The sequence below is a fragment of the Paenibacillus illinoisensis NBRC 15959 genome, from assembly GCF_004000925.1.
GTDB lineage: Bacteria > Bacillota > Bacilli > Paenibacillales > Paenibacillaceae > Paenibacillus > Paenibacillus illinoisensis.
Genome location: NZ_BIME01000003.1, coordinates 57,672 through 173,014, shown reverse-complemented (window position 1 = coordinate 173,014; position 115,343 = coordinate 57,672). Strand labels below are relative to the sequence as shown.

90 protein-coding genes are annotated in these 115,343 nt (G+C 51.2%); 67 read left to right on the top strand and 23 right to left on the bottom strand.

The genetic code is table 11. From position 1 onward, the window contains the following. The first annotated feature begins 254 nt into the window (after positions 1-254). The 16 genes from cobJ (at position 255) to PIL01S_RS09345 (ending at position 19,591) form a co-directional block, all read left to right on the top strand. Complete coding sequence (cobJ, locus tag PIL01S_RS09420) at positions 255-2,150, top strand: precorrin-3B C(17)-methyltransferase (RefSeq protein ID WP_127537323.1); 1,896 nt, start codon at positions 255-257, stop codon at positions 2,148-2,150. A gap of 206 nt (positions 2,151-2,356) precedes the next feature. Beyond that, positions 2,357-3,604, top strand: a complete 1,248-nt coding sequence (locus tag PIL01S_RS09415; protein WP_127537632.1) for a sirohydrochlorin chelatase — start codon at positions 2,357-2,359, stop codon at positions 3,602-3,604. Further along, positions 3,601-4,371 carry a precorrin-6A reductase gene (cobK, locus tag PIL01S_RS09410; RefSeq protein ID WP_127537322.1) on the top strand — a complete coding sequence of 257 codons (771 nt, stop codon included), beginning with the start codon at positions 3,601-3,603 and terminating at the stop codon, positions 4,369-4,371. Before PIL01S_RS09415 ends, cobK begins: the two co-directional genes overlap by 4 nt. A gap of 69 nt (positions 4,372-4,440) precedes the next feature. Further along, positions 4,441-5,088 carry a precorrin-8X methylmutase gene (locus PIL01S_RS09405; protein ID WP_127537321.1) on the top strand — a complete coding sequence of 216 codons (648 nt, stop codon included), beginning with the start codon at positions 4,441-4,443 and terminating at the stop codon, positions 5,086-5,088. Positions 5,089-5,555: 467 nt separating this feature from the next. Further along, on the top strand, positions 5,556-6,710 hold the full coding sequence (locus PIL01S_RS09400) for a cobalt-precorrin-5B (C(1))-methyltransferase (RefSeq protein WP_127537320.1): 1,155 nt from the start codon (positions 5,556-5,558) through the stop codon (positions 6,708-6,710). Next, the gene (cbiE, locus tag PIL01S_RS09395) at positions 6,673-7,953 is read left to right on the top strand and encodes a precorrin-6y C5,15-methyltransferase (decarboxylating) subunit CbiE (RefSeq protein WP_246058154.1); all 1,281 of its coding nucleotides are present in this window, start codon (positions 6,673-6,675) and stop codon (positions 7,951-7,953) included. The genes PIL01S_RS09400 and cbiE overlap by 38 nt, the downstream gene beginning before the upstream one ends. Positions 7,954-7,985: 32 nt before the next feature. Beyond that, positions 7,986-8,702: a precorrin-2 C(20)-methyltransferase gene (gene cobI / locus PIL01S_RS09390; RefSeq protein ID WP_095291300.1), complete on the top strand. Its 717-nt coding sequence runs from the start codon at positions 7,986-7,988 to the stop codon at positions 8,700-8,702. Then, positions 8,699-9,496 (top strand): precorrin-4 C(11)-methyltransferase, encoded by a 798-nt coding sequence (cobM, locus tag PIL01S_RS09385; RefSeq protein ID WP_127537319.1) that lies wholly within the window; start codon positions 8,699-8,701, stop codon positions 9,494-9,496. Before cobI ends, cobM begins: the two co-directional genes overlap by 4 nt. Next, entirely contained in the window at positions 9,489-10,577 is a 1,089-nt protein-coding gene (locus PIL01S_RS09380) for a cobalt-precorrin 5A hydrolase (protein WP_127537318.1), read from the top strand. Before cobM ends, PIL01S_RS09380 begins: the two co-directional genes overlap by 8 nt. A 105-nt stretch (positions 10,578-10,682) precedes the next feature. Then, positions 10,683-12,185, top strand: a complete 1,503-nt coding sequence (locus tag PIL01S_RS09375; protein WP_127537317.1) for a cobyrinate a,c-diamide synthase — start codon at positions 10,683-10,685, stop codon at positions 12,183-12,185. Positions 12,186-12,350: 165 nt separating this feature from the next. After that, positions 12,351-13,073 (top strand): SDR family oxidoreductase, encoded by a 723-nt coding sequence (locus PIL01S_RS09370; RefSeq protein ID WP_127537316.1) that lies wholly within the window; start codon positions 12,351-12,353, stop codon positions 13,071-13,073. A 36-nt stretch (positions 13,074-13,109) separates the two neighbouring features. Then, positions 13,110-13,748, top strand: a complete 639-nt coding sequence (locus PIL01S_RS09365; protein ID WP_095291082.1) for a ThuA domain-containing protein — start codon at positions 13,110-13,112, stop codon at positions 13,746-13,748. A gap of 72 nt (positions 13,749-13,820) precedes the next feature. Then, positions 13,821-14,201, top strand: coding sequence for a phasin family protein (locus PIL01S_RS09360; protein WP_127537315.1), 381 nt, complete (start codon positions 13,821-13,823; stop codon positions 14,199-14,201). Next, positions 14,202-15,872, top strand: a complete 1,671-nt coding sequence (locus tag PIL01S_RS09355; protein ID WP_127537314.1) for an ABC1 kinase family protein — start codon at positions 14,202-14,204, stop codon at positions 15,870-15,872. 535 nt (positions 15,873-16,407) lie between these two features. Next, the gene (locus tag PIL01S_RS09350) at positions 16,408-17,856 is read left to right on the top strand and encodes a SulP family inorganic anion transporter (RefSeq protein WP_127537313.1); all 1,449 of its coding nucleotides are present in this window, start codon (positions 16,408-16,410) and stop codon (positions 17,854-17,856) included. 205 nt (positions 17,857-18,061) lie between these two features. After that, positions 18,062-19,591 carry a DEAD/DEAH box helicase gene (locus tag PIL01S_RS09345; protein ID WP_127537312.1) on the top strand — a complete coding sequence of 510 codons (1,530 nt, stop codon included), beginning with the start codon at positions 18,062-18,064 and terminating at the stop codon, positions 19,589-19,591. Positions 19,592-20,050: 459 nt separating this feature from the next. Here PIL01S_RS09345 and PIL01S_RS09340 read toward each other — a convergent pair whose 3' ends face one another. Then, a complete protein-coding gene (locus tag PIL01S_RS09340; RefSeq protein ID WP_127537311.1) occupies positions 20,051-20,989 on the bottom strand; it encodes a hypothetical protein in 939 nt (312 codons plus the stop codon). Positions 20,990-21,422: 433 nt separating this feature from the next. Here PIL01S_RS09340 and PIL01S_RS09335 point away from each other — a divergent pair, with 433 nt between their 5' ends. The 11 genes from PIL01S_RS09335 (at position 21,423) to PIL01S_RS09285 (ending at position 39,328) form a co-directional block, all read left to right on the top strand. Continuing rightward, positions 21,423-23,216 carry a vWA domain-containing protein gene (locus PIL01S_RS09335; protein WP_127537310.1) on the top strand — a complete coding sequence of 598 codons (1,794 nt, stop codon included), beginning with the start codon at positions 21,423-21,425 and terminating at the stop codon, positions 23,214-23,216. 260 nt (positions 23,217-23,476) lie between these two features. Continuing rightward, entirely contained in the window at positions 23,477-26,866 is a 3,390-nt protein-coding gene (locus PIL01S_RS09330) for a tubulin-like doman-containing protein (RefSeq protein WP_127537309.1), read from the top strand. Position 26,867: 1 nt separating this feature from the next. After that, positions 26,868-29,312, top strand: coding sequence for a transcription initiation factor TFIID (locus tag PIL01S_RS09325; RefSeq protein WP_127537308.1), 2,445 nt, complete (start codon positions 26,868-26,870; stop codon positions 29,310-29,312). A gap of 72 nt (positions 29,313-29,384) precedes the next feature. After that, positions 29,385-30,668 carry a vWA domain-containing protein gene (locus PIL01S_RS09320; RefSeq protein ID WP_127537307.1) on the top strand — a complete coding sequence of 428 codons (1,284 nt, stop codon included), beginning with the start codon at positions 29,385-29,387 and terminating at the stop codon, positions 30,666-30,668. Positions 30,669-30,689: 21 nt separating this feature from the next. Continuing rightward, a complete protein-coding gene (locus PIL01S_RS09315; RefSeq protein WP_127537306.1) occupies positions 30,690-31,337 on the top strand; it encodes a beta-mannanase in 648 nt (215 codons plus the stop codon). A 48-nt stretch (positions 31,338-31,385) separates the two neighbouring features. After that, positions 31,386-32,645, top strand: a complete 1,260-nt coding sequence (locus PIL01S_RS09310; RefSeq protein ID WP_095291103.1) for a TRAFAC clade GTPase domain-containing protein — start codon at positions 31,386-31,388, stop codon at positions 32,643-32,645. Next, positions 32,642-35,836 carry a GAP1-N2 domain-containing protein gene (locus tag PIL01S_RS09305; protein WP_127537305.1) on the top strand — a complete coding sequence of 1,065 codons (3,195 nt, stop codon included), beginning with the start codon at positions 32,642-32,644 and terminating at the stop codon, positions 35,834-35,836. The genes PIL01S_RS09310 and PIL01S_RS09305 overlap by 4 nt, the downstream gene beginning before the upstream one ends. 220 nt (positions 35,837-36,056) lie before the next feature. Beyond that, positions 36,057-36,572: a hypothetical protein gene (locus PIL01S_RS09300; RefSeq protein WP_127537304.1), complete on the top strand. Its 516-nt coding sequence runs from the start codon at positions 36,057-36,059 to the stop codon at positions 36,570-36,572. A gap of 323 nt (positions 36,573-36,895) precedes the next feature. After that, the gene (locus PIL01S_RS09295) at positions 36,896-37,801 is read left to right on the top strand and encodes an ABC transporter ATP-binding protein (protein ID WP_127537303.1); all 906 of its coding nucleotides are present in this window, start codon (positions 36,896-36,898) and stop codon (positions 37,799-37,801) included. A 91-nt stretch (positions 37,802-37,892) separates the two neighbouring features. Further along, positions 37,893-38,705: a ferric iron reductase gene (locus PIL01S_RS09290; RefSeq protein WP_127537302.1), complete on the top strand. Its 813-nt coding sequence runs from the start codon at positions 37,893-37,895 to the stop codon at positions 38,703-38,705. A 143-nt stretch (positions 38,706-38,848) separates the two neighbouring features. After that, positions 38,849-39,328 (top strand): glutathione peroxidase, encoded by a 480-nt coding sequence (locus tag PIL01S_RS09285; RefSeq protein ID WP_127537301.1) that lies wholly within the window; start codon positions 38,849-38,851, stop codon positions 39,326-39,328. A 73-nt stretch (positions 39,329-39,401) separates the two neighbouring features. Here the strand turns inward: PIL01S_RS09285 and pelA are convergent, their stop codons facing one another. Further along, on the bottom strand, positions 39,402-40,574 hold the full coding sequence (gene pelA, locus PIL01S_RS09280) for a pectate lyase (RefSeq protein ID WP_246058153.1): 1,173 nt from the start codon (positions 40,572-40,574) through the stop codon (positions 39,402-39,404). 521 nt (positions 40,575-41,095) lie between these two features. Here pelA and PIL01S_RS09275 point away from each other — a divergent pair. The 6 genes from PIL01S_RS09275 (at position 41,096) to PIL01S_RS09250 (ending at position 49,030) form a co-directional block, all read left to right on the top strand. After that, positions 41,096-42,457 (top strand): FAD-dependent oxidoreductase, encoded by a 1,362-nt coding sequence (locus tag PIL01S_RS09275; RefSeq protein WP_095360026.1) that lies wholly within the window; start codon positions 41,096-41,098, stop codon positions 42,455-42,457. A 141-nt stretch (positions 42,458-42,598) separates the two neighbouring features. Then, positions 42,599-43,069: a DinB family protein gene (locus PIL01S_RS09270; protein ID WP_127537300.1), complete on the top strand. Its 471-nt coding sequence runs from the start codon at positions 42,599-42,601 to the stop codon at positions 43,067-43,069. A gap of 163 nt (positions 43,070-43,232) precedes the next feature. Continuing rightward, positions 43,233-44,072 carry a formate/nitrite transporter family protein gene (locus PIL01S_RS09265; RefSeq protein WP_127537299.1) on the top strand — a complete coding sequence of 280 codons (840 nt, stop codon included), beginning with the start codon at positions 43,233-43,235 and terminating at the stop codon, positions 44,070-44,072. Positions 44,073-44,464: 392 nt separating this feature from the next. Next, positions 44,465-46,528 (top strand): molybdopterin-containing oxidoreductase family protein, encoded by a 2,064-nt coding sequence (locus PIL01S_RS09260; RefSeq protein WP_127537298.1) that lies wholly within the window; start codon positions 44,465-44,467, stop codon positions 46,526-46,528. A 167-nt stretch (positions 46,529-46,695) separates the two neighbouring features. Then, positions 46,696-47,919: an MFS transporter gene (locus tag PIL01S_RS09255; RefSeq protein WP_127537629.1), complete on the top strand. Its 1,224-nt coding sequence runs from the start codon at positions 46,696-46,698 to the stop codon at positions 47,917-47,919. Positions 47,920-48,115: 196 nt separating this feature from the next. Next, a complete protein-coding gene (locus tag PIL01S_RS09250; protein ID WP_127537297.1) occupies positions 48,116-49,030 on the top strand; it encodes a class I SAM-dependent methyltransferase in 915 nt (304 codons plus the stop codon). Positions 49,031-49,133: 103 nt separating this feature from the next. On the opposite strand, the gene PIL01S_RS09245 is transcribed toward PIL01S_RS09250, so the two are convergent. The 3 genes from PIL01S_RS09245 to PIL01S_RS09235 form a co-directional block, all read right to left on the bottom strand. After that, positions 49,134-50,846, bottom strand: coding sequence for an ABC transporter ATP-binding protein (locus PIL01S_RS09245; protein WP_127537296.1), 1,713 nt, complete (start codon positions 50,844-50,846; stop codon positions 49,134-49,136). 98 nt (positions 50,847-50,944) lie between these two features. Beyond that, on the bottom strand, positions 50,945-51,973 hold the full coding sequence (locus tag PIL01S_RS09240) for an iron-hydroxamate ABC transporter substrate-binding protein (RefSeq protein ID WP_127537295.1): 1,029 nt from the start codon (positions 51,971-51,973) through the stop codon (positions 50,945-50,947). Positions 51,974-52,082: 109 nt separating this feature from the next. Continuing rightward, positions 52,083-53,717 carry a helix-turn-helix domain-containing protein gene (locus tag PIL01S_RS09235; RefSeq protein WP_127537294.1) on the bottom strand — a complete coding sequence of 545 codons (1,635 nt, stop codon included), beginning with the start codon at positions 53,715-53,717 and terminating at the stop codon, positions 52,083-52,085. A gap of 458 nt (positions 53,718-54,175) precedes the next feature. On the opposite strand from PIL01S_RS09235, the gene PIL01S_RS09230 reads away from it, so the two are divergent. The 3 genes from PIL01S_RS09230 to PIL01S_RS09220 all read left to right on the top strand — a co-directional run bounded on the left by PIL01S_RS09230 (position 54,176) and on the right by PIL01S_RS09220 (position 59,588). Then, positions 54,176-55,192, top strand: coding sequence for a LacI family DNA-binding transcriptional regulator (locus PIL01S_RS09230; RefSeq protein WP_127537293.1), 1,017 nt, complete (start codon positions 54,176-54,178; stop codon positions 55,190-55,192). Positions 55,193-55,310: 118 nt separating this feature from the next. Continuing rightward, a complete protein-coding gene (locus PIL01S_RS09225) occupies positions 55,311-56,078 on the top strand; it encodes an alpha/beta hydrolase (RefSeq protein WP_127537292.1) in 768 nt (255 codons plus the stop codon). Between the two features lie 129 nt (positions 56,079-56,207). After that, entirely contained in the window at positions 56,208-59,588 is a 3,381-nt protein-coding gene (locus PIL01S_RS09220) for a GH36-type glycosyl hydrolase domain-containing protein (protein ID WP_127537291.1), read from the top strand. Between the two features lie 142 nt (positions 59,589-59,730). Here the strand turns inward: PIL01S_RS09220 and PIL01S_RS09215 are convergent, their stop codons facing one another. After that, complete coding sequence (locus PIL01S_RS09215; RefSeq protein ID WP_371859941.1) at positions 59,731-60,903, bottom strand: methyltransferase domain-containing protein; 1,173 nt, start codon at positions 60,901-60,903, stop codon at positions 59,731-59,733. A 197-nt stretch (positions 60,904-61,100) separates the two neighbouring features. Here PIL01S_RS09215 and PIL01S_RS09210 point away from each other — a divergent pair, with 197 nt between their 5' ends. Both PIL01S_RS09210 and PIL01S_RS09205 read left to right on the top strand, forming a co-directional pair. Further along, complete coding sequence (locus PIL01S_RS09210) at positions 61,101-61,604, top strand: GNAT family N-acetyltransferase (protein WP_127537289.1); 504 nt, start codon at positions 61,101-61,103, stop codon at positions 61,602-61,604. A gap of 26 nt (positions 61,605-61,630) precedes the next feature. Next, entirely contained in the window at positions 61,631-62,419 is a 789-nt protein-coding gene (locus PIL01S_RS09205; protein ID WP_127537288.1) for an SDR family oxidoreductase, read from the top strand. A 136-nt stretch (positions 62,420-62,555) separates the two neighbouring features. Here PIL01S_RS09205 and PIL01S_RS09200 read toward each other — a convergent pair whose 3' ends face one another. The 3 genes from PIL01S_RS09200 to PIL01S_RS09190 form a co-directional block, all read right to left on the bottom strand. After that, positions 62,556-63,134, bottom strand: a complete 579-nt coding sequence (locus PIL01S_RS09200) for a hypothetical protein (RefSeq protein ID WP_127537287.1) — start codon at positions 63,132-63,134, stop codon at positions 62,556-62,558. Between the two features lie 213 nt (positions 63,135-63,347). Then, positions 63,348-63,896, bottom strand: coding sequence for a GNAT family N-acetyltransferase (locus tag PIL01S_RS09195; RefSeq protein ID WP_110758574.1), 549 nt, complete (start codon positions 63,894-63,896; stop codon positions 63,348-63,350). A gap of 32 nt (positions 63,897-63,928) precedes the next feature. Then, a complete protein-coding gene (locus PIL01S_RS09190; RefSeq protein ID WP_127537286.1) occupies positions 63,929-64,186 on the bottom strand; it encodes a DUF2164 domain-containing protein in 258 nt (85 codons plus the stop codon). 191 nt (positions 64,187-64,377) lie between these two features. Between PIL01S_RS09190 and PIL01S_RS09185 the strand changes: the two genes are divergently transcribed. After that, positions 64,378-66,105 carry a glutamine--tRNA ligase/YqeY domain fusion protein gene (locus tag PIL01S_RS09185; protein WP_127537628.1) on the top strand — a complete coding sequence of 576 codons (1,728 nt, stop codon included), beginning with the start codon at positions 64,378-64,380 and terminating at the stop codon, positions 66,103-66,105. A 378-nt stretch (positions 66,106-66,483) separates the two neighbouring features. Here the strand turns inward: PIL01S_RS09185 and PIL01S_RS09180 are convergent, their stop codons facing one another. Then, a complete protein-coding gene (locus PIL01S_RS09180; RefSeq protein WP_246058152.1) occupies positions 66,484-67,713 on the bottom strand; it encodes an MFS transporter in 1,230 nt (409 codons plus the stop codon). A gap of 114 nt (positions 67,714-67,827) precedes the next feature. Here PIL01S_RS09180 and mobA point away from each other — a divergent pair, with 114 nt between their 5' ends. Then, positions 67,828-68,442: a molybdenum cofactor guanylyltransferase gene (mobA, locus tag PIL01S_RS09175; RefSeq protein WP_164764198.1), complete on the top strand. Its 615-nt coding sequence runs from the start codon at positions 67,828-67,830 to the stop codon at positions 68,440-68,442. 86 nt (positions 68,443-68,528) lie between these two features. On the opposite strand, the gene PIL01S_RS09170 is transcribed toward mobA, so the two are convergent. After that, the gene (locus tag PIL01S_RS09170) at positions 68,529-70,019 is read right to left on the bottom strand and encodes an aminotransferase-like domain-containing protein (RefSeq protein WP_127537284.1); all 1,491 of its coding nucleotides are present in this window, start codon (positions 70,017-70,019) and stop codon (positions 68,529-68,531) included. A gap of 179 nt (positions 70,020-70,198) precedes the next feature. Between PIL01S_RS09170 and PIL01S_RS09165 the strand changes: the two genes are divergently transcribed. Then, positions 70,199-70,807 carry a LysE/ArgO family amino acid transporter gene (locus tag PIL01S_RS09165; protein ID WP_127537283.1) on the top strand — a complete coding sequence of 203 codons (609 nt, stop codon included), beginning with the start codon at positions 70,199-70,201 and terminating at the stop codon, positions 70,805-70,807. A gap of 118 nt (positions 70,808-70,925) precedes the next feature. On the opposite strand, the gene PIL01S_RS09160 is transcribed toward PIL01S_RS09165, so the two are convergent. From PIL01S_RS09160 to PIL01S_RS09150, 3 genes are all read right to left on the bottom strand, one after another. Then, entirely contained in the window at positions 70,926-71,762 is an 837-nt protein-coding gene (locus tag PIL01S_RS09160) for a methyl-accepting chemotaxis protein (protein WP_127537282.1), read from the bottom strand. Between the two features lie 313 nt (positions 71,763-72,075). Then, positions 72,076-73,077, bottom strand: coding sequence for a GTP 3',8-cyclase MoaA (gene moaA / locus PIL01S_RS09155; protein ID WP_095291142.1), 1,002 nt, complete (start codon positions 73,075-73,077; stop codon positions 72,076-72,078). Between the two features lie 127 nt (positions 73,078-73,204). Continuing rightward, a complete protein-coding gene (locus PIL01S_RS09150) occupies positions 73,205-75,427 on the bottom strand; it encodes a methyl-accepting chemotaxis protein (protein ID WP_127537281.1) in 2,223 nt (740 codons plus the stop codon). Positions 75,428-76,003: 576 nt separating this feature from the next. Here PIL01S_RS09150 and PIL01S_RS09145 point away from each other — a divergent pair. The 11 genes from PIL01S_RS09145 to PIL01S_RS09095 all read left to right on the top strand — a co-directional run bounded on the left by PIL01S_RS09145 (position 76,004) and on the right by PIL01S_RS09095 (position 87,909). Further along, entirely contained in the window at positions 76,004-76,819 is an 816-nt protein-coding gene (locus PIL01S_RS09145; protein WP_246058151.1) for an ABC transporter ATP-binding protein, read from the top strand. Beyond that, positions 76,800-77,612, top strand: coding sequence for an ABC transporter permease (locus PIL01S_RS09140; RefSeq protein WP_127537280.1), 813 nt, complete (start codon positions 76,800-76,802; stop codon positions 77,610-77,612). The genes PIL01S_RS09145 and PIL01S_RS09140 overlap by 20 nt, the downstream gene beginning before the upstream one ends. Then, a complete protein-coding gene (locus PIL01S_RS09135) occupies positions 77,609-78,544 on the top strand; it encodes an ABC transporter permease (RefSeq protein ID WP_246058150.1) in 936 nt (311 codons plus the stop codon). Before PIL01S_RS09140 ends, PIL01S_RS09135 begins: the two co-directional genes overlap by 4 nt. 80 nt (positions 78,545-78,624) lie before the next feature. Continuing rightward, a complete protein-coding gene (locus PIL01S_RS09130) occupies positions 78,625-79,686 on the top strand; it encodes an ABC transporter substrate-binding protein (RefSeq protein WP_127537279.1) in 1,062 nt (353 codons plus the stop codon). A 22-nt stretch (positions 79,687-79,708) separates the two neighbouring features. After that, positions 79,709-81,082, top strand: coding sequence for an aspartate aminotransferase family protein (locus tag PIL01S_RS09125; RefSeq protein ID WP_127537278.1), 1,374 nt, complete (start codon positions 79,709-79,711; stop codon positions 81,080-81,082). A gap of 75 nt (positions 81,083-81,157) precedes the next feature. Further along, a complete protein-coding gene (locus PIL01S_RS09120) occupies positions 81,158-82,438 on the top strand; it encodes a M20 family metallo-hydrolase (protein WP_127537277.1) in 1,281 nt (426 codons plus the stop codon). Positions 82,439-82,530: 92 nt separating this feature from the next. Continuing rightward, the gene (locus PIL01S_RS09115; protein ID WP_127537276.1) at positions 82,531-83,412 is read left to right on the top strand and encodes a nitrilase-related carbon-nitrogen hydrolase; all 882 of its coding nucleotides are present in this window, start codon (positions 82,531-82,533) and stop codon (positions 83,410-83,412) included. Between the two features lie 69 nt (positions 83,413-83,481). Next, positions 83,482-84,852, top strand: a complete 1,371-nt coding sequence (locus PIL01S_RS09110) for an NAD(P)-dependent oxidoreductase (RefSeq protein WP_127537275.1) — start codon at positions 83,482-83,484, stop codon at positions 84,850-84,852. Positions 84,853-84,944: 92 nt separating this feature from the next. Further along, a complete protein-coding gene (gene preA, locus PIL01S_RS09105; protein WP_127537274.1) occupies positions 84,945-86,240 on the top strand; it encodes an NAD-dependent dihydropyrimidine dehydrogenase subunit PreA in 1,296 nt (431 codons plus the stop codon). Further along, positions 86,237-87,676, top strand: coding sequence for a dihydropyrimidinase (gene hydA / locus PIL01S_RS09100; protein ID WP_127537273.1), 1,440 nt, complete (start codon positions 86,237-86,239; stop codon positions 87,674-87,676). Before preA ends, hydA begins: the two co-directional genes overlap by 4 nt. A 5-nt stretch (positions 87,677-87,681) precedes the next feature. Then, positions 87,682-87,909 (top strand): hypothetical protein, encoded by a 228-nt coding sequence (locus PIL01S_RS09095; protein WP_127537272.1) that lies wholly within the window; start codon positions 87,682-87,684, stop codon positions 87,907-87,909. A 12-nt stretch (positions 87,910-87,921) separates the two neighbouring features. Here PIL01S_RS09095 and PIL01S_RS09090 read toward each other — a convergent pair whose 3' ends face one another. From PIL01S_RS09090 to PIL01S_RS09060, 8 genes are all read right to left on the bottom strand, one after another. Then, positions 87,922-89,598, bottom strand: a complete 1,677-nt coding sequence (locus tag PIL01S_RS09090) for a PucR family transcriptional regulator (RefSeq protein ID WP_127537271.1) — start codon at positions 89,596-89,598, stop codon at positions 87,922-87,924. A gap of 401 nt (positions 89,599-89,999) precedes the next feature. Continuing rightward, the gene (locus tag PIL01S_RS09085; protein WP_127537270.1) at positions 90,000-93,212 is read right to left on the bottom strand and encodes an efflux RND transporter permease subunit; all 3,213 of its coding nucleotides are present in this window, start codon (positions 93,210-93,212) and stop codon (positions 90,000-90,002) included. Positions 93,213-93,247: 35 nt separating this feature from the next. Then, entirely contained in the window at positions 93,248-94,198 is a 951-nt protein-coding gene (locus PIL01S_RS09080) for a TetR/AcrR family transcriptional regulator (RefSeq protein WP_127537269.1), read from the bottom strand. Positions 94,199-94,400: 202 nt separating this feature from the next. Beyond that, entirely contained in the window at positions 94,401-94,532 is a 132-nt protein-coding gene (locus tag PIL01S_RS30020) for a hypothetical protein (protein WP_281280778.1), read from the bottom strand. 111 nt (positions 94,533-94,643) lie between these two features. Continuing rightward, the gene (locus tag PIL01S_RS09075; RefSeq protein ID WP_095359987.1) at positions 94,644-94,958 is read right to left on the bottom strand and encodes a DMT family transporter; all 315 of its coding nucleotides are present in this window, start codon (positions 94,956-94,958) and stop codon (positions 94,644-94,646) included. After that, the gene (locus PIL01S_RS09070) at positions 94,958-95,302 is read right to left on the bottom strand and encodes a DMT family transporter (RefSeq protein ID WP_110758598.1); all 345 of its coding nucleotides are present in this window, start codon (positions 95,300-95,302) and stop codon (positions 94,958-94,960) included. Before PIL01S_RS09070 ends, PIL01S_RS09075 begins: the two co-directional genes overlap by 1 nt. Next, positions 95,299-95,922: a TetR/AcrR family transcriptional regulator gene (locus PIL01S_RS09065; RefSeq protein ID WP_127537268.1), complete on the bottom strand. Its 624-nt coding sequence runs from the start codon at positions 95,920-95,922 to the stop codon at positions 95,299-95,301. The genes PIL01S_RS09070 and PIL01S_RS09065 overlap by 4 nt, the downstream gene beginning before the upstream one ends. Positions 95,923-96,047: 125 nt before the next feature. Then, the gene (locus PIL01S_RS09060; RefSeq protein WP_463674764.1) at positions 96,048-97,523 is read right to left on the bottom strand and encodes a phospholipase D family protein; all 1,476 of its coding nucleotides are present in this window, start codon (positions 97,521-97,523) and stop codon (positions 96,048-96,050) included. Between the two features lie 266 nt (positions 97,524-97,789). Here PIL01S_RS09060 and PIL01S_RS09055 point away from each other — a divergent pair, with 266 nt between their 5' ends. The 9 genes from PIL01S_RS09055 to fni all read left to right on the top strand — a co-directional run bounded on the left by PIL01S_RS09055 (position 97,790) and on the right by fni (position 108,341). Further along, positions 97,790-98,722, top strand: a complete 933-nt coding sequence (locus PIL01S_RS09055; RefSeq protein WP_127537266.1) for a MerR family transcriptional regulator — start codon at positions 97,790-97,792, stop codon at positions 98,720-98,722. A gap of 318 nt (positions 98,723-99,040) precedes the next feature. After that, positions 99,041-100,591, top strand: a complete 1,551-nt coding sequence (locus tag PIL01S_RS09050; protein ID WP_127537265.1) for a phytoene desaturase family protein — start codon at positions 99,041-99,043, stop codon at positions 100,589-100,591. Beyond that, positions 100,588-102,051 carry a phytoene desaturase family protein gene (locus PIL01S_RS09045; protein ID WP_127537264.1) on the top strand — a complete coding sequence of 488 codons (1,464 nt, stop codon included), beginning with the start codon at positions 100,588-100,590 and terminating at the stop codon, positions 102,049-102,051. Before PIL01S_RS09050 ends, PIL01S_RS09045 begins: the two co-directional genes overlap by 4 nt. Beyond that, entirely contained in the window at positions 102,048-102,920 is an 873-nt protein-coding gene (locus tag PIL01S_RS09040; protein WP_127537263.1) for a phytoene/squalene synthase family protein, read from the top strand. Before PIL01S_RS09045 ends, PIL01S_RS09040 begins: the two co-directional genes overlap by 4 nt. After that, the gene (locus PIL01S_RS09035; protein ID WP_127537262.1) at positions 102,920-103,687 is read left to right on the top strand and encodes a carotenoid biosynthesis protein; all 768 of its coding nucleotides are present in this window, start codon (positions 102,920-102,922) and stop codon (positions 103,685-103,687) included. The genes PIL01S_RS09040 and PIL01S_RS09035 overlap by 1 nt, the downstream gene beginning before the upstream one ends. Continuing rightward, a complete protein-coding gene (locus tag PIL01S_RS09030; RefSeq protein WP_127537261.1) occupies positions 103,656-104,417 on the top strand; it encodes a lysophospholipid acyltransferase family protein in 762 nt (253 codons plus the stop codon). Before PIL01S_RS09035 ends, PIL01S_RS09030 begins: the two co-directional genes overlap by 32 nt. A gap of 1 nt (position 104,418) precedes the next feature. Next, complete coding sequence (locus PIL01S_RS09025) at positions 104,419-105,567, top strand: glycosyltransferase family 2 protein (RefSeq protein ID WP_127537260.1); 1,149 nt, start codon at positions 104,419-104,421, stop codon at positions 105,565-105,567. After that, a complete protein-coding gene (locus PIL01S_RS09020; RefSeq protein ID WP_127537259.1) occupies positions 105,564-107,042 on the top strand; it encodes a phytoene desaturase family protein in 1,479 nt (492 codons plus the stop codon). Before PIL01S_RS09025 ends, PIL01S_RS09020 begins: the two co-directional genes overlap by 4 nt. 231 nt (positions 107,043-107,273) lie before the next feature. Beyond that, entirely contained in the window at positions 107,274-108,341 is a 1,068-nt protein-coding gene (gene fni, locus PIL01S_RS09015) for a type 2 isopentenyl-diphosphate Delta-isomerase (RefSeq protein ID WP_127537258.1), read from the top strand. A gap of 80 nt (positions 108,342-108,421) precedes the next feature. Here fni and PIL01S_RS09010 read toward each other — a convergent pair whose 3' ends face one another. Further along, positions 108,422-108,856: a hypothetical protein gene (locus tag PIL01S_RS09010; RefSeq protein WP_127537257.1), complete on the bottom strand. Its 435-nt coding sequence runs from the start codon at positions 108,854-108,856 to the stop codon at positions 108,422-108,424. A gap of 159 nt (positions 108,857-109,015) precedes the next feature. On the opposite strand from PIL01S_RS09010, the gene PIL01S_RS09005 reads away from it, so the two are divergent. From PIL01S_RS09005 to PIL01S_RS08980, 6 genes are all read left to right on the top strand, one after another. Beyond that, a complete protein-coding gene (locus tag PIL01S_RS09005; protein ID WP_127537256.1) occupies positions 109,016-109,486 on the top strand; it encodes a GNAT family N-acetyltransferase in 471 nt (156 codons plus the stop codon). Between the two features lie 107 nt (positions 109,487-109,593). Beyond that, positions 109,594-110,694, top strand: a complete 1,101-nt coding sequence (ychF, locus tag PIL01S_RS09000) for a redox-regulated ATPase YchF (protein WP_127537255.1) — start codon at positions 109,594-109,596, stop codon at positions 110,692-110,694. A gap of 230 nt (positions 110,695-110,924) precedes the next feature. Then, positions 110,925-111,530: an SUKH-4 family immunity protein gene (locus PIL01S_RS08995; RefSeq protein WP_127537254.1), complete on the top strand. Its 606-nt coding sequence runs from the start codon at positions 110,925-110,927 to the stop codon at positions 111,528-111,530. 394 nt (positions 111,531-111,924) lie between these two features. Continuing rightward, positions 111,925-112,992 carry a peptide chain release factor 1 gene (prfA, locus tag PIL01S_RS08990; RefSeq protein ID WP_095291198.1) on the top strand — a complete coding sequence of 356 codons (1,068 nt, stop codon included), beginning with the start codon at positions 111,925-111,927 and terminating at the stop codon, positions 112,990-112,992. Positions 112,993-113,017: 25 nt separating this feature from the next. After that, a complete protein-coding gene (prmC, locus tag PIL01S_RS08985) occupies positions 113,018-113,902 on the top strand; it encodes a peptide chain release factor N(5)-glutamine methyltransferase (protein ID WP_127537624.1) in 885 nt (294 codons plus the stop codon). Between the two features lie 85 nt (positions 113,903-113,987). Continuing rightward, positions 113,988-115,208, top strand: a complete 1,221-nt coding sequence (locus PIL01S_RS08980) for an FtsW/RodA/SpoVE family cell cycle protein (protein WP_127537253.1) — start codon at positions 113,988-113,990, stop codon at positions 115,206-115,208. The last annotated feature ends 135 nt before the right edge of the window (positions 115,209-115,343 follow it).

The window sequence follows — 115,343 nt, the reverse complement described above, 5'->3', positions numbered from 1 at the left end:
CCATCCGTTATAAGGATGGGATTTTTTTGTTTTTTTACAGTCGATCCGGAACTGGATTTAGTCGAACATGCCGCGAAGAAGAAGGTCGGTCAAGCCGTCCTTTTTCACTGTTTTGGAATAGCCCCGATAAGAAGGTTGAGCTGCACAGAGCAACTCAATAATCAAGAGCTGGCTACAGACCACGGCTGAAGAAGCGATGGTATAGATGTCATTGACGTGCTAAGGGTGAACAGGGAGATGGAGGAGGAGAAGCAATGCAGAGTCAAGGAAAGCTGCTGATTATCGGATTTGGCCCAGGAGCGATGGAGCATATCACCACCCGGGCATTGGAGGCACTTCGGGAGAGTGAGGTCATCATTGGTTATAACACTTACGTTGATCTGATTCGTCCACTCCTGGACGGACAGGAGATTGTACGGACAGGCATGACCGAAGAGGTAAGCCGGGCACAGGAAGCGGTCAGACAGGCCGAGATGGGCAAAATCGTTGCAGTAATCTCCAGTGGGGACGCAGGTGTGTATGGCATGGCCGGATTAGTGTATGAGGTGCTGATGGAGCAAGGCTGGAAGCCGGAAACGGGCGTTGGCGTTGAGGTTATCCCGGGTGTATCTGCCATTCAATCCTGTGCTTCCTTGCTCGGCGCACCCGTGATGCATGATGCATGTACGATCAGTCTGAGTGACCACCTTACGCCATGGGAGACGATTATTCGCCGAGTTGAAGCAGCAGCATCAGCTGATTTTGTCATTGCTCTGTACAATCCTCGCAGTGGACGCCGGACACGCCAGATCGTGGAGACGCAGGAGATGCTGCTGCGGTACCGTAGTCCCCAGACGCCAGTGGGGCTTGTAAAAAGTGCCTATCGTGAACGTCAGGATGTCGTGATGACCACGCTGGAAGACATGTTGAACCATGATATCGGCATGCTGACGACCGTGATCATTGGTAACTCCTCGACCATGATGTACGAAGGACTCATGGTCACACCGCGCGGATATCAGCGGAAATACACGCTGAATACCGTGGAACAGCCGCTCAGACCGCATGAGCGGCTCCGCACGGAAGCTGAGCCTTGGTCGCTCGGCGCGATGGAGGCCCGTTCTGCCGCTTCCAATGGTGCAGCAGGCACGGTCCGCGATGCGCAGACCGCGCAGCCAGCTGCGGAACCAGCCCTGCGCGGCGCCAGCACCAGTACGGGCATGGGACCGCAAGGGCAGCAGGGCGCTGGCATGCCTGCTGCTCAGCCAGCGGGCGGCAGCACCGCAGTGCTTGCGGCCGAGCGGCCTGCGGCGGTGGAAGGTGCACTGCGTGCTGCCCTAGCGGTGCCACATGCTGGTGCGGCCGAACTGGCTGCCGAAGCGCTGACGCGGCTTGCGGCAGGCGGCAAGCTCGCTGGCGAAGCGGCCAGCCGCTGGCTGGATGCAGCCGGGTCAGGCGTGCCAGCAGGAACGCAGGCTGCAGGGGCAGCTGCTGTGCGGACAGCACCCGAGCCGGGACGCAAGGCACCGCTGTTCGAGATTGGTGTTTCGCCTGGCGTCGGCAACAAGAAGTTTACAGCAGCCCAGATGGCACTGCTGGCGCAATGCGCGAGTGAAGAAGGCGAGCTGGAATACACGCCGGAGCATCAGATTATTTTGCGGGTACCGACCTTTGAGCCGGATCAGCTGGTAGAGGAACTGCGTGGAGCGAATTTTATCGTGGTGCCAATCGGTGACGTTATCAAGGTGAAGGCCTGTGACTTCTGCAACATGGAGAAGGATGATGCCGTTCCGATGGCCAATCATTTGCAGGCAGTTATAGGCGGACTTAGTGCGCCGAAAGAGACCAGCGTAGCTCTGAATGGCTGCGGCATGGCATGTTACGGTGCCGTGCTTGAGGACATCGGAATCGTCTACCGCAAGGGCGGATACGACCTGTTCCTTGGCGGCAAGAAGTTCGGAAGAAACGCTCACCCTGCCCAGCCGGTAGCCGAAGGGATTCCAGGTGATCAGATTGGCGGGATTGTGGAGCGGATCGTAGCGGAGTACAAGGAAAAGGGACACCCGAATGAGAGGTTCCATAAATTTTTCAAACGCGTCGGAGTAATCCAAGGCTTCCGTCACGTAGATGCGCCTGTGACCGTGGAAGTAAACCCGGTATGCGGCGACTAGGGATTGTGCCAGTTTTGTTACCATCTGAATATTTTTTTAACCAGCGTTTGTAGTTATACCGGAAAAATTCCATTGCACTTTTTATATAGATCGAAATGATTGGGCAACCCCAGGTTACCCTGCGTGAAAGGCTCGTTTACCGAGTAAGCACAACCTAAAATTGAGATGCCTGGTCTATGGATCAGGCGGGGGAGGAAGAAGCCATGATGAATGCCATTTTGCTGGTTGGACACGGCAGCCGTGATCCAGAGGGAAACCGGGAGTTAATGGAGTTTGCAAGAGCGGTAGCGGAGAAAGCGCCGGAGAATACCGTGGTAGAGACCTGTTTTCTGGAATTAACAAGACCGAGCATTGCCGAAGGGGTTACGGCTTGTGTAGATAAAGGGGCAACGCGTGTCGTATTGGTGCCGATTATTCTGTTTGCTGCGGGCCACGCCAAAATTGATATTCCGAATGCCATTGACCGGGCCAAGATTCGTTATCCGCAAGTGGAATTTGTATATGGGCGTCCGATTGGCGTACATGAGAAGGTCGTTCAAATTATGCAGACCCGTCTGCAGGAAGCTCAGCCTGTCCTTGTTACCGCCAATCAAGGCGGCGCAGCAGTGGCGGCTCCGCCCGCTCCTGTTACGGATGAAGAGACAGCCGTACTTGTCCTTGGACGGGGAAGCAGTGACCCGGATGCCAACAGTGACTTTTTCAAAATGACCCGGATGTTGTGGGAGAAACTCCCTTATAAGTGGGCTGAAAGCAGCTTTATTGGTGTGACGCAGCCTTCATTCCCGGATGGATTGCAGCGTTGTCTCCTGCTCGGGGCGAAGAAGATCGTCATCATGCCTTATTTCCTGTTCACAGGTGTGCTGATCAAACGCATTGATGAGATGACCGCTGAATTTGCTGCGGCACATCCGGACATTCAGGTAGAGATCGGTGGATACTTTGGATTCCATCCCAAATTGGTGGAGCTGGTACTGGAACGCGCGAACGAAGGGTTGAATGGACGGGTAGCGGCCAACTGCGACAACTGCCAATTCAGACTTGAGGCTGCCAAACATCACCACCATCACCATGATCACGATCACGGGCACGATCATCATCACGACCACGATCATGACCATGACCACGACCACCATCATCATCATCATGATCATGCACACGATCACAGTCATGACCACCATCATGACCACGACCATGGGCACAGCCACGATCATCACGCACATGATCACGACCGCCATAATGAGGAGCATCATACTCACGAACATGCCGTGAGCAGCCGTGAAGCATCGCTGGATTATCATCATGACCACGACGGAGAACTGCAACATTCGCATCATGAACTTGAAGGTACAATGAATAGTCAAAATAAAGAGGGCGGAGACGGAGAGAACAACTCACCAGAAGATGCAGGGCATGCTCAGATCGCAGCTGCTTCGGAGCGGGTGAACCGTCCATGATCTTGATGTTATGCGGTACAAGTGATGCGCGGGAATTGGCTGTACAGATTCAGCAGCAGGGGATAGACGTTCTCACATCGGTTGTAACCGAGAGTGCAGCGCACAGTCTGTCTGAGGCGGGGCTGCCGGTTCGTACAGGCAGGCTGACGATAGAAGCAATGGTCCAGCTTGTCCGTGAAAAAGGAAGCCGTGCCATAGTGGATGCAAGTCATCCTTTTGCGGAAGAGGCCCATGCCAATGCCATGGAAGCAGCCAGACAGGCAGGAATTCCTTATATCCGTTACGAGCGGACGGGACTTGCCTACGATGACCATCCGCTACTTCATGTCGTGCCTTCCTATGATGAGGCTGCTCTTAAGGCGAAAGAACTCAAAGGTTCTGTCATGTTAACGACAGGAAGCAAAACGCTGCAGATTTTCACCAAGCATCTGCTCGGTGATCCTGACATTCGTCTCGTTGCCCGTATGCTTCCGCGTCTCGACAATATGGAGAAATGTGGTGAACTGGGTGTTGAACAGCGCAATATTATTGCCATGCAGGGACCCTTTTCCCGTGAAATGAACGAAGCATTGTACAAGCATTACGCCACCACCGTTATGGTGACCAAGGAAAGCGGCAAGACGGGGGCTGTAGATGAGAAGATTCAATCTGCGCTGGAGCTTGGCATTCAGGTTGTATTGATATCCCGCCCAGAGGCCGAATTCGGAACGGTGTTTGATGAATTTGAAGGCGTACTCTCCGAGTTAAAGCGCGTATTGATGGAGTAGGACACCCGAATAGATCAAATTGGGATAGACCCATTTTGAATCATATTACAATTGAAGGAGTGAGTGCATATGGATTTCAAAACGGAATTTAAGCCTTTAACTGTACAGCCCCAGGAGATTGAGGGGAAAAGCTTCGAAATGATTACCGAGGAGCTGGGTGAGCACCCATTCACGGAAGAACAATATCCCGTGGTACAGCGTGTCATTCATGCCTCAGCTGACTTCGAGCTTGGCCGCAGCATGGTTTTCCATCCGGATGCCATCCAAGCAGGAATTGCAGCTCTTCGTGCGGGGCAATCCGTCATTGCCGATGTACAGATGATCCAGGCTGGAGTAAGCAAGGATCGTATTCGCGGGTTCGGCGGAGATGTGCACGTGCATATTTCCGACCCGGATGTGATGGAGGAAGCGAAGCGGTTGAATACAACGCGGGCCATCATCTCGACTCGTAAAGCAACCAAGGCCTACGAGGGCGGAATCTATGCCATCGGTAACGCACCGACAGCATTGCTTGAACTGATTCGTTTGGTAAAAGAAGGCGAAGCCAAGCCGGGTTTGATCATTGGTATGCCTGTCGGATTCGTATCGGCAGCCGAATCCAAGGATGAGCTGCGCAAGCTGGACATCCCATTTATCACGAACATCGGCCGCAAAGGCGGCAGCACCATCGTGGTAGCTGCGCTGAACGCGATCTCGCTGATGGCAGTGAAGGCTTAGTCGCTGTTTCAGCCTACACTGAGCGTACCTAGAGTGTACCTTAGCAGGGAGTACAAGGGCAGCGCTAACGAACCGCAAAGGCCTTATATCGCAGATAATCATGAGTTATAAACTCTAACAAACCTGAGTGAAGCTATTCTGCTCAAAGCCAGCCAAAAACGCTGGGAATATCGGCTCTAATTTGAAATAACATCGCTACGATTCGTTAGATTTTCAGTGTGTGGAAATCGGCTCGAATAGCACTTCCTATGTTCGTTAGAGTGTAGCAATCATCAACTGACGGAGCGAATGTTTGAGCATGTATGGTACAAAAGTGCATGAGGTAGATTCAATCCCAAATCTGGAGACAACAGCGATCGGAAGAACGATCCGTACCCGTAGCGGCCACCCCGTATTTCTGGCATACGCGGTAAACCAAGTGTCATCTACTATGTAATGTGATAAGAAAGGACGGGAGGTTCAAAGCCATGGAAAAGAAACGCATGAAAAGCGGGGAAGTACCCGATCCGGACAAACCGATGCGTTCCGGCTTCACCACTGGAGCCTGCGCTACGGCCGTTGCCAAGGGGGCCACGCAGCTCCTGTTAACCGGGGTTACTCCTGCACAGGCTGTGGTTTCATTGCCCGCGGGCTTTGACCACTCGTTCGAACTGATCGAGCAGGAACTGATGACGGACGGCACGGCTACCTGTGCCACCATCAAGGATGCCGGGGATGATCCGGATGCTACGCATCTGGCGAAGATCATCGCACATGTATCCTGGCGTGAGGAGCCCGGTGTGGAGCTGGATGGCGGCATCGGGGTAGGTCGTGTTACCAAACCCGGCTTGCCTGTCCCTGTCGGCGAAGCGGCGATTAATCCCGTTCCGCGACGCATGATTACCGAGGCTGTGACCCAGGTGCTTGCCGAACATGGGACAGCCAGGGGTGTGAGAGTCGTCATAAGCGTGCCGGACGGCGAAGAGATTGCCAAAAAGACGCTGAATTCGCGTCTCGGCATTTTGGGCGGCATCTCCATTTTGGGCACACGTGGCGTGGTCGTTCCATTCTCCACCTCTGCGTACAAAGCAAGTGTGGTACAAGCCATTTCAGTTGCGCAGGCGTCCGGCTGTGATCACATTGTGCTGACGACAGGCGGCAGCAGTGAGAAATATGCGATGAAAATGATGCCCGATTTGCCCGAAGAAGCCTTCATTCAGATGGGTGACTTTGTCGGGTTCGCCATCAAGCACGGGAAACGACTGGGTATGAAACGCATCAGCCTGGTGGGGATGCCGGGCAAATTTGCCAAAGTGGCTCAAGGAGTCATGATGGTGCACTCCAAGAGTGCGCCGGTGGATTTTGGATTTCTTGCGTCCGTGGCCCGCGAGACCGGGGCTGGAGATGAACTGGCGCAAGCGATCGAGGAAGCCAACACGGCGACCCAAGTGGCCGACATGATGACTGAGGCGGGGTATTTGCCCTATTTTGAAAAGCTATGTACATATGCCTGTAGGCACTGTCTGGAGCATGCCGGAGGCGGAGTGACGGTCGAAGTGGTATTGGTCACGATGAAAGGAATGGAATTGGGGAGGGCGGAAATCAGTGAACTGGACGACAGCAGCTGGAGCAAAGAATCATAGAATCCGTATCATCGGCGTAGGTGAAGAGGGCGCGGCAGGGTTGACGGCGGATAGCCTGAATCTGATTCAGGAAGCGGATGTACTGGTGGGCGGCGAACGTCAACTGCAGTACTTCCCAGCATTTGCGGGAGAGAAACTTACAATTAAGAGCGGATTAAGCGACTTGGTTGTGAAAATAAAAGCACTGCAGGACACGCACAACGTCGTTGTGCTTGCCTCGGGAGACCCGCTGTTCTACGGCATCGCCGGGTATCTTGTGCGTAAGCTTGGCCCGGATCAACTGGAGATCCGGCCTAATCTCAGTTCGCTGCAGCTGGCATTCGCCAAGCTTGGCGAGAGCTGGCACGACGCCGTGCTCGAAAGCGTGCACGGACGTCCGCTCAAAGGCCTCGCACAGCGCATCGATGGCAAAGCCAAAATTGCGCTGCTCACGGACGAGCATAACAGCCCCGCTGCGATCGGGGCATATCTGCAGCAGTTCGGCATGACCGAGTATGATGCCTACGTTGCCGAGAACCTAGGCGGGCCAGACGAGCGTGCCCGTCATTACACCCTGGACGAGCTGGCGGCAGCCGAATGCTGCCCGCTGAACGTCGTCATTTTGCTGCGCCGCAAGGATGCGCCTGCGCCGCGCAAAGGGTTTGGGTTTGCGGATGAGGAATTCCATCAGCGCAAACCGGAGAAGGGCCTGATTACCAAGCGCGAGGTCCGCGCCTTCAGCTTGGCTGAACTGCGACTTGGCGTGGACAGCATTGTATGGGATATCGGCGCTGGATCAGGCTCGGTGGCGGTCGAGTGCACGCGGCTCGCGCCACGAGGCCAGGTCTTCGCCATCGAGAAGAACGAAGGTGACCTCGTGAACATCGAGGCCAACCGGGTGAAATTCCGGACGGACTTTACCGTCCTTCATGCCAAAGCACCAGCAGGGCTGGACGAACTACCGAATCCGGATGCGGTGTTCATTGGCGGCAGCGGCGGCGAGCTTGCTCAGCTGATCGCCCTATGCGCGTCCCGGCTGCGCCCCGAGGGACGCATTGTGGTGAATGCAGCGACCATCGAGACGCTGCATGACAGCATGAAGGCCATGCGCGATGCAGGCATGGACGCCTCCGTGACACTGCTTCAGACGGCGCGCAGCAAGCCGATTCTGAACATGACCCGTTTTGACGGATTGAATCCGATCTATGTGATCACAGGCCAGCATGTCGCGACAGAGGAAGCGGTAGCCGGAGCGGAAGAATGACTTTTCAAGGACAGGACAAGGGGGAAAACAACATGAGTACGGCAGCAGTAGGTACGCTGTATGGCGTGGGTGTCGGGCCGGGAGACCCGGAACTGATTACGGTGAAGGCATACCGAATGATCCGGGAGTGTCCGGTGGTTGCGTATCCGAAGAAGCGCAAGGGCGGCAAATCGTATGCCCACGAAATCGTGGAACTGTATGTCAACCCGGAAGAGAAGGAGATGCTCGGCCTGATCTTTCCGATGACCAAGGACCCGGTTGTGCTTGAACGGGAGTGGGGCAAAACCGTCGAAGCCTGCTGGGGTGCGCTGAAGGAGGGTAAGGATGTGGCCTTTGTAACCGAAGGCGATCCGAACCTGTACAGCACCTTCATTCATCTGGCACGACTGATGCGTGAACTGCATCCCGAAGTACCCATTGCTTCGATTCCGGGGATTTCATCTGTACTGGGCGCCGCAGCTGCACTGGATATCCATCTGGCAGACGGCGATGAGCAGGTGGGCATTATCCCTGCGACCGCCGATAAGGAAGCGATGCGTCAGGCAATTGAGCATCACGATACGATTGTATTTATCAAAGTGGCGAAGGTGCTGGACCCGATGCTTGAACTGCTTGACGAGATGGGTCTCGGCGGCAAAGCCTCGGTTGTCACCAAAGTCACTTCTCCATATGAACTGGTCTGGCGCGATGCCCGTGAACTGAAAGGACAGGAGCTGGAATATCTGAGCCTGATGGTGGTGAGCAAATGAAAACACTGGAACCGAAAGTTTATATCGTAGGTGCAGGCCCGGGTGACCCCGAACTGATTACAGTGAAGGGCTCGAACATTTTGAGAAATGCGGATTTGGTCCTGTACACCGACTCCCTCGTGAACGATGAACTGATTGCGACGGCAAAGCCTGAAGCAGAAGTGCTGCAAAGCTCCGGCATGGATCTGGAGCAGCAGGTTGAGCTCATGTGTGAAGCCACTCGTGCAGGCCGCAGCGTAGCTCGTGTGCATACCGGTGATCCGGCGATGTACGGCGCAATTCTGGAACAGATGGTACTGCTGAAGCAGCAGGGCGTGGAGTACGAGATCATCCCGGGTGTTAGCTCGGTCTTTGCTTCGGCAGCAGCCCTTGGAGCGGAACTAACGGTGCCTGAACTGACGCAGACGGTTATTCTGACACGCGCAGAAGGACGCACGCCAGTACCTGAACGCGAGAAGCTGCGTGATCTGGCGTCACATCACTGTACGGTGGCCCTCTTCCTAAGTGCAACGCTGGCGAAAAAAGTCGTGGTTGAATTCCTCGCTGCAGGGTGGAGCGAAGATACACCAGTGGCGGTTGTGCAGCGGGCAACCTGGCCGGATCAGAAAATTGTACGGACCACGCTCGCCAATCTGGCTGCCGATCTGCGTGCTGCTGGTATTACGATGCATGCGATGATTCTGGCAGGCTGGGCGCTTGATCCCGATCTCGTGAACCGGGATGCCCACCGTTCCAAGCTGTATGACAAATCCTTCACCCACGGTTATCGCAAAGGAGTGAAGTCCGGTGAGTAATCCGTTTGCAGCCGTGGCCATCACGAAGCATGGCGTGGAGATAGTACGCAATCTGGCTGGACAATTCCAGGGTACGGACGTGTATTACATGAGTAAGTTCGCCCGCGGGGATGAAGAAGAGCTGGGTTATCAGCTGTTTGAAGGCTCGGTGAAGCTGATTTTGCCGGATCTGTTCAAGCGTTACAATGGTATCATTCTATTTATTTCTCTGGGTGCGGTAGTCCGCATGATTGCCCCGCTGCTGGTGGACAAAAAAGTCGACCCCGCCGTGCTGGTCATTGATGACCGCGGCGAGAATGTCATCAGTGTGCTGTCCGGCCATCTCGGCGGTGCGAATGAACTGACTCGTCAGGTCGCGGAAGTACTCGGTGCACGCGCAGTGATCACAACGGCTTCGGATGTCCAAGGGACGATTCCGGTAGACATGTTCGGACGGGAGCTGGGCTGGATCGTGGACAGCTTCGACAAGGCCACGCCAGTCAGTGCAGCGGTTGTTAACGAGGAGCCGGTTGCGCTGATTCAGGAGACGGGAGAGCGGAACTGGTGGCGATATAACAAGCCTGTCCCGGATCATATCCGCGTCTTCAGCAGCATGGAGGAAACCGAGTCATTTCCATTCAATGCCGCACTTGTGGTTAGCGACCGCCTGCTCACCGATGCTGAACAGACACGTTTTCTGACCAATGGTGTGTTGTATCGACCGAAGAGCCTCGTACTTGGCATGGGCTGCAATCGCGGCACATCTATGGAGGAACTGGAGCAGGAGATGCTCGCCACATTGGAAGAGCTGTGCCTTTCGGTGAAAAGCGTAAGAAACATAGCCACGATTGATCTGAAAAAGGATGAAGAAGGCCTGCTGGCTCTATGCGCCAAATACGGCTGGGAACTTGTGACGTATACGCCAGCCGAGCTGAATACCGTCAAGCTTCCAAATCCATCGGAGACGGTATTTAAATATACCGGAGCTTACGGTGTGAGCGAGCCAGCGGCATTGCTGTCTTCCGGAGCAGACCACTGGCTGCTGGAGAAGAAAAAGAGCGGAAACCTGACGATTTCCGTAACGCGAATCCCTTTTGACTAACAAAATTGAAATTATGCGCTTCAGCGATGAAGCAAATAGGTATTATTTAGGCCGCATCGTTTAGAGGTGCGGTTTTGTTATATCGAAGAAAGGTGGGAATGGATCATGACCATTTCAAATCAACATGCCAGACCACGGCTGATCATAGCCGGAACGGGGAGCGGTGCAGGAAAAACAACGGTGACCCTGGGCCTGATGAAAGCGTTGGCCCGAAGCGGAATGAGCGTACAGGGCTTCAAGTGCGGGCCGGATTATATTGATCCAACCTACCATACGGCTGTAACGGGCAGGGCATCGCGGAACCTGGATGCATGGATGACGTCTCCGGAGTATGTAAGAGAAGCATTTGCCAAAGCGTCAGCGGGACATGATATTTCTATTATTGAGGGTGTCATGGGACTGTATGACGGCAAAGATCCCTTAAGCAATACGGGGTCTACTGCGGAGATCGCTCTCGTAACACAGACTCCGGTCATTCTGGTCGTGGATGTCCGCAGCATGGCTCGAAGTGCAGCCGCGATCGTCCTTGGTTTTCAGCAGCTGGAGCCGGAGCTTAACATCGCTGGTGTCATCGTCAATCGCTGCGGAAGTGCCGGCCACTACAGTATTGTGAAGAAAGCCATTGAGCAGATGTGCGGCATTCCTGTGGTCGGATGGCTGAAACGGGAGGAGGACATGTCAATTCCCGAGCGTCACCTGGGGCTGGTCCCTGCCATTGAACGGGGAGAGTTGGAGCCTCTGTTCGAGCGGGCTGCAGACGCATTGCTGGAAGGCACCGATCTGGATGCGATTATTGCCATAGCGAAGGCTGCACCTGCCATAAAAGAAGAGTTAACCATGAACCATGAGGATGTTTCGCGGCAAAACACAGATCCAATGTGGACCGGTGTCCATTTGAAGTGCAGCGAAGACAGCACGTCTGGCGTGTCCGATGAACGCGGAACTTCGTCCAGTCCGGTAATAGCTGTTGCCCGGGATGCGGCGTTTAATTTCTATTACCCGGATAATCTGGAGCTGCTCGAAGCAGCAGGAGCCCGATTGAAGTACTTCAGTCCTCTTGCAGGGGATGGCATACCGACTGAGGCGGATGGCATTTATCTTGGGGGCGGCTTCCCGGAGGAGTTTGCGGCATTGATTGCAGATAACGTCTCGTTTCTGGAGGGGTTGCGTGAGGCCGTTCGCAGTGAAATGCCTTTGTTTGCGGAGTGCGGCGGTTATATGGTGCTCGCTGAGACGTTAACAAACCAGGAAGGGCTAACGTATAACATGGCAGGTATTATCCCTGCCAAAGTGCAGATGCAAGCGAAGCGTGCAGCACTCGGATATCGTGAGGCCAGAGCTGTAGAGGATTCCTATTTGTTGAAAAAAGGAGAGGTGATTCGGGGCCATGAATTTCATTACTCTACCATGACCTACCAAGAGGAAGGCAACATTCCCTATGCTTATGAGACTAAGGGATTACGGGGCATGAAGCAGGAGGGATATGCCAGAGGTAACGTTGTAGCCGGGTATACCCATGTTCATCTCGGTTCTCATCCAGGTACAGCAGGGAGATGGGTGCAGCATTGTCTGTCATACCGACTGAGAAGAAGTGGTCAGCATATATAAGTGTAGATTTTTCAAATGAAGTGACAGAAGAAAAGAGAATCCTGCATTCATCACATCATGAGACTTTGGTCGTGAAGTTAAGCTTTCCTGTTTACATTTAAAGGTTTTTGCCTGACCATGTGGAATGAATTAAAAGACAAAGCAGCCTGGATAGGGAGGGGAAGCATGGTGAGAACCGTATGTGTGACCGGGGCAGCCCGGGGACTTGGATTGGCTCTGACAGCACAAATGCTGAAGAGAGGATATATTGTATATGCTGCAGGTCTGGATATGGAGAGCTCTGAGGGGATTCGTCTGCTCGTGCAAGCTTATCCGAAGCATCTTCGGGTCATCGAGCTGGATATTGCCGATGATCTGTCCGTTGCGTTGTTTACCGAGACCATCAAACTGGATACAGATCGTCTGGATATGCTGATCAATAATGCGGCTATACTAGGGAATATTACGGATCATGTCCGCGGGCCGTTAAACTTTGCCGAAATGGCGGAGGTATTCAACGTGAATACGCTGGGTTCACTGCGCGTAACTCACGCATTGCTGCCCCTCCTTCTTGCGGGCACGGGCAAGCTGATTGTGGACATCTCATCGGAGGCGGGCAGTATTGAGCAGTGCGACAGACATGGCTGGTTCGCTTACTGCATGTCCAAGTCCGCACTAAACATGCAGGCTAGGCTTGTTCATAATGGGATCAAGGATGAAGGTGGGCAGGTCATGCTGATCCATCCCGGGTGGGTGCAGAGCTATATGAGCGGTGAATTGAACACAGCCGCAGACCTTACGCCAGAACAATCGGCACAGCATATCGCAGCACTTATTGACCGCCACAAGGATTTTATGGGAGATCAGCCTGCCTATGTAGACTACAAGGGGGACGAGCTTCCCTGGTAATCTTGTTATAGGTTTAACATGAAAGGAGTTTTATTAATGGACCATCGTAAAAAGGCGTTGTTGCTCGGCGATTATACACATCCGGACTGGCATCCGCTGCAGGATGTTGACGCGGAGATCAGCCGTATTTTTCATGATAGCATGACCGTGCAGTGCAGCGAGAATCGCAATATGCTGCTGCAGGAAAACATATCGGGATTCGATGTGTGTATTTCATACATGGACGATTGGAAGGGGAAAGTCTCTCCTCAGCAGACAGCTGGATTGCTGTCCTATGTGAGCAATGGAGGCGGACTGGTCATTCTACATAACGGGATTTCGCTTCAGAATCGTTATGAACTCAAGCAGATGATTGGTGCGAAATTCCTGCATCATCCACCGTATGGACCGCTGGAGTTTACTGTAACGGAACATAAACACCCTGTGACCGAGGGGATTACCGGATTCACCATGGAAGAAGAGCCTTATCTGTTCGAATTCGGATCATTCGCCGAAACCACGATTTTGCTTGAATACCAGACTGAAGACGGACCTAAGCCTGCGGCTTGGGCACATACTTATGGATTAGGCCGGATTGTATACCTCATGCCAGGACATCATGTGCCTTCTTTTGCACACGAATCCTATCGCCAGCTGATTTTGCAGGCAGGCAAATGGGCAGCACGATACGTGTAACCTGATCACTTCTTTGTTGTGCTGGGTATAAAGGGTATAATATAGAGATCAACGAAGAGGAGGATGACAAGAATGAGCGATTTGTTCAAAAAGGCGATCTCATTAGGGTTGGGTCTTACCGTCGTAAGCAAGGAAAAAATCGAAAAAACCGTAGATGATCTGGTCAAACGCGGGGAACTTGCGCCAGGTGAATCCAAAGCCTTGGTCGAGCGTCTAATGGAACGAGGCGACGAAGAGCAGGGCCAGCTCAAGCGAGTGATTCATGAGCAGGTCAAGCGGGTGCTTCAGGAAGTAGGCGTACCTTCGGAGAGTGATGTGACCAGTCTGGAACAGCGCGTTGCTGTACTGGAGAAAAAACTCGCCGAACTGGGCCACACACCACAGCTGCAACCAGATGTATCCCCAGCTCCACTTGAAGTTCCTCCTCCGCACAAAGGAAACGAGATCGAGTAGATGGCTGTGCGAATTAAACATGTCGGCAGATACCGGGAAATTGCCATGGCGCTGGTGCGTCATGGCTTCGGTTATATGGTCGAGGAATTGGGGCTTTTCCAGCTGCTGGCCATACCTCGGCGGTGGATGTCACGTGAAGCACACACGACCAAAACGCTGAGTGAACGGATCAGGCTTGTGCTGCAGGAGCTGGGGCCGGCTTTCGTGAAGCTGGGGCAACTGGCAAGCACAAGGGCGGATCTGCTGCCTGAGCCGGTCATTCGTGAACTGGTGAAGCTGCAGGATCAGGTACCCCCTTTCTCTTCGGAAACGGCACGGGGGATTTTGGAACAGGAATTGGATACACCGCTGGAAGAGATCTTTTCCCGATTCGAGGATACCCCTGTGGCTGCAGCCAGCATCGGGCAGGTGCATCTGGGCAAGCTTCGAAGCGGAGAGGCCGTCGCCATCAAGATCCAGCGTCCCGGCATCTCACGGATTGTGCAGCGGGATTTGGATATTTTGCGTGAGCTGACGGCGATGGCGGAGAAGCGATGGGACTGGGTGAAGCAGTACCAGATTCCGCAGATGGTAGAGGAGTATGCCCAGGCGCTGATGGCTGAACTGGATTATACTGTCGAGGGGCGGAATACCGAGAAGATCGCCCAGCAGTACCAGCAGGATAACAAGGTCAAAATCCCGCTAATCTACTGGGATCAGACTTCCTCGCGTGTGTTAACCATGGAATACGTGGAGGGCATCAAACTGAATGACCGTGACGAACTGGTCAGACGTGGACATGACCTGAATGACATTGCCCAGCGACTGGTGGATTCCTTGTTGAATCAGATCTTTATTCATGGTTTCTTTCATGCGGATCCGCATCCTGGCAACCTGATGGTGTTAAAAGACGGCCGATTGGCGTTTATCGATTTTGGCATGGTTGGCACTCTGAGTGATGAGATGAAGCAGCATCTGGCTTCGCTCATCATCGGGTTGATGCGCAAGGATACAGACAGCATGATCCGGGCAATTGAGAAACTGGGCATGATGCCTGATGACATGGATCTCCGCGGCCTCCATCATGACCTGGACAAGCTGCGCAGCAAATACTATGATATTCCCTTTTCCAAAATCAGCGTGGGTCAGGCCCTTAACGATCTGTTCGGAGTCGCGCAGAGACACCGGGTCATCATGCCAGCCGACATCGTGCTGTTGGGGAAATCGCTGCTCACAATGGAAGGCGTGATCGAACATCTGGATCCATCGCTCAGCATTGTGGATATGGCGGAACCCTTCGGCCGGAAGCTGATCAAGGACCGGTTCAGTCCGGGCCGAATCAAGAATCGGCTGTTCCGCAGTGCGGCAGACCTGGCTGAGAGTGTGATCGGACTGCCGGGGCAGCTCCGGCAGCTATCCTCCATTATCAGTAAAGGCAAGCTGCGGCTTGAGGTCAGCGTACCCGAACTGGACACGCTGATGCGCAGGCTGGACCAGATCAGTAATCGTCTGTCCTTCAGTATCGTGCTGCTCGCCTTTTGTATCATTATGGTCGGACTCATTATTGGTTCCTCAATCAGTCATCAGTCAACGATGCTGTGGGATATTCCGGTCATTGAGATCGGTTTTCTGGTTGCCATTCTGATGGTGGCCTTTCTGCTCTATTCGATTTTCAAATCGGGAAGATTCTAGTTACATTTAGGCAGGAAAGAGCTGTTAATGCTTCTTGGCGAAGGAGCGTTAACGGCTTTTTTGGTCTGGGAAATAATACATTAACTATAAAACAGATAAACAGAGCATGACCGAGATATATTATAAAAATAAGAGAAATCCAGGGATAATCTATTGTTTGCGAAGATATAGCCTGTTCGTATAAAAGGATCGCCCTGTCTATAATAATAGGTCAGTACATAACGGACCCGGTCTTTCTGAGAGGGGAAGACCAGTGACATCAAGAGTCGGCTTCTGATGTCTTCTTAGCTTGAACCTGGATGTAACAGAATCATGTGGAACGCACTGGAACGGATCAAGCAGGATAGCTGCGGACTTCGGAATCTTTTATTCCGGATGAAGAGCTTCTTATATCAACACGTACAGGCCATGATGCGGAGGGAGTGTTCCGCTGTTTTGTGCTGCCCTGTCGTAGTTGGTCAGTGACGTGCCTAGCTGCTGCATTTCAGGTAATCAACCCACGAGGTTAACGGTGTAGGAGGAACGGCAAGAACATATGAATACGTTAAAACAACAATGGTTTGGCAACATTCGCGGAGACGTGCTGGCAGGCATTACGGTAGCGCTGGCGCTGATTCCGGAAGCAATTGCCTTCTCCATCATTGCAGGTGTCGATCCGATGGTCGGATTGTATGCATCGATTACGATTGCGATTGTGATCTCGATTGCAGGCGGAAGACCGGGAATGATCTCGGCTGCTACGGGCGCCATGGCGGTACTGATGGTTGGCCTCGTCAAGGATTACGGCGTGGAATATCTGTTCGCGGCCACGATATTGACGGGAATTATTCAGTTTATTTTAGGGATTTTTAAAGTTGGGAAGTTCATTACGTTTGTGCCGCATTCGGTACTTACCGGATTCGTAAATGCCCTGGCAATCTTGATCTTCATGGCCCAGCTGACGCATTTTACAGGTGCGAACTGGATCATGTATACAATGGTCGCAGGCACGCTGGCCATCATTTATATTTTGCCACGGTTTTTCAAAGGTGTTCCGGCCCCTCTCATTGCAATAATCGTCATGACGATTATTACGGTGGTGTTCCATCTGGATGTGAAGCAGGTAGGCGACATGGGGAATTTGACGAGTACTCTCCCGATGTTCCATCTGCCCAATATTGAGTGGTCCTTCAACACGCTGATGATTTTGCTGCCCTATTCATTTACGATGGCGCTGGTAGGTTTGCTGGAATCCCTGCTGACCGCTACGATCGTGGATGAGATGACGGAGACCAAGAGCAGCAAAAACCGTGAGGTGCGCGGTCAAGGAATCGCCAACTTCATTAACGGGTTATTCGGCGGCATGGGAGGCTGTGCGATGATCGGTCAATCCGTTATTAATGTGAAGTCCGGCGGCCGGGGACGGCTGTCCACATTTACGGCAGGCGCCTTTTTGGCTATCCTGCTGCTGCTGCTCAGCGGAGTGGTAAAACAGGTGCCGATGGGTGCGCTGGTAGGTGTCATGTTTATGGTGTGTATCGGTACGTTTGACTGGAGTTCCGTCAAAAATATTGCACGTGTTCCACGCGCAGAGGCCATCGTCATGGTGGTCACGGTGGTGATTGTCGTCATCACCAATGATCTTTCCATCGGTGTACTGGTCGGCGTTGTGCTTAGCGCCTTGCATTTTGGGTGGAAACAGGCCAAGATTCGTGTTCATGCCAGCGAGGAGCAGGGTCAAAAGGTATATCGTGTTCACGGTCCGTTCTTCTTCGGCTCTTCATCCCGCTTTGTGGATGAGTTTCATGCCGAAACGGATCCGGAGGAGATCATGATTGATTTTGGCGGATCACATATCTGGGATAACACGGCCGTTGTTGCCATCGGCAAGGTGAAGTTCAAATATGCGAAACTGGGCAAAACGGTGCATCTCCGAGGCTTGAACGAGGAAAGCTCGCGTTTGCTGGAGAGAAGCGGGTTTGCGGTCTCACAGAGCCATGGTTAATGGAGATAAATGATCTCTGGAACATGAAATACAATAAAAGGGTGCCGGAACATGTCCGGTACCCTTTTGTTTTGCTGGACAAACGTGTAAACTACACGGTATGGAGAAAAAGAGCAGGCGGACTGATTGCTTTTTGAAAATCCATTTCATGGGGAAGAATACATCGAAATGGGCTTATCTAAATGAACATACAGAGGTGTAACGATTGGCAAACTTTGAACAACTGGGCATTCGCCCGGAATGGTGCGAGATCCTGAAACATCAGGGGATCGCCGTGCCGACACCGGTACAGGAGCGCTCGATTCCCGTACTGTTAGGCGGACGTGACATTATTGCTGAGGCACAGACAGGTACAGGGAAAACGCTGGCTTTTTTGCTGCCGATTATTCAGAAAATCAACGTATCGGACCGCTCACCACAGGCATTGATTATCGCCCCTACACGTGAGCTGGCCCTGCAAATTACAGAGGAAGCGAAGAAGCTGACGGCCAATGACGATAAGCTTCATGTGCTAGCTGTGTATGGCGGACAGGATGTGGAGAAACAGCTGCGCAAGCTGCAAAATGGGACTCAGATCGTCATCGGTACACCGGGGCGTCTTCTGGATCACCTGCGCCGTGGCACGCTGAAGCTCGATAACGTGAAGAAACTGGTGCTGGATGAAGCGGACCAAATGCTGCACATGGGCTTCCTGGACGATGTAGAAACCATTCTGCGTGAACTGCCGCATAAACGTCAGACGATGCTGTTCTCGGCAACAATGCCGAAGGGTATTCGCAACTTGGCGAAGAATTACATGAAAGATCCCGAGGATGTAAAAGTATCTTCGAAATCGGTTATCCCGATCAATCAGATTCGTCAGCAGGTGCTGGAGTGTACGGATCGTGGCAAGTTCGATGCGCTTCGCGGCATGATTGATACGTATCGCCCGTACCTGGCGATTATTTTCTGCCGGACCAAGCGCCGTGCATCCAAGCTGAATGAAGATCTGCGCGAAGCAGGATACGAGAGTGACGAGCTTCATGGGGATCTGTCCCAATCCAAGCGTGAGAATGTCATGAAAGCCTTCCGCGATGCAAAACTGCAAATCCTCGTGGCTACCGATGTGGCGGCACGTGGACTGGATGTTGAAGGCGTAACGCATGTATTCAACTATGACATTCCACATGACGCAGAGAGCTATATCCACCGGATCGGCCGTACGGGTCGTGCCGGCGGAACGGGTCTTGCCGTGACGTTTGCAACGCAGCATGACAGACCGGAGCTAGCGCGTATTGAGGAAGGAACCAATCAGAAGCTGACCCGCATTCAGTGGACGAGCGAGGGTCCAGTGGCCTCTACCGGAGCAGCCAGACGTTCCATCAACAGTCAGGATAATGATGAACGTTCGGGTGGACGCTCTGCCGGAACAGGCAGTGCCCGTCGCGGCGCAGGCCGCAGCGGCCGGAGTGAAGGCGGTCGTGGTGGCCGTGGTTCCCGCGGTGGTGAAGGTGGACGCAGCGGTGGCCGTAGCAGCGGCCGCAGTGGCGATGAGCGCAGCGCAGGACGCGGATCGGCGCGCAGCAGCGACAGCAGTCGCGGTGCAGCAGGCCAAGGTGGTCGTGGCGGTCGTGGTGCAGGTCGCAGCGGTGATGAGCGCAGCAGCGGCTGGGCTGGCCGCAGTGCGGACAAGCGTAATTCAGGCGGGCGCGGGCCAGCCAAAAGTGACCGCCGCGATTCTCGTCGCGGACGGTAAGACCTTGTTGTCAGCGCAGGGCAGCCGCGCTGGACGATGAGTTCGAACGCCATGCAGCTAATAGCGGCATGGAGAGAATACGAGAGGACTCGGGCACGGATGTACCGAGTCCTCAATGAAGGGTCGCGACGGAATCTCGTTGCGGCCTTTTTTGATATGCATATAGACTACCGGATTTCCCTTACATCGTAATAACTTTTATGAATATGGTTGAAGCATCCACCGTGTAAATCATAAATGTTGCAGATGCGTCATATGAGGGTATCCAAGACAAAAATTTTCCAAACATCAAAACACCTCATCCTAGACCTAAGGATGGGGTGTTTTTTCATCGAAGCTTATATGATTACAATCATGCGTACAAGCCAGTCCCGAAAGGTATGCAGGGATACATCCATTTCAGTTCGTCTATATATGGGGAATGAGTTTGCACTAATTTACTTATGCAACCCACATGCGTTAGCTCTGGACATGAACATCTGCAAGGTTGTCCCTATATTTCTCGTTATATACTCTCCCAACGGATTCAGCCAAACCGCCACGTGCCTTGCCAGGATACAGCTCAAGCGTACGATAGAGACGCATGAACCGGTCTTTGGGCATAAAGCGTGCGTAACGGGTAATAAGACTTGGGAATAACTCAATATATTTGCTTTTGCGCACAGCCGCGGCTGCTACAGCAGTTAGAATCTGAATTCCGTTGTGCAGCTGCAAAATATTAACTTCGTATGTGGCGATATACCGGATCGCATCTTCACGAATCAGCTCCGGCTTAAGCCGGGCGATTTCACCGATGTATTCGGCGAGCAGCCGCTCGAAGCTGCGCAGCAGCAGGGGCTGGAGCTGCAGATCCATATCACTTCGAAGCACGAAGGATTGCAGCAGGGCAACCTGCTGAAGGCGAATCCGGTCATTATAGACGAGCGATCCAATCTCGCGCAGCATCTCGTAAGCGAGCGCCTCGTCTTCTTTGCGGGCTTCGGCCACGAGCGCCCAGTTACGGTTGATCCCCTGACGGATCTCTTCCCGATCTTCGTATAACATACGCTTCATCTGCCGGTTTCGCTGGGCAGGGAAGGTACGGTGATGCATGAAGATGAGCCATCCGATCAGCAGCAGGGTCACGGTGGCTGCCATCATGGTCTGATCCATTGTTTCACCGAAGTAGGTGGCAGCGGTTCCGATTATAATTGCAAGGAACAGATCGCGTGCAATCCGGCGTTTCACTCGTGATCCGGCACGCTGCTGGACAGAAACGAGGGCGCTGCGGCCACAGGAGGTGCATTCCTCCTCCCACAAGCAGGTATATTGTCCACAACGCGTGCAGACGTGCAGCTTCTCATAAGCATAGGTCGTTCGGTTAAAAGGTCTGATGGATACCACTCGTTTGGCACTCATGCTTAATCACGCTCACCATTCAGTATAGTGTACAGGGTACGGTCCGTATCTTCCCGTTTCACGGGTTTGCGGCCCTGGAAAAAGAGCGAGATTCCTTTTATAAGGACAAAAAGAAACAATATGGCGAGGCATCCGTATGTAACCATAATCGATTCCTTTCTAGGCATAGTTGTTATGCAGAATAGTGTAAATCTGAAACAAGGTTTCGTTATATTGCAGTTTGCTGGCAATAACTATATCATATTTCCATAGTTGGAATTAAAATGCCAGTAGAAGCACCGAATAGGTCGATTTTTGTCAATCATTACAAAACTGTAACTCAAGATAGGGGTGCTTTTCAGAATATATTAGTAGACTGTTAAGATTTCCTTAAGGCTTGACGCCTATAATAAACTATTCCCATTTTAATCTCAAACGTGAAGGAGTACACCCAATGCTGCGGACACGCAAAATACGCTGGCTTAGCGGAACCCTGGTTCTGCTGACATTTCTAACGCTGCTGCTGCCTAAGGCGTTGCTGCCCCAAGCTGCAGCTGCTCAGGCACAGACGAGCGGGATCGACGCCGTACTTGTAGCCGATGTAAGTAACTCGATGAATACAAGTGACCGTGACAAGATCAGTAATGAAGCCATGAAAATGTTTATTGATATGCTGCCGGTCCAGGGGGACAAGGTAGGGATTGTTGCTTATACCGATCAGGTAGAGCGGGAAAAGGCACTGCTGGAGATTCAGTCCGATGCGGACAAGAGTAGCCTGAAGGACTTCATTGATCAGCTCGGCCGCGGGCCATACACTGATATTTCCGTCGGGGTGGCTGAAGCGGTGAATGTGCTGAATCATGGTGCAGATACATCGCACTCACCCATGATCGTACTGCTTGCAGACGGCAACAATGATTTTAACAAAACCAAAGGCCGCACCCAGGCACAGTCTGACGCAGATCTGGCGAAGGCCGTTCAAGAAGCACAGGATCAGGGCATTCCGGTCTATACGATCGGATTGAACGCAGACGGCAAACTGAACAAGGATGCGCTAGCCGATCTGGCCAGTCAGACAGGAGGCAAGTCATTCATCACGGATACGCCGGATGATCTGCCGCAGATTCTAAGTGAGATATTTGCAGATCATGCCAAGCTGAATGTCGTGAAATTGCCTTCCATCACAGGCAACGGTAATTTTCAGGAAGTTACGGTCAACGTACCAAATGACAGCGTGCTTGAGGCCAATATTTCAATTATGTCTTCCAAGCAGGTAGAGATTGAATTGACCGATCCTTCGGGTAAAGCGGTGGATCTGAACTCGGATGCGGCCAAGCTCTCGACCTCCAAAAGTTATTCACTGGTCAAGCTGCTCAAGCCTCAGGAAGGCGACTGGAAACTTCGGGTAAAAGGGGCTCCGAAAGACAGCATCGATATCAACCTGCTGTTCAACTATGATCTGCAGCTCGTCGTGGACCCAATTAAGACCAAGTCCTATACAAAGGGCGACAAGGTGGATCTGACAGCCAAGCTGGAGAATGGAGGTCAGCCGCTCCAGGATAACGATCTGTATGCAGATATGAAGGCGACGTTGGTCGTGAACGATCTGGATACGAACAAGAGTGAGGAACAACCGCTGGAGAATACAGGCAGCGGCTTTGCAGGCACCTTTGAAGTGCCGGACAATCATAACTATGAACTGGTGATTCGTGCGGAAGAGGACAGCTTCTACCGTGAAAGTGCGCCCATCACCATCAATGCAGGCGGTACGGCAGGTGCGGGAACACAGCCAACTACCTCAGGTGGTGAGCAGGACAAGCCGTTTCCATGGTTACCTGTGATTTTGGGAGTGATAGCTCTGATTGTGGTTGCAGTTGGTGCCTGGTTCCTGATGGGCTGGCTGAAACGCAAAAACCGCGGCTTTGTCGGCCAGATCATTGTCGAGATTCGGGATGAGAACACTGGAGACAAGTCCTATCCACAATACAAAAAACTCGCATCCTTCCGGGGCAGATTCCATCTGCACCAGCTTCTACAGCTGGATCCGGAATTGAAGGAAACCGAGAAATATATATTTACGCCCAGCAATGGGGACCGAATTATCATTCGCAATACCGCAGGCGGTACATTGGAGAAATCCGGACGTGCCGTGGATGCAAGCTCAGGCGTTGAACTGAAGAATGGTGACCGGCTGAGCATCCCGCTGCAACAGGCGGATAAGACGATTTTGATTGAGTATCTGGTCTAAAAGGAATGCCAATAGAAGTTGGTACTAACCGTTTACACGAGAACGCAGAGGACAGAAAAAAGCTGGAGAAGCGAAGCTAAGCTTTCTGTAAGAAAGCTGCTTCGGAAGCATATGCTTCGCCTTTATCCCCGGATTTTAACTTTGTAAAAGTGAATCAAAAAATCTGGGGATAACAGCGATCGGAAGGTTGTTCTGTCATCGGAGTGGTAAGTGTAATTATATTGTAGTTCCGACTGCGTTAACCAAAGGGAGGACATGGAATGAAACCAATTGTCAGAGAACATATTCAGCAGCTGGATGTATCGCTAGGCGGAGGGATTGTCAGCGAGAAGATCAGGGTCGATACAATCGATAACCCGATCCTGATTATCGGTCTTGGAGGAACGGGAATTGATGCGCTGCTGCGTCTTAAATATCAGATTAACCGCCGCTTCAAGCTGCCTCAGGACCCGGTATCCAAGAAGAAAATGGACAAGCCGGACAACGTGGAATTTCTCGCGTTTGAAACCAACGAGCAGGACCGTGCGAAGAAGTACAAAGGCATCGGGCTGGACCCGATTAACGAATTCGTCCTGCTGTCCAATGCCGAGATCGGTGGACTGCTGCAGAACCGCAGCGTGCTGGAGCCATATATTACGGACTGGCTGTCTCCGGAACTGAGCATCACGGACGGCATGAATGGAGCAGCAGGGGTACGCCAGGCTGGACGGTTGCTGCTGTTCACCAAAATCAATCAGGTCGTGCAGGCGATCGACAAAAAGATCAAAACGTTATCCGTAGGCACCAACAAAAAGCTGATGGTGTTCCTGCTTACCGGTTTATCTGGCGGTACGGGTAGTGGCTGTTTCCTCGATATCTCCTATATCGTGCGCGGTATCATTGAACGGGATCACGGTTCTGCGGGGATCGACCGCGTCAATACGCTGGGTTACCTGTTTACGCCAGACGTGAATCTATCGAACAAAAGTTTGAGCGAGCACACACGCGAATATATTCGCAAAAATGGCTATGCTGCGCTCAAAGAGCTGGATTACTGGATGAATGTTGACAGCCGCGGGGAGCGATTCACGCAGAAATACGGCAATATCCTAAACGTCAATTCACCGCTGCCGCCGTTTAACCTGTGTCACCTGATTTCGGCAACGAATACGGAAGGCAAGCTGCTGGAGAATGCCTATGACTACTGCATGAACGTGACGGCCGAGAACATCACCAACTTCATGGCCAGCGAGGAGAAGCAGTCGGGCGAAGAATTCGCGATTCACGATTATATCAGCAACATCCGTACCAACATTGCACAGATGAACAAGGCTTATCCGGCCAACTATGATTACAACATTATCGGTGCTTCCTCGGCGGTACTGCCGATTGAAGAGATGACGACGTATCTGGCATACCGGATGTTCGACAAAATGAGCACCATGTTCTCCAAAGCTCCGAACCAGGAGGATACGGAGAAGTTCGCCCGCAAGCTGGGCATCGATCTCGAAAGTGTCGTGAAGTCCTTCGAGTCCCGCGTGCCAGAGCCGCTGCCGGGTTATCAGAACAGTGAGCGTCTGTCCTACGGAAATGTCGTGAAATCACAGGTCGTGAACATGGACACCGAGCTGGAGCAGAACTTCCTGGCCCGTGCCCGCGAAGAATATATCAAGGCGAAGAAACAGCTGCCGGGCGAGATTGCCGGTCAATTTACCGAACAGATCCGGCGCATGTTTTTGCATCCCGAACAGGGTCCGTTCTACGTCTCCCGTTTGATCTACACGGAAAAAGGCTTCTGTATACTGAAGATGATCCAGTCGTATATCGAAACCCTTCGAGAGAATGCATTCCGGATTCCGCGTGACATTGAGGCTGCGCAGGAGCAATCGGAGGAGAAGCTGGGTGACGCGAAGAGTGCCTTCGTCTCCAAAGAGAAGAAAAAGAATGCTTATATTGAAGCTAAAATTCATGAGTACTGGCTGCACGCCGACGTGGAACGCAACGATCAGATGATCGAGTTCTATGAGGATCTGTATGAACTGTTGAATCAGGAAAACAGCCGCATCTATAACGTATTTACCGAGACGCTGAATGCACTCAGCTCGATTTTCTCCAAGAACGGAGATATTCTTACTCGCGGCGAAGAACAGTCCGATCACAAAGGCAACAAAACCTACTACTGGAACGTCGTTAGTGTACCGGATATCGTCAATGTGGTGGATGGGCTGCTGGACAAGCGCGACACCGATGACCTGATTCGCGACTTCTCCCGTGAGCTGCTGGAGAACTCCAACCAGTGGGTGAAGGAGAACGAAATTGACGTGGTCAGCTCCATTTCGGACTTCCTGACCGAGAAGTTCGGGGACCTCATTACCCGTTCCATGGAAGATTTCCTGGTGATCAAATACGGGCAGGATGAGTCTGTTGAGAAATTCGTGGAGCGCCACATCGCTGGCAAGCTGGATGATGAGGCCGTTCCGGTGTTCAATCTCAGCAACAGCACAGGCAGTCTGCATTTCCCGTCATGGGGATTCGTCTCTGTGCCGACACAGGCGCCAGGCATTCTCAAAGGGATTCGCAATTATCAGAACAATGCGGTGGGCAAATCCCACTTTACCGTCAAGGAAAGTGAAGTCCGCAACCGGATTTTCTGGCTGAATACGCGCAACGGGGTGCCGCTGTTTGTGTATACGCCGCTCAAAGTATATGAGGAAAGCTATGAACGCACCATTTTGGACAAGGAAGGCATCGGACGCCATCTGGTACAGACAGAGAAAAACAACTGGACCTACCTGCCATCCCCGATTCCGGAAAAGTCCTGGGGTGATGTCTACGAGAATGCCCGGGTGAAGCAGTATAATGCGCGGGTACGTACCGAATTCGAGCAAGCGATTGGATACAACATCATTACGGCCAAAACAATCGATGAGAATACGAGCAATCGTTATGCCGTGGTTACAACGGAACCGTTTGACCTTAACGCGAAGCTGAATGCTTACGACATGCGTCTGACATCGACGACCCCGAATCTGGGTGAGGTAAAACGGGCCGTGACCGAACTGAAACGACTGCAATCCGAAGGGCTGCCACGTGTAGGGGTCAAGGATATTTTCGGCAGTATTAATGAAGATATGGCCAAAGAAAACCTGGTACGTTCCCCGCAGCTTATCGCACGGGTACGTGAAGAACTGGCGAAGATGAATGCCATCTCGGCCAAAGTGGCTGAACTGGAAGGCATTCTTGCACAGCATCAGGATGAGGAACAGTGGTATGATCGCTTCATCGAAGCTCTGTATACCGACACCATCGTCAAGAAAGGCGCACTCTACGTCTACGACCGCGATCCGGAAGAGGATGCCTGGGAACCGTTCGCGAACCTGATGAAGAGCCGCAACTTTGCCGAGTACGAAGTGTTTGGCAACTTCCGCGGTTTGTCGGAAAAAGATCGCAGTACACTGCTGCGCAAAGCTTCCCGCCGGGATAACGAACTAACGGCTTCGGAGGATATCGCTCCGCTGCTGGCCAAACTGGATGATCTGGCTGCCCTGTTCATGGAATCCCGTGACCGTCTGGAATATGAGCGCGTGGAGCTGGCAAACGGTGAAGACATCTATCAGTTCTACAGAACGATGTCGTCGAATCTGAATGACATCCGCAGAAGGCTGAAGTAACATGGGTGCCGGGATGGAGTTCAAGTTGAACAATACCCTGAAGCGGGATCTGGAGAAGTACGCAGCACAATATGCGGCAGAGCAGGAGCGGCAAGGCAGCCTGGGTGATGGACGAAGCAGCATCCATTACCCAGCCCTGTTTCTGTTTGTTGGTGACCTGGTCGAACCGGCCATGGCTGCAGTGCGCGAGATTAATCAGTTGAAGTGGGATAACGGAGAAGGTGTGGTGTATCTCCAGATTGGAACAGAGGGCCGAGAGGAACAAGGAGGACGGGAGCATCGTGACCCATTGGAAGACGGTCAGGTGACCCGTCATATCTTGCCTCTATCCACCGTACAGGCTGGACGTCCTTCAAAGACCTTGCGCAAGGATGTACACCGCAGTTTTCACGATTCGGAGCAGGCGCTCTTTGGTCTAAATCGCACGCTGCGCCGGGTGAGCAATCGGATCGCTGAGTACGGCCGGTTGTATTCATCGTTTGACCGGATTTACGTTACCGTCGTGACAAGGGCAGATGATCCGCTGAATGTGCTTCTTCCGGAATTGACGAAGCTCACCGAGAACATTTTGGCCCAATCATTCAAGTCGGTTCAGACGGACCTGCATGTACTGGTCAGCGAGATGGAACAGGTGGATTCCTTCGGATATGCAAGTGCAGCCGGACTTGCCTTTTTGCGGGAACTGGATTATATGCAAGCACTGGACTATACGTTCAGCGGTAATCTGCTCGTAACGGAAGATGGGATCTCCATTCCCGTTGTGCACTCTTCTTCGCCTTTGTTTGATCTCGTCTATATCCTGTCTGACAAAAACGAGCGTGGGACCGGTGTAGCCGGGGGATGGATAGAGAATGCCGAGATTATCTGCCGCATATGCCTGCTGAAGAACCGGAAACAGGATCCGGATGCGCTCGGTGCGGTTGCAAGTATAGGGGCCAATACCTACAATAATACGTCGTTCAAAAACAACATTCGAACAACCTCGGATCAGCATGGCTATGCCAGTGCGGGTTTTGCCGAGATCAGACGGCCCAACCAACCGATTGCGCTTGCGGTATTGTATCATCTATACCGCTATCTGTTGGATCTTATGCGACAGGAGCCGGATTGGAGCATGAAAGACAAGCTTGCTTTCTTCGGTCTGGACGCTTCATCCGTAGAGCGCAAGGTTGAAGGGCTGCTGCCTGAGCAGGATCTGGTGGGCGGCATGAGCGGCATTATGACGCATAACGTCAGCTTCTCCGATCTGAAGCCGCTATCGCTGCGTGAAGCGGAGCGAGCGCTATTCGGCCAGGGAGCTGAGGCGTACTTCCGTGACAACATGGTACGTCCGGCTGAAGAACGTTTGCGTCAGCGGAGCAGCGAGGGTTCATTGCGCCGGCAAGCGCAGCAGTCACGGACGGAGTACCCGGAGATAGGCTATTTCCAATGGGCTTCATGGAGTGACAGCAGCCCTGGGAGTGTACGTGAGGCTTTGCTGGGACTCATTCGCGACAAATCGGTTCAGCTTGAATCGGCACGTGCCCTACTGGAACAGCGTCAGCAGGAGCAAGTGGAGGATCAGCCAATCAAGCGGGCGTTGTTCCGGGACAAGCAGAATGTACGGAATCTGATCGATTGTTTGTTGGAACGCGTGTATGTGCCCAAGACAGAGTTGTTACGACTGGAAAACGAACTGCAATTGCTTCGCATCTACGATTCGGAGATGGAACAGCTCCATAGCTTCAGTCGCGATGTAACGACAGCACTCGAAGCGCTGGAACGCACGCTGCGTGAAGCGGCAGAAGAGCGTATCGCGGCAGCGGATGAATATATCGGACAGAATGTGATGGAGTATTACGGTAAGGTAACGGAAGCATTGATTGCCGATTTGGAGGCCAAGCGGGGCCGGGATGTTTGGTTTGAAGAGCGTTATATGGGAGACATTAACCGGCTTGCTGCCGAAGGCAACGAGCGTCTGCTTCAACGTCTGATGGAGGTATGCCATGCGCTGCTGCTCACAGCTGAACCACTGAGATTACCTTTTGAGGAAGAACTGCTGCAGCGAGCGAATGTAACGATTACCTATGGTGACAAAAACGTATTGACCCGCGATGATCTGTTCCGCAGGTTATACCGTACGCTGGAAGATCAGGCGGTTGTGAGAATACGGGTATTCGATTATACCCAGGAACATCGGTATGAAGAAAAGTATTTCTTTGGCGATCATCACAGTGCTTTCATGGATTATGCGGCACATGCGGAGGAAACGTCCCGCATCTATAAGCTGGGCGTTGTGTACGAAGAACGCAGCAGTGGTGTGGAAAAGTTGAACCTGATGGGAGGGTTCCATCTGGAGGATCTGATGGTCTATCGCAACGGCAAGGTGTATTACGACTCGTATGCGGAGAACGGTTATGAGTTTCATCCAGCAGGCCTGGCTGATAAGCTATCACCTATGCGATAGAACAACAGTCATGATCGACTCCGGTATTAATTCAGCCTATGATGGGCTGGTTTGGAAAGGATGCATGCGAACATGCAGCGAAAAATCAATCTTCTCCTGGTCCTGTTCAGCCTGATTGGCGGAGCCGTGGGATTTGCGGCAGGAGAAATCATGCTGCATCAGTGGCTTGGGGAGATGCCTCGCCTGCTGCTGATGGGGTTATACTTCGGCGTGCTGGCGCTGAGCGTAGGTCTGTTCTGTCTGCTCGCCGAGATGATCTCGCCGAAACTTAACGGAGCTTCCTGGAAGCTGAGATATCTTGGCTTGTCGTGGAAACTGCTCGTTCCGGCAACACTGGTGTTCCTGTTTGTCGTTGGATTGGTCTTTCAATTGTTGTATCAGATCAATCCAGGCGGCGTGAAGCAGGTGAAGGACATTGTACTGATGATCGATAACTCAGGCAGCATGTCGGAAACAGACCCGGATAATGGACGTTTCGAGGCAGCCAAGACGTTAATCAGTCAGATGGAAAGTGACAAGCAGGTAGCTGTTATTACATTTGATGATCAGCCGCAGTTATTGCAGCCTTTTACCGCATTAGATAGTGAAGCGGCAAAAGCAGAGGTAAACGGTAAGATCGACGGCATTGTCACAACATCGGGTGGTACAAACTTCGATGCCGTGCTCCGGGAAGCCATGGAGCAGATCCAAAACAAGCAGGATCCAAAACGCGGTACCGTAGCCATTTTGCTGTCGGATGGATTCAGTGAAGCAGATACTTCGGATATCTTATCCCAGTACGCGAACGAACAGATTGCCGTGAATACGGTAGGTCTGAGTCTGGTCGACCCATCGGGTACCGACTTGCTGCGCAGTATCGCTCAGCAAACAGGTGGCATGTACTATGACGTGCCGGATTCCGGTGGTCTCAGCATGGCATTTCAGCAAATTTACGATACGATTGATGAACGGACGCTGGTGACGGAACGTACAGGCATGATGGAACACAGTACCTATCTGGCCATCTTCCGCGTTGCTGCTATGCTGTTGATTGGTGTAGCACTGGGCGTATCGCTTGGGCTGGTGTTCGATAACCGCCATCTGGCAGTCAGCTTTGGCATCGGTGGAGCGGTGTCAGGCCTGCTAGCGGGCCTTTTGCTGGAGTGGGGACTGGACGGTTCTTCTGTAGGGGATGCATTGGTGAGACTGGGTGCCATGTTCATATTATCTGGGGTACTCACCCTGTTCACCTGGATTATTCCGGTCAAGGAGAATACACCGCGGAAGAGCAAGGGCCGCCGTGAGGCGGGCAGGGGAACTCCGACCGCAGACGGATTCGGTCAGCGGGGGAGAGACACACGCAGCAAAGGATTTTAAACATCGGGAGGTTGGCGACACATGCGATATGCAGATGCGGACCCTTCGGTACCTCTGATTCGCAGACTTACACTTGCTGTGGATGATGGTTACTGTACCCTGCGCTGGCTCTGGCCCGAAGGTGTAGAAGCCGTATACGTGGAGCGGTTGGAGCTGGAAATGGTCGAAGGTGGACAGAGCAGGGATCAGACTGTGAATGGCAAGCTGAAACTGTATACGAGAGAAGAATACAAGGCGAGTAACGGATATACAGACCGGATGACAGGATTTGGTGCCATCCGGTACACGATACATGTTTGCCGAATGGACGAAGACGGTCCTGTGCTGCTGCGTCAGCAGAATGAAGAGAATACGGTCATCGCCAGTGCAGGCAAGGCGGATATCCGTTTCTCCATTCGATACAAAAGCGGTTTTTTTCAAAAAAGGAAGACGGTTCTCATGACTGTGACAGCTGAAGTACCTGTGCCGAAGGAAGCTCTCTGTTATGTACGCAAGCAGGGCGGAGTTCCACTTAATAAGGAAGATGGCACGGTCTATCCTTTTGTCAGTGATTTTACTCCAGGGAGAAATGAGATGCCGCCCGTGGAAGTCGCCAAGGATGACTATGTGAGGCTGTTTTTCACGGACGGGCCCAAATACGGAGCCGTTTACCGCCTAATATCAGACTAGATGAATGTGAGGCAGTTCAGTCTGCCTGAACAGGGAGGGGGAGTGGCTATGAGCTTTTTTAGTCGGTTTTTGAAGAAACAGCAGCCCGTAGAACGGCCGCTGTTTTACGATATTGTCTGTCCATACTGCTTCAGCAAGTTTTCGCCGGAAGAAGTAGTGTTCCGGGCTGCGCATCACCGGGATGATGATGAGGATTATGCACTGGGGGAGGATGCGAAGCTTAATCGGTATCGTGAACGCTTTGGGTTGGACACGGTATTCGATATGGAAGCCGTTCTGGCTCCGCATGATGTGCCTGAGGAACATCGCATTTATTCGGATAACATCGTGATGGGACTGAACGACCGGTATGGTGTGGTTACACGGCGCCGGCTGTGCCCGCATTGTCATAATGAGCTGCCGGTAACGGCAGGCAAGGCACCAAGCAATATCATTTCCATTATTGGGGCATCCCAGGTGGGGAAATCGGTGTATATGACATCGTTGATTCACACCCTTCAGCATTATACGGCTGACCATTTTGATGCGGCCTGCATGCCGCTGAATGCGGAAATTAGCCGCAGATTCCGCGCAGATTACGAAGAACCGCTGTTTGAGCGGGGAGATCTGCTGGATTCCACGCAGAAGGAGAAGCTGCAGGAGCCGTTTATTTTTCAATTCGTATTTAAGGATGAAGATAAGGCACCGCTGACACTGGTCTTTTTTGATGTGGCGGGTGAAGGTATGGTCGAGCAGGATTATCTGGGACTGCATGGTCAGCATATCAAGAACTCAGCGGGTATTTTGTTTATGGTGGATCCGCTCCAGATTCGTTCCATTCGGGACAAGATCCGCATTAACCTCGGCAACGAGCCGGGCGAGTGGACGCCAAGGTATGATGAACCACGTGATGTTGTGCTGACCCTGTTCGGTGATTTTATCGCTTATCAGGATAAGGCCAAGACGAATATTCCTACAGCCGTTGTATTGACCAAGAGCGACATGCTGCATTCCCTTAAGGATGAAGAGGGGGATTATATTAAATCGAACAGCAATGTATTCCGCAATATGGTACACCGCGATTGGTTCGATCTGACCGAATTCGAGAATATCGACGGGGAGATTCGGCGCTTTATCGAGAAGGTGGACCGTCCGTTCAAGGGCACGATGGATGTGTACTTCAAGGATACGGCCTATTTCGCGGTATCTGCGCTGGGCAGCAATCCGGTGGATATGAAGCTGCAGGGCGTCGTGAGCCCCATCCGTGTGGACGAGCCCTTTCTATGGCTGCTGTACAAGCTGAAGTACATTGAGGGGAGAGTGGAATGATGCGTTCTTCCATGACCCCGCCCATTGAACAACAGATGTACACAAGAGAGCGGCGCGGGGTGTTTCGCACAACGGAGGGGTTCGATACGGTTGCGGCATCACCAGGACTGGACCCTTCCTTTATTAAAAAAGTACTTCATCCCTATTGCGTCTATGACGCTCCAGCGGAATTAACGGGTCGGGGTGAGAAGGACCAGGCGAAATTCCCGCCATCCATACATCTGATTCATCTGGAGAGCGGAGAGACGATCCTTGGTCAGAATGTGTACCAATCCGCTGATTTTACCGGGCTGCGCAGCGCCTTTTTTGCACACAACTATGTCCTATCTCCGGAACGCTCCGAGGAACAGATGAAGCAGGGGAACTGGCTGGATGCCGTATTCGCCACGTCATATGACATCGAACAAGGCACGGTTTTGCCTGCCCTGACGGAATTGCCGGGTGCACCACTGAATGGCCGAGATGCTGCGGCCGGAGCAGGAGCAGGCACAAGTGCCAGCTCCGTAGCGCCAGCTGATCTGCTGGCCGCACTGAAAATGAACGAAACTCTCTTCAAGCGCCTGCTCTATGCGGTCATGCAGGCTGTAGCAACCCGGCGGAAGGTATACATTGCGCTCGATCTTCCTGCCGAGGAGATCACAGCCGGAGCCAAGGAACTGCTTCGTCTGCTCTATGCCGCACTGCCCTATGCGTTTAGGCGGCAGCTCGGCTTCATGACATTTGCCAAGGAGCCTCAGGCCAAGAAGGGAGTCCATCTTCAGTTTGTAGAGCGGGGCACGCTCCGTCCAAAAGACCGGAATACGGAGAAGGACTTTACCTTCGACTTGGCTACGGGCAGGGTAACCCATGCGGAAATGTCGGTTGCCCAGCTTCCCTATGCGGAGTTTGCCTGGTCGCTTCTGCAGGAGCCAGGTGTGGCGGATGCGTTTTATACTTTTGCAGACGAGATGTTATCCGGCACCGAACCGGGACGCGAGCTTTCCATCCAGGCCTATGGGGAACTGTCCATGTTTTATCGTCTCGAGCAAGGGATGGAAGATCTCTACCTGAATGATAAAGGCGGGGTTCTGAGCGGGCTGCTTACCTATCTGAAACCTGAAGGCGGAGTACAACGACGTTCACGTTTGAACGAACTGTTCCTCACTCTGCTCAGCCGGGAACTGGACAGCGTCAAAAGAGAGAACGTACCTGAAGAGACGGTCGCATCACGCATCGCAGAATATTTCCGCGTCGCTGCACCTGTCGTTCAATCCCGCATCGTGGATTATTTCATCTATGCGGTGAACAATGCCAGGTCTCAGAAGCGGATGAGGGCGGTACAGGAATTGTATGATCTGCTCGACCGCGATTCCGGGCTGAGTCGTGCATTCTTCGATAAGGTACTGGCCAATGAATCACTGACAAAACTGCTGTTTGAGCCCTATCTGGACAATCAGCTGAAACGTACCGAGACTGCTTCGGATGTGATCGGCGTAATCGAACGCTGGGTAACCACGCATGTATCTGCGGTATACAACAGCTTCCTGCTTGACCGGACCGCGACAGAGCTGCGTGAACGATTATGTTCGGCGCCGAATCCCGTTCATGCTGCGAGTGAAGCACTTAAGCGTGTGAGCGTGCTGGATCGCCTTTCTTCTGACATGCTCGTGGGTGATGGAATTAAGGCCCGAATTGGACAGTCTCAGACCATCACCCGATCCGCCCGTTCGAGTGGAGCCGAGTCAGCGGGATTATCCGCGTATCAGGAAGAACTTACACGCCTGGCTGACAAGCTGGCCTATGTCATTAACCTGTTTTTGATTCAGGATCTTGATCTGGAACGGGTGAACCGTGAGCAGTTACTGAGCATTGATATTTTGCTGCATGACAGCGAGGTGCGTGATTGGGCGGCGCGTCAGGGACAGGATGTAACGGCTCGTACGAACATGATGCTGGCAGCCAGAGCATGGCTGAGCGGCGAAGACCGTGAAGAAGAGGTGCTTGAATCACTTAGCCTTGCGGAGCGGAATGAACTTCAGCGTTGGGTACGCAGATGGCTCGCAGGGGAACTGCGGGATCAACCGGGAACACCTGCATATGAGGCGCTTCCGCTGGCTTTCTACCGGGGAGGAAGCGGCAGCAAACTGGACTATGCAGGGCTGATTGAATTTGTCCGCAGCAGTGCTGGCAGTAAGGAAGTATTGTATTCATTTTTTGAATGGTCGGGAAGCCAAAGGTTATTCATACGGAGTTCCCAGGCGAGCAAAGCCTATTCAGATGCCATTGTAGCCTATTTCAAAGATCATGACCGTGAAGCGTTCAAGTCCAAATCGGCATTCAAGCCTTATTACGCGAGAGCGAGTAAAACAATGAAGCCGGTCTATGATCGGGCCAAGAACGAACTTTCATCACCGATTGTGCGCATGCTGACAGGCAAAAGAAAAAATCTTTTTCTAGGGTCGGTTATCATTATCCTGTTCCTGGGGATCGCCGGGGTAACGTATGCCCTGACGAATAAGTCGGACGCGCCAGAAGAGGCTGCGCCATCGACACAGGAACCCGTGGTTCCGGCAGAGCCTGAGGTACAGTTAGCTGAGCAGATCGCCTATGTCATTCCGGGAGCCGAGGTGGATGGAACGACGACCGAAGCGCAGCTCGTAATCCGTTTCATGAATGAAGCGGACAGCAATGCGTTATTGCCTGGTCCGGTTCAATTAACTTTGCAGGATGGCACAACGCTGGAGATGGATGCCGCGTCGGATTGGGAGAGTTTTAACCGGAATGAGGACCCGGATACGGCAGGTTCAGCAGGCGGTACATCTTCTACGGAGGAAACCGATGAGGAACCATCCACCGGATCGGTGAATGACAATCAGCAGGTAGAGGAGTCTGTTCAGGGGACAGATTCGACCACCCCAGATGATTCTGCTGCAGATTCAGCGGAGGGCACAGAGTCGAGCGGGGATGCGTCCGGTTCTGCGGACACGAATGAAGATCTTGGAGAAGGAACAGGCACCACATCATCCGAACCTTCGGGGACAGCAGGCGAGTCGGGACGGTTCTCTTCAACGAAATTGACGCCTGCTGAGGCAGACCGTCTGTATCCTTACGGTCAGCAAGTGTCGCTGCCTGATGAGGTTAATCCGGAAGATATCGTAAGTGTCCAGAGTAGTACAATGGTTATCCAATTGATGCCAGAGCCTAAGCTTTAGGATTGTTATGATTTGTTTTTAAACCAAAATGAAATCATTGCAGGATGACCTTCGATTGTAAATCGGGGTCATCTTTTTTAATTTTCCCTGCTCCCAATCCTTTAAGGACGATCTTATTTGAGGAGATAATGCAAATCATGCAACTTTCCGGTTTCCTGGGGTGTCTGACAAGAGAGGGGCCAATTCCAAAACCAAAACCGAAGGAAAGCAGGGGACCATAATGCGTTCATATTTTATATTGATGATGTGCATTGTACTCTTTGGTTGTTCGAATGATGCAAGCAGGGATGCTCAGCCAGATCACATTCAGTTAGAAGATGGGGGCTCAGTGACCGCAACGAAACAAGTTGGGGAATACCTGCTTCGATTGGTCGTTCAGCCGGCAGGTAAGAACACGTATATGTTTCACTCAGGAATTAAGTATGTGGGGACGGATACGAGCCATACGATTGCTCACTCCAAACACGTGTTTATGGTGGATATACAGGCAAACGGGGAGTCGATTTTGCCTCCAAGAACAACAACGAATATAGGTCTTACAACGGAATTGACGAATGAGGATTGGTACACGGAACCGTATGAAATAACACTGACTCAAGCACAACTCGAAAAGATGGATGGATCAGAAGCCGACATTGTGCTGCATGCCTATTTTCAGGGCGGACAGTCAGGTTATGAGGACGAGAAGAAGATGATTTTAAGTGGTTCCCAGGCTCTGCTGCAGGAAGAAGAGTAGATTCTTTCTTTTGTTCACAAATTAGACACAAGCTCTGGATTCATCATTTTTGGATAATCCCCAACAGGGACCAACTGCACGTATACGTTGAGAAAAGCTCTCACATAAATGAGGCGAATTCCGATCGAAAAGTCCTCTGAACTGCTATATAATCGCTCCAAACAAGCAAGAAGTTTGGTATTTCTTATTGACAAATGATAATGATTATCAGTATCTTTGTTATAGAAGATTTGTTGCGCCGGAAATACGCTGAACATATAAATTCGTTTTCGTTATCGATAGCCGGAATACATAACCGGGATAAATGAGAGAGGGATGATCGCATGTTTCGTCTGGAGACGTCCAAGCTGGATATCGCTTATGAGGAAAGACTGATTGTTGAAGATCTGAATATTCAAATTCCCCAAGGAAAAATTACAGCGCTTGTTGGAGCCAATGGTTCAGGTAAATCAACCATCCTGAAGACGATGGCACGGATCATGAATCCAAAAGCAGGTAGTGTTTTGCTCGACGGGAAGTCCATTCATAAGCAATCCACCCGTGAAGTAGCCAAGCAGCTTGCGATTTTGCCGCAGAATCCTACGGCGCCGGAGGGACTCACAGTAACGGAACTGGTGTCCTACGGAAGATTTCCTTATCAAAAAGGCTTCGGTTCAATGCGTGCTGAAGACAAGCGCATGATTGAGTGGGCCATTGAAGTAACGGGCATGACGGAGTTCCACGACCGCCCAATTGATCAGTTGTCAGGCGGACAGCGTCAACGTGCCTGGATTGCCATGGCTCTTGCTCAAGAAACGGATATCCTGTTCCTGGACGAGCCGACAACATTCCTCGACATGGCTCATCAGCTTGAAGTATTGCAATTGCTGGAGATGCTGAACGAGACCGCGAATCGCACCATCGTTATGGTTGTGCATGATCTGAATCATGCCTCCCGCTATGCCCATCACATGATCGGCATTAAAAAAGGTAAAGCAATTGCTACAGGTTCCCCTGTAGAAGTCATGAACTGTGACGTGCTTCGCGAAGTGTTCAACATTGAAGCGGATATCGTAATTGATCCACGTTCCGGTGTGCCACTCTGCCTGCCATATGCACTTGCCGGCGAACGCCAGCAAACGGCTGTGCCAGAGCAAACGGCAGCGCCAGAGCAAATGGTGATGAACGGTGCCATGATGAATGCTGCAGGACGCTCCGAACAACGTGTTCGTACCGCAACAGGAAGTTAATATAGCGGACCATTTGTGGTCTTGAAATATAGAATAAGCCGCTTTGCATTTATGCAGGCGGCTCATTCGCATTCATGGGAGGCATGCTGAGATGGGAGCAATCAACTATACCTGGTTACAGCAATATGGAAGAATCACAACCGTACCTGGGGATGAACCAGTTTGGGAGATTCACATGACCGAGCTTAGACAACCGGAGAAGGCGAGAGAGCTGCTAGATGTATATAATAAACATCTTCAGGCAGATTCAATCCGATCCGCAGCGGTATACTTCATGCATTCGGTGCGTGGGCTGATGCTGGGGATTCATTATATGACGGCACTATGTGATACATGGCTTGATCTTTCACTGGAGAATATGAAGCTGCAGCTCGAGGTTCAGGATGGCCGTGCAGCCTTTCGTTTTCAACTGCTGGATGGAACAGAACATCCTCACCCTGCACCAGTGAATCTCATAGATACAGCCCAATCCTCATGGCGAAAGGATATCCTGACCGCATACTACACAGAGCAGCTTCGTCCTCTGATTGAAGGGGTTGCTTCTGCCGGAGAAGCGAGCCTTGGTCAGATGTGGTCACAGCTTGCCTCCATGCTCCGTTGGTACAAGACCACAGCATTACAAATGAATATCGAAGAAGCTGAGCGAGAAGCGGTGATTGAAGGGTATGAACATGTCATTGCTCTACCTGCCAGCCTGCTCGGATTGAAGAAGAATCTGTTATCGTTCAAGCCGGTAGAGATTGATAATCCACATCAACCAGGAGAGACCATGCTGATGAAGCCGGTATGCTGTCTTCATCACCAAGTGTATGGAGGCCAAAATTATTGTTATAGCTGTCCCAAACTTAGTAAGGCCGAACGGCAGAAGCGTTATGATGACATCTTGGCAGCCAAGTCTGGATAACAGGCAGGAAGGCCTCAAGGCTGAATTTGGTAATTGGTGAGCACCGGGTCTATAATATGGAGACAGGCGCTGTATTATGTTGTATGCATACAAGGTAATGACAGCTGCCCCAAAACCAACATCGATCATGGGAGGAATCAGTCATGTCCGTATATTCGTATCAGGCCGTAACGCCAGCCAATCAGGAAGTATCACTGGATCTGTACCAAGGTAAAGTTCTTGTCATCGCCAATACGGCCAGCAAGTGTGGATTGACTCCGCAATATGGAGAACTGCAGAAGCTGTATGATCGTTACCGCGATCAGGGTTTGGTTGTACTGGGTTTCCCTTGTAATCAGTTTGGAGGACAGGAGCCGGGTACAAGCGAGGAAGCCGAATCCTTTTGCCAAATAAACTATGGTGTGAACTTCCCTGTATTCGCCAAAGTGGACGTGAACGGTGAGGATGCGCATCCTTTGTTCCAGTATCTTCGCGAGCAGCAGCCAGGGACAGCTGAAGACGACACAATTCAATGGAATTTCACCAAATTCCTGGTCAATCGTGAAGGTGAAGTGGTGGGACGATTTGAACCCAAAGAGTCTCCTGAAGCGATGACTGCAGAGATTGAGAAACTGCTGGGATAATCAAGTAGAACAGATCAAGCCTGCCTCCAGTTGGAGGACAGGCTTTTTTTAAAAGCTATTTTTACCAAGAAAGTTAAGGGAGCGGTTTGCTTAAATTGTAATATCCCTGATCCGAGGCAAGCTGCAGGAGATTACGGGCATAGTTTCCTGCCCAGGAATAGCCGTGTCGCCGCTCCTCGCTGATCTCCATAATATCCATGTACTTCTTGCCGTCGCGGTCCGCATAGAAGGGCACATCCTCATCTACATTGTAGAAACGGTACCATATCACACTGGACGGGTCAGGCTCGAAATACACCGGTCCTTGACGATTATATTTGGTTCCATCCTCTCGGACCTGATCAAACCAGCGGAGGGCGCTTTTGGCTGCGTGTTCAATCTCGGGTGTCTGAGGCCTGGACATAAGGAAAGCCGTGATGGCCACAGATTCGGATCCGGATTTGGATGCCAGTTCATAGGCTCTGCCGGATACAGGCGCGTAGGTTACCGGGTCATGCTGGGCACCCCAAACTGTAGGCACACCGCCGTTTTTAATTTGAGCTTTCAATGTATATGCGATTCCTCGATCCAAGGCCGCCGCCAGCTTGGACCGTGTATCCTCACTCAGAATATCGTTGTTGAAGCCTTTACGCTTCTCAATGATGTCATCGATGAGCACCATGGTTCGCACCATGGCATTGTCATTATAGGTAACGCTGTCGGAGTAATTGCCCCGCTGTGGATAAACCTGAGGCCATCCGCCTGAAGGATATTGGGAGACGAGGATAAAATCGACCGCTTTGCGGACGCTGTCCCGGAAGAGCGGGTTGCCCGTCTTTTCATACATATCAGCCAGGAAGCGGATCTCGGTTGTAGTTGCGTCATTATCAAACGTTCCGAGCTCTACGCCTTTTGGGTCTTTCCAATCCGAACGCGGCGCTACCCCGTCCCAGGAGGACTTGTACTTCTCCTCCATTGCTTTGAAGAACCCACCATGCGGCAGCTGCCAGGATACGATGTTTAGCGCATAAGCGGTGTCCTTGGCCAAGTCTCCCGTAGAGAACGTGCTGTAATCCCTGAACTTATTCAGCAGTGAAGATACATCAACCCCAGCAGAAGTTTTGGAGGATAACACCTCGGTTTTAATGGTGACAGGCGGGGAATCGGCAAAAGCAACCACGGGCCTGGCGATATCTGCGGTCAACATGGCGATAATTGCAGAGACAGGAACCAGCGTTAATGAAACAGAGATGGAACGTTTCTTCAAATGAATGCCTCCCAACATAATTGGTATTCTATTCATATAAAATCCAAATAAAGGGTCAATAATATTGTAAGCGCTTTCTAATATAAAAATCAACTGATATGCTTAAAATTTTATATTTGTTATCGTTCAGCGATCAGCCGCCAGCTCCACTATGCGGTTAGGATGAAGGCCTTTTTTCTCCAAAAGGTTCAATAGCATAAACCGTTATTGCTCAGGGGACAATAGGTCTTAGAGGTTGAAGCAGCGGCTCGTCCACAGGGCGATATCCTATTTTTTAAATATTTTTTAAGAAAACACTTGTAATGTGAAAAAGATCACATTATAATGAGTACATGAAGTGAAATAAATCACAAAGCCACCAAGTTGGTAGTGAATATTTTCACATAATCGTTTAGTTTCATTAGTGAATGTATTCACAAAAAGAATGGAACCATTGTCGTTTTAAAGACCAGGAATCAAGCGCAGCTATTTGATAAATGAAGCACGGTTTATATTTTATAACTTCAAGGGGGACTTTTATTATGAAAATCGCAGTTATCGGATGTACACATGCAGGAACCGCAGCCATCATCAATACCGCCAAATTGTACCCGGATGCTACCATCACGGTGTATGAGCGCAATGACAACATTTCCTTCCTATCTTGCGGTATTGCCCTTTATGTTGGCGGGGTTGTGAAGGATCCGGATGGACTGTTCTACTCTTCGCCAAATCAGCTGGCTGAGCTGGGTGTAGTCACCAAGATGCTGCATGAGGTTACAGCAGTGGATGCCGCGAATCATAAACTTCAGGCTAAAAACCTGAAAACAGGGGAAGAATTTGAAGATACGTTTGACAAACTCATCGTGACAACAGGTTCATGGCCTGTCGTTCCAAAACTTGAGGGGATCGAGATGGAGAACATCTTGCTCTGCAAAAACTACAACCATTCCAATACGATCATCGAAAAAGCCAAAGAAGCCAAACGTGTTACCGTTGTCGGTGCAGGGTACATCGGTATTGAACTGGTTGAAGCATTCCAAATGAACGGTAAGGAAGTCACCTTGATCGATAGTGTGGACCGGATTCTCAATAAATATCTGGACCCCGAGTTTACAGATGCCATTGAGGACACACTGACTGAACGCGGGATCAAGCTTGCACTGGGCCAGACTGTACAGAAATTCACCGGAGAGAATGGCAAGGTAACGAAGGTGATCACATCGAAAGGTGAATTCGAGACAGACCTTGTAATCCTGTGTATTGGTTTCCGTCCGAATACCGAATTGCTCAAAGGCCAGGTGGATATGCTGCCGAACGGGGCAATTATCGTGGATAAATATATGCAAACAAGCCAAAAAGACGTGTTCGCTGCAGGTGACAGCTGTGCGATTCACTATAATCCAACAGGCAAGGCTTCTTACATTCCACTGGCAACCAATGCCGTAAGAATGGGTACACTGGTAGCTCGTAACCTGGTTCGTCCAACAACGCCTTACATGGGTACACAAGGGACATCAGGAATTAAAATTTACGACCAGAATATTGCAGGTACAGGACTGACCGAAACATCTGCTACAGATGACGGGCTGGTGGTGGAAGCTGTAACACTTGAAGATGCTTATCGTCCGGAGTTCATGCCAACGGCTGAGAAACTGCTGCTCAAAGTCATTTACGAACAGGCTACACGCCGAATCGTCGGAGCACAAGTGATGTCCAAGGCGGATCTGACGCAATCGATCAATACAATCTCGGTTTGCATTCAGAACAACATGACCGTAGATGAGCTCGCCTTCATCGACTTCTTCTTCCAACCGCATTACAACAAACCATGGAACTTCTTGAACTCTGCCGGTCTTCAGGCTCTGCCTCCAGTAGAAGTAAAAGCACCAGCGATGGTGTAACTAATGAATCCGAGAGCTGCCGCAGAAATGCGGCAGTTTTTTATATAACTTGATGTAGTTGGTTCTAGAAATGGGTGCTATATTTAACAACAGGTTAGAGGTCAACCCATTAGATATGAACATGAAGGAGAGGTTCACAACATGCTTACAGATACAGTATCCGAGCTCAAAGTTTTGCTGCAATCCGTACCCCGTTCGTTTCTTGCACTGAATCCAAATGAACTTGTACAACCACGCATGGAAGGAAAATGGTCCCGTCTTCAGATTCTTGGACATTTATGTGATTCGGCTCTTCATAACGTAAGCCGGTTTGTCCAAATGCAGCATCAGACCGAACCATTGTCTATAACACCTTATCATCAAGACCAATGGGTAGAGAGCCAACAATATATAAGTGCACCAATTGAAGAGGTGTTAAATCTCTGGATCAGTCTGAATCAGTCTGTCATTCGTGTTCTATCCAGCATGCCGGAGACAGGGGAATCACCAACGTGCATCTTACCGGATGGAAGTGTGGTTACGATGGAATGGCTGGCACAAGATTACGTCCAGCATCTGCAGCACCATCTGCAGCAAATTTTTGGTGAACATCATCACCTGGGAACAGAATAAGTAACCAACCAGCTGCACTCAAGCAAGAGAGCACGGAAGCTGGAAAAGGGGACTTTAAGGACTTTGTGATAAATGTAACAAACCTGCCGAGCCCTTCGCGATACAATGAACATATCAACGATGTAAGCTGATTTCGTTCATGAACAGTGAAGGAGAGGATGGCATGGCGGCAAAAACACCTCTTGAGGTTGCACAATATACGGTGAATACGGGGATAAGGAAAGGACAGAATCCGGTGTCCTCTGTGCTCGTTCTCAGTTTTCTGGCAGGGGCATTCATTGCGCTTGGGTTCCTGCTGGATATTCGCGTGATTGCCTCCGCGCCAGCGGAATGGGGCAGCTTGGTTAACCTGATCGGTGCAGCGGTATTCCCCGTGGGCTTGATCCTGGTATTGATCGGCGGGGGAGAACTGCTGACAGGCAACATGATGGCAGTACCACTCGCCACACTGGCCCGTAAACTGTCCGTAGCCCGCATGCTGAAGAATCTTACCTTGGTCACGATCGGAAATTTTTTTGGTGCACTATTCGTGGCATATGCGTTCGGGCATGTACTTGGTCTCACAGGAGAAGGTGTGTATCTGACCAAGGTAGTGGATATGGCGGGACACAAGCTGCATGACGGCTTTCTACAGGCGTTTATATCCGGAATCGGGTGTAACTGGCTGGTAGCCCTGGCGGTGTGGCTGTCTTACGCTTCGGATACGATGAGTGGCAAGGTGCTCGGCATCTGGTTTCCGACCATGGCCTTTGTCGCTATTGGATTCCAGCACGTGGTTGCCAATATGTTTCTTATTCCGGCTGCCATCTTCGAAGGGCACTACTCATGGGGGCAGTACATCATGAACTTCATCCCCGTATGGCTCGGTAATCTGACGGGAGGTGCATTGTTCGTTGCTGCTGCCTACTGGATGGTGTACCTGCGGAAGGCGGAACCCGAGGTCAAACCGGTTGTTCAGACAGTAGAGCCGGAAGCCAGACCGATGTGGAGCAAACAGGCATAATCGCTCGCATATGTTCAACTGAATATATTAAAGCGATCCCCTATTGCCATGAATTCACGGTGTATGTTATACCGTAAGCCGGCGAAGATGGGATCGCTTTTTTTTACAGACAAAATAAATTCGCCATGACAAGGTTCGGGGGAACGAAACCTGTTCATGGCGAATTTCGGGAGTGGTCCATGATATGGCATGAGGAGGAAGTGGGGAAACACTAACCTAATGCCTTGCTTTTAATTTACCCCTGAATTTCGAGGATGAATCATGGGGCCAAAACTTTTTTTAAGATTGAAGGCATCAAGCCTGAGCGCACAAAACATGACTGTTCTCTTTACGGCATTACCTCCAAAATTATATGATGTAAGGATAGTTTTAAATGGGGAGGACTTGTACATATGATCGATCAGGAGAATGGCGTGTTCCCGTCGGTTTGCCCGCTTGACTGCCCGGATACTTGCGGCCTGCTGCTTCATAAGGAGAACGGTAAAATCGTGAAGGTGGCGGGCAACCCTGACCATCCGATTACGAAAGGTGCCATCTGTAATAAAGTCAGAAACATGGCTGAGCGGATATATCACCCCGAGCGGCTGCAATATCCAATGAGACGTGTCGGCGCGAAAGGTGAAGGCAAGTTCGAACGTATAAGCTGGGATGAAGCTATCCATGAGATTACGGGAAAATTCAAATCGATATCCACGAAGTACGGCTCGGAGAGTATCCTGCCATACAGCTTCTACGGCAATATGGGGATACTTGGGGTAGATGGGATGGATCGTCGATTCTTCAATGCGCTTGGTGCAAGTATGCTGGAGCAAACGATCTGCAATGCAGCCGGGAATACCGGATGGAAATATACGATGGGCGCCAATCGGGGAACGCTGCCTGAAGATACGGAGCATTCGGACCTTATTTTGGTCTGGGGAGGCAACATTGTAAGTACAAACATGCACCAAGTTGTTCTGGCTGAGAAAGCCCGCAAAAAAGGTGCCCAAATCGTGGTCATCGATGTTCACCGGAATCGTACAGCTCAATGGGGAGACTGGTTTATTCCGCTATACCCGGGGACAGACAGCGCACTCGCACTGGGACTGATGAATGTACTGTTTGACCGGGGCCTGACGGACGAAGCCTTTATGCAAAAGTATACTGTGGGCTATGAGGCACTGCGTGATCATGTCCGCGACTACACCCCTGAAAGGGTTGCGCGCATCACGGGTGTACCGGAAGCAGATATCGTGAAGCTGGCTGAACTGTACGGAAACGCGCAGGCAGCACATATTCACATCGGCAACGGTCTTCAGCACCATGACAACGGAGGCATGAATGTGCGCAGCATTGCCTGTCTGCCTGCCATCACGGGACAATGGCTGAAGCGAGGCGGCGGAGCCGTACGCACCAACAGCTATGCGAGCACCAATAGCGACGCACTGGAGCGTCCAGAGCTTCGGAGCAATTCAGAAGCACGGGTTGTGAACATGAACCGGATTGGCGAAGCATTGCTGGAAGCGCAGCAGCCGATCCGGGCGTTAATGGTTTACTGCAGCAATCCACTGGTGGTGGCACCGGATACCGAGCGGGTGGAGCGAGGTTTTGCACGGGAAGATTTGTTTACCGTTGTGCATGATCTGTTCATGACGGACACGGCCAAGTATGCAGACATTGTGCTGCCGGCCAAGTCTTCGTTTGAAGCGACAGATCTGTATACGTCCTACTGGCATCAGTATGTTCATCTGCAAGAACCGGTCATTGCCCCAATGGGCGAGAGCAAGAGCAATGTGGAACTGTTTTCGCTGTTGGGACAGGCGATGGGATATGATCCTGAGATTTTCGGTGAGACGCCGGAACAGATGATTGCGGACGCCCTGGCGGATACAGGTAATCCTTATATGAATGGAGTAACGCTGGAGGCCCTTCAGGAGCATCGTTTTGTGAAACTGGACATGTCGTCGCATGATTCATTCCTGGAACAGCTGCCTACGCCATCCGGGAAGATCGAGCTGTATTCCGAAACGATGGCAGAAAGAGGCCTTCCGCCGCTGCCTACATATCGTGCTCTAGTTGAAGGGTATGACGGGGAACATCCGGCTGGACCTGACGATGTGCATCCGCTTATGTTCCTGTCGCCACCGAATCACAATTTCCTGAATTCAACCTTTGCCAATACGGAGAAGCATCAACGTATGGAGAAAATGCCCATGCTGCTGATTCATCCGGAGGATGCAGCTCACAGAAACATTGAAGATGGCGATGCGGTGGTCGTATGGAATGACCGGGGACGGATCGAACTGACTGCCAAGGTGAGCGAATCCATGCTGCCGGGTACGGTTATCAGCCAAGGCTTGTGGTGGGATGGAAGCGGACGGAAACAGCGGGTGAATTCACTGACATCGGGTCGGCTGTCGGACATGGGCAACGGGGCAACGTTCTTCTCGGCCACTGTCGAAGTGAAGCGTCAATGAGTGTACTTGCAGATTGAGGCTTTTCAGGTAAGATGAACAAGGGATAAACCTTGAAGCAAGAATAAAAGGCAACGTTATATATACAAATGGCCTCCGCTCAGGTAGTTTAAGCCGCCGTGAGTGGAGGTTTGTTTTGTTCGTTTATGGTAGTAAGGAGAATGAAGATGATGAGATGGTTGGATACCTATCCAAAAGAAGTCAAAGTATTTTTGCTGGCAAGTCTGGTTAACGCGACAGGCAGTGCCCTGATGTGGCCGCTGACCACAATGTACGTATTTGATGAACTCGGGCGGACGATGGCTAACGCGGGATTCGTCATTCTGATCCAGTCGCTCGGCGGCATCTTTGGTCAGCTGCTCGGCGGTGCACTATATCATAGGGTTGGCGTGAAGAAGCTGATCATTGGATCGCTTGCCCTTAATGCACTTGGGTTGTTTGCCCTGCCCTGGATTAGTGCGTACTGGGTTGTATTTATATGTGCCATGGGCTGGATCGGTTTGTTCAGTTCCTTGTCGCTGCCTGCGATCCAGGCCTTCATTGGCTTTCGGTTTGCGGAGCGGCGGGGAGAGCTGTTCAATATTATTTATGTGGCGAACAACATCGGTGTAGCGATTGGGACGGCACTCAGCGGTTTCTTGGCCGACTTTTCCTATCACCTCAGCTTTGTACTGAACGGTGTGACCTCTGCCGGGTTTGCAGTCTTCTTCTGGTACTATCTGTCGCGGGTGGATACCAATCAGGGAGAAGTGCATCTGACGAAACGCAAAACGGTCCAGAATGGTCCCGGGATCTGGGCGCTGCTTGGCAACACCAGGTTATACCTGTTTATGAGCCTGGGGGTATTGTTCATCCTGTTTGGCAATTCCATCTGGAACACAGGCGTATCGCCGTACATTATCTCCGAAGGGATGGAGAAACGAATGTACGGACTGCTCTGGACACTGAACGGGGTTCTGATCTTCGTGGGGCAACCGTTCACGAGCTGGGTTAAACGAACCATGGCACGTACCTCCACTGCGCAGATGGCAGCGAGTGCGATATTCTATGGATTGGCTTATATCGTCATGATCACGATGTACAGCTATCCGGGCATGGTGTTTGCGATGGTGCTGGCAACCTTTGGAGAAATGCTGATCTCACCTGCAACCCCTGCCTTCATTTCGGACCATGCGGGCAGAGCTGCACCATTTTATATTGGAGTATCCGGCGGTATCGGTTCGATTGGTCGTGTCATCGGCCCTTATGTGATGGGTGTGATGTATGATAAACAGGGCTTGATCTCCGTAGCCTGGCTGGCAACGGCGATGGCAGGGGTGGCACTGCTTGGTTTTGCACTTCATGCCGTCCTGAATCGTCACCGTGAGGTGAAGGAGTATGGGTTGGATACCTAGAGTCTTCCAGGTAGGAGTATCATTGGAGCAGACATGTTAGACGAGCAGAAGATCCATCCAGCATGTCTGCATGTTCCACAAAATTTTGATTGACAAAAATGTGTTTTTATGCTATAATTTACATATTATTTGATTCCGTATATACTAAGGTTCTCCTGGCCAGGGGGACCTTATTTTGTTGTGCGGGGGGATAAATATGAAGCCAAATGAATCCAGCATTACGTCTTTGATCTCGGCCTTTGGCCGCGCCTATCACAGTCAGTATGACTCACCTTTGATTTTCGATGACCACATAGCCAAGGCTCTGATTTCTCCACAGGAGTTTAAACTGATTCGGGAGCAAATGGTGCAGGGCATTCATTTTTTTAATCCAGAAATGGCCGATATGGTGAAGGAGGACCCCGATAAAATATTGAGGTGGATCACCCATGTTCAGCTGTCTCCCATTGCTTTGGCGAGGGCAGCCTATTGCGAGCAGGTAGTGCTCCATGAAGTCAACCTGGGGGCCAGACAATATGTCATTCTGGGAGCCGGAATGGATACCTTTGCGTTAAGAACCCCGGAACTGAGCGACAGGCTGAATATCTTTGAAGTTGACCATCCGGCTACGCAGCAGTTTAAGAGTGATAGGCTGAGTTTGGCCAACCTGTCAATCCCAAGCAACCTGCACTTGATCCCAATGGACTTTGCGCATGGGTTTGCTTATGAAAATCTGACCAGCAGAGGTTTCAAAAATCAGAGAACGTTCCTCAGCCTGCTTGGCGTTTCGTATTACCTGTCCAAAGAGGTATTGTTCAATCTTTTGCGGCAGGCTTTTGCCAACCTTCCATCCGGAAGCTCGATGGTACTGGATTATGCGGATGAACGACTCTTTGAGGAGAAAGGCATATTTAATCGGGTAGAGAACATGTTGAAGCTGGCTGCGTCCTCCGGCGAGCCAATGCAATCCTGTTTCGCGTATCATGAGATCGAAGGTCTGTTGGCGGATGCAGGACTTCTCATCTATGAGCATTTGTCCCCTGAAGATATCCAGCAGCGATATTTCAACAATCGTACCGATGAATTGACTGCATTTGAGACGATTCATTTTATCCATGTTGTAAAAAAATAAGCGAATTTAGGGTGTAGCTTGGCATACTCTAATTTAGTAAAACACCCTTCCTCCGATAAGTCAGGGGGAAGGGTATTTGAGCTAACAATGTAAATGAAGCACTTTATCCGAATTGTGCCTGATGCAGTCGGCTATAGGAGCCTTCCCGCTCGAGAAGTTCATCATGGCTGCCTTGTTCGGCTACGCCACCGTTCTCTACGACAATAATGCGGTCCGCGTGCCGGATGGTTGCCAGTCGGTGCGCAATAACGAGCGTTGTACGTCCCTGAGCCAGCTCGGACAGCGCCAGCTGAATGGCAGCTTCTGTTTCGGTATCCAGAGCCGAAGTCGCTTCGTCCAGGATGAGGATGGGCGGATTTTTCAGAATCATGCGCGCGATGGACAGGCGCTGTTTCTGTCCGCCGGACAATTTCACGCCGCGTTCACCAATCATGGTGTCGAGACCTTCCGGCTGTGACCGTACCAGCTCTTCCAATTGTGCCCGGCGGATGGCTTCCCAGATTTCCTCATCCGATGCATTCAATTTGCCGTAAGCTATATTTTCACGAATGGTGCCATCAAACAGGAATATGTCCTGCTGTACAATGCCGATATTGGAGCGCAGCGACTCCAGCGTCATATCTTTCACTGGAATCCCATCAATGGTGATATGGCCAGCATCCACATCATAGAAGCGCGGGATCAGGCTGCACAGCGTGGATTTGCCCGCTCCGGAGGGTCCAACCAGTGCAACGGTCTGCCCGGCTTGAATCTCCAGATTGACCTGGTCCAATGTAGGCTTATGTTCACCATAGGAAAAGCTAACATTATGGAAAGCGATATCTCCGCTTACGCTTGTGATGGGCTTGGCCTGCGGTGTATCTTCTACATCTGGCACAGCTTCGAGAAGTTCCAGGTACCGCTTGAAACCAGCAATGCCTTTCGGATAGGTTTCAATGACAGAGTTAATCTGTTTGATCGGACCCAGGAAAATATTCGACAGCATCACGAAGGCGATAAATTCCCCGTAGGTCATACTTCCTTGAATGACAAACCATGTTCCGCATACCAGCACAAACAGCGAGACGAACTTCATCAAAATAAAACTAAGCGAGGAGTTCCACGCCATAATGCGGTAGGTGATCAGTTTGGTAAGGCGGAAGCGTTCATTATTTTCAGTAAAACGACCGATTTCGTGATTTTCATTGGCAAAAGCCTGTACCACACGGATTCCGCTGACCGTGTTTTCGACCCGAGCATTATAGTCTGCAATATCGGCAAACATGCGTTTGAAGGCACTGGACATTTTGCGGCTGAAATACAGGGACAGGTAGATCATCAGCGGCACGATAATAAAGGTCAGTACAGCGAGCTGCCAATTGATGCTGAGCATGATACCGAAGGCACCGGCCAGCGTCATCAGGGCAATAAATAAATCCTCCGGTCCGTGGTGCGCAATTTCCCCAATATCCATCAGATCATTGGTCATACGTGAAACAAGGTGGCCTGTCTTGTTATTGTCGAAGAAGCGGAAGGACTGTTTCTGTACACGTGTGAACAGTTCTCTCCGCATATCGGATTCAATGTTAATCCCGAGCTTATGTCCCCAATAGGTGACTGCAAAATGGAAAAAGGAACTAAGCAGATAGATGCCGAGTAAAGCGGCACATGCGGTTAAAATCATGGACCAGTTGCCCTCAGGGAGCAGCTTGTCCACCACCTGGTTTACTGCCAGCGGAAACACGAGTTCCAGCAGGGCAGCTGCAATGGCACAAGAGAAATCCAGAATAAAAAGTCCCCTGTAGGGGCGGTAATATGCCATGAAACGGCGAAGCATATGTATTTCTCCCTTCTATAACGCAAAAGCCCAGGCAGGCTTCAAGGCCTGTCCGGACATAGCGTTCAGTCATGATGGATATATTTTATAAATGCTATTTACTTGCGGTTCTGCTGTGCACGTTCCACGATCATATCAGCGAATTCTTCTGCTTGACCCTGGATTGCGATCGGATCAAAGTACCAGTAGCGGTCCTCCTGTAGTTCGTACACCTGGTTGTTCTTCACAGCCGGCAGGTTCTGCCAGATAGCATCGCCTTGGTAATTGGCATTACCCTCACTCACGGTCAGGAAAATATGATCCCCTGCATAATCACCGATGACCTCTCGCGAAATTTCCTTCCACTGCGTATCACCCATGAGTTCTTTCTTGGTGATCTCGAGCGGTGCAAGTTCCAATGCACGATAGACGGCCTGTCCACCGCGGCCAAAATTATCCCCGTAACCATAGTAACTCTTGTCGGATACTTCAAGAATCGAGAACGTTTCCTCGGGCTTAATCACTGCTTTTACCTTAGCGCGGGAGGCTTCAATGCTCTCGTCATATGATTTTAGCCATGCTTCGGCTTCTTCGGATTTGTTCATCAGTTCCCCGAATCCACGGATTTCGTCATGCACATTGGTGAATGTGCCGTAGGGAATGACAACGGTAGGTGCTATTTTTTGATATTTTTCAATCTCTTCAGCATCAGCAGAATAGGTAATGATCAGATCCGGATTCAATTCAACAACCTTTTCGAGAGATACGGCGCCGCGGTCACCAATACCTTCGACGTCTGCGACCTGATCCGCATAGAACGGATTATCCAGGTAGTAATTAACTGCACCAACGGGCTTTACACCAAGAGCAAGCAGATCACTTACGTACATATCCGTAACAATACGCTTGGGTTCGGCCGGGATCTCAACATCCCCGCTTAGGGATTTATAGATCCTTGTTGCACTAGCGGAAGTACCCGAATCGGTCGAGGACTCTGTGGTTGCCTCTGTTGAACCGGATGCAGATTCCGTTCCTGTGGCGGTCTGTTCTGCAGCGCTGGAGCCTGCACCGTTACTACAGGCAGACAGGATCATGATTATGGCTAGCATAAGCAGCAAGCCGGAAAAGCGTTTTTTGACGGCAAACATCGGTAAGTTCCCCCTGTGACAATTAATAATGATTATTATTCTCATTAATAACATAGAGGAAGATTTAATATTTGTAAATGGACAACTATGATCAGTGTTCCATGGACAATTATGATGTGAGTTTATGCACTATAGTCTGCAGCTGTTCAATAACCGATAGTGGATCAAATCCGTAAAACATGTCAGCTTCAATCTCGTAGACTTGTCCATTTCGAACAGCGCCAAGGCTGCTCCATTGCCCCTGACTTAGGAGTATTTCCAGAGCCTGTCGCTCCTCTGGATCTGAAGGGTAAGCCATAAATATGTGATCAGCAGCATACAGATGAATGTCCGAAGTGGGCACATGTACATAACCTGTGAGTAACTGGCCATCCTTCTCCATACGTGCGGGGGGAGTGAAGCCCAATGATTGATACAGGATATGTGAGGCCCTCCCCCAGCCTTGGCCATATACATAGGCTCCGCTTTTGCCAGTCCAAAAGATGCATATAGCTGATCCTCTCGTGCCGATCGATGAGTCCAGCATATGATTGGCGTCTGCCTGAAGCTGATCATACCGACTTAGCAATACCTTGGCATTGTTCTCCAGGCCTGTAACCCGGCCCAGCTGAAGGAATTGCTCCTGCCAATCCATTTTCTCGAATGGCATCAGAATGGTTGGTGCGATCTGGCGCAGTTCATCCGTGCTGGAGTGAGGCGCGTAACCGATGATGACGTCAGCACCGGAGTCTGCAATCAGATCAAGCCGGGTAAACAGTTCATATTCGGAGTGTTGTATGAAGGATTGCTGTCCATTTTGGGCCAGTTTATCTTCCATCCAGGAGGGCACAGCTCCCATGTAGGGGGTATAGCCCAGTGCCAGCAGAGAAGCGGTATAGTTATAAGTTAGGGATACAATCTTCTTGGGCGTCTTTCGGTAAAAGGTTGGCGCGGTTCCAACCATCTGCTTGAATTTGCGGCTTAAATAGAAAATATCCCGGTAGCCTGTCAGCTGTGCGAGCTCCTGCAGTGTGGGATTGGCGAATAGCAGACGCTCTTGTGCCAATCGGATTCTAAGGCGGGTGACATATTCTACAAAGGTAAGACCGGTATGCTTCTTGAATTCCCGCGAAAAGTGTTCGGGGCTCACATTGGCATCCCTCGCCAATTGATCTCGTGTCAGTGGATGGTCAACTTTGTCATGAATGTGTCTGATGACAAGGTCCAGCCATGAATGCTCATTGCGGCTCGAACGGACAGAATGATCGTATAACGCATCAAGCAGCTGATAGAATAGCATGTGGGGTTTGAACAGGCCGGGCGCCTCGCTTTTGGAACAGGCAAGCATCAGCTCGAATGCCATATCGGCAATCCCGCGGTTCGCAATGGATGCAGGTGTTCCAAACGGCCAGCGCGGCGATTCAATGTCGGTGCCTTCAAAAGCTATAGCAATCCCTTGTACCGGCGATAGAGAGCCGCGTGTCTGTTCATGCTGAATCAAGGTTCCGGCCTGCCGAACCACTACAGACCCGGTATTTACCGTCAAATTGCGATCCATGCTGATCAGTCTTGCCTGACCCGATGTAACGACATAAATCACATGCAATCTGTTCCAGTCTTCATCTGTGCGAGAAAAGGCCTCTTGGTCATGAAAATGAACCAGGTAGCGCAGCTTGTACATCACCGGTGGAAGGGACCGAATCTCGTGCATAGGCCCGTTTTGGGTTAGAGGATGTTGATCTTCACTTTGCTCTATATAGCTCATAACACAGGTGTCTCCTTACTTGGTTTGAGTTAATATGCAGTATATACCATAATTGTTGAATGTGGTTACCTGGATCAGGAAGTCCATTTATTTCAGCGAAAATGAATAAAGAGGTTGAAATCGCTATCAACACCGACTATAATAAAAATGTCGAAACGTTTCAATGTCTTGCCAAGAAGCATGTCCATACAATTTTTGTAATGAACTGCCTGTTGGGTGTACATTGAAGGGTTTATCTCGATGATAATGGATCCCCAGTTAAAGCTGGTCCGAATGAGCCATTGGGCAAGAAGTGAAATGGAAGAATTTTTTTTGATATCGCTTCGAAACGTTTCGATTGAATAGAAACGGCTATCATTCAATGATATAGTATAGAATTTGGTGGTTGTCACAACCATTTACAGTATAAAATGTAGGTAACTTATGAAATTGGTCAAGTTAGAAGGAGCGAACGTGGAATGGCAACGATTAAGGATGTGGCAAAGCTGGCAGGTGTGGCGCTCTCGACCGCTTCCTATGCATTAAACGGGGACAGCAAGGTTAGCGCCAAGACCAAGGCAAAAGTGCTGGAGGCAGCCCGGGAACTGAATTATCGCAAAAACGGCTTTGCCATGGACCTGAAACGGAGCCGGACGAATACGATTGCGTTAATTCTGACTGATCTTTCGGGTCCGTATTACTCGGAGTTGATTCGCAGTGTTCAGGATGTGGCGCTTGCGAATGGATATGATCTGATTGCATGCAGTTCGATGGGTGGGCGTGATTCGACTGCAGTCCGGTTTTTGCGGGAAAAGAGAGTGGATGGTGCGATTGTACTCGCACACAACATCCATGATGACATTTTGGTGGAATCTGCGGGGCATCGTTTTCCTATTATTGTAATGGATCGTCATCTTTCGGGTGACCATCTGGTCAATGTGCTGGTTGACGGTGAACAAGGTGGATACCTGGCTACGCGTCACCTGATCAATGAGGGGCACCGGAAGATTGCCTATATTAGCGGTCCATCCAACTCGTATGATAATGCCCTGCGTTACCAGGGATATCTGAGAGCCATGAAGGAAGCAGGGCTTGAGGAGAAATCCAAATGGCGTCTAAGCGGCAATTTCGTTCGTGAAGGCGGGCATAGCGCAACCAAAATGATGATTATGCAGGGCGAGCTTCCAACCGCTGTATTTTACGGGAATGACGAAATGGCTATAGGTGGTTTGAAGGCATTGGAAGAGAGCGGCATATCCGTACCCAATGATATTTCGGTTATCGGATTTGATGACATTCAATTGTCTGAATTCGTTCGTCCTCCCCTCACGACGGTACGGCAGCCGAAGCACGAGGCCGGATCACTTGCAGGACATCTGCTGTTCCAGATGCTGAATGGTGAAGCCGTGAATCCATCGTATACGTTGACGATTGATATGGTGGAACGCGAATCTGTACGCTCTGTGCAGGCAGAGTCGGGTAACCAGCCCGCGTAAGAAGCAGCATTTGGATGGATATGGTTCCTGGTATGCCTGGAGCATAAGGGACCGTATCTTAAATAAATAAATAATCTAATGATCCTTACGTAAATCTCGTTGAACAGGAGATGAAGCAATGGCTTTGATTCAATGCCAGTTGTTCGCCGAAAGTCTTAGCGTGTCTACAGACATTACCCTTATACTGCCTGAGCATTCACCGCTTCGCGCAAGCCGGAATGGAAAACTGCCTGTTCTGTATCTGCTGCATGGGCGCGGTGCAGACCACTCCGAATGGACACGGCATTCATCCATCGAACGATTGGCCGAGGCCCGGGGAATTGCGGTTGTGATGCCATCGGCAGGGCGAAGCTACTATATGGATATGCAGCAGGGCGGGTCTTATTTTACATATATAAGTGAGGAACTGCCTGCATTCGTGAAGTCGCTCTTTCCCATCTCGGACCGCCGTGAAGATACATTTGTAACAGGTGTTTCCATGGGCGGGTATGGTGCATTCAAGCTGGGTCTGCGTTTTCCGGAACGATATGCTGCGGCAGCCAGCCTCTCGGGCGGGCTTGATCTGGCAAGCAGGGTACGTGGCGAGGGGAACTTCACCCCTGCAGAAATGCAGAGCATCTTCGGGAGTCCGGAGCGAATTGAAGGCAGTGATGACGATCTGCTGGCTGTTAGCCGCAGACTGGCTGCGTCAGGGACGGCGTTCCCACAATTGTATCAATGCTGCGGGACAGAAGATTTTCTGTACGAAGCCAACCAGACATTTCGGCATACGATGAAGGAACTGGATGTACAGGTGACGTATGAGGAAGAGCCAGGTGGCCATGAATGGAGTTATTGGGATATGAAGATCAAGCGTGTTCTGGAATGGTTGCCTGTTCAGGTATAGCCAGCGTGAAAATAAAACCAGGGGTTCGTAACCGGATTGGCCTTGAAGAGGCCGGTTTGCAGAGGAACCCTATTCTTTTTCGGTCGATTCGAAACGTTTCGATTTTTACTAAATGAAGGAGTGAATGACATGACAACGATGATTAATGAACCGATCCGGCTGACTGCCGGGGAATTGACGTTTACCTTTTTGAACAGTGGGGACCTGTACCAGGCAACTTCCGGTACAACCATGCTGAACCAGCTGCTAAGCAACCAGATCGATGGTTCTCTGAACAATCTGTACCTGCGAGTACATGAGGGCGAGAACATTAGCTCTTTCCCGCTGCTGGGTGCACGTTCGAACAGTAAGGTGATTACAAGCAAGACTCAGCCAGACAATCAACTGATCTGGGAAGGCAGCATCCCATTGGAAGGACAGGAACAAGGCATTGGTTATCAGGTCGTGTTCACTGCAACATCGCAAGGCGTTTGGTTCTGGGATGTGAAACTGAAAGGGCAGCATAACGGAGTGGATATCGTCTACGGACAGGATGTTGGACTGGCTGATCCGGGTGCGGTACGCAGCAACGAGGCCTATCTGTCACAGTATATTGACCATACTGTCTTTGAAGATGGAACGAAGGGATATGTCGTTTGTTCGCGTCAAAACCAGCCTCAGGGCGGCGCATTCCCATATATGCAGCAGGGTTCTTTGACCAAGGCAGTCGGTTACTCCACAGATGGCTTCCAGTTCTTCGGTCTGTCCTACAAGGAAACCAACGAGCCTGAAAGTCTCAGCCGTAAGACGCTGGCTAATGAGACTTATCAATATGAGTTCGCCTATACGGCGCTGCAATCCGAGCTGTTGAACCTGAACGGGGAAGCTGAGGTTGTTTTCTATGGACTGGCGAAGTCCAATCATCCAGAAGGCATTTCTGCACTGGAGTATGCAGATGAAGTGACTGCGGCTTGGGACGCTGTACAGAAACTCGAAGTTCAGTACGGTGAAACACTCGAGCAAGTGAAGCTGTCTTCCAGCCTGGGCGAGCCGCTTGTGGCAATGGACCTGACGGAAGAGGAAATCAAGGAACTGTTCCCTGATCGTCATCAGGAAGAGCGTAATGAGGATTCACTCCTGTCCTTCTTCACAGGCAGCTACGAACATATCGTCCTGAAAGCCAAGGAACTGCTGGTGGAGCGTCCTCACGGTCATATTCTGATGAGCGGTGGCAACGTGAAGCTTGGAGCACCGGTCATTACAACAACATCTTATATGTACGGTATCTTCAACTCGCAGCTGGTTATCGGCAACACCAATTTTAACAAAATGATCAGTAACGCCCGCAATGCACTGAACGTGCCGAAGACCGCTGGCCAACGCATTTACGTAGAGATGGATGGCCAATATCGTCTGCTCACGATGCCGTCACTGTTCGAAATTGGCTTCAACTATGTGCGCTGGATGTACAAAACTGAATCCGATACACTCATCGTAACGAACTATACAGGTGCACATACAACCGAAGTGAGCATGAATGTGCGTTCTACAAGCGGTAAAGCCTATCGCTACCTGGTAACCAACCAGATCACAATGAACGTGAACGAATACGAATATCCGCTGCACATGACGCAGGATGGCAATACACTGGTCTTCAAAGCGGACCCAAAAGCAATCAGTGCTGGCACATATCCTGACTTGCAATATCGCATGTCTGTAGAGGGTGCCTCAATGAACGCAGGCGACGAGACGCTGCTGGCAAGCGGTATCCGCAGTGGATCGGCTTCGCTGGTTACGCTTAGCCTGGAAGAGAGTGCAGAGTGGACGCTTAAGGTTCAGGGTGTACTGGAAGGCCAAGTTGCTGAAGCTGGATCAACTCTTTCATTTGAAGAGGAAGTACAGGCTTATCGCGAATTCTTCGCGGGTGTAATGAATGGCTTCCGATTGTCCCGCGGCGAAGGTCAGAGTGCTGAGGACCTGTTCAAAGTGAATGCCTTGGCTTGGTGGTACACACACAACATGCTGGTTCACTATTCCGTGCCTCACGGTCTGGAGCAATACGGCGGCGCAGCATGGGGTACAAGGGACGTATGTCAGGGTCCGGTTGAATACTTCATGGCTACTCAAAAATACGAGCAGGTACGCGATATCATCAAAATGGTCTACACGCACCAATACGAGGATGACGGCAACTGGCCGCAATGGTTCATGTTTGACAAATATTTTGCCATTCAGCAGGAAGAGAGTCACGGCGATATCATCGTCTGGCCGCTGAAAGTGCTGGCAGACTATCTGACGGCGACGCGCGACTATGCGATTCTGGATGAGAAGGTGCCTTACACCGTCAAACACAGCTTCGGATTCACGGAAGACACAGCAACGGTACTGGATCATGCGAAGAAAGAGATCGAATACATTCGTTCGCACTTCCTGCACGATACGTTCCTGTCTTCCTATGGCGATGGGGACTGGGACGATACCCTGCAACCAGCCAATGCACAGCTCAAGCAGTTTATGGTGAGCAGCTGGACGGTAGCTCTGACGTATCAATCCGTCAACGTGCTGTCACAGGCTTTGAAATACAAGGATGCTTCCTTCGCAGAGGAGCTTGAAGCTCTGGCTCAGGGTATCCGTGAAGACTTCAACCGTTACATGCTGGGAACCGATGTTATTCCGGGCTTTGTGTACATGGAGGACGCGGATCAGGCGAAGCTGATGCTGCATCCGACCGATACAGAGACAGGTATTCAGTATCGTCTGCTGCCTATGACACGCAGCATGATCGGTGAATTGCTTACGGCAGAACAGGCTGAATCGCATTATGCATTGATTCGCGAGCATTTCCTGTGCCCGGATGGCGTGCGCTTGATGAATCGTCCAGCTCAGTATGCCGGCGGTGTGAGCACCCACTTCAAGCGGGCAGAACAAGCATCCAACTTCGGACGCGAGATCGGGTTGCAGTACGTACACGCCCACATTCGTTATGTGGAAGCAATGGCCAAACTCGGTAAGACCGATCAGGTATGGAATGGACTCGCGATGATCAATCCGGTTGGAATCGGTGAGGTTGTGCCTAATGCAGAGATCCGTCAAGCCAATGCGTACTTCAGCAGTTCCGACGGCAAATTCAACACACGTTATGAGGCGCAGGAGCATTTTGATCAATTGCGCAAAGGTACCGTGCAGGTGAAGGGTGGATGGAGAATCTACTCCAGCGGCCCGGGGATCTACATGAACCAGCTGATCTCGAATGCACTCGGTATCCGTCAGGAAGGTGGGGATCTGGTCATTGACCCTGTCCTGCCAGCCGAGCTGGATGGCATGCAGTTCGAGTTTGAATATGCAGGTGAACCGGTAACGTTTATTTATCACCTGAACGAAGGATCGGTTAACCGCGTAACCGTAAACGGCAAGGAGATCCGCACAGAAGTTACGGCGAACCGTTACCGTAAGGGCGGAGTCTGCATCTCACTGGATGAGTTCAGACAGCTGCGTACTTCGGACCGTACCATCGTTGATATTTATATGTAACTTACCTCTTATAGCTTGATGCTTGAGGGTAATGAAAAGGCCATCCTCCTTAACAGGCAGGATGGCCTCTTTCTATATAAGTAAGAGACAATGGTCCACGGCCTGTGTCTTATGTGGAGCACACGCTGACTGATCACCTTTATTAACGCAGCGGAACTGCCAGCATCGTATGCAGCAGCTCGTTGTGACGAACGGTTTTCGTAACGTAGCCATGCGACTCAAGCCAACCGGTTAATTCATCCAGCAGGGGGAAATGGCGTTCTCTTATGGCAAGCAGCTGGTCACTGTTTCCATCTGCCTCAGCTTGTCTTATATAAGCCTCGCGGTGAAGTGCATCCGCAAACATGAGATCGGTTAGACAGATTCGTCCCCGCGGGGTTAATACCCGTTGCATCTCCTGCAGTGCCAGCTGCTGCTGGTCCGGACTCAGATGATGGAAGGCGAAGCTGGACACAAGAAAATCAAAGGTTTGGTCCGCAAAAGGCAGCGCCAGGAAGTTCCCCAGCTTCACATGCATCCCGGGATACTTGGTACGGCATGTGCGCAGCATTTCTCTGGACTGGTCAATCCCCGTCATGATGGCTTGGCGTTCCAGTAACTTGCCAGCAAGATTGCCTGTGCCTGTTCCGATATCAAGTCCGTGTTCACCGGGAATAGGGGAGATCCAATTCGCAGTCTGTTCCAGCGCCTCGTCATAGTTGTGATATAGATAAAAGGAAGACGATGGGGCCTTCTTGGGATCTGGGTGTTCTTCGGTGCACCCGGATTCGTTATAAGGCATGCTACCGGCTTCTCCCGGGAAAGATGGGGAAGATGCAGGGATGCTGCCGCTCTTGGCGTGAACACGCTCATCATGGATAGCAGCCTGGGTATCATAGTTCCAACGATCATGCCAGTTCTGGCGTGCTTCCCGCAAGCGGCGTGAACTGTCTGCGAGCTCATGGAGATGGCTAACATCCAGCGGCCCGTCTTGACGATTGAGATCAATCATGCGCTGGGTCGTATCCAGCATGCGTTTCAGTTCAACCCACTGGGCATACATGACGGCCTGCTGCAGCTCCAGATATTCCTCCAGCCGCTGCTGGTTGCCTTGATCAATCTCACTGAGCGCGTGAGTAATATCCTGAAGTGACATGCCGATCTCCCGCAGTGCGGCAATCGTCTGAAGCCGCCAGATGTCATTTTCCGTGTAGCTCCGGTATCCATTGCTGGCCTGCTTGGCGGGGAGAATTAATCCTTTTTCCTCGTAAAAACGGATCGCTCTGGGGGATATGCCAAGCCTGCTTGCCGCCTCTTTGATATTCAAGGGCCGCACCTCCTTCATGATAATCAGTATAAACGATGACGTAACGTAAAGGTTAAGGGGGAGATCCCCATTTTAGTTCGGGCTTAGGGCTGTGCTACAATATAATCAGATGAAAAAAATGCGCTAGTGGCATCTATCAGCTATTATCCAAGGGCCATGCAACGCGCTGCAATAATGTAATTACCTGTATGAAAGGTTGAAATGCGATGCTTACCCGCCAAACGTATAAAATTCGGCCATCCGAGATGAAGGATGCACCCCAACTAATGGAGATGGATGCTCTCGTGTGGGATATACATACCTCTCCAGCGCCATTCCATTGGAAGTCCAGACAGCAATTTCTGCAGCATTGTCCGCCCGGCAGCCAGCTGGTTGCCGTTCAGGGAGAACGGGTCTGCGGCTATGTGGGCTTTTATCCGGCTACGGGGATGCCTGTCAATCGTCATGTCTACGAGATTAATATTGCTGTTCATCCCAATGACCGGCGCAGTGGTGTGGCCACGTCCCTGATGCATGCCATGAAAGAATATGCTCGTGAACAGGGGATTCATAAGCTGCGCCTTCGCGTGCTGTCGAGCAATCCGGGAGCGATCGCTTTTTATACCCAATGTGGATTTGAGACGGAGGGCCGACTGGTGTCGGAATTTTATATCGCCGGGAAGTATGTGGACGATATTCTCATGAGTTATTTTATCCGGAATGAACGGTAGTTCGATGACGAAGGAGGAACAATATAATGGATATGGGACTTCGGGGTAAAAAAGCGCTGGTGCTGGCATCCAGTCAGGGACTGGGCAAGGCGGTGGCAGCACAGCTGGCCGCAGAAGGCGCAGACGTGATGCTTGCGAGCAGGAACGAGGAGAAGCTCGCAGCCGTCAAACAAGAACTGCTGGAACTGGACGGCGGAGGACGCGTTGAATACTGCGTAACGGATGTTACACGCAAGGAAGACATTAACGCATTAATCCATAAGACAGGGGAGCTGTTCGGGCAGATTGATATTCTGGTGAACAACTCTGGCGGTCCTCCTTCGGGAACATTTGAATCATTGACCGATGAGGATTGGGAACGTGCATTTGAGTTGAATGTGATGAGCTATGTACGTATGATTCGGGGGGCCCTCCCTTATATGAAGGCCAATGGCGGACATATTGTGAATATTGCTTCAACTTCGGTGAAACAGCCAATTCCGGGGCTGATTCTGTCCAACACGTTCCGCACGGGTGTCTTTGGTCTGGCGAAGACGTTGTCACAGGAGCTTGCCCCTTATGGCATTCTGATCAATACGGTGGCACCCGGACGAATCGGAACAGATCGGATACGTGAACTCGACACTGCCCGCGCAGAGCAGAATGGAATTAGTGAAGAAGAGGTAGCCGAACAGTTCCGCAAGGAAATCCCTCTGGGACGATACGGCCAGCCCGAGGAATTCGCCAAAGCCGTTGTGTTCCTGTTATCCGGGGCCAATACCTACATTACTGGTACTTCGCTAGTGGTGGATGGCGGTATGGTACGAGCTCTCTAAGATGGAAAGGTCATTTGTCTGAAGAGTTCCGGTTATATATGGGAACGATGTAAAACCCTCTGTCACACCATGGGTGAAGACAGAGGGTTTTTGATCGAAAATATGCAAAAACATACAAACGAGCTGGCACGATCCATCAGGCCGGATCCGTGCTGTTCGTGCTGGTGGATTCGACTGAGCTGCCTGAATCGGATTCAGTTCCTGATGCCCCGCCACGCTTGCCTCTGGAACCTTGTCGTGCTTCCGGCAGTACGCCGTTTACCAAGTCCGTCACCCGTTCGTTCAGGCCGGCTATCCGTTTGTCATACTGGGTCTGTGTGATATTCCCGTCAGACAGCTGCTGCTGCAGCTCGCTCTTCCCGGCAGCGACTAGCTTGTCGATTACTGTCTGCACGTCTACATTATTGCTGGCAGCGATCTCGGCAATTGTGCTGCCTGCCTTGCGGGCTTCCTTCAGCTTGTCTACTGTTACGCCGAGGGCGGAGACCAGTTCATCCGTGTATCGGCCATGCCCGGCTCCCTTGTTAGCATTTATGGATTTTGATTTCGATGTATGTGAATTCGTTGTGGGGCTGGCATTTTTCTTCTGAGCTGAAGTGCCCGCAGCCGGATCGGCACTCGCGGTGGTGTTTGCAAACCATCCTCCGCCAAGCGCGATCGTCAAAGCCATCGTGCTGGTAATCATCATGGTTCTTGATGTTCTGCTTCTCTTCATCAGCGATCATCCTCTTTCTCAGTATAGTTGTGTATGGCATGGGCCAAGAACCCACAACGTTATCTTAGGCGTCCAGGATGAAGAGAGGCTGAAAATGACCTTAAGGGGCAGTAAAAGTTGAATTTGTCGGCCCCATCCAAAATGCCCCTTACCTGCATGAAGGTAGCTTCGTGCAGATAGGGGCATTCCATGTTGTATCCATATGTATGCGGGTTAGCGCAAAAGCTCCCATTCATGCTGCAGCATGCCGTACACGGCATGATTGACGTATCCCTTAGGCAGTTTCTCTGCCTGACGAATAACGCCTTCCAGGACAAATCCAAGACGCTCAGGGATGGCTCGGCTGCGCTTGTTGTTCGTAGCTGAACGAATCTCGACCCGGTTTAGGTCCAGCGTGACCAGAGCATAATCGACCAGAACACGACAAGCGCTGGTCATTAATCCCTGTCCTTCGAAGCCCTTACCCAACCAGTATCCGATGCTTACCGAACGGTTGGTCCAGTTAATCTCATGGAATCCGATAATGCCGGCAAGTTCGCCCTTCAGCCATACACCCGCAGTGAAGCCTCCATTATCGGCAGCCTGCTTCAGCGCATTGTTGATAAAGTTTGAGGTATGTTCAATTTCTGTTACATGGTCCACCCATGGCAGCCAGTGTCTCAATTGATCGCGGGAGCGGTCCGTAAGTTCGAACAGCGGCTTGGTATGCTCTATAGAGAGTGGACGGAGTTCGGTATATTCATCCAATGAATAGGTAAACATGAGTGCAACCTTCTTTCTTTATAAGTAGTGGTTTAACGGGAAGCAGGTGGCAGTTTGCGCTCTAATGCAAACAGATCTTCTTCCATGGTGGCCATGCGTTGATTCACGGTGGTGCGGGCATCACTGAGGGCCTGATTATATATGTAGGGAGCGAGCTTCGTCATAAACAGATCGAGCACCCCCCAAGCGGCCAGATCGCCAAGTTCTTCGCCGCGTTCCTCTTGGAAATACGACTGGATCGTGCGAATGGCTTCATCCTGCTGTTCTTTGGTCAGTTTCAGCGTGTTCAAGTGGGAATCCCTCCCTATATTTTGTTTTTACTATCATGCTACATGATTCGTGCGAACCCGTCAAAATGGTTTTTGGCCTATCTTGCATACAGGCAATCCGGACTTTGGTGCCGTTCTTTATTGAACTCGTCTCCCGTTAAAGGTATATTTAGATGAAACACTTTGTAATTTCTGAAAGCTCCAATCAATTCATGAAAGGTTTGATACCTGTGGACAATCGTACAACCCCTCCTAACTTTATCAAAAATATTATTACCGAAGATCTCCGGTCAGGAAAAGTCCAGGAAGTCATTACCCGTTTTCCTCCGGAACCGAACGGTTATCTGCATATTGGCCATGCCAAGGCCATCTGGATCAACTTCACGCTGGGCGCTGAATTCGGCGGCAAGACGAACCTGCGTTTTGACGACACGAATCCGGTGAAGGAAGATGTGGAATACGTACAATCCATCCAGGAGGATGTCAAATGGCTCGGCTTTGAGTGGAACGAGAAACGCTTTGCCTCGGACTATTTTGACGAGATGTACAACCGTGCTGTCCTGCTGATCCAAAAAGGAAAGGCCTACGTCGACGACCAAAGCGCCGATGAAATTCGGGAAATGCGCGGTACACTGACCGAACCCGGCAAGAACAGCCCGTATCGTGATCGTACCGTTGAAGAGAACCTGGATCTGTTCGCACGGATGCGCGCAGGTGAGTTCCAAAATGGAGAAAAAGTGCTGCGTGCGAAGATCGATATGGCTTCGCCTAATATCAACTTGCGTGATCCGGTTATCTACCGTATCGCTCATGCACACCATCACAACACTGGGGACAAATGGTGTATCTATCCGATGTATGCCTTTGCTCATCCGCTGGAAGATGCCATTGAAGGTGTGACACATTCCCTCTGTTCCCTGGAGTTTGAGGATCAACGGCCATTCTATGACTGGGTAATCGCTGAATGTGAGATGGAGAGCCAGCCGCATCAGTATGAATTCGGTCGCCTGAACCTGTCCCAGATGGTAACGAGCAAACGGAAACTGAAATTGCTTGTGGACGAAGGACATGTGGATGGATGGGACGATCCGCGCATGCCAACGATTTCGGGTCTCCGTCGCCGAGGCTACACACCGGAAGCGATTCGTGATTTTGTATTCGAGACAGGCATTTCGAAAAGTCAGGGTGTTATTGACCTGCAAACGCTGGAACACTTTGTCCGTGAAGATCTGAAGCTGAAAGCTCCGCGCACCATGGCGGTTCTGCACCCGCTGAAAGTGGTCATCACCAACTACCCTGAAGGGGAAGTGGAGTGGCTGGAAGCAGAGAACAATGTAGAAAATCCGGAGATGGGTAATCGTAAAATTCCATTCTCCCGCGAGATTTACATTGAGCAAGATGACTTCATGGAGAATCCGCCGAACAAATACTTCCGTCTGTTCCCTGGTAATGAGGTTCGACTGAAACATGCGTACTTCATCAAATGCAACGATGTCATTAAGGATGCGGAAGGCAATGTGACGGAGATTCACTGTACGTATGATCCTGAAACGAAAAGCGGCAGCGGCTTCACAGGTCGTAAAGTCAAAGGAACCATCCACTGGGTGGAAGCAAGCCAGGCTGTACCGGCTGAATTCCGTCTGTACGAGCCTTTGATCTCAGCAGAAGCACCGGAAGCCGAGGTAGAAGCGGAAGTAGCCGGAGCAGAGATTGTGGAAGAGCAACCGGAAAAAACATTCCTGGATCAATTGAATCCGAACTCCCTTGAGATCGTTCACGGGTATGTCGAGCAAGAGATGCAGGAGGCGAAAGCACAGGATAAATTCCAGTTCTTCCGCCACGGATATTTCAGTGTGGATCCGAAGCACTCGGAGCCAGGCCGCCCTGTGTTCAACCGGGTCGTATCGCTGAAAAGCTCGTTCCAACTGCCGAAGGCGTAAGTAAGACAGACGTACAACAATAGGTAAAGCATAGGGTTTAAGGTCAGGCTGCAAGTTAGAGCCATAAACGTAAAAGGCGTCTCCGGGGCAACAAGCCCATGGAGACGCCTTTTTCTCTACTACAATTCTTAATCATTTGTTTGAATGTTTGAACTTTTTATATACACCATAACGGAGAGGACAGAATAAAGCTGGAGAAGCGAAGCGTTCGCTACAAGCTTTCTGCAGGAAAGCTACTTCGAAAGCATACGCTATGCCCGGATTTTCTCACTATATTAACAATTCATAAAAATCCGGGAATAACAGCGATCGAAGATTGTTCTGTCCACGCAGTGGCCTAGTGTAGCTCCAAAGGTTCAACCTCTGCGAAACAAAACATTACCCATCCTCATCCATGCTGCCCATCTCGGTTAATACAATAGGCTGGTAGCCATTTCTGCGATTGATCAGCCACATGACGCCAAAGCCTGCCGCACCAATGAGAGAGAAGAAGACGCCAATGTTATACATAACCTCGGCACCGAAGCTCTGGAACAACCAGCCGCCGAACAAGCCGGCAATAACACCGGATATACCGCCCCAGGCCATCGTATACACAGCTTGGCCAGAGGAACGATAAGGTCTTGGAATAAACAGCATGGTCAGCTGGGTACCCACATAGAAGTATCCTCCAAATGTAATGGAGTGCATCAACTGAATGAATACAATCTCCAGCGGGTTAACGGCCTCGGCCATCAGCTGCCAACGAACGGCGAACAGCAGGCTGACGAGTACAAGGCTTGCAAGCAGCATGCTCATTTTTCGTTTCAAAAAGCGATCCAGCAGCAGGAAGACACCTACTTCAAGAATGGATGACGTGAAGATGGCCCACCCGACCATCTGTTTGTTGCCGCCCATCTCTGTAATATAGAGAGACATAAATGTACTGTTCATCGCATTCGGAACCGACACCAGCACACCCAGTCCGATAAACGTCATGAAATACGGATTGAACATTACCCTGCCGAAGCGGCGGAACGTGACCACTGGGGTATCCGAAGCAATGGGCTGCCTTGGCAGAAACATGGCAAACGCAAAGGCGATGGCAATCATGCAGGCAAAGACAATCGAAACACTGCCCACGCCCAGGCGGTCGATAAGCGGTCCTGCTGCTGCCGCAGTCAGAGCCCAGCCGAGGGAGCCCCACAGCCGGAATGTACCGAATTTCTGCGTGGTCCCATCGATATACCCGAGAATAAGACTGTTGGTTTGGGCAAACAGCGGACTTTGGAAGAAATAAAAGAAGATCATGGCTCCATAGATCCAGGCATAGGTCGGCGCATGAAAGACCGCTTGGGCCAGCACAAAGGTGCCCCCCATCATCATCATCAGGATGATGCGAATATTGCGGGACTTGTCGCTCCAGAAGCCCCAGAACGGATTGGCAAATAAAGAGACAAAAGGGCCGATCGCCATCAGACTGCCAATTTCCAGCTTGGTCATGCCGATCTCCTGCAGATACAATTGGAGGAAGCCGGCGAAGATGGAGATGGCTCCGTATATGAAAAAGTTATATAGCTTCAGCGAAACCAAAGAGGGATTGCCTCTTCCGGGTGCATATCTGTCCAAATAGAGCCATTCCTTTCAGAATCAATATTCTACAATGTATCATTTGTTGAAAGGGGATTCAATGTATAGAATAAGTTTATTATATGAGAGCCGGAAGGGATGATAACCGTGGACATGAAGGAATGGACTGGCATTATACTGGCAGGGGGCTTATCCAGCCGGATGGGTTCCAACAAGGCACTGCTGCCTCTGGATGGCTCCACTGTTCTGGAGCATGTGGCATCGGCTATAGCTCCTGCAGTATCCCGTGTCATCGTTGCTGCCGGACCCAATGCGAATGCTTATCAAGCGCTCGGTTATACGTGTGTTGAGGATGGCTACCCTGGAAAGGGACCGCTGGCCGGCCTGCATGCCGCACTTGAAGCATCGGAGACCGAGTGGAATCTGGCCTGTGCCTGTGACATGCCTTTGGTCCAGCCCTCCTTATTTACCACATTGCAACGGTTAGCTGTATCGGACAAGACACATCCCGCGATGGTGCCGCGGTTGGAAGGACGGGTCCATCCACTGGTAGGCATTTATCATATCGATGTACTTCCCAGCCTAGAACAGTGCCTGATCGAAGACCGCTTGCGGGTCACTCGCTGGCTGGAGGAGATTGGGTGTCGGTATGTGGAAGCAGAGGATCTGGAAAAGGCAGGAATCCGGGATGCAGCAGCACAGTTAATCAATATGAACACCATGCAGGAGTATCAGGATTTGGTAGGCAAGCGTCCGCCGAGCATGTGAGCAGTATGCATTACATCTAGACGAGAACCCGCCTTTGACCACACAAGACCTGGTGAGACATCCTCATGGTCCTGTGTGGTTATTGGTTATGGTTCCAGCAGGTTTCTGGCTGCTTTGGCTAACAGCTGCATTCCACGCTCCATCTCTTCTTCCGAAGCATACGCATAGGAGAGTCTGAGGTGGTCCGCATCGAGGCGGTCGTACAGAAAGCCAGGGTGAATGAGCACCCCATCCTGGAGGCAGGCATGGAACAGCTGGCGGATCGAAAGGGGGCCGGCAGTGAACCTGAGCCAGATGTAAAAGCCTCCGGCTGGTTTGTTCCACTCTGCAATGCTGTTGAAGTAACGTTCCAGCAGATCCAGCATAAAGTCCCTCCGGCGGCGAAGCTCTGGCCGCAGACGCTCCATGTGCCGTGTGTGATATCCTTCTGCAAACCAGAGTGTGGCCGCTTCCTGCGCCAGTGAACTGGTGCCATAGTCCGTTTGCATCTTGATGTCTGCCAGGCGGCGAATAACCGGCTCAGGTCCTACCAGCCAGCCCAGACGCAGACCAGGGCTGACAGCCTTGGACAGTGTGCCCATATGAAGCACGCGGCCATCCGTGTCCCTCACTTTTAACGATAGCGGCGGGGGCATGTCCAGCCATAGGTCCGTGTAGGCAGCATCCTCCAGAATGGATAGGCCTCCGGCACGGGCTGCAGACATTAACTCGTTTCGGCGAGTATCACTCATGACGGAACCCGTCGGATTGTGAAAACTTGGTATGGTGTAGAGCAGCGGCGAAGAATGTCCCTGATGAGTGCCTCCCTCGATCATATCTTCCAGACGCGGTATGTGTAATCCACCTGCATCCATGGGAACGCCATGCATTTTTAATCCGGCGGATTGAAAGGCATGTATGGAATAGAGGTAGGAGGGCTTCTCCAGCAGGACAGCCGACCCGCGGGGAAGCAGGCCCACCGATATCAAATGCAGCGCCTGCAGCGAGCCCGAGACAATTAGAATGGCACTGGGGGACGCCTGAATGCCGCAAGTCAGCAAATAGTCAGACAAGGCCTCACGGAGCTCCAGGCTGCCTTGAGGCTGAAGGTAGTTTAACGTACGGGAGCGTTCCGAGAGGGAGCGCAGGATGTCATTGAAGGCATCCTCCGGCATTAGTTCAGGCGCAAGCTCTCCGGTACCGAGCCGAATGATGCCAGGCTGGAACTCGGCACGGTTAATGAGCTGTACTTCAGGAAGGTTGGGGTAATACCAGCCTTCCTCAATGGCTTCATTCCAGTTGGGTGGTGCCCCGTGGGCAAGTGCATGCCAGCCGGAACCGGAGACGTAGGTTCCTCCGCCGCGTCTGCCTTCAATCATGCCGGCAGCGATCAGGTTATCCAGCGCAGCGACCAGTGTACTGCGGTTGACGCCCATGGACTGAGCCAGTACACGCTGGGAAGGCAGACGGTAGCCCGCGGTCCACTCTCCGGTCGTTATTTTTTCACGGATATATATTTCAATCTGACGGAATAGAGACAGGGGGATTGCAGGATCAGGTTTCCAGTCAATACCTTGTCTTGGATCGGAATGCTTCATGCTGCGCTTGCCTCCCGTGGGATAAGGTGATTCAGGAATTTATTTTTATACCGAATTTGTACACCAAAATGGTATACCGACAACTATATCATTTTGGTTGGTCTCCATGCCATCCTATTGGTTGGTCACACGGTAAGTCATCCCCTCTAATATAGAGACATATACAAGGGGGATGAACAATGAGTGTAATTATTCACGCTGTGGTACTTGCGTTTGGCCTGATCCTGCCACTTGGCGTGCAGAACGTGTTTATTTTTAACCAGGGGATGAGCCAGCGAAGTTTACTGCGTGCACTTCCGGCGGTAGTGACTGCTGGTATTAGCGATACATTATTAATTGGAGCTGCGGTCGGAGGGGTGTCCCTCATTTTGCTGCAGTGGCCGCTGCTCTCGGGTGTGTTGTATGCAGGCGGCAGTGCATTTCTGCTGTATATGGCATGGAGCATATGGAAGTCATCCGGAACCGTGAGTGGGTCAGCATCCGCATTGGGTGCAGGACGTCAGATTGCCTTCGCCGCTTCCGTATCCCTGCTTAATCCGCATGCGCTGCTGGATACGGTAGCTGTCATTGGCACCAGTTCACTTGAGTATGAAGGGATGGACCGGATTGCTTTTGCCATCACGGCAGCGGCAGTTTCGTGGATATGGTTCCTTGGACTCGCAAGTGCTGGAAGGTGGATGGGAAGAACAGATACCACTGGACGGATCAGTCTGGTCTTTAACCGGTTATCGGCAGTGGTGATGATCGTGATGGCGGCCATGATGCTGTGGAAGCTGATTTATATGTAATGTTCCGGGAACTTTTGCTCAGAAATCAGAAAAACCCCGCACGATAGCGTGCGGGGTTCTTGGTGTTACAGGCTGAGCTGCAGCCAGTCGTAACATCTGGTCATGCTGCTGTGTATCGTTATTCTGTCTTCAGAATCATGGATTGAATAAAGGACTTCAGTTCCTCACTCACACTGTTCAACTGGTCAATAACCTCGCTGAATTCCGTGACGAGTTCAGCCTGCTGCGTGCTGGACTGGGAGATGGACGTAATCTCCTGCTCCATCTGGCGGATGGAATGCTGTACGTCCTGGAGGGAGCGTTCGATATTCACGGTAGCTTCCTTCGTTCCGGTGGACAGCTTGCGTACTTCGGAGGCCACTACTCCGAATCCGGCGCCTGCTTCACCCGCTCGTGCCGCTTCAATAGCTGCGTTGAGGCCGAGTAAATTGGTTTGTTCAGAGACTTCCCGGATAAACGAGGCCACTTTATTAACTTCCGCTGCATTTTGAACGGCGACCTTGGTATTGTCCAGAATCTGTGAAGAGGAGGCAGTCAGCTCTTCGGATTGGGCCGCTACAGTTTGGACCATGTCAGTCAGCCTGCTGCTGATGCCGCTGATCAATTCGGTGAAATGTCCAAGCTGCTCTTCGTTTTTGAGGGAGAAACCAATGGCCAGGGTACCCACAATGTTTCCTGCTTCATCGCGCAGAGGCGTAGCCGTAGAATTAAGGGCCGTTCCGTAATGCTGTGCTTCAATATGATTGGCAGAAGTTTCGCCGTTGATCAGGGCGCGGCGCAGTGTAGGATCCTCAAGTGAAACGGGGTCACCTGCCTTAATACCGAGGTCAAGATCTTCACTGGGTGTATAATACCAGAATTTCTCGGTGTCGGTTACAGCAATCATCAGATTATGTCCCTTAAGCATGATTTTGAAATATGGACTTGCTGCGACCATGGCTTCAACAATGTTCATCCAGTCAGCTCCTATGTGCGGTATATTTGTTTGGTTTTCATTGACTATACATCGTCAGGATCACGAAAATTATGAAGACCCAGAGGGCATTATATATAATCATCGTTTATTGTAACAATTTTAGTAGCAGAAAGGAAAAAGGAAGTCCTATTTTATAGTGATCCTCTTAGAATTTTATGAAAAAAAGCCGCAAAGGATATCTCCTTCGCGGCTTCATAACAAGCTAGTATTGGCAGCACAACGTGGGTTGAGCTCACTTAACGTCCATAATTTCTTCATGTGTTCGTACCCATTATAGGGTTTAAAAGAAGGCCTACCCACCGATCTGGGACATGCGCCGTACGGTTGGGGTATGGCTTTGCATTTTTTGCTCGAGCGCCAACGCCATTTCATGGTTCTTCGGCTTCGTGCCGAGTGCCTTGAGGAAGAGGGCAGCCATCGCATCCGGATCATCAACATAGCGGCGAACATTGTACTCATCCGACCAGTACAGGCAGGCCTTGATATGTCCGTCTGCCGTCAGGCGCAGCCGGTTGCAATTATCACAGAAGTGATCGCTAACCGGGTGGATCAGGCCGAAGGTTCCCTGTGAACCAGCAATCTTCATGTTGCGGGAAGGACCATTCCCTGCCGGTCCGGATGTGCTCTCTACAGTCCAGCCGGCTTCCGCACACACATCGGTGACGGTTTCCAGCGGGAGATACGATTTGCGCCATGAATCCGAAGCATGTCCGATGGGCATGTATTCGATAAAACGCACATGCAGCGGTTGATCGATCGTCATCGCAATGAAATCCTTGATTTCATCATCATTGATGCCTTTCATCAGGACCACATTCAGCTTGATTGGCGCAAGTCCAGCAGCCGTTGCAGCTTCAATCCCCTTGAGCACTTTATTGACGTCTCCTCCGCGGGTAATCATGGAGAATCGGTCCGCATGAAGGGAATCGAGACTGATGTTAATCCGGTTTAACCCAGCGTCTTTCAGTGCCTGGGCCTGTTTATCCAGCAGGAGCGCATTGGTCGTCAACGCAATATCCTCAATCCCGTCGATGGCCGAGATCATGCCAACAAGTTTATGCAGATCCTTGCGTACAAGTGGTTCACCGCCAGTCAGGCGAACTTTGCGCATGCCCATCGGGGCGAGCACCTTGAGCACCTGGGTGATTTCCTCGTAGCTCATAATTTCATCATGCGGGGCGAACTCCATGCCTTCAGCTGGCATGCAGTACACACAACGCAAATTACAGCGGTCCGTAACGGAAATACGGATGTAGTCATGGATCCTGCCAAACGAATCCTGGAGCATTTCCATGCTGACCACCCTTTCATTGATTCAGATTGGAAAGCTTCTATAAAATGAACGATACGACAATGTCGAAATTCAAAAGAACAGTTGCATCAAATTTTAGCTATTTCTCCAATCCGCGTCAACGATAACGTCAGGTGGCAGCAATTTTTTCGGGATGAGTCAGCTGGAATTGACCCACAATTTGCTGCAGAAATACAGTGATGGCTTCCACATTATGCGAAGACTGTTGAACATGCATCATGTCACTGAGCAGTGCCATCATCTCGGTCTCCACCTCTGCGGACGTGGAGCGGTTTTGTTGACTGATGGCAGCGATATTTTCCATAAGTCTAACGACTTGATCCACGACCTGTGTCCTTTGCGAATCTTCAGCTGACGCACTTTGCAGCAGTTGTGCAGCTGCTTGAACCAGTGTGCTGCCTTCAGCCAGTACCTGATCTCCTTCATGAATGGAGCGGGCCGCGGTATCGGCCGCGGTAGTGATATTGTTCAGAATCTGATGGATGTCTTCGGTAGAGGAACGGGACAGCTCAGCCAGCTTGCGAATCTCCCCGGCAACGACAGCGAAACCGCGGCCATGTTCTCCGACACGTGCTGCTTCAATGGATGCATTCAGCGCAAGCAGGTTGGTTTGAGCGGATATCTCATCGATGGCTGCCAGTGCACGGTAAATGTCCTGCATGGTCTCCATAAAGGAAAGAATCGTACGGTTGGTATCCTTGACGGTCCCCGAGATCTGCGTCATTTTGCCGCCAATGCGTTCCACTTCCTGACGTGCGACATCAATCTGTTCTGTGGCCGAGGCCTCCAGCTGCTGCAGTGTAAGACGCATATGATCGGCAGCCAGCTTGGCTTGGTCGAGATCCTCCAGCTGTTCACGTATGCCGTGGATCATGGATCCGATCTTATGATTGACACGTTCGGTCGTAACTTGGGTTGTTTCGGTGGACGTGCGCATCTGATACTGGTTGTTCATTACATCCACGGTGGCAACCTGAACCTTGAGCATGATGCCCTCGAGCGAGTCAATCATGTTATTGATCCATTTTGCGAGTTCACCGGATTCATCCTGTGCAAAAGCGGATGTATCGAGCCGCTGGGTCAGATCGCCCTGACCCTCCGCGTTAATCCGTATAAACCGGCTGATGCGCCGCAAGTCCTCGTGCACACGTTGATGATGTCTCCGTTGCAGCTGATCTGCTGTGACCAAACCCAAAATGATATTAAATGCCGCCAGAGCTGCTGCACTCCATGCACTTCCTGATAAGGCATATACGAGGGCAGCTCCCCCAATGCCTGATAAACCGATAAACAGGCTGTGCAGCTTGAACTGACGCCAGCCGATACTGCGTACCCGGTATACTTCCTCCAAATCACCTTCGCACATCATGCCCCATCGATCGGGACAGTGGGGAAGCTGGAAGGTGATGCCTTTGCCGATAACAGAAATGTGACGGTAATCGGAATAGCCCGGATAGGCTGCAAACAGATTCGATCCGTTACGAATGGTATTAGCAACGCCAGGATGCAGCTCCCCAGTGGAAGGGTCGGTGAACATCAATTCCAGTTCGGTATGCTCTTTGACGGATACAATCCCCCAATGGGTGGTGACACCATCCTTGAGATTTTCGCCATGTGTAAATGTATGATCCTCAAATCGGCTGCGAGACAGAGCTGTTCCTGGCTGCAGATGCGGGCGCAGTTTCGACTCGGCCATGAAGAGATAATTATCTCCCGAATCGGGATAGACGTGTCCGGACTCCCGTTGGATCAAGTCCCCGAGCACATCATTGGGGATTCGGCAGCACAGTGAACCGATGTAGCGTCCTTCCTGCAGCACGGGTTCAATGAACATGAGCGTGACATCATCGTGAAAAGAGGAGGAGCGGGGCCCGATCTCCATGGTCACTGGATCTGAATAAGGTCCATAGAGACATCTTTTCCCGGTCGCATCTGCTCTGGCATATTTCAAGCCTGGTCCAATGGAAGCTTCGTTATCTTCATAGATCTGTCCAATATGTTTTTTATATGTAGAAAATACAACCTGATTCTGTTCGTCCAACATAAAAATCTCCGTGCTATCTGCTGCCCGGATGTACGCAGCTTTGAAGCATGCATCCCATTTGCTGCTATTTGGTACGATGTGTGCTGTGTCCAGAAGTCCTGCTGACTGGATCTGGTACACGAATTGATCCATATGACGCCACTGTTCATCTGCCCAATCCAGTAGAAGCTGCCGCCTGGTTTCGGCAATTCCCTCAAAAATCTGCTCCACATCATTCTTGATATGTGCGTTCAACCGATACGACCGCCATAACGGCCACCCTTTTCTCCAGCCAAGCCAATCAAACATACAGACCACCCCGATCTTTGAAGTTGAAAGCTTAATTGCACAGCCCTTTCCTGATAAAACGATATGGATTCTGTCATTTCCAAAAGAAGTAGTATTCCTATCTTTTCCATATAAAACGTTATACAAGAAAAACGACAAGAATACGAGGGTATATGTCATATTTTCCGAATATTTATTCAATAAATACAAAGAAACATGCGCTTTTTAAGGAGGACAGGCATGCGAAGGACCTATATTATAGGACTTATTGTACTGGAATACGTACCCAGTTCTATACACATGCTCGAATAGGCCATCCATAAAGAACATTGAAAAACAGGCTATATATGCATATCGAATAACGTGGTGTCAGATAAACCATCCATGGGCTGACATCGTTCTGAATGAGAATTTGTCTCATTTTACACTGTGTAACATGAACAGGCCCATACTCAAAACAGTCTGTATAATGTAATCTCCGCCCAATGATTTATAGTATTACCTAACCAGAAAACCTGTTACGTTCGTGAACGCAAACCTTCCATTCGGCCTTGGTGTGAAATGAAACCTAACTTCCCCGCGAAAAGGAGAATGCCCATGTCATCCATGAACGTCCCCGAAGCTCGCCACATTGAAATTGATCATGTATCTGTCGTTTTTGGTACTGGAACCAAACAGGTCACCGCACTGTCTGATGTGACGTTCCATATCCAGTCCAATGAATTCGTCTCGCTGCTTGGTCCCTCAGGCTGTGGCAAGTCGACATTGCTCAGGCTTATAGCAGATCTGCTGCAGCCGACTTCAGGCAGCGTCAGGATTGCAGGCTCAGAACCTGAAAAGGCGCGCCTGCAGCGACAATTCGGTATCGTATTCCAGACACCAGCCCTGTTTGATTGGCGCACGGTACGTCACAACGTAGAGCTGCCGCTGGAGATCCTGGGCACAAGCAAAAAAGAATGCCGCCGCATCAGTAGTGAGCTTCTTGAGATGGTCGGCCTCACCCGATTTGCGGACCACTATCCTTGGCAGCTCAGTGGAGGCATGCAGCAGCGGGTATCCATTGCCCGCGCGCTCTCGCTGGATCCGCCGCTGCTGCTGATGGATGAGCCGTTCTCCGCGCTGGATGAATTCACGAAAGAGAAGCTTCAGCTGGAACTGCTTGAGATCAAGCGGTCCACGGGCAAAACCTTCCTCTTTGTCACGCACAGTATCCCCGAAGCCGTATTTCTGTCAGATCGCATTGTTGTCCTCTCGGCACATCCCGGGCAAGTACATTCCATTCACTCTGTGGCGCTGCCTTCGAATCGAACCAATGAACTGAGGGAGACCGAAGACTTCTACCACATGCTGACCACCATTCGCAATTGTTTTCATGAGGAGCGTGATCCGGCCCATGTCCCTGCGCTCACTTAAGCTGGATTACCGATCCTGGATTGTGATATGGATTCTATCCCTACTGCTGCTGTGGGAGGGTATAGCTTGGATTCTCCACATGTGGATGTCACCGCAGCAGGCTGCATCCCGTCTGCCTTATCTTCATGACGTTCTTGCCGCACTGGTTCGCTACTCGGGCACTCTCGCTGGGCAGGGGGCAGTGACGTTCGGCAATGCAGCGATTGGATTCGCAGGAGGAGCAATGCTGGGGCTGATGCTGGCGCTTCTCATGAGTGCGGCCGTCTGGCTGGAACGGACACTATCTCCCTATGTTATCTCCTCGCAGATGATCCCAATTATCGGTCTCGCACCGATTGTGTACGGCATTATTCATCATGCCGAGTGGGCCAGGATCGTCATGGCGGCTTATGTTACATTCTTCCCCATTGTCATTCACACGTTAAAAGGGTTAAAGAGCGCCGCACCGGAGCATCTGGAGCTGATGCGTTCCTGCGGAGCCTCGCTGCCGGCCAGATATATCAAATGCCTGCTGCCTTCATCCCTACCAGGACTGTTCTCCGGCATGAAAATCGCTGCCCCGCTAGCCGTCACTTCTTCCATCGTCGTCGAACTGATGGGTGCACCCGATGGACTTGGTGTCCTGATGGTCAGTTCCTTGTATTATGGCAGCGCTCAAGTCGGTATGTTCTGGGCTACGATCATGCTTAGCATCGGCATTGGCCTAATCTCGTATCTGGTCATCAGCCTGGCCGAACGCTGGTTAACGCCCTGGCAGCCCGAATTCAGAGCGAAGGGAGGGAACGCGGTATGAGCGAAGGGGTAATGGTGAACCGCAGCCGGGATGAGAACGGAACAGCTGCGGTGTCCGGCTCTGCGTCTTTGCCCGGTTCAGCTATGGCTGCTTCTGTCCCTAGCTCGGAGATTCAGGGGCAGCAGGGACAAGCAGAACAGGAACGGCCAGTCAGTACTGCGCGGAAAAAGTGGACTATTTTGCATCTGCTCCCTTGGCTGGCCGGCCTATGTTTTCTCGCCTTGTGGCAGTTCCGGTTGTTTCATCAATTATTTTCACTGGAAAGTTATCAGCTTCCTGTACCTTCAGCCATTGCAGCTTCCATCCGGGATAATGCGGAAATGCTCTTTCGATATGCCTTATATAGTGGTACGGAAATGCTGGGAGGTTTCCTGCTGGGTTCCCTTCTGGGGGCGGTTGCAGCTGCTGGCGCTTCGTTCTTCCCGATCAGCGGCAAGGCAGGGATCGCAGTGATGTCGGCTCTTAATGCAGTACCGATTGTTGCGCTGGCGCCCATCATGAACAACTGGTTTGGGGACGGCATCTGGTCACGGATTGCCGTAGTGGCCGTCATTACGATGGCAGCCATGGCAGTCAGTTTGTTCAAGGGACTCACCTCCATACAGCCGCAGTATGGTGAACTGCTGGATGGGCTCGCTGCAAGCCGCATGCAGGTGTTCCTGAAGTTGCGCTTGCCACACGCCATGCCGTCCCTCTTTGCCGGACTGAAGATCAACATGTCCACCAGTATTATCGGTGCCATTGTCGGCGAATTTTTTATCGCTTCCCAAGGTCTTGGATATCTGCTGTCGGATCAGATTCGGCTCGCCAACATGCCGCTTGCCTGGTCTTGTATCGTCATTGCTGCCGCTCTCGGCATCGTGCTCTATGAAGCCGTTGTACTGGCGGAGAAGCGGCTCATTCCATGGAACCGTGTGCGCACTAACGCATAACCCTCACCATCGTGCGGGAATACCACAGATCCGCTGCAGTACCTGATTGAATTCTTATATAAACAGGGGGTTGTTTGTATATGTACAAAACGTTGAAATCGGGTTTGATGGTCGTTGTGCTGATGCTCGCGGTTGCCTTGCTGGCAGCATGTTCCGCGAAGACGGAGCCGTCTGCCGAACCTGCTGCTGCAAGTTCAGGAGGAGACGCAGAGCAGTCCTTAACGAAAGTGAAAATTCAGCTTAAATGGGTTCCGCAGGCCCAGTTTGCGGGAATTTATGCCGCGAAGGAACAAGGTTTTTTTGAAGATGAAGGTATCGATGCAGAGATTATCCCAGGTGGCCCGGATATCGTCATTGAACAGCAGGTGGTGAACGGCGCAGCCGATGTCGGCATCACGGGGGTAGACAGTTTGCTGGTGAGCCGCGACAACGGTCTGCCGCTGGTCTCCCTTGCCCAGATTTCACAGAAGAGCAGCTATCGTCTAATCGCCAAGAAGTCAGCAGGAATTACTGATCCGGCCCAGATGAAAGGCAAAAAGGTAAGCACATGGTTCGGCAGCCAGCAGTTCCAGGTCCTCGCTTTTATGGAGAAGAACGGACTTGATCCGAAGAAGGATATTGAGCTGGTGAAGCAGGGGTTTACGATGGATCAGTTTTTCAATGACCAGGTGGATGTCGCGACAGCAACCATATATAACGAATATCACGTCGTGCTGGAAAGCGGCGTACAGGAGTCCGATCTGGATGTGTTCAACATTGAGGATGCTGGCGTAGGCATGCTGGAAGATACATTAATTGCGAAGAAGGACTGGGTCGACGGAAACCGCGATCTTGCCGTTAAAGTCACCCGTGCCATTCTGAAAGGCTGGAATTACGCCATCGACAACCAGGAGGAAGCCGTGGATATCGTCATGAGCAACGTGACCGATGGCAGTACGACCCGTGAACATCAGGTTACGATGCTGGCGGAGATTGCGAAGCTGATTCGTCCGGAAGGATTTACGGAGCAGCAGGTGGGCAGTTTTGTGGATGAATCGTTTGCCCGTACAGCAGATATAGCACTGAATTATGGATTGATCAAGAAGGCAGCCAACCTGGATGAAGCGCTGGAGAAGAGCATTTACGAAGAAGCGGTGAAATAAGGGAGTCGAAGGAGGATGACGAATGAGCTCCGTGGATCAGCAACCTCAGCCGCTTGGCGGTACCAAGGAAGAATGGCTGGAGAAGGACCGTAAATATGTGTGGCATCACATCTCGCCTCATAATGATCATCCAATGATTGCGGTCAGCGGGGAAGGCAGCTGGATTACGGATCAGGATGGAACGCGGTATCTGGATGCCATGTCCGGGTTATGGTGCGTGAATGTGGGGCATGGACGGGAGGAGATTGCGAAGAGCGCATATGAGCAGATGAAATCACTCGCTTATGTGCCGATGACCCAGAGCCACGAGCCGGCGATTTTACTGGCAGAGAAGCTGAATGAATGGCTGGAGGGAGACTATCGAATCTTTTTCTCCAATTCGGGATCGGATGCCAATGAGGTGGCGTTCAAAATAGCCCGTCAGTTTCATCACCAGAATGGTGAGCCAACCAGACACAAGTTCATCTCCCGTCACCGGGCTTATCATGGCAACTCCATGGGCGCCCTCGGTGCCACTGGGCAAGCTGCCCGCAAGATCAAGTACGAGCCGCTGGGCGTGGGCTTCTCCCATGTCCCACCCCCGTATTGCTACCGCTGTCCCTTTGGACGGAACAAGGAGGGGTGCGGACTTGAATGTGCAACCATCTATGAAGAGGTCATCCGCTGGGAAGGCCCCGAGACCGTGGCTGCGGTGATCATGGAACCGGTGATTACGGGGGGCGGCATGATTGTCCCACCTCCGGACTACATGCGCACTGTGAAGGAGATCTGTGAGCGTTACGGTGTGCTGCTGATCGTGGATGAAGTGATCTGCGGGTTCGGTCGTTCCGGACAGAAGTTCGGACACCAGAATTACGGGGTGCAGCCGGATATAGTCACCATGGCCAAGGGGATGACCAGCGCGTACTCTCCATTATCGGCTACAGCCGTGCGAGCGGAGCTGTATGATACGTTCCGGGAACCCGGACCGGATGCTCACTTTCGCCATGTGAACACCTTCGGCGGCAATCCGGTCTCCTGCCGGGTAGCACTGGCCAACATCGAAATCCTGGAGCGTGAAAATCTGGTGGAGCGTGCGGATGAACTGGGGCGAGTCCTTCGTGAGAAGCTGGAGCCGCTGCTGGAGCTGCCTGGGGTCGGAGATGTTCGAATGTTTGGCTTCGCCTGCGGCATCGAGCTTATAGAAGCGGACGGCTCTCCGGCTGATGCAGGGAAGGTGGCGCACGTGCTGGCCAGTTGTAAGAAGGACGGCATTCTTATTGGTAAAAACGGGGACACGGTACCCGGTTTCGCCAACATTTTGACGATATCACCGCCCTTTGTCACCACGGAGGATGAGCTGGAGCTGATTGCGGAAAGTTTGCTTAAGGCACTGCGGAGTGTGGAGGCAGGATAGTGGATGGATAGAGAATTCCAGGAATGACTCTCGTATGACTCGTTTGAAAAATAAACCATGTGGAGGCGAGGGAAGATGCAGACCACATCCGGAATAGGCATTAACCATCTTCGGTTGAATGAACGAATTGAACAATTGTCCCGTATTGGACGAATCGGAGAGACCGGCGTTTGCCGGCTTGCCCTCACCCCTGAAGATATGGAAGGCATTATCCAGGTGCGTCTTTGGATGGAAGAAGCCGGACTGGAGACCCGTCTCGATCCATTCGGGAATCTGATTGGCCGCCTGGAAGGTGCTGATCCTGCGCAGCCCATTTTGATGATCGGCTCGCATATTGATTCACAGCCTTATGGCGGTAGGTATGATGGTGCCATTGGTGTCCTGGGTGCCTTGGAAGCTGTGCAGTGCCTGATGGAGAGTGGCCTTCAGCCTCCGATGCCGATTGAGGTCGTAGCCTTTTGCGATGAAGAGGGTTCCCGGTTCAACAAAGGCCTGTTCGGCTCCCGGGGAATGACCGGGCAGTTGGAAGATGGAGAACTGGAGCGACAGGACAGGAACGGGGTGACTCGCAGGCAGGCGCTTGAAGCCTTCGGATGCTCGGTAGAGAAATTCGCTGAAGGAGTCTATGCACCTGGATCCATCGGCAGCTATCTGGAGCTGCACATCGAACAGGGCCCTGTGCTGGAATCGCTGGATGCCCCGGTGGGACTGGTCACGGGCATCTCCGGACCGTTATGGCTCACGGTTACGATCAAGGGCATGGCAGGGCATGCCGGTTCGGTACCGATGGCTATGCGTCATGATGCGCTCGTAGGCAGTGCGAGAGTCATTGCAGCGTTTGATGACATGGTTAGAGCAGATCCGGCTGCCCCCACGGTTGGTACGGTGGGCAGTCTGAGGGTGTTCCCCGACTCGCGCAACATCATCCCTGAGGAAGTCAGCTTCACCTTGGACTTGCGCGATATGGAGATGGAACGCCGCAACCAGCTTGAAGCCCGGCTGATGAATGTGCTTGCTGAAGTATGCAGTCAGCATGGGCTTACCTATTCCGTGGCTGAAGATACCAATAGTGAACCGCGCTACTGTGCGGAACGAATCAAGGCAGCCATTCGCTCGTCTGCAGAGGAGATGGGCTTGTCCTTGCCGGAGCTTATGAGTGGTCCGTTCCATGATGCGCTGGCGCTATCTTATGTGTGTGACTATGGCATGATTTTTGTCCGCAGCAAGGATGGGATCAGCCATCATCCGAGTGAGTATTCCTCCCCGGAGGACATTGCGCTGGGAACGGAGGTATTATACCGCACGATTCGGAAGATATGTAGTCTGCTGCCTGCTGACATTGAATCGGAGGGCTGATTCACCTTTTCTGATATGAAAAAGGAACCGATAAACGATCGGATTTATCTCTAATACATCCTAATCTGGGTAGAAGGAGGCGTTACTGGCGTATGGGGAAAATCAATATAGGCCTGATTCAGGCTTCGCATGAAGTGGAAGGATCGGCACCGGTTGAAGAGCACAAGGAGGCTGCCATCCAGAAGCATATCACCCTGGTCCGTGAGGCTGCAGCACGAGGAGCACAGATTATCGGACTGCAGGAGGTCTTCTATGGACCCTACTTTTGCACCGAACAAAATCCCAAATGGTACGCATCTGCCGAACCGGTGCCGGAGGGACCGACAACCAGGCGTTTTCAGGCGCTTGCGAAGGAACTGGGCGTGGTGATCATTTTGCCTGTGTACGAGGTGGAAGGCATTGCTTCGTATTATAATACGGCTGCCGTGATTGATGCTGATGGCTCCTATCTGGGCAAATACCGCAAGCATCATATCCCGCATGTGGAAGCAGGCGAGGGCACGAACGGCTTCTGGGAAAAATATTATTTCAGGCCCGGGAATCTGGGATACCCGGTATTTGATACAGCTTACGCCAGAGTAGGCGTGTACATCTGCTACGATCGGCACTTTCCGGAAGGAGCCCGTCTGCTCGGACTCGCCGGAGCGGAGATTGTGTTCAATCCGTCAGCCACGGTGGCGGGTACATCGGAATATCTGTGGAAATTGGAACAGCCTGCCCACGCCGTTGCCAACGGCTATTACGTGGCTGCCATTAACCGGGTAGGCGTGGAGGCGCCTTGGAATATGGGCGAATTTTATGGTCAGTCGTATCTGGTGGACCCGCGCGGACGAATGGTTGCCATGGGCAGCAGGGATCAGGATGAGATTGTCATCGGTGAGATGGATACCGAAATCATCCGTGAAGTGCGCAATGTATGGCAATTCTACCGGGATCGGCGCCCTGAGACGTATGAGCATCTGGTTAACCTGTAACTGGCATTTGATAGGTTGTATTCAAAAAAGGACCCGGACCCTAATTCAATCCCTAGGAGGTGCATGTTCATGATAAACAGCACGGGCGCAGCGTTATCCGATTATGGATGGGAGAGCCGTTTTGCCGAGATGAAACCCGCCATGACAGGCAAGGAAGCGATGGAGGAATCCAACCGCTGTCTGTACTGTTACGATGCACCTTGCATCAAGGCGTGCCCAACAGACATCAATATCCCTTCCTTTATCCGGAAAATATCGACAGGTCATCTGAAAGGCTCGGCCCGAACCATTATGGATGCCAATCCGGTAGGAGCCAGCTGTGCAAGAGTCTGTCCAACCGAGGAATTGTGCGAAGGCGCCTGTGTACTGAACGAATCGTCCAAGCCCATTCGCATCGGTGATCTGCAGCGATATGCCACGGACTGGGCACGGCAGGCCAATGAACCTTTGTTTCAGGCAGCCCCCTCCAATGGCCGTTCCATCGCTGTTGTTGGCGCCGGGCCTGCCGGTTTGTCCGCAGCCAGAGAGCTTGGCCGTGCAGGGTATGAGGTGACGATCTATGAAGCGAAGCCCAAGGGTGGTGGATTAAATACGTACGGGATCGTCTCCTTTCGTTTACCGCAGGAAGTGTCCCTGTGGGAAGTGGAGCAGGTTGAAGCGCTGGGTGTACACATCCGGTACGGCGTACGTATAGGAGTGGATCTGTCTCCTGCACAACTGCTGGAACAGCATGAAGCTGTCATTCTGGCTTGTGGTATGGGTTCCGTTCCGATGCTTGGGATCGAAGGAGAGACCTTGGAAGGGGTGTACGATGCCATTGAACTGGTGGAATCCACGAAACAGGGCGTACCGCCTGCGCTGAATGGTCTGAGAGTAGCCGTCATAGGTGCAGGCAACACGGCAGTGGATGCAGCCACCTGCTCGGTACGTCTGGGAGCAGAACGTGTACAGATGCTCTATCGGCGCGGAGAGGGTCAGATGACAGCCTATGCGTTTGAATATGCGTTTGCGAAACAGGAAGGGGTAGAGTTCAGGTGGTTTACGATGCCGCAGCGCATTATTGGCGATGAGAATGGGCGAGTCCGAGCTGTGGAGTGTGTGAAAATGGAGCTGGTCACGCCGCCAGGAGGCGGGCGTGCATTACCCGTACCCCAAGAAGGAACGGAGTTCATGATTGAATGTGACACCGTCGTCCGGGCGATCGGACAGAACCGGCTGCTGCCTCTCATTGAAGCCTTCGGTCTGCGTCATCACTGGGGCGTTGTTGAGGTGGAGCAGCAGACCTACCGAACTTCTCATCCGCAGATCTATGCGGCAGGGGATGTGATTTTCGGCCAGGGGCAAGGCGAGGCCATGGTTGTCTCGGCTGCCCAGCAGGGGAAGCTGGCTGCAGCTGCCCTGATGAAGGCATTGCCTGGACAGGTGGAGGAAACGGCTTGAGGTGAGCTTGTGCTTCGTATGCTGTTCAGACCATGAAGCCATCGAGTGCAAAGCAAGACCATATATGCAAACAACACCAAGGAGGGATCGTTATGGCTGACTTATCGATAAATCTGGCAGGTATTCGATCACCCAACCCATTTTGGCTGGCATCTGCTCCGCCGACGAATACGGGATATCAGGTGCAGCGCGCCTTCGAGGCAGGCTGGGGAGGCGCGGTGTGGAAGACGCTGGGTGAACCGATCATTAACACGTCATCCCGTTTTGCTGCTGTACATTTCGGCGGACAGCGGGTAGCAGGCTTCAACAATATTGAGTTGATCTCCGATCGTCCACTGGAGGTCAATCTGCGGGAGATTGCCGAAACCAAGAAACGCTTCCCGGATCGCGCGGTCATTGCCTCACTGATGGTGGAGCCGAAGCGGGAGAAGTGGCATGAGATTGTCAAAAAGGTAGAAGCAGTAGGAGTGGATGGTCTGGAGTTAAACTTCGGCTGTCCCCATGGGATGGCCGAACGCGGCATGGGGGCGGCTTCCGGTCAGCAGCCGGATCTGGTTGAGCTGCAGACGATGTGGGTGAAGGAAGTCGCGACGACCCCCGTGATCGTGAAGCTGACACCGAATATTACGGATATTACGGCAACGGCCCGGGCCGCAGTGCGCGGCGGTGCGGATGCCATTTCTCTTATCAACACCATTAACTCTCTGGCAGGGGTGGATCTGGATTCGTGGAATACCGTGCCCCATGTAGGCGGCAAAGGAGCCCATGGCGGCTATTGCGGACCAGCCGTGAAGCCGATTGCCCTCAACATGGTGGCCGAATGTGCCCGCCATCCGGAAGTGGGCGTGCCCATCTCGGGTATTGGCGGCATATCCGATTGGCGGGATACGGCGGAGTTTTTGCTCATGGGAGCGACAGGCGTCCAAGTGTGTACGGCAGCGATGCATCATGGTTTTCGCATCGTGGAGGATATGATCGACGGGCTGAATGATTATTTGGATGAGAAGGGCCTGAGCAGTGTGACGGAACTTGTGGGCCAGACGGTCCCCCGATACTCGGACTGGGGTAATCTGGACCTCAACTACAAAGTGGTCGCCCGCATCAACCGTGATGTCTGCATTAACTGCAACAAGTGCCATATCGCTTGTGAGGACACATCGCATCAGTGTATTGATATGCTGACTGATCCTTCCGGCGCCTATCTGGAAGTGGTCGAGGAAGATTGTGTGGGATGTAACCTATGCTCGATTGTATGTCCGGTGGACGGGGCTATTGAAATGGTCGAGGTAGCACCTGAACAGACACCGTTAACCTGGAATGAACGTCAATCTGCGATTGCTGTACTGCAATCGATTAGAGATCAATCAACCAAGGAGGCGATATCATGAGTGGGCGCAAACTGATTCGAAACGGCGTATTGGTCACGGCAGCAGACACATTTGCAGCAGATATACTCATCGAGAACGGGAAAATCACGCAGATTGGCATGGGCATGGTGGCGGATGACCGAACGGAGATCGTGGATGCTGCCGGCTGTTATGTCATTCCCGGTGGTATTGATCCGCATACCCATCTGGATATGCCTTTTGGCGGGACAGTGACCGCGGATGATTTTGCAACGGGAACCGCAGCGGCAGCGTTTGGCGGAACAACGACAATCCTTGATTTCTGTCTGACCCAGAAAGGCAAACCGCTCACCGAATCCCTGAAGGAATGGCATGCGAAGGCCAAGGGGAAGGCTGCCATCGACTATGGGTTTCATCTGATGATCGGAGAGATGAATGACCAGGTATTGGAGGAACTGCCGCAGGTCATTGAGGAAGAAGGGGTGTCTTCCTTCAAAGTGTTCATGGCCTATAAAAACCAGTTCCAGGCAGATGATGGCATCCTCTATCAGACGCTGCAAAAGGCCAAGGAGTACGGTGCACTGGTCATGGTGCATGCCGAGAACGGCGATGTCATCGATCTGCTTGTTCGACAGGCGCTTGCTGAAGGGCGAACCGAGCCGATCCATCACGCACTTACCCGTCCTTCCATCCTGGAAGGAGAGGCGACAGGACGCGCTGCACGTCTGGCTGCCCTTGCGGATTCACAGCTGTATGTTGTGCATGTGACGTGTGCCGAAGCCGTGGAGCAGATTGCACGCATGCGCGACATGGGCTATCGAATTTGGGGCGAGACATGTCCGCAGTATCTGACGCTGGATCAGTCCATCATGGATCAGCCTGATTTCGAAGGGGCGAAGTATGTCTGGTCCCCGCCTCTCAGGGAAGCCTCCCATCAGGAGGTGTTGTGGAATGCACTGAAGAGCGGCCAGTTGCAGACCATTGGGTCCGATCACTGCTCATTTAATTTCAAGGGACAGAAGGATCTGGGGAAGAATGACTTTAGCAAAATTCCTAATGGTGGGCCTGTCATTGAGGACCGGCTTAGCATTTTATACTCGGAGGGAGTTGCCAAAGGACGCATTTCATTGAATCAATGGGTAGATCTGTGTTCTACCCGGGCGAGCAAGCTGTTTGGGATGTTTCCGCAGAAAGGGACACTTGCAGTCGGTACCGATGCGGATATCGTTATTTTTGATCCGTCCATTTCCCGGGAGATATCGGCGAGTACACATCATATGAATGTGGATTATAGCGCCTTCGAAGGCATGCAGGTACAGGGGTGTCCCGTTACCGTGCTGTGCCGGGGGGAGTATGTCATTAAGGATCGTCAGTTTGCAGGTGCGGCAGGATCGGGCCAGTATGTGAAGCGTGCCAAATACGATGCAGGTGCCCCGATGCCTGGGCGGCAGGCGGTTACGACAGTGACGGGAGGTTGAGGCGAATGATGGAGAATGAAGCATTTGAAGCGGAGAAATTGGCGATTGAACGAATGGTTGCGCTGGGATATCGGATCTATTCGGTTCAGGAACATCTGGAGGGTACCAGTGTCGTGTGGGAACATCCCGATCATCCGGGCGAAATGAAAGAGCAGCATGTGGGTACAGCGTCCGGACGAAAGTGGTTCGTCCACTTTCTGATCCGGCAGCTTCAGGAACAGCGGGGGGCATAGTCCTCTTGCCATTTATGCAATTGGACCATGAACGTATTCATAAGCGTAGATGGCGAGTTCGATGGCGACGCGTTTCTCGGGGAGGATATAGTCTTCTCCGAGCAAAGCCTCGATTTTGTCGAGCCGGTGATAGAGGGTCTGTCTGACAATGAATAGGGCAGTAGCGGTCTCCTGTTTGGAGCAGCACAGCACAAAATATTGCTTGAGTGTGCGCAGCAGCTGGCCGCCTTTCTCTGCATCATGCCGGATGACGGGGCCGAGGTATTCCTCAATAAAATCCTCCAGATTACCGCTCTGCTTCATCCCGGCAATGATGCGGTAACCATGGAGATTGCTGTAAAACGGCTGCTGCATGGGTCCGGTATCCTTTTGAATGCGCAGCGTTTCCTTGGCCGTATCCAGGCTGTCCTTGAGTCGTGACAAATCGGCACAGCTGTGACCGATGCCGAGCAGACCGGAGAACAGACGGTGGGTCTGGTCCGTTTCGTGCTGCTGGAGCTGCTCTATGCAACGCCAGAGATGGCTTTTGCGCTGAGGACCTGGCTGAGGATCGAGGATGATCAGGATGATCTGATGATTCAATACCGTGCTGAACAGGGAGAACCCTTCCCTGGAGAATACAGAACGGGCGACGATATTGCGCTGTATAAGCAGCTTCTGCAGCTTGAGGCTGTCGGTATAATTCGGATTACTGTCAAACAAAACGACGGTGCCTTTGCTGGCAGCAAGCAGGGGGCTGGCGGACAGGTACTCTTGAATTTCCTTGGCCGTGTGATGTCCGTTCAGCCAGTCGATGACCCACATGTCTTCCTTGTAACGACGCTTCTCCTCCATGTATTTGGTTCGCATCCAGTCCTGTGCAATAGCGGCTGCACAGCGCTCCAGTGCCTGAACGACAAATTCATCAGTAGGTTTGTGACGCAGTGACTCAGGCTCGTGTTCGGGAAGTTTCTCCAAAAAGAGTACCAGGTCCGCGAAGGTGTAATCGAGCGCCTGAACAGGGAGGGTATAGGCATCCATGAGTTGCTCCAAACGATGGGAATTGCTTGATTGTCCTGACTCAGGTGAATGGTTGCGCTGGGTTAACCAAGCCATTCTCCGGTTCTCCAATTGCTCTGGCGGACAATAAGGAACAGCACTGGCTTCCCCCTCGAGTGGGTATAATGCAACCGGGCAGCCGATTGTGCGTGATAACAAGCGAAGCAGCGGCTGTACGCCGTCTCCGTTTAGCAGGAGCTGGTTGAACGAGGTAGTCAGATTGTCGAGTTCGGCGAGCATCCGCTGATGACTGCGAATCAGGGCGAAGTGCAGGTCCTGTGTAATATCAATATAGCGGACTTGTTCATGGAACCAGATCAGCGGAAAGTCATCTGCTGCTGCGATTTCTTTCATCGCTCCAAGTTGGGACTTGGTGTGAATCCCCAGTTCGATACAGAGTCCAGCCGCACCACGGGCAATTAACTGCCGCAGGAAAGACAAACCTTGCTGCTCATCAGCCTGCCAGCCGATGCCGGTAGTCAGTACCAGTTCTCCTCCGTTTAACAGATCGCCCACATCCGGTACCTCCATAATATGGACCCAACGGACATACCTCTCCAGTGCCCGTTCACTGGCCAGTACCTCTGCCTTGCGAAATACAGGCCGTTTCAACATGTCTCTCATCTGAAGTTGGAGCGTCGTTTCCCCCATACAACCACCGTCCTTCCCCAATTGCATGCCAATTGCAATCCCGCCTCATGATGCAGGTTTCTGAAGAGCGTCTGTTATGTTGTGATGTACGAGCTGGATGACCTGTCTAAAATCCGTTAACTTACATAATTAAGCTATATTATAAGTCCGTTTACCGATGATGGGCTGAAATCTAACGCTGATTTGTTTTACATAACAAACTAGGCATCTTTTTTTGTAATCTGGAATAATCCAGGTTCGGATTGGTGTCGTTTTACCTGACATTTAGGGAGGGAGTCCCTTAATGGTCAAACAAAAAAACCTCCTGATCTCATTGAAATAGACAATCATTCCAATGGAGAACCAGGAGGTTTATTATAATTCCGTATTGCTCTTTATGGACCGAAGTTCAATTGAGCAGCTTAATCTTCGATTCTTTTCTTCTTGAATTTCATCAGGAATTCATACACGATCGGCACAATAACCAGGGTAAGCAGCGTAGAGCTGATCAGACCGCCGATAACGGTAATACCCAGGCCTTTCGAGATGATTCCCGCACTTTCTTCCAGTCCAGTAACGAGTGGCAGCAAGGCGCCGATCGTTGCAAGTGCAGTCATCAGGATTGGACGCAGACGTGTTGCACCTGCTTCAAGCAAGGCTTCACGCGTAGACATGCCGTCTTTCTCCATGTGAATGACACGGTCGATCAGGACGATGGCATTGGTGACTACGATCCCGATCAGCATCAGTCCACCCATCATGGCAGAGACGTCAATGGTGCCGCCAGCCAGGAACAGACCTACCATGATACCAATAACGGTAAACGGCAGGGAGAACAGGATGGCGAATGGAGCGAGTCCGCCGCCAAATGTAACAACAAGTACAAAGTATACAATGGCGATGGCTGCCAGCATGGCAAGACCCAGTTGGGTAAAGGTGTCATTGATCTGCTCGGTTGTACCGCCAAATTTCACCTCAACGCCATCAGGCAGGTCCAGCTTGTCGATGTTATCCTGCAGGGTTTGTGAAGCCTTCTGCACATCGGAAGCCAGGATGGTAGCCGAAACTTGTGCTACGACCTTGCCGTCAATGCGCATGATCGAGTTTGGAGAAGTGCCTTCTTCAACGTTTGCAACATCCTTGATCGGTACTTGGATGCCGAGCGGAGAAGTCACTGTCTCATTTTCAATGTCAGTGATGCTGTCGAATGTCTTCTGATCTGTCTCGACATACACTTTATAGGTTTTGTTATCAATATCCACTTCCGTCAGTACCGGGCGTTCCTGTGCAGGGCTCAGGGCCATAGCCAATTGGCCTGCAGTCAGACCGAGTGAGCTCAGCTTTTCCTGATCCGCGACGAGGGTATATTGACCATACGTGTCAGAGAGTGTGGTGTCTGCTTTTTCGAAGTTTTCGGTATCTGCTTCAACCAGCTTGAACACTTCATCCGTGACAGGCTTGAGCTGTTCCACATTGTCGCCGTAGATGGAGATGCTCAGGCTGCTGCCTCCCAGACCGCCGGACATATCCAGCTCACTCCAGGTACCTACGGGAACTTCTTTACGCAAACCTTCTACAAGCTGTTCCTTCACTTGGCTGAAATCTTTGGTGTCTTCATTGTATTCGATATAGAAGAGTGCCGAGTTTGAGCTTCCTCCACCCATGCTGCTCAGTGGATTGCTGCCGCCGATGGAATACTGCATTTTCTCCAGGCCAGGCTGCTTCAGCAAATATTTTTCAGCAGCAAGTGCTTCTTTTTCAACGTCTTCACGTAGGGAGCCGGTTTCCGGGCTGTATGTGATCGTCACATATTTGTCCTGCTGTTCTGGCAAGAAGCTTGCACCGATGAACGGATACAGGAACAAACTGCCGACGAGCAAGACCACGGCGATGCCGACGGTAATGATTTTGTGCGAAAGTGTCCAGTTCAGCAGGCGTTTGTAACCCTCAGCCATCTTCCCTGGTTTTTCCTCATGATTTTGCTTGTTCTTCAGGCCTTTGCGGAACAGGGTATGAGCCAGCATCGGAACGATGGTGATCGCCACGAGCAAGGATGCCAGCAGCGCAAATACCATGGTTAATGCAAATGGCATGAAGAGTTCGCCTACCATACCGCTAACCAGTGCCAGTGGCAGGAACACGGCGATGGTTACAATCGTGGAAGAGAGGATTGGAATGAACATTTCACGGGTTGCTTCCCGGATCAGATCACGGCCTTTCAGTTTCTCTCCCTTAAGGGTCAATCTGCGATAGATGTTCTCGATAACAACGATGGAGTCATCCACGACCCGTCCGATGGCAACGGTCATGGCACCCAGTGTCATCATGTTCAATGTAATGTCCATGAGTAGAAGCGCAGTCAATGCCATAAGCAAGGAGAGCGGGATCGAGATAATCGAGATAATGGTTGAACGAATATTACGCAGGAACAACAGGATAATCAGGATGGCAAACAGGGCACCAAAGACCGCTTTGCCAAGCATCGTATTGACGGAATCCTGAATCGGCTTACCTTGGTCAAGCAATACCGTCAGTTGGGCATTTTTGAATTGCGACTGCAATTCTTCCGCTTTGTCTTTAACGGCATTCACGACATCCACGGTATTGGCGTCATTGGATTTCACAATGGAGATACCAATGGATTCCATGCCATCTGTCCGTGAAATGGATTCGGCCTGACCGATAACCTCAATGTTCGCGATCTCGCTTAATTTCACCGTAGGAATTCCTGCTGCATTGGCAGCACCAGAAGCACTGCCTGCACTTGCATTTCCCCCCGCGGATGGTGCGGCAGACGGGGTTGACCCCTGTGCGGCATCCGGAGCTGTTGCTTGGCCTGCAGCACCACCTGCTTGAGTAGATGGATCTGCTGCTGCGCCTGCGCCGCTAGGTACCACAGGAATGGCAAGGTTCTTCAGGTCATCGAGATCAATGATATTACCATCAACCACAACGGCTTTTTGTGCTTCGTCCAGTTCGAACAATCCGAGTGGAACGCGGACAGAGGAACCTTGAACGATGCCGTTAACGGTATCTTCTGTAAGGCCGAGTTCATTCATTTTGTCCTGGTTGAACTTCAGTTGGACTTCCTTGACATACTGACCGGAAACCTGTACTTGGGCTACACCGTCGATATCTTCGAGTGCAGGCTGAATATCAGATTCAACGAGTCTGGTCAACTGCTCCAGATCTCCGCCGTCCTTATCGGACAAGCTCAGTGAGACAACCGGAAATGAATTGATGCTGAATTTGGAAATGGTCGGTTTCTGTACACCGTCCGGAAGCTGCACCTCATTTAGCGCCTCGCGAACAGCTGCAGTAGCATTGGTCAGATCTGTTCCGTAATCAAATTCGAGTGTAATAGAAGCAGCGTTCTCCATGGATGTGGATGTGAGTGTCTTGATTCCCTCCACATTGCGCAGAGTCTGTTCCAGCGGCTTGGTCACATCTTCTACGATACCTTCTGGAGCCGCTCCGGGATCAATCGCTGTGACACTTAGAAATGGCACATTGATGTTCGGGATGGTTTCCTGCTTCATCGTCAGTCCGCTGTACAAACCAGCGAAGGAAATGATAATGGTCAGGATCCAGATCGCGAACTTGTTGTTCAGTGAAAAATTAATGATTCCTTTCATACGATGGTCTCTTCTCCTCTCTGTTCTCCCTGTTTCTATTTGTTTGACGAGTCAGCCTGGATGAACCGGCTATACATGGCATCCAGAATATGCTGAAGCTCGGAGTGCAACGCTTCGATGGCTGGAATGTTCTCCAGGTTGTGCATCATGCCCAGGATAATAGCCCGGCGCGGCGTGAATTCCATCATTTCCTGCTTGAGAATGGCGATGGTTTCTAACGCATCATTTCGGGATTGTCCTGCAGCCAGATCGGTAGTTACGATATCCTGCATCTGTTTGATGATGTGAATGGGATGGCGCATCATGGTGGAATCCGATTTGGATTCACTGGTCCATGCCGGCCAGTTTTCCAAGCTAATCAAAGGCTCGGGTCGCTGATCCAGCAAACCGTACGCTGCATAATCCATCGTTTGCAGCAGATTCGCGGCCATTTTGGATACGGTAAGGGAAGGCATCTCCGTAAACCAGATCTTGATGTAGGACAGGAAAAGGCCGTGCGTCAGCAAAATAAGATCCACAGTATATGGCTCAATCTCGGGACCGTATAGATCCTCCAGCTTATCCTTGAACCAGTGCAGGGTTCGGATCTCCATATCCCTGTGATGCGGGTCGCATTTCCTGCCGGGATGCTGCTGCTCATCATCCATCATCATGCTGCGCAGCTGCACCCGAAGGAATTCTTTTAATTCGGATACATGAAGCAGCAGCGTCTCAATCTGTTTGTGCAGACGTTCTCGTGATGTGAGGCCAGCCTCATGTTCAATCTGTGACATTTCATCCAGCAGGGTATAGATGCAGTACTCCATCGTACTGGCTTCCAATTCCTCTTTGGATTTGAAAATCAGGTAGAGGCTTCCCTTGGACATGCCGCATAGCTCCGCAATCTCCTGCATGGACGTTGCAGCACTGCCTTTGGCAGAAAACAGCTTGAGAGCTGTCGTTATAATGAGTTTTTTCTTCTCATTCATTTCATGAATTGGGTTCATTAACGATACCTTCACCTCATCTGCGGAACTTATGAGTTCTTGAATTGACTTCAGGGTCAAAACAAGTATAAACGAAGTGGAAGAGCAAATTCAAATGGGAGGAAATTGGAAATTCGAACAATGAGAGCAGTCCAGTTTTTCAAGAAGGAGAGAGAGGTGGAAGTGAGCATTGCCGTGGATAAACGTAAAAACGTGTAAAGAACTATGCTCCATTCCCGAAGGCATGTATGGCCAGAATAATGATGGCTGTCAGTGCGACCAGATAAAATGCAGCCAGGAGGGCTAGGAATGAATAGCCTGCAAGCGTGCTGAGACGTACCAACCATTTCTTCATACAAGTCATCCTTTCCACATTCACAGCGTACATATGCCTATTTACATGATATACCAAAAAGACGACTTCCAGATGGAAATCGCCCTAGTTTTTACAAAATGAATACCATATTTACGTAATCAGCTTCAATCCGACTGCAGCCACCAGAATCATGGCAATGAACAGCAGCCTTTTGACCTCCTTGCGCTCGCCGAACAGGAACATGCCCGTTAATGTGCTGCCAACGGTACCAATGCCTGTCCAGACAGCGTAGGCGGTGCCCATCGGAATGGAGGTCATCGCATAGGACAACAGCGAGAAGCTGAATACAAAGGAAATGAGCATAAGCACGATATAAGGCCAGCCCTTTTTGGTCGAAGCGCCGTTGATTCCGATTACGCCGAAAATCTCACAGATACCTGCGCCTACAATTGCTAACCATGCCATTATGCCACACCTTCCTTCGCTTCTTCTTGTTGATCCGTCACGAGCTTCAGTCCGATTACGCCACAGAGCAGCAGTCCGATCAGCAGGATTTTGGCCAGACGGAATGGCTCCCCGAACAGCAGCATTTCCGCAAGCACGGTGCCTGCGGTACCGATTCCGGTAAATACGGCGTAGACCGTGCCCACCGGCAATCTCTTGGAGGCTGCGATGATCAGGGCGAAGCTAATGATGATAGCTGCAGCGGTTAGCGCCCATTCCCATAGATTGGAGGCATGCTTCAGTCCGCTTACCCAGACAATTTCGATGATGCCTCCGATAAATACGTATAACCAATTGCGGTTCATGATGATGTTTCTCCTTCCGGCACGATGTTCTGTGCCTCTTCGTTCAAATGATGAATGCCATGCCAAAAAACAGGCCATGCCGCCTCAAGACGTCTATTGTAACGGCGAGAGCTTCCATAAATAATCTCCACGGTAATTCCATCGAGAGAAGTCATAAAGGCAATGGCAGCTTGTTTCGTTGGAATCGAAGGTAATTCTCCATGACGTACTGCTCGCTGCAGGAGCCGGTTCAGTGATCGCTCCATGCCATCAAGAAATGGATGTGCGATGTCCATCACTTCGTTGTACAGTCCGGGAGGGGGGAAGTAGGACATGCGCAGCATCAAGCGTGTTGAAGGGCTAGCGTTATATTCCTGTTCGAACCAGGGGAACACGCCCTTGAGTCTGTCTTCCAGGGGAAGTTCGGCATGATCGCGGAAATATTCCAATGTATGGCGTTTTACTTCTTGAAAAGCATGAGCCAGTGCCTGGAGGAACAAGTCTTCCTTGCCACTGAAATGGGCATATATGGACGGTTTCTTAATTCCTACATCGTCAGCGATAGCCCGAAGGGATGCCCCTTCATATCCATCTCTGGCAAAGTGGAACAAGGCCGCATTACGTATGGATTGTGCTGTCATTTTATTCACCTTCCTAACGGTCGTTAGGAGACCATATTTTCATATTTCACATCAGATGTCAAGTCCATTCAAAAAAAGCCGCCTGCAGAAATTTCACAGGCGACCAATACACAACTCAGGGTAGCTTAGAACGTGGTAAATCCCAGTATGAGCTGCAGTTTATAGAGAATTCCCTTCAGGAAAGTGGTTTTCTCCTGGAATTCGTCCAGATTCAGAGTGAACTCGGCATCCTCATTATTCCACACTCGTTCAAAATAATCCGCCACGCTGCGACTAAACTCATTATCTGCAGGCGCAGCTACCCATAGTTCATTTTCAAGATTATAGTCATTCATGTTTCGGGGCGTAAGATTGGTTGATCCGCCAAGCACAATATGATCCCCAGTGGCTTTGGCAATATACAACATTTTGGTGTGATACTGCTCCTTGGTTGTGTTGTACCAGCGGATTTGGATCTTGCCATCCGATTTATCATGCAGCTCGGCGGCTACAGGCCGATTCGGAATACCGATTTTCTCCTGGCCGAAGGCATTCTCGTTCGGATCGAGCACAAGCCGGATATCTACTTCTCGTTTGGAAGCATCAAGCAATGCGTCCAGAACTTTTGGAGAAGCAATGTAGAACATGCCCATCCACAAGGTATCCCCTTTTTCCGTCAGATTGATCTCATGTAATACGGCATCATTCACTTTTCCTTCGGTCAGATAGCGGATGCGCAGATCGCCTTGGTTTGGATTGGTGGAAGGTGCTGTGTAGGAAGGAACTTGACCTCCCCCTGATATATCCAGTACGGCTTGTTCCGAATGAAGTATATCTCCAATGACGGGTCCCGTAACTTCAAACGCCACATTGGAGTGGTAGGCACTAGCATCATGGATATTGCCGGAGGAGACGATTGCCTTTTTCTCACTGGCTACGACCTTGCGATGATTGGCCTTTACATTAAGCAGCTTAAGGTAAGAGCGCATGGTAACATCTGGGCCGTCACTTGCCATCAGATTCGGAATCCAGCCATCACCCGACTGGCCAAACCATTGGAAGAACGTACGCCAGACTGCCGAGTATACGGGCGTCGAATCCCGGAGTGGATCCACATTGGTAATCACAACTTCAATGCCGGCCTTCTTCATTCGCTCCAGCAGTTCATTGGGTGCCGAATTATAATTGGTGTTCACTTCATCCGTAATGAACAAAATCTGCATGTCAGGATGCTGCTTTTTTTTGGCGACCAGAGCATCTGTGAATTCTACGCTAACCGGTGGGAAATGCTGACCCTTATGCTGATAGTTGTTAAACAGGAACATATCCACCACAACAAATTGCTCCGCCTCCTCCACAATCTGCAGCATGCGCTGGAAAATCTGCTGCTCGTGTTCCATCTGCCCGTCTGCCGACGGATAAGTGAGATCATGAAGGAATGCGACCTCGTCTACGCGATATTCCGGGCTTTCATAGGAGATGCCTGCGGGCAGGGGCTTATAAGTTTGATATAACATGACGGCCACAAGCCATAGAATAAGGAGTCCAAGAGCTGTTCGTATGTATGGAAAACGACGTCTGGATGTTTGGTGTTCTGATGATGATCGCCTTGTAGTAAACAACGGCATATCCCCTTTCTGTAAACGTGCTGACTACTATTACCACTCTGTCATGAGCATTGACGCAGGCTGCGTAGGGGACAGAGAGAAATGTATTTTATCCATATATGATTTGCCTGAATGCAATCGACAGGTGTGTGACCGTTGTGTATAATGAGTGTATTATTTTTGTAGAATGTTGGGATTTCCATATACTTGACAAGGACGGAGGAAGTATTCGTTAACCTATTGACGGTCGGGATATTTCAGAAAAGAGAGTAGGTAATCAAGTGTATTCCATCAAACAAGTCGCTGCCATGCTGGACATTCCAACGGTTACGCTCCGGGCTTGGGAGAATCGGTACAGTGCGGTAACCCCTGAACGGACGGAATCGGGTTATCGGTTGTACACGGATGAAAATGTTGAAGATTTGCGTTGGCTGAAGGAGCAGGTAGAACAGCATCAGACCAACATATCGGAAGCCGTGCGCATGTTAAAAGAAAACAAAGCAAAAACGCCAGAAGCGGTCATTCCGGGTCCGCTCACCGCGCCTGTTCCCACAATGGAAGAGGCCTACTTACGCATGACCGATCAGATATACGACTCGCTCTACCATTTCCAAGGTGAACGTGCCAACGGTTTGATTGATTTTGGTTTTACCATGTATGGATATGATTCGATGTTTTACCATGTGCTTGTACCCATTCTCGTTCGCGTGGGGGATGCATGGGAGCAGGGCAGAGCATCAGTCGCACAGGAACATTTTATGACCCAGCTGATCTCACAGCGGTTCTATCAGTTTTTCCATCTGTTCCCGATCTATCCGCATCTGCCCAAAGTTCTGGCACTCTGTCCGGAGGGGGAGCATCATCAGGTGGGATTGCTGTTGTTCTCGTTGTTTATGCGTAAAAATGGAGCCGAAGTATTATATCTCGGTGCCAATACTCCGGAGGAAGGGGTTTTCCCCATTATCCGGGAGCAAAAGATTAAGCTGGTCTGTCTCTCCATTACGAATCCAGCCTTAAGCGAGCAGTGTGATCGCCTGATCGATCGCATTCAGTCCGAGTTTCCGCATATGCGCTTTATCCTCGGAGGCAAGGGGTATGAGCGCAATGAAAATGCAGCTTATCCGGAGTGGGTCATGCCGGAGGAATCATCCGACTGGCAAGCATGGCTTGAGCGCGAGTATCTGACCGACAATCCAACCCGAACACAGGGCTAAGTGTTAAGTTCATCGGCCGACAAGTGTATGTGACCGAAGAGTTGAATGAGCGAATGCTCTCCCATGATAAGGTATAGGCTATTCAAGAAAAGGCATCCTATGACGCAAGCGCGTTAAGGGGTGCCTTTTTGTGATATTAACGCTAATTTTTTCGATTATTTGACCCGTGAGTCATATTTATGTTTACAAGTTCGTATAATATTTGTATTATATTTGTATAACGTTTTGTCTATTATCCGCTTCGGTGATTCTTCAATGGTTTAATAATAGGTTAGGAATGGTAAGAGTAGGTTTCGGACCATAAGAAAGGTGAGTGGCATGATATCTAATCAGCAACGTAAACGTGCGGCTGTAATTGGTGCGGGTCCAGGCGGGCTTGCAGCGGCCATGTTATTGTCCGGTCAGGGATATGAAGTGGACGTTTATGAGAAACAACCGGTGATTGGTGGACGTTCTGCCAGGCTGGAGCTCGGAGAATACCGATTCGACCGGGGCGCGACGTTTTTGATGATGCCCGGGCTGCTTGAAGAGATGTTCGAGTTGGTAGGACGCAAACTGTCCGATTACGTGGATCTGAAGGAACTGACACCCTTGTATGCCCTGAACTTCGGGGATAAGGTGTTCACGCCTTCCCGTAATCGTGAAGATACTGCTGCTCAGATCAAGGAATTGTTCCCTGGTAATGAAGACCATTACCTGAGGTTCATGCAGGATGAGGAAGTCAAGTTTGGTAAAGTCATGCCTTTGCTGCGTCGGCCTTTCGGCAAGCTGACAGATTATCTGCGCAAGGATGCGATAACGGCTCTTCCGAAGCTGGACGTGAACAATACCGTCTATGGCATCCTGTCCCGTTATTTTACTGACGAGCGTTTGCGCTGGGCCTTTACGTTTCAATCCAAATATTTGGGCATGTCTGCCTGGGATTGTCCGGGTACATTTACGATTCTGTCATTCATTGAGCACCATTATGGGCTGTTTCATCCGATTGGCGGTGTGAATCGCGTATTCCAGGGCATGGCTGACATTGTAAAGGAATATGGTGGACGTATACATACATCCTGTCCGGTGAAGCAGGTCGTCGTCCGTAACGGCCGAGCCGAGGGACTACTGCTTGAGAACGGTGAACGCATTGAAGCGGATCATGTGGTCGTTAATGCAGACTTTGCCCATGCGGTGAACCATCTGTTCGAACCGGGTGTGCTTAAGAAATATACGCCGGAGAAAATGAAACGCAAGAAGTACTCCTGTTCTACAGCGATGCTCTATCTGGGAGTAGACGGCGAGATTGATCTGCCGCATCACTCGATTTACTTTCCCGAAGATTACCGATTGAACGTGGACGAGATCACGAAGCACAAAGTATTGTCCGCTGACCCGTCTCTATATATTCATAACCCTTCCAAGCTCGATTCGACACTCGCACCTGCAGGAAAATCTTCATTATATGTGCTTATGCCCTCTCCGAACCTTACCGGGGACATTGATTGGGATGTGGAACGGGAGAATGTACGCGAGGCGATGATGCAGCGGCTTGAAGCGATCCCGGAGCTCGCAGACATTCGGAGTCGTATCGAAGAGTCCATGATGTTTACCCCGCTTGACTGGGAAAATGAACTGGATGTGTACCGCGGTGCGACATTTAATATGGCTCACAATCTGGGTCAGATGATGTATCTGCGTCCGCATAACCAGTTCGAAGAGCTGAAAGGGGTATGGCTGGTCGGCGGTGGAACCCACCCGGGCAGCGGACTGCCTACGATATTTGAGTCTGCTCGAATCAGTGTCAGGCTGATCCAGGAAGAGGATGCCAAAACCCGTTCAAACCGGTCTACTTATGTGAAGACTGCTGAAGCCGGAGGTCATTCATGAAGCGGGCAGCCATTGTAGGAGCAGGCATTGGCGGGCTGACCTCGGCACTGCTGCTGAATCGGCAGGGCTGGGACGTCACCGTTTACGAACGGGGTTCCCGGGTTGGCGGACGCATCGGCTATGAGCAGAACGGGGAATATCGCATTGACCAGGGTCCAACCATCGTACTTCTGCCCGACATGCTGCATGGCATTCTGGAGGAGGCTGGGGTGGATCGCTCCAAAGTGGAGCTGCTCCGCTGTGATCCGTTATACAGGGTTCACTACAGCAGCGGACGTGTCATGACCAAGATGACAGATCGCGGTCAGCAGGCCGACGAGATCGAGCGGTTATTCCCGGGAGAGAGCCGAGGGTTCACAAGATTCATGAAGGACATGGATACCCTGTTCCCGGCAGGACGGTCTGCTTTTCTGGAAAGAGCTTTTCCGCGGAAAAGGGATTTTTTCACACCGTCTCTCATGTCCCTGATGGGCAGGCTCCGTGCACACAAAAGCGTACGTAAAGCTGTAGGAGATTATTTTCATCATGAGGAACTGGTTGATGCCTATTCACTTCAGAGTCTGTATATTGGCGGTTCGCCATTCGGTACTCCGGGAATCTATTCCCTTCTTCCTTATGCAGAGCATGAATATGGAATCTGGATGGTGAAGGGCGGATATGCTGCATTACCGAAAATTCTGGAATCCGAACTGATCGCGCGTGGCGGGCGTGTTGTGCTGAATACGGAAGTAACGGGACTGCGAATTGAACATGGCGTTTGCCGAGGGGTAGAAACGGCTGCTGGTTCGGAAGATGTGGACGCAGTCATCTATAATGGCGATTTCCCTCATCTGACAGGTCTACTGGGCGGCATACCGGAAGCAGTGCGCAAAAAGAAACCCTATCGTCCCTCATCCGGGTGTGTGTTGATTTATGTTGGGGTCGACAAAACTTGGGAAGATGCAACGACGCATCAATTTTTCCTGCCACCCAGTCTTGATGGAAGCTTGCGGGAAGTATTCAATCAGCGCCGTATTCCGGAACAGTCTTCATTTTATGTATTTAACCCGGTAGCTGTTGATGATTCCGCTGCGCCAGCCGGTCAAAGTGTATTGTATTTCCTTGTTCCGGTGCCAGACGCAGAAGGTGTGGACTGGTCCAGGGAGAGTGGGGCTCTGGTGGAACGGGTGCTGGAGGAAGCGGAAGAACGTGGTTTCCCGGGACTTCGTGCATCGATCAGGTGGAAGAAAGTACGCACGCCAGCAGATGCCGAGCGAGATGGACTCTACGGCGGTGGAAGTTTCGGTATTGCACCTATTCTGTTTCAATCGGGTGTGTATCGGCCGCAGCCGAAGCCGTTTCCGACGATACGCGGATTGTACGCAGCAGGAGCATCGGTGCATCCAGGCGGTGGCGTTCCGATCGTAATGCAAAGTGCACGCATGGCCGTCAATCTACTCATGAAGGAGATGGGAACATGAATGAAATGATTTTGAACAGGTGCGAAGAGTTGATGCAGAAGGGATCTTCTTCTTTTTATCAGGCTTTCAGAGGTTTGCCCAGTCCGCGCCGTGAAGCGGTGTATGTGATCTATGCGTTCTGCCGCATCATTGATGACAGTGTGGATGAACCAGAGAAGTCGATGTATACGATACATGAGATTCGGGATCATTTTGAATACCTGGAAGAGGCAGAAGGCCATTTTATCTGGCCTGCATTGAGATGGTTATTCTCGAACTTTCCCCACCTGGACAAAGGACCTTTCTTTCGGCAGATGGACGGACAGATGACCGATCTCGAGGTAACTCACTATGCAACGATGAAGGAGCTGGAACATTACTGCTATCTTGTAGCAGGGACGGTAGGGGAGATGCTGCTTCCTGTGCTGCGTGATGACAATGGTGCCGAAGTGGCCGTAAACGGCATTGCACTTGGCAAGGGCATGCAGATCGTCAACATCATTCGTGACGTGGGGGAAGATCGGGCAAGAGCACGCCGTTATGTTCCGCTCGAAATTATGGAAAAGCATGGGTACTCCGAACAGGATTGGGCAGAGGGTATTGTGGACGAACGGTTTGTAGCCATCATCCAGGAATTGAAAGCCTCAGCACTCGAATGGTTCCGTCTTGGCATGGATCGGCTCGAGACCTATCCTACGGAAAGTGCATTTGCCATTGAACTGGCAGCAGCCTTCTACTCCACCATATTACATGCGGTAGAACGTAACGACTATGACGTGTATAACAAACGGGCATTTGTAACCGACGAGCTGAAGCTGGAGATGCTAGGAGCCATTGTGAAACGTTATCCGGTACTCGCCTATCAGGCTTCCCGTACGGCGGTCTCCTGATGATTCAGGGTCTCTATTGGGCATGGTACATCATTGGAGCCACGCTAATGCTAACCATTGGAGTACCTGAACAATTATCGTTTTCCAACGGACTGTTTCTTGTGTTCTATGCACTTTATGTCGTGGAACTGATCTATCAGGGACGAAGAAGGAATGGAATGTCCGACCAGTCAGTCATATGGAAACAGCCAGGACTCTGGGTGTCTTCTGCCATTCTGTGGCTGGGTGGCATGGGGATCGAATGGATCGGTGTCCATACGAAATGGCCTTTTGGTGAATACGGTTATTCGGACTTCTTCGGCATTCATCTATTCAGTGTACCGGTCACCCTGGGATTTGCCTGGATTGCAGTCGTCGGAAATTCCGCTCTATTGAGCGGCGGGGGTTCGACCTGGAAGGGGAAGCTGATTCGGGCGATCAAGACCGGTTTCTGGGCCATTTTGCTTGATCTGGTGCTTGATCCGGTTGCGCACGCCAGAGGTTTCTGGCATTGGGAGGCCCCCGGTGGCTTCTATGGCGTCCCTTGGACCAATTACATCAGTTGGTTCATTATGGGTGCGTTCCTGTCGCTCTTTCTTCCAGCCATGCCTGCTGACCGCAGTTCGCTGCTGCGGGCCAAGTGGCTGTACCAGCTGTTCATCCTGTTATTCGGTCTGCTCGCATGGAAAGAAGGTATCACAGGCAGTTTCATCATTGCGCTTGTGGGCATGCTGCTAGCAGAAGGGAGCTGGTTCTATGATTCCCGCCGAAAAGTCAAAATCATTTAACCGAATGTTTTATTTATACAACCAGTATTACTTGCTGCGTCGTCGCTTTCGTTCGTTCACACTATCGGGGACACTGGATCCGCAGTTTGACGGCCATTCCGTCTCTCCGATTGACCCGAACCGGCCAGTTCTCTATTTCATGAATCATAGCTCCTGGTGGGACGGACTGCTGCTCTATCATGCATCCCGCCGTACTTCAACGGGGGACCATTACGTCATGATGGAAGAGAGGCAGCTGCAGCAGTATGCCTTCTTTCGCAAACTCGGCGCATACTCCATCAACAAGGAGAGCGCTTCTGCAATCCGAAAGACCATGCAGTACACAACAGGGCTGCTTCAATCCGGCAAAAGGGTGTGGATCTTTCCGCAGGGTGAAATCCTGCATCAGGATGCAAGACCCATTCGATTTCGCCCAGGCATCGGGCTATTGCTTCGCCGTTCTCCGCAGACGCTAGCCGTTCCTGTGACCCTGTGTCATGGTATGGTTCAGCATGATATGCCGGAGGTTTCGATGCTCGCCGGTGCGCCTCTAATGGAAGACTGGCATGTATGGAAGAGCGAAGAGATTGCAGCCAGACTTGGCCTGGTGTTGGAACAGCAGTTAGACGAGCATAAGTCGGAGCTGGTTCGCATCGGACAAGGGAGTCTGCCGGGGGCCGTTTCCCTGATTCGTAACGGAAGATCCACAAGTGAAAAATACGATGCAGCACGAAAGCGGGGGGTCCGTTAACATGAGTGCATCCGAGATATTATGGATCATATTAACAACTGCACTCGGTGTGCAGTTGATTTTTGCTCTCTGGAATGCGACTTGTCTTCCCGGAATTCGTTCGTTCCCTGCAGACCAGCTGCTGCACCAGGATAAGCTCGTATCTGTCCTGATTCCGGCTCGGAATGAAAGACTACATATTGAAGGATGCCTGGAGAGTGTGCTCGCAAGCAACACAACCGGCTACCGGATGGAAGTGCTGGTATTGAATGATCGTTCCGAGGATGAAACGGCGGCCTTGGTTCAGAAGATTGCGAATCGGGATGCGCGTGTACGTCTCCTTGATGGGGCGGAGCCACCACCTGGTTGGATGGGCAAGTCATATGCGTGCCACCAACTGGTTCAGGAGGCCAAAGGCGAGTGGTTTATGTTCGTTGATGCGGATGTAAGGCTTGAGCCAGAGGCTATTCGGCAGACCGTATCTGCCGGCTGTGAGTTGGGAAAAGGTCTGGTGACAGGGTTTCCCTATCAGGTGGCCAAGACCTGGATGGAGAAGCTGGTCGTACCGATGATGGTATTCACGATCATCAGTCATCTTCCCATCTTCATGATACGCAGATCATCAAGTCCGCTATTTGTAGCAGCAACCGGAGCTTTCCTGCTGATTCATCGTTCGAGCTACGAAGCTTCCGGTGGCCATGCAGCCATTCAGGGAGATCTGGTGGACGACATGAGTCTGGCGAAGGCGGTCAAGCGTGCAGGTCATCCGGTTATGCTGGCGGATGTGCATGAATTGGTCAGCACGCGGATGTATCAGAATGGAACCGAAGTATGGAACGGATATAAGAAGAACATGTACGAAGGAACGGGACGCAGGGATGTACTCCTGCTGGGTACCCTAGTCATGTACACCCTAATGTACATTGTCCCTCCTCTTGGATTGCTGTTCGGTTTACTATCAGGAAGCTCTGCAGCCATCATGTATGGACTTATTGGTACACTGCTGGGTATGAGTGTAAAAAGGGTGGCGGATCAGACGGGCGGGCAACCCTGGTGGCTTGCAAGTCTGCAATCTGTCAGCATGGCCTGCGTGATTGGTATTGGAATAGCATCCTGGCGAGCCGGTCGCTCAGGGAAAGGATACGTTTGGAAAGGCAGGCGGTATAGTTGAGCAGAAAAGTGGTCATTATTGGCGCGGGCTTCGGTGGCTTGTCCTGTGCCATTCGCCTTGCATCACAAGGCATACAGGTAACCATGCTGGAGCGTCAGACACATGTGGGTGGCAAGCTGCAGCAAGTGGAACGGAACGGATATCATTTTGACCGCGGTCCAAGTACGATTACGATGCCTTCCACCTTCCGCTCTGTCTTTGAGCATGCGGGTACCAAAATGGAGGATTACGTCCAGCTGTATGAGCTGGAGCCCCGAACACGCAATGTGTTTGCAGACGGTACCGTGGTGGATCTGTCCGGCAAGCGTGAATGGATGGAGGAACAAATTGCAGTGTACAGTCCGGAAGACGCACTGCGCTACGATGCATTCATGGATGAATCTGCAGCACTTTATGCGGAAGCCGATCGTCATTTTCTTGGCAAACTGCTGCTAACTGCCAAAGACAAGTACAACCTCCAGATGCTTCGCAGTTTGCTGCGCGTTCGCCCGGCTGTGAAGCTTAATCAGCTCCTGCGGTCGTATTTTAGTCATCCCAACACCTTGGCGATGTTTGGCCGTTACGCGACCTACGTCGGCTCATCACCTTATCAGGCTCCATCCATCTTCGCGATGATGGGCCATGTAGAGGCAGATGAAGGGGTATACGGTGTAAAAGGCGGAACCTATGAGCTGATCAAAGCCATGGCGAAGCTTGCTCAGGAAAAAGGAGTACGGATAATGACTGGCATCGAGGTCCGGCAGATTGTCGTTCGTCATGGCAAGGTCATAGGTGTGGATACGGATCAAGGCTTCCATGAAGCCGATCAGGTGGTGGCCAACGGGGATGTGCTCAGTGTAAACCGTCATCTGCTTGCGCCGGAACATCGGAAGCAGATGAGTGATCGCAGGATTCGCAAATATGAGCCGTCCATTTCCGGTTATGTGACACTGGCTGGCGTGCGGAAGCAGTATGACTCCCTGCTGCACCATACTGTCTTTTTCCCGGATAGGTATGAACCGGAGTTCGAACATATTTTCCGTGAACGCAGGATGCCGCTGGATCCGACCATCTACATCTGTTATTCCGGTTATTCGGAGGCAGGCATGGCTCCTGAAGGAGCGAGTAATCTGTTTATATTGGTAAACGCCCCATATCTGTCGGATGCATGGAACTGGGAAGAGCAAACGGAACGCTACGGCGAGTTGGTACTGGATAAGCTTGCACAGCGGGGAATTACAGGATTAAGGCAATCAGATGTATTAATACGGTACACACCACAGGATATTGAACGCGATACATTGGCGCATCAAGGGTCCATCTACGGGATTTCCTCCAATTCAGTGAGGCAGACCTTCTCTCGCCCCGGCAACAAAAGCAGGGATGTACAGGGGTTATGGTACGTGGGTGGAACGACGCATCCGGGAGGCGGGACGCCGATTGTAACGCTATCCGGACAGCTGGTGGGCGAGCAGCTTGCATCCATGCTCTTGTGATTCATCAGAGATGAGCGGGTGCGCCCTTTCATTAGCATGTCCGGAACGGTATACTGGGTAGAGTTGACGCGTGGAAGATATCACCGGCGACTCAGTAGGAATTCTATACATGCAGAATTATGCGTTACATATAAGCAAAAAAGTAAGCAAAAAATGGAGTGTTTCAATTGAACGGAACCGGCAGGGGGTCCCTGTCCATCCGCACAATTTCTCACATAAGGAGGTCTCATCATGAATGAACAAGAGCGAGCCGGCAAGCGGCTGCTTCCCGAGGTGGCTACGGGGGAACGGAAGCTGGAGCATGTGCGCCTCTGTCTGGAAGAGAATGTTGCAGGAGAAGGGATCACGAGCGGAATGGAGCGGTACGTATTTCGTCATAATCCCCTGCCTGAACTGAATTTTGATGAGGTCAGTCTGGATACCGTTTTTATGGGAAAAGAGGTTCGTACACCGCTGCTCATCAGCTCGATGACGGGTGGAAGCCAAACGACTGGCGCCATTAACGAGCGGCTTGCCCGCGTGGCCAATGCCAGAGGCTGGGCGCTTGGCGTAGGTTCCATACGGGCAGCAGTAGAACAACCTGAACTGGCACCGACCTTCGATGTACGGCGCTGGGCCCCTGACATCCCGGTAATCGCCAACCTGGGTGCAGTGCAGTTGAATTACGGCTTCAACACTGCCGACTTCCAGCGTGCGGTTGAGATCGCTGGTGCGGATGTGCTGGTACTGCATCTGAACGGTTTGCAGGAGATCTTCCAGCCGGAGGGCAATACGGACTTCAGCGGGTTGTTGAACCGGATTGAAGACCTGTGCCGTACGATGGATGTACCTGTTGGAGTGAAGGAAGTAGGCTGGGGCATTGATGGAATAACGGCACAGCGGCTGTATGAAGCGGGTGCGGCATTTATCGACGTGGCCGGAGCTGGAGGCACCAGCTGGGTACAGGTGGAGAAATACCGGAACAACAACCCGGTTCGCAGGGCAGCAGCCGAAGCTTTTGCCGATTGGGGCATTCCGACTGCCGAGTGCATCCGGGAAGTCAGAGCACTGAATCCGGAAGGAGTACTGATTGGCAGCGGCGGACTTCATCATGGAGTGGATGCAGCCAAGGCGCTCGCGCTGGGTGCAGACCTGGCCGGTTTCGGTCGTTCCTTGCTCGAATCCGCAGTGGCTTCGGATGAAGCGCTGGATGGTCGGCTGGAGCAGGTAGAGTTCGAACTTCGTACGGTCATGTTCGGTATCGGAGCCGGGCGAATCGAAGATTTGCAGCAGACAGAGCGATTGGTCGAGCGGCGTTAATACGGAAGAGGGGCAACCTTGTCATGTTCATGCTCATGACATCGGGTAAGCCCCTTTTTTATTATGAAAAGACAGAAGGATTACCAACACTCTTCTTTTACCGTGATATTGTCGTTGGTTACGGTGACATAGGTATTGCCGGATAGATACTCCGTGTAACCACAGACGACTTTGGTATGAATTTCCCCTCGGCTATCCGTAAATTGTAGGTGAACGGATGATTCCCCGGAAGGACTAAGCCTAGGGGCGAACTTTACTTTTTTACCGCTGGCGATATCCTTTTTCAGCTTGTACACGGAGCCATCTCTTTCGCTGTTAACCGGGCCTTCACCTTGGACCAGACTTGCATTGACATTTGCAAGATCGAAGTCTGATTGATTGTGAATGGTGATCCTTAGCGATCGGAATTGGTCTATGGTTGGATAAGCCATACCGATGATGATTGCAATGAAGATAACCACACCCGCCAAGAGAATGATGATTTTCCTTGAAGGTCGTTTGCGACGTCTGTTCATCTTATATTTGCTCCTCTCGTTATGGTGAATAAACAATGGAAGTCTGATAAAAGTTATGCAGATTTTTTTCCACTTCATGTATGATGAACAATAAATCGTTTCATTTAGATCAAGACTTAGAAAAATCGAATACGGAATTTGAACCCGGGAGGGAATACTATGGAGCTTATATCCATGAATGATCAAGAGTTTGCGAATTTCCGAAAGCGTTCAATTACGGATTTTGCAGTTGAGAAAGTAGAAGCAGGGGCATGGGCGGAGGAAGAAGCGCAGGAGCTCGCTGAGGCATCTTATGATCGCTATTTGCCTGAAGGACTGAATACGCCTGGAGCCTTCATCTATAACCTGGTGCATCCGGTAGACGGCAATGTGGGGTACATCTGGTTTAACATTACGGACAATCGCCGGGGTAAGGAAGCCTTCTTGCTCGATATTGTTGTCGAAGAAGCATATCGGGGCAAGGGGTATGGTACCGAAACGATGGAAGCACTTGAACAAGCGGCACGCCGTCTTCAGGTGGATCGAATTGGTTTGCATGTGTTTGGACATAATGTGCGGGCGAGTAGCTTGTATCGCAAGATGGGATACGAGATCACTGATCTGACGATGTACAAGGAACTTAAACGGTAATCATGCAGAAACGAAACCCGAAGTTCCTTGATGCCTCCGGGTTTGTCATATATAATGTATAAGATTATCCATACCGAACAAGTAATGAATGAGGAGTTGTCATATACATGGCTTTGAAAGCTGGAATCGTGGGCCTGCCAAACGTTGGTAAATCCACTCTGTTTAACGCAATTACACAAGCAGGTGCCGAGTCGGCAAACTATCCGTTCTGTACGATTGACCCGAACGTGGGGATCGTTGAAGTACCGGACGAGCGTTTGGACAAATTGACAGAACTCGTTGTACCGAAGAAGACAGTACCCACAGCGTTTGAATTCGTAGATATCGCAGGTCTTGTGCGCGGGGCAAGTAAAGGCGAAGGTTTGGGTAACAAGTTTCTTGCCCACATTCGTGAAGTGGATGCGATTGTTCACGTGGTACGTTGCTTTGTTGATGAGAATATCACTCACGTAGATGGCAAAATTGACCCGGTAAGCGACATCCAGACGATTAATCTGGAGCTGATCCTGGCTGATATCGAGAGTGTTGAGAAAAAAATCGAACGCTCCAAGAAAAACATGAAGGGCGGCAACAAGCAGGCTGCTCAAGAAGTGGAAGTACTGGAGAAAGTGAAGGCAGTTCTGTACGAAGATAAGCCGGCACGCAGCATGGAATTGACAGACGAAGAGCGTCTGATCGTACGTGATCTGCACCTGCTTACCCTGAAGCCGGTTCTGTATGCAGCTAACGTAGCCGAGGATGAAATCGGTGATGTGGCGAACAATGCCTATGTGCAAAAAGTAAGAGAATTCGCGGCTGCTGAAAATGCAGAAGTGGTGCCGATCAGTGCAAAAGTCGAAGAAGAAATCTCCGAGCTGGAAGGCGAAGATAAGCAAATGTTCCTGGAAGAGCTCGGTATCGAGGATTCCGGTCTGAACTTGTTGATCAAAGCCGCATACAAGCTGCTGGGTCTGTACACATACTTCACGGCAGGTGTACAGGAAGTTCGTGCGTGGACGATCCGCAAGGGTACAAAAGCACCGGGCGCAGCGGGTGTAATTCATACGGACTTCGAGCGCGGATTCATTCGTGCAGAAGTTGTTTCCTACGAAGACCTGGTTGCAGCTGGTTCCATGAACGGTGCCAAAGAACGCGGACAGCTTCGTTTGGAAGGTAAAGAATATGTTGTCAATGACGGAGATGTTATGCACTTCCGTTTCAACGTATAAGCGTATAACCAATCAATCTAAGCAGTACATGATAGACACGAACAGCCCTGCTGTCTTCCCTGAAGATGGCAGGTTTTTTTATTTGTGATGAAGGGTGTAACGCGCAGATCAGAGGAATAGGCGAGAATAGGAGGGAAGGATCCGTGCTGGCAACCCGCTTGTTCTGCTTATACTGGATTGTTTGCGCAGTGTGGATATAATAGAGGAAAAGGGCATGGGGAGGATGGACAATGGAGAATGCAGTAACTCGTATTCAATATGATGAAGCATATGTGAAAGCGATGCATTTACCGAGAGAGATTAGCGATCTGCTTCTTGTTGAGGGAGTACCCCAGTTTCGCGATGAGGGTAACGATCTGCTGGGTGTCCATTTTCGGTCAATGCCGGAACGAGGCTTGATTCAGGTGCAACGTGATGACGGCTTCACTACGCTTCTGCCGATCGGATATGAGTGGGAGGAAAAATCCGCCTTGTTCGGTGTGGAGACAGGAACGGGCGCAGTTTACTCGGTAGACGCATCATCAGGGGAACACGGGTTGATCAACACCAGTCTGGTTCGGTTTCTTGAATTTCTCCAGCGTTACGCTCAATTCATTGAGAATTTCTCCGAAGTGCATGAGCCCAGTGTGATGACACTGAAAGAAGCACAAGCCAAACTGGCAGCTTTTCAAAGGGGAGAGCTTACACCAGGAAAGAAAAAGGGCCATGTATCCGGCCGAAAAGAGGCCATAAGCGAACTCCGGGCTTTCTTTGCCGAACAGGATCCAGGTAGTTTATCGAATAAAAAAGCTTGGTGGAGCCTGGTTCTTGAACAGCTTGAAGATGGCTTGTTGTAGCTGATATCCATTGAAGAATAATGTAATAATGCCATTGTCAGTTGTGCCATAATCTAAAGCGAACCTGTAGGCAGGTGGAAAAGCATCTGTTCAGGATGAGAAGAATATGCTATAATTAAGAGTCGTGTACCTAGGTTGATTTAGCTCGCTTTTTGTAAGACTTAAGCGGGGATTAGCGTAAGGTACATGAGCTCTTTTATATAACTTAAAAGTAAAGGATTTGATGACGTTGTAGCGATGTTGCGTCGGTCATTAATGAATGTTACGGTCAGGGTTCGGTTTGGCTCAGAACCTATGCGTTATGAAAATAGATGATATAAATAATGAACATGGAGCGCCTGCCCGGAGAAGACGTGCAGCGCATCACCAAAAATAAATCGTGAGGTGACTATATATGTTGGATAAATTACAGGCATTGGCAGACCGTTATGACAAGCTTAGCGAGCTGCTCTGTGACCCGGATGTGGCAAGCGATAACAAAAAGCTGCGTGAGTATTCCAAAGAGCAATCCGATCTGCAGCCGACGTACGAAGCATACAATGAGTACAAACAGGTGAGTCAGGATCTCGAAGCAGCGAAAGAAATGCAAGGCGAGAAGCTGGATGACGAGATGCGTGAAATGGTCAAAATGGAAATCGAAGAACTCAGTGCCCGTCAGAAAGAACTGGACGAACTGATTCGTGTTCTCATGCTGCCCAAAGATCCGAATGACGACAAAAACGTCATCGTGGAAATTCGCGGAGCAGCGGGTGGAGATGAAGCGGCGTTGTTTGCAGCGGATCTATACCGCATGTACACACGTTATGCCGATAATCAAGGCTGGCGCGTGGAATTGATGGATGCCAATACGAATGATGTCGGCGGATTCAAAGAGGTTATTTTCCTCATCAACGGCCGCGGTGCATACAGCAAAATGAAGTACGAGAGTGGTGCACACCGTGTACAACGTATCCCGACAACCGAATCAGGTGGACGGATTCATACTTCCACTTCAACGGTAGCCGTTATGCCTGAAGCTGAAGATTTCGATATCGAAATTCATGATAAAGACATTCGCGTGGATACGTTCTGTTCCAGCGGTGCCGGCGGACAGTCGGTTAACACGACGAAATCTGCTGTACGGGTAACGCACGTTCCAACCGGAATCGTAGCGACATGTCAGGATGGTAAATCGCAGAACTCGAACAAGGAAAAAGCGCTGCAAGTATTGCGTACCCGGATCTTCGATATGATGCGCCAGGAAGAAGAAGCGAAAATTGCAGGGGAGCGGAAGAGTAAAGTGGGTACAGGGGACCGCAGTGAGCGGATTCGTACGTACAACTTCCCGCAAAGCCGTGTAACAGATCACCGCATTGGTCTGACCATGCACAAATTGGATCAGGTCATGAACGGAGAGATTGAAGAAATCCTGTCTGCGCTGACGATTGCCGAGCAGACGGAGATGATGGATAGAGGAGAATAATGCTGTGACCCGCGCGCAGTTTGTGATGACGCCGGAACAGAGCTGTCGGGAAGCCTTCGTGGAGGCTTCCTCTTTTTTGGAAAAGAGCGGCGTGTACGAGCCGCAGAATAATGCCCGGCTGCTGCTGGAGCATGTACTCGGCGTCTATGGCGCCGCGTATTACATGATGCAGCCGGAACCCTTCCCCAGCGAGCTGCGCAGCCGCTGGGAGGACGCCGTCACGCGCAAGGCTGCGGGTGAGCCGGCGCAGTATATTATCGGCAGCCAGGAGTTCTATGGGCTGCCGTTCGAGGTCACGCCGGCCGTGCTGATTCCGCGGCCGGAGACCGAGCTGCTAGTCGAGGCTGTGCTGCGCGAAGCCGACCGCGTGTTTCCCGGCGGCGCTCCGCTCGCCGTCGATATTGGCACGGGCAGCGGTGCGATCGCGGTGACGATCGCCTCGCAGCGCCCGCGCTGGCAGGTCGGCGCCGGAGACATCTCGGCGGCGGCGCTGCAAGTGGCCGCGCGGAACGCGGCCGCGAACGGGGTACAGATCGACTTCCGTGAAGGCGATCTGCTGGCCCCGTTCGCAGGGGCTCGGGTGGACATTTTGGTGTCCAACCCGCCATATATCCCGGCGGCGGATATCGCCGGGCTGCAGCCTGAGGTGCGCGATCATGAACCGCGCACGGCACTGGACGGCGGTCCGGACGGACTGGCACCGTACCGGGTCATGCTGGAACAGCTGGCACTGCTGCCTGCGCCGCCGCAGGTCATTGGTTTTGAACTCGGTCAGGGACAAGCTCGCGACATCGCCGCATTGCTTGAATCAGCCGGACACTGGCCGGAAATTATCATTGTTCCGGACCTTGCCGGGATCGAGCGGCATGTCCTGGGTGTTCGTACTTCGGAACAGGTGACGAAAATGTAAGGTTCTGCGGGTTTTCTTTTTGCCGCGAAATCCTCTACAATGGGATATACCGAAGATTGCTGAATGCTTGGGGGAACATAACTACATGCTGCATAAATTCAAAAAGATAGACTACTCGATTGTGTTCATCTTGCTGATCCTGATGGTCATCAGTATTTTGTCCATTTATAGTACGACCTTTGGCCGTCCGAAGCTGGAGGGGCTCACGAGAAACGCTGTTATCTTTTATATTTTAGGTTTCGTGATCTTTTTTGGAATTTCAATGATCAATTACAAGGTTATTATCAAAAACTATTTATATATTTATGGAGTAGGCATGCTGCTGCTTATTCTGGTTATGTTTATAGGTCAGGAATATTACGGCGCCAAGGGCTGGTTGTCCATTTTTGGCTTCAGTTTGCAGCCAGCAGAGTTATTCAAGCTCTGTCTCATTGTGTTCTTGTCGGCCCTTCTGGCTCGAAAGAAGAACCGACCGCTTTATTTTGGACGTGATGTCGTACCGGTTTCACTTTGTGTGCTGCCACCTTTGCTGCTCGTCTTGCTGCAAAATGACTTGGGGAACGCACTGAGCTATGTGATCATTCTGGTAGGACTGCTCTGGATTGGCAACATCAAATTCAGTCATGCCCTCATTGGATTTATGATTGCTGTGGCTGCTTTTGTTGGGGGAACACAGGCGTACATTCACTATCATGATGAAATCGTCAAATTCCTGAAGGAAATTGGTCGTTCTCACTGGGCGGATCGCTTCGACCCATGGCTCGTGCCGGATCAGACTTCCAGAGACGTGCTCTGGCAGACCTATAACGCGAAGCTGGCGATTGGTTCTGGTGGCATTAGTGGTAAAGGATACTTGGAAGGTACAACGATTCAGTCAAATCGGGTACCGCTGGCTTATGCCGACTCGATTTTTGTGCAGATTGGGGAGGAGTTTGGCTTTGTAGGTGCTTCAGTGCTGCTGCTGCTGTACTTTATTCTCATCCACAGGCTGGTCCTTATAGCCCTCGAATGTAAAGATCGCGCAGGGCCTTATCTCATCGTCGGCATTATCGCGATGCTGCTCTACCAGATTTTTGTCAACATTGGTCCGTTCATCGGGTTAATGCCGCTGACCGGGATCACGCTGCCTTTTATCAGTTCAGGAGGGACCTCGCTTGTGCTGAACATGATCAGTATGGGTATCGTGATGAGTATCAAGGTCCATACGGAAGAGAACGAGGATATTTTGGGCTCTGCAGAACAACCGGGGATTACGGATATCGTCCTCAAGTTGTTCAGAAGGAAACCGTCCCAGCAGGAACAGTAATTCCTTTTATCAGGTACAGGAAACAAAAAGAAAGAAGTCAGTCATAGAACCCTGGAAAGATCAATCCAAACCATTTGGATCTGGTGCTTCTAGGGTTTTTCTTTTGCCAGATTTCCTCTAATGGTTATGTAAGTT

Coding starts and splice junctions, on each gene's coding strand:
- cobJ (WP_127537323.1), top strand. CDS start 255: ATGCAGAGTCAAGGAAAGCTGCTGATTATCGGATTTGGCCCAGGAGCG.
- PIL01S_RS09415 (WP_127537632.1), top strand. CDS start 2,357: ATGAATGCCATTTTGCTGGTTGGACACGGCAGCCGTGATCCAGAGGGA.
- cobK (WP_127537322.1), top strand. CDS start 3,601: ATGATCTTGATGTTATGCGGTACAAGTGATGCGCGGGAATTGGCTGTA.
- PIL01S_RS09405 (WP_127537321.1), top strand. CDS start 4,441: ATGGATTTCAAAACGGAATTTAAGCCTTTAACTGTACAGCCCCAGGAG.
- PIL01S_RS09400 (WP_127537320.1), top strand. CDS start 5,556: ATGGAAAAGAAACGCATGAAAAGCGGGGAAGTACCCGATCCGGACAAA.
- cobI (WP_095291300.1), top strand. CDS start 7,986: ATGAGTACGGCAGCAGTAGGTACGCTGTATGGCGTGGGTGTCGGGCCG.
- cobM (WP_127537319.1), top strand. CDS start 8,699: ATGAAAACACTGGAACCGAAAGTTTATATCGTAGGTGCAGGCCCGGGT.
- PIL01S_RS09375 (WP_127537317.1), top strand. CDS start 10,683: ATGACCATTTCAAATCAACATGCCAGACCACGGCTGATCATAGCCGGA.
- PIL01S_RS09370 (WP_127537316.1), top strand. CDS start 12,351: ATGGTGAGAACCGTATGTGTGACCGGGGCAGCCCGGGGACTTGGATTG.
- PIL01S_RS09365 (WP_095291082.1), top strand. CDS start 13,110: ATGGACCATCGTAAAAAGGCGTTGTTGCTCGGCGATTATACACATCCG.
- PIL01S_RS09360 (WP_127537315.1), top strand. CDS start 13,821: ATGAGCGATTTGTTCAAAAAGGCGATCTCATTAGGGTTGGGTCTTACC.
- PIL01S_RS09355 (WP_127537314.1), top strand. CDS start 14,202: ATGGCTGTGCGAATTAAACATGTCGGCAGATACCGGGAAATTGCCATG.
- PIL01S_RS09350 (WP_127537313.1), top strand. CDS start 16,408: ATGAATACGTTAAAACAACAATGGTTTGGCAACATTCGCGGAGACGTG.
- PIL01S_RS09340 (WP_127537311.1), bottom strand. CDS start 20,989: ATGAGTGCCAAACGAGTGGTATCCATCAGACCTTTTAACCGAACGACC.
- PIL01S_RS09335 (WP_127537310.1), top strand. CDS start 21,423: ATGCTGCGGACACGCAAAATACGCTGGCTTAGCGGAACCCTGGTTCTG.
- PIL01S_RS09330 (WP_127537309.1), top strand. CDS start 23,477: ATGAAACCAATTGTCAGAGAACATATTCAGCAGCTGGATGTATCGCTA.
- PIL01S_RS09325 (WP_127537308.1), top strand. CDS start 26,868: ATGGGTGCCGGGATGGAGTTCAAGTTGAACAATACCCTGAAGCGGGAT.
- PIL01S_RS09320 (WP_127537307.1), top strand. CDS start 29,385: ATGCAGCGAAAAATCAATCTTCTCCTGGTCCTGTTCAGCCTGATTGGC.
- PIL01S_RS09315 (WP_127537306.1), top strand. CDS start 30,690: ATGCGATATGCAGATGCGGACCCTTCGGTACCTCTGATTCGCAGACTT.
- PIL01S_RS09310 (WP_095291103.1), top strand. CDS start 31,386: ATGAGCTTTTTTAGTCGGTTTTTGAAGAAACAGCAGCCCGTAGAACGG.
- PIL01S_RS09305 (WP_127537305.1), top strand. CDS start 32,642: ATGATGCGTTCTTCCATGACCCCGCCCATTGAACAACAGATGTACACA.
- PIL01S_RS09300 (WP_127537304.1), top strand. CDS start 36,057: ATGCGTTCATATTTTATATTGATGATGTGCATTGTACTCTTTGGTTGT.
- PIL01S_RS09295 (WP_127537303.1), top strand. CDS start 36,896: ATGTTTCGTCTGGAGACGTCCAAGCTGGATATCGCTTATGAGGAAAGA.
- PIL01S_RS09290 (WP_127537302.1), top strand. CDS start 37,893: ATGGGAGCAATCAACTATACCTGGTTACAGCAATATGGAAGAATCACA.
- PIL01S_RS09285 (WP_127537301.1), top strand. CDS start 38,849: ATGTCCGTATATTCGTATCAGGCCGTAACGCCAGCCAATCAGGAAGTA.
- PIL01S_RS09275 (WP_095360026.1), top strand. CDS start 41,096: ATGAAAATCGCAGTTATCGGATGTACACATGCAGGAACCGCAGCCATC.
- PIL01S_RS09270 (WP_127537300.1), top strand. CDS start 42,599: ATGCTTACAGATACAGTATCCGAGCTCAAAGTTTTGCTGCAATCCGTA.
- PIL01S_RS09265 (WP_127537299.1), top strand. CDS start 43,233: ATGGCGGCAAAAACACCTCTTGAGGTTGCACAATATACGGTGAATACG.
- PIL01S_RS09260 (WP_127537298.1), top strand. CDS start 44,465: ATGATCGATCAGGAGAATGGCGTGTTCCCGTCGGTTTGCCCGCTTGAC.
- PIL01S_RS09255 (WP_127537629.1), top strand. CDS start 46,696: ATGAGATGGTTGGATACCTATCCAAAAGAAGTCAAAGTATTTTTGCTG.
- PIL01S_RS09250 (WP_127537297.1), top strand. CDS start 48,116: ATGAAGCCAAATGAATCCAGCATTACGTCTTTGATCTCGGCCTTTGGC.
- PIL01S_RS09245 (WP_127537296.1), bottom strand. CDS start 50,846: ATGCTTCGCCGTTTCATGGCATATTACCGCCCCTACAGGGGACTTTTT.
- PIL01S_RS09240 (WP_127537295.1), bottom strand. CDS start 51,973: ATGTTTGCCGTCAAAAAACGCTTTTCCGGCTTGCTGCTTATGCTAGCC.
- PIL01S_RS09235 (WP_127537294.1), bottom strand. CDS start 53,717: ATGAGCTATATAGAGCAAAGTGAAGATCAACATCCTCTAACCCAAAAC.
- PIL01S_RS09230 (WP_127537293.1), top strand. CDS start 54,176: ATGGCAACGATTAAGGATGTGGCAAAGCTGGCAGGTGTGGCGCTCTCG.
- PIL01S_RS09225 (WP_127537292.1), top strand. CDS start 55,311: ATGGCTTTGATTCAATGCCAGTTGTTCGCCGAAAGTCTTAGCGTGTCT.
- PIL01S_RS09220 (WP_127537291.1), top strand. CDS start 56,208: ATGACAACGATGATTAATGAACCGATCCGGCTGACTGCCGGGGAATTG.
- PIL01S_RS09210 (WP_127537289.1), top strand. CDS start 61,101: ATGCTTACCCGCCAAACGTATAAAATTCGGCCATCCGAGATGAAGGAT.
- PIL01S_RS09205 (WP_127537288.1), top strand. CDS start 61,631: ATGGATATGGGACTTCGGGGTAAAAAAGCGCTGGTGCTGGCATCCAGT.
- PIL01S_RS09200 (WP_127537287.1), bottom strand. CDS start 63,134: ATGAAGAGAAGCAGAACATCAAGAACCATGATGATTACCAGCACGATG.
- PIL01S_RS09195 (WP_110758574.1), bottom strand. CDS start 63,896: ATGTTTACCTATTCATTGGATGAATATACCGAACTCCGTCCACTCTCT.
- PIL01S_RS09185 (WP_127537628.1), top strand. CDS start 64,378: ATGAAAGGTTTGATACCTGTGGACAATCGTACAACCCCTCCTAACTTT.
- mobA (WP_164764198.1), top strand. CDS start 67,828: ATGAAGGAATGGACTGGCATTATACTGGCAGGGGGCTTATCCAGCCGG.
- PIL01S_RS09170 (WP_127537284.1), bottom strand. CDS start 70,019: ATGAAGCATTCCGATCCAAGACAAGGTATTGACTGGAAACCTGATCCT.
- PIL01S_RS09165 (WP_127537283.1), top strand. CDS start 70,199: ATGAGTGTAATTATTCACGCTGTGGTACTTGCGTTTGGCCTGATCCTG.
- PIL01S_RS09160 (WP_127537282.1), bottom strand. CDS start 71,762: ATGAACATTGTTGAAGCCATGGTCGCAGCAAGTCCATATTTCAAAATC.
- moaA (WP_095291142.1), bottom strand. CDS start 73,077: ATGGAAATGCTCCAGGATTCGTTTGGCAGGATCCATGACTACATCCGT.
- PIL01S_RS09150 (WP_127537281.1), bottom strand. CDS start 75,427: ATGTTTGATTGGCTTGGCTGGAGAAAAGGGTGGCCGTTATGGCGGTCG.
- PIL01S_RS09145 (WP_246058151.1), top strand. CDS start 76,004: ATGTCATCCATGAACGTCCCCGAAGCTCGCCACATTGAAATTGATCAT.
- PIL01S_RS09140 (WP_127537280.1), top strand. CDS start 76,800: ATGTCCCTGCGCTCACTTAAGCTGGATTACCGATCCTGGATTGTGATA.
- PIL01S_RS09135 (WP_246058150.1), top strand. CDS start 77,609: ATGAGCGAAGGGGTAATGGTGAACCGCAGCCGGGATGAGAACGGAACA.
- PIL01S_RS09130 (WP_127537279.1), top strand. CDS start 78,625: ATGTACAAAACGTTGAAATCGGGTTTGATGGTCGTTGTGCTGATGCTC.
- PIL01S_RS09125 (WP_127537278.1), top strand. CDS start 79,709: ATGAGCTCCGTGGATCAGCAACCTCAGCCGCTTGGCGGTACCAAGGAA.
- PIL01S_RS09120 (WP_127537277.1), top strand. CDS start 81,158: ATGCAGACCACATCCGGAATAGGCATTAACCATCTTCGGTTGAATGAA.
- PIL01S_RS09115 (WP_127537276.1), top strand. CDS start 82,531: ATGGGGAAAATCAATATAGGCCTGATTCAGGCTTCGCATGAAGTGGAA.
- PIL01S_RS09110 (WP_127537275.1), top strand. CDS start 83,482: ATGATAAACAGCACGGGCGCAGCGTTATCCGATTATGGATGGGAGAGC.
- preA (WP_127537274.1), top strand. CDS start 84,945: ATGGCTGACTTATCGATAAATCTGGCAGGTATTCGATCACCCAACCCA.
- hydA (WP_127537273.1), top strand. CDS start 86,237: ATGAGTGGGCGCAAACTGATTCGAAACGGCGTATTGGTCACGGCAGCA.
- PIL01S_RS09095 (WP_127537272.1), top strand. CDS start 87,682: ATGATGGAGAATGAAGCATTTGAAGCGGAGAAATTGGCGATTGAACGA.
- PIL01S_RS09090 (WP_127537271.1), bottom strand. CDS start 89,598: ATGGGGGAAACGACGCTCCAACTTCAGATGAGAGACATGTTGAAACGG.
- PIL01S_RS09085 (WP_127537270.1), bottom strand. CDS start 93,212: ATGAAAGGAATCATTAATTTTTCACTGAACAACAAGTTCGCGATCTGG.
- PIL01S_RS09080 (WP_127537269.1), bottom strand. CDS start 94,198: ATGAACCCAATTCATGAAATGAATGAGAAGAAAAAACTCATTATAACG.
- PIL01S_RS30020 (WP_281280778.1), bottom strand. CDS start 94,532: ATGAAGAAATGGTTGGTACGTCTCAGCACGCTTGCAGGCTATTCATTC.
- PIL01S_RS09075 (WP_095359987.1), bottom strand. CDS start 94,958: ATGGCATGGTTAGCAATTGTAGGCGCAGGTATCTGTGAGATTTTCGGC.
- PIL01S_RS09070 (WP_110758598.1), bottom strand. CDS start 95,302: ATGAACCGCAATTGGTTATACGTATTTATCGGAGGCATCATCGAAATT.
- PIL01S_RS09065 (WP_127537268.1), bottom strand. CDS start 95,922: ATGACAGCACAATCCATACGTAATGCGGCCTTGTTCCACTTTGCCAGA.
- PIL01S_RS09050 (WP_127537265.1), top strand. CDS start 99,041: ATGATATCTAATCAGCAACGTAAACGTGCGGCTGTAATTGGTGCGGGT.
- PIL01S_RS09045 (WP_127537264.1), top strand. CDS start 100,588: ATGAAGCGGGCAGCCATTGTAGGAGCAGGCATTGGCGGGCTGACCTCG.
- PIL01S_RS09040 (WP_127537263.1), top strand. CDS start 102,048: ATGAATGAAATGATTTTGAACAGGTGCGAAGAGTTGATGCAGAAGGGA.
- PIL01S_RS09035 (WP_127537262.1), top strand. CDS start 102,920: ATGATTCAGGGTCTCTATTGGGCATGGTACATCATTGGAGCCACGCTA.
- PIL01S_RS09030 (WP_127537261.1), top strand. CDS start 103,656: ATGATTCCCGCCGAAAAGTCAAAATCATTTAACCGAATGTTTTATTTA.
- PIL01S_RS09025 (WP_127537260.1), top strand. CDS start 104,419: ATGAGTGCATCCGAGATATTATGGATCATATTAACAACTGCACTCGGT.
- fni (WP_127537258.1), top strand. CDS start 107,274: ATGAATGAACAAGAGCGAGCCGGCAAGCGGCTGCTTCCCGAGGTGGCT.
- PIL01S_RS09010 (WP_127537257.1), bottom strand. CDS start 108,856: ATGAACAGACGTCGCAAACGACCTTCAAGGAAAATCATCATTCTCTTG.
- PIL01S_RS09005 (WP_127537256.1), top strand. CDS start 109,016: ATGGAGCTTATATCCATGAATGATCAAGAGTTTGCGAATTTCCGAAAG.
- ychF (WP_127537255.1), top strand. CDS start 109,594: ATGGCTTTGAAAGCTGGAATCGTGGGCCTGCCAAACGTTGGTAAATCC.
- PIL01S_RS08995 (WP_127537254.1), top strand. CDS start 110,925: ATGGAGAATGCAGTAACTCGTATTCAATATGATGAAGCATATGTGAAA.
- prfA (WP_095291198.1), top strand. CDS start 111,925: ATGTTGGATAAATTACAGGCATTGGCAGACCGTTATGACAAGCTTAGC.
- prmC (WP_127537624.1), top strand. CDS start 113,018: ATGACGCCGGAACAGAGCTGTCGGGAAGCCTTCGTGGAGGCTTCCTCT.
- PIL01S_RS08980 (WP_127537253.1), top strand. CDS start 113,988: ATGCTGCATAAATTCAAAAAGATAGACTACTCGATTGTGTTCATCTTG.